The 115,343-nt window shown below is 72.6% G+C and carries 91 protein-coding genes and 18 pseudogenes (2 of these 109 cut by a window edge); 62 read left to right on the forward strand and 47 right to left on the reverse strand.

All coding sequences use genetic code 11. The features are described 5' to 3' along the window. The 3 genes and pseudogenes from UK82_RS15350 to UK82_RS38035 all read left to right on the forward strand — a co-directional run. On the forward strand, positions 1-845 hold part of the coding region annotated (locus tag UK82_RS15350) for an FtsX-like permease family protein (protein WP_236705975.1) (this coding region is incomplete at its 3' end). 1,534 nt of the annotated region lie to the left of the window's left edge; 845 of 2,379 annotated nt are visible. A gap of 1 nt (position 846) precedes the next feature. Next, a pseudogene (locus UK82_RS42755) lies at positions 847-1,010 on the forward strand (hypothetical protein); the annotation flags it as partial. A gap of 42 nt (positions 1,011-1,052) precedes the next feature. Next, positions 1,053-2,684: a HEAT repeat domain-containing protein gene (locus tag UK82_RS38035; protein ID WP_052681162.1), complete on the forward strand. Its 1,632-nt coding sequence runs from the start codon at positions 1,053-1,055 to the stop codon at positions 2,682-2,684. Positions 2,685-2,828: 144 nt separating this feature from the next. Here the strand turns inward: UK82_RS38035 and UK82_RS15360 are convergent, their stop codons facing one another. Then, positions 2,829-3,068 carry a hypothetical protein gene (locus UK82_RS15360; RefSeq protein ID WP_044885872.1) on the reverse strand — a complete coding sequence of 80 codons (240 nt, stop codon included), beginning with the start codon at positions 3,066-3,068 and terminating at the stop codon, positions 2,829-2,831. Between UK82_RS15360 and UK82_RS38040 the strand changes: the two genes are divergently transcribed. Beyond that, entirely contained in the window at positions 2,986-3,231 is a 246-nt protein-coding gene (locus UK82_RS38040; RefSeq protein WP_095212178.1) for a DUF1684 domain-containing protein, read from the forward strand. The genes UK82_RS15360 and UK82_RS38040 overlap by 83 nt on opposite strands. Positions 3,232-3,857: 626 nt before the next feature. Further along, on the forward strand, positions 3,858-4,025 hold the full coding sequence (locus UK82_RS33670) for a hypothetical protein (protein ID WP_157866950.1): 168 nt from the start codon (positions 3,858-3,860) through the stop codon (positions 4,023-4,025). Positions 4,026-4,087: 62 nt separating this feature from the next. Here the strand turns inward: UK82_RS33670 and UK82_RS15365 are convergent, their stop codons facing one another. After that, positions 4,088-5,056 (reverse strand): LLM class F420-dependent oxidoreductase, encoded by a 969-nt coding sequence (locus UK82_RS15365; protein ID WP_236705976.1) that lies wholly within the window; start codon positions 5,054-5,056, stop codon positions 4,088-4,090. Between the two features lie 41 nt (positions 5,057-5,097). On the opposite strand from UK82_RS15365, the gene UK82_RS15370 reads away from it, so the two are divergent. Beyond that, positions 5,098-5,934, forward strand: a complete 837-nt coding sequence (locus tag UK82_RS15370) for a helix-turn-helix domain-containing protein (protein WP_082121956.1) — start codon at positions 5,098-5,100, stop codon at positions 5,932-5,934. 169 nt (positions 5,935-6,103) lie between these two features. Here the strand turns inward: UK82_RS15370 and UK82_RS33675 are convergent, their stop codons facing one another. Continuing rightward, a complete protein-coding gene (locus tag UK82_RS33675) occupies positions 6,104-6,541 on the reverse strand; it encodes an SsgA family sporulation/cell division regulator (RefSeq protein ID WP_044885874.1) in 438 nt (145 codons plus the stop codon). Between the two features lie 342 nt (positions 6,542-6,883). Between UK82_RS33675 and UK82_RS38045 the strand changes: the two are divergent. Together UK82_RS38045 and UK82_RS15380 are read left to right on the forward strand one after the other, a co-directional pair. Further along, a pseudogene (locus UK82_RS38045) lies at positions 6,884-7,165 on the forward strand (hypothetical protein); the annotation flags it as partial. Position 7,166: 1 nt separating this feature from the next. Next, positions 7,167-7,918: pseudogene (locus UK82_RS15380) on the forward strand (alpha/beta hydrolase); the annotation flags it as partial. Positions 7,919-8,001: 83 nt separating this feature from the next. Here UK82_RS15380 and UK82_RS15385 read toward each other — a convergent pair. From UK82_RS15385 to UK82_RS15395, 4 genes and pseudogenes are all read right to left on the reverse strand, one after another. Next, on the reverse strand, positions 8,002-8,472 hold the full coding sequence (locus UK82_RS15385; RefSeq protein ID WP_044885876.1) for a hypothetical protein: 471 nt from the start codon (positions 8,470-8,472) through the stop codon (positions 8,002-8,004). Beyond that, on the reverse strand, positions 8,472-8,714 hold the full coding sequence (locus tag UK82_RS15390; protein WP_044885877.1) for a hypothetical protein: 243 nt from the start codon (positions 8,712-8,714) through the stop codon (positions 8,472-8,474). Before UK82_RS15390 ends, UK82_RS15385 begins: the two co-directional genes overlap by 1 nt. Positions 8,715-8,937: 223 nt before the next feature. Continuing rightward, a pseudogene (locus tag UK82_RS38050) lies at positions 8,938-9,165 on the reverse strand (TetR family transcriptional regulator); the annotation flags it as partial. Position 9,166: 1 nt separating this feature from the next. Then, positions 9,167-9,606: pseudogene (locus UK82_RS15395) on the reverse strand (TetR/AcrR family transcriptional regulator); the annotation flags it as partial. A gap of 152 nt (positions 9,607-9,758) precedes the next feature. Here UK82_RS15395 and UK82_RS15400 point away from each other — a divergent pair. The 3 genes from UK82_RS15400 (at position 9,759) to UK82_RS15410 (ending at position 12,758) form a co-directional block, all read left to right on the forward strand. Continuing rightward, complete coding sequence (locus UK82_RS15400; protein ID WP_055407829.1) at positions 9,759-11,015, forward strand: NAD(P)/FAD-dependent oxidoreductase; 1,257 nt, start codon at positions 9,759-9,761, stop codon at positions 11,013-11,015. Positions 11,016-11,148: 133 nt separating this feature from the next. Beyond that, entirely contained in the window at positions 11,149-11,436 is a 288-nt protein-coding gene (locus UK82_RS15405) for an EthD family reductase (protein ID WP_044885879.1), read from the forward strand. A 2-nt stretch (positions 11,437-11,438) separates the two neighbouring features. Next, positions 11,439-12,758 carry a DUF2252 domain-containing protein gene (locus UK82_RS15410; protein WP_055407831.1) on the forward strand — a complete coding sequence of 440 codons (1,320 nt, stop codon included), beginning with the start codon at positions 11,439-11,441 and terminating at the stop codon, positions 12,756-12,758. A 39-nt stretch (positions 12,759-12,797) separates the two neighbouring features. Here the strand turns inward: UK82_RS15410 and UK82_RS15415 are convergent, their stop codons facing one another. From UK82_RS15415 to UK82_RS15440, 6 genes are all read right to left on the reverse strand, one after another. Continuing rightward, entirely contained in the window at positions 12,798-13,454 is a 657-nt protein-coding gene (locus UK82_RS15415) for a class F sortase (RefSeq protein ID WP_055407833.1), read from the reverse strand. Further along, positions 13,451-14,323, reverse strand: coding sequence for a hypothetical protein (locus tag UK82_RS15420; RefSeq protein WP_161849122.1), 873 nt, complete (start codon positions 14,321-14,323; stop codon positions 13,451-13,453). Before UK82_RS15420 ends, UK82_RS15415 begins: the two co-directional genes overlap by 4 nt. A gap of 436 nt (positions 14,324-14,759) precedes the next feature. Continuing rightward, a complete protein-coding gene (locus UK82_RS15425; RefSeq protein ID WP_044885882.1) occupies positions 14,760-15,503 on the reverse strand; it encodes a DJ-1/PfpI family protein in 744 nt (247 codons plus the stop codon). Positions 15,504-15,868: 365 nt separating this feature from the next. Next, positions 15,869-16,462, reverse strand: a complete 594-nt coding sequence (locus tag UK82_RS15430; protein WP_044885883.1) for an SMI1/KNR4 family protein — start codon at positions 16,460-16,462, stop codon at positions 15,869-15,871. Between the two features lie 210 nt (positions 16,463-16,672). Beyond that, positions 16,673-17,092: a PPOX class F420-dependent oxidoreductase gene (locus UK82_RS15435; RefSeq protein ID WP_044885884.1), complete on the reverse strand. Its 420-nt coding sequence runs from the start codon at positions 17,090-17,092 to the stop codon at positions 16,673-16,675. Positions 17,093-17,183: 91 nt separating this feature from the next. Next, positions 17,184-18,026: a sulfurtransferase gene (locus tag UK82_RS15440; protein WP_044885885.1), complete on the reverse strand. Its 843-nt coding sequence runs from the start codon at positions 18,024-18,026 to the stop codon at positions 17,184-17,186. Positions 18,027-18,128: 102 nt separating this feature from the next. On the opposite strand from UK82_RS15440, the gene UK82_RS15445 reads away from it, so the two are divergent. Then, positions 18,129-18,998, forward strand: a complete 870-nt coding sequence (locus UK82_RS15445; protein WP_044885886.1) for a P1 family peptidase — start codon at positions 18,129-18,131, stop codon at positions 18,996-18,998. 388 nt (positions 18,999-19,386) lie between these two features. Here the strand turns inward: UK82_RS15445 and UK82_RS15450 are convergent, their stop codons facing one another. Beyond that, positions 19,387-19,836, reverse strand: coding sequence for a hypothetical protein (locus tag UK82_RS15450; protein WP_044885887.1), 450 nt, complete (start codon positions 19,834-19,836; stop codon positions 19,387-19,389). A 17-nt stretch (positions 19,837-19,853) separates the two neighbouring features. Then, entirely contained in the window at positions 19,854-20,075 is a 222-nt protein-coding gene (locus UK82_RS15455; RefSeq protein ID WP_041940919.1) for a hypothetical protein, read from the reverse strand. A 269-nt stretch (positions 20,076-20,344) separates the two neighbouring features. Between UK82_RS15455 and UK82_RS38055 the strand changes: the two genes are divergently transcribed. Further along, positions 20,345-20,873 (forward strand): GAF domain-containing protein (locus UK82_RS38055; protein WP_236705988.1); only part of this gene is annotated, 529 nt, incomplete at its 3' end. Between the two features lie 104 nt (positions 20,874-20,977). After that, a complete protein-coding gene (locus UK82_RS38060) occupies positions 20,978-21,514 on the forward strand; it encodes a PP2C family protein-serine/threonine phosphatase (RefSeq protein WP_236705989.1) in 537 nt (178 codons plus the stop codon). A 109-nt stretch (positions 21,515-21,623) separates the two neighbouring features. Here the strand turns inward: UK82_RS38060 and UK82_RS15465 are convergent, their stop codons facing one another. Both UK82_RS15465 and UK82_RS15470 read right to left on the reverse strand, forming a co-directional pair. Beyond that, a complete protein-coding gene (locus tag UK82_RS15465; protein WP_236705977.1) occupies positions 21,624-23,339 on the reverse strand; it encodes a sodium:proton antiporter in 1,716 nt (571 codons plus the stop codon). A 78-nt stretch (positions 23,340-23,417) separates the two neighbouring features. Then, positions 23,418-23,603 (reverse strand): AlpA family transcriptional regulator, encoded by a 186-nt coding sequence (locus tag UK82_RS15470; protein ID WP_044885890.1) that lies wholly within the window; start codon positions 23,601-23,603, stop codon positions 23,418-23,420. 279 nt (positions 23,604-23,882) lie between these two features. Here UK82_RS15470 and UK82_RS15480 point away from each other — a divergent pair, with 279 nt between their 5' ends. Continuing rightward, complete coding sequence (locus UK82_RS15480) at positions 23,883-24,089, forward strand: cold-shock protein (RefSeq protein WP_082121958.1); 207 nt, start codon at positions 23,883-23,885, stop codon at positions 24,087-24,089. A gap of 234 nt (positions 24,090-24,323) precedes the next feature. Here UK82_RS15480 and UK82_RS15485 read toward each other — a convergent pair whose 3' ends face one another. Next, a complete protein-coding gene (locus tag UK82_RS15485; RefSeq protein WP_052681165.1) occupies positions 24,324-25,256 on the reverse strand; it encodes an alpha/beta hydrolase-fold protein in 933 nt (310 codons plus the stop codon). An 820-nt stretch (positions 25,257-26,076) separates the two neighbouring features. On the opposite strand from UK82_RS15485, the gene UK82_RS15495 reads away from it, so the two are divergent. Genes UK82_RS15495 through UK82_RS15505 form a run of 3 tightly spaced genes read left to right on the forward strand, consistent with a single transcriptional unit; the run spans position 26,077 to position 31,018 of the window. After that, the gene (locus UK82_RS15495) at positions 26,077-28,269 is read left to right on the forward strand and encodes an NERD domain-containing protein (protein ID WP_044885893.1); all 2,193 of its coding nucleotides are present in this window, start codon (positions 26,077-26,079) and stop codon (positions 28,267-28,269) included. Between the two features lie 45 nt (positions 28,270-28,314). Continuing rightward, positions 28,315-30,120 (forward strand): SDR family NAD(P)-dependent oxidoreductase, encoded by a 1,806-nt coding sequence (locus UK82_RS15500; protein WP_044885894.1) that lies wholly within the window; start codon positions 28,315-28,317, stop codon positions 30,118-30,120. Between the two features lie 25 nt (positions 30,121-30,145). Beyond that, complete coding sequence (locus UK82_RS15505; protein WP_055407843.1) at positions 30,146-31,018, forward strand: amidohydrolase; 873 nt, start codon at positions 30,146-30,148, stop codon at positions 31,016-31,018. A gap of 127 nt (positions 31,019-31,145) precedes the next feature. Here UK82_RS15505 and UK82_RS15510 read toward each other — a convergent pair whose 3' ends face one another. The 3 genes and pseudogenes from UK82_RS15510 to UK82_RS15515 all read right to left on the reverse strand — a co-directional run bounded on the left by UK82_RS15510 (position 31,146) and on the right by UK82_RS15515 (position 33,574). Next, positions 31,146-31,460, reverse strand: coding sequence for a hypothetical protein (locus UK82_RS15510; RefSeq protein WP_044885896.1), 315 nt, complete (start codon positions 31,458-31,460; stop codon positions 31,146-31,148). Positions 31,461-31,810: 350 nt separating this feature from the next. Then, positions 31,811-32,191: pseudogene (locus UK82_RS42760) on the reverse strand (2OG-Fe(II) oxygenase family protein); the annotation flags it as partial. Between the two features lie 207 nt (positions 32,192-32,398). Beyond that, positions 32,399-33,574 (reverse strand): SRPBCC family protein, encoded by a 1,176-nt coding sequence (locus UK82_RS15515; protein WP_173667297.1) that lies wholly within the window; start codon positions 33,572-33,574, stop codon positions 32,399-32,401. Positions 33,575-33,922: 348 nt separating this feature from the next. Between UK82_RS15515 and UK82_RS15520 the strand changes: the two genes are divergently transcribed. From UK82_RS15520 to UK82_RS15555, 8 genes are all read left to right on the forward strand, one after another. Then, positions 33,923-34,552, forward strand: a complete 630-nt coding sequence (locus UK82_RS15520; protein WP_082121960.1) for a type 1 glutamine amidotransferase domain-containing protein — start codon at positions 33,923-33,925, stop codon at positions 34,550-34,552. Positions 34,553-34,729: 177 nt separating this feature from the next. Then, positions 34,730-35,290, forward strand: coding sequence for a biliverdin-producing heme oxygenase (locus UK82_RS15525; RefSeq protein WP_236705990.1), 561 nt, complete (start codon positions 34,730-34,732; stop codon positions 35,288-35,290). Next, positions 35,287-37,710, forward strand: coding sequence for a SpoIIE family protein phosphatase (locus tag UK82_RS15530; RefSeq protein ID WP_236705978.1), 2,424 nt, complete (start codon positions 35,287-35,289; stop codon positions 37,708-37,710). The genes UK82_RS15525 and UK82_RS15530 overlap by 4 nt, the downstream gene beginning before the upstream one ends. A gap of 103 nt (positions 37,711-37,813) precedes the next feature. Beyond that, positions 37,814-37,984 carry an antitoxin gene (locus tag UK82_RS31525; RefSeq protein WP_009742703.1) on the forward strand — a complete coding sequence of 57 codons (171 nt, stop codon included), beginning with the start codon at positions 37,814-37,816 and terminating at the stop codon, positions 37,982-37,984. Between the two features lie 83 nt (positions 37,985-38,067). Then, positions 38,068-38,742 carry a YqjF family protein gene (locus UK82_RS15540; protein ID WP_055407845.1) on the forward strand — a complete coding sequence of 225 codons (675 nt, stop codon included), beginning with the start codon at positions 38,068-38,070 and terminating at the stop codon, positions 38,740-38,742. 258 nt (positions 38,743-39,000) lie between these two features. Continuing rightward, entirely contained in the window at positions 39,001-40,152 is a 1,152-nt protein-coding gene (locus UK82_RS15545; protein WP_044885901.1) for a phosphotransferase family protein, read from the forward strand. Positions 40,153-40,225: 73 nt separating this feature from the next. Beyond that, a complete protein-coding gene (locus UK82_RS15550) occupies positions 40,226-40,699 on the forward strand; it encodes a MarR family winged helix-turn-helix transcriptional regulator (RefSeq protein WP_055407847.1) in 474 nt (157 codons plus the stop codon). A gap of 155 nt (positions 40,700-40,854) precedes the next feature. After that, positions 40,855-42,681, forward strand: coding sequence for an MFS transporter (locus UK82_RS15555; protein ID WP_396230569.1), 1,827 nt, complete (start codon positions 40,855-40,857; stop codon positions 42,679-42,681). Between the two features lie 3 nt (positions 42,682-42,684). Here the strand turns inward: UK82_RS15555 and UK82_RS15560 are convergent, their stop codons facing one another. The 5 genes and pseudogenes from UK82_RS15560 to UK82_RS38080 form a co-directional block, all read right to left on the reverse strand. Beyond that, positions 42,685-43,836 (reverse strand): hypothetical protein, encoded by a 1,152-nt coding sequence (locus tag UK82_RS15560; RefSeq protein ID WP_152989908.1) that lies wholly within the window; start codon positions 43,834-43,836, stop codon positions 42,685-42,687. Positions 43,837-43,969: 133 nt separating this feature from the next. Then, positions 43,970-44,249: hypothetical protein (locus UK82_RS38065; protein WP_255354300.1), on the reverse strand; the 280-nt coding region annotated here is incomplete at its 5' end. A 1-nt stretch (position 44,250) separates the two neighbouring features. Further along, positions 44,251-44,787 (reverse strand): annotated as a pseudogene (locus UK82_RS38070) (reductase); the annotation flags it as partial. Position 44,788: 1 nt separating this feature from the next. Beyond that, positions 44,789-45,655, reverse strand: a pseudogene (locus UK82_RS38075) (flavodoxin domain-containing protein); the annotation flags it as partial. Position 45,656: 1 nt separating this feature from the next. After that, positions 45,657-48,250 (reverse strand): annotated as a pseudogene (locus tag UK82_RS38080) (molybdopterin oxidoreductase family protein); the annotation flags it as partial. A 177-nt stretch (positions 48,251-48,427) separates the two neighbouring features. Here UK82_RS38080 and UK82_RS15570 point away from each other — a divergent pair. Together UK82_RS15570 and UK82_RS31530 are read left to right on the forward strand one after the other, a co-directional pair. Further along, entirely contained in the window at positions 48,428-49,123 is a 696-nt protein-coding gene (locus UK82_RS15570; protein WP_152989909.1) for a M24 family metallopeptidase, read from the forward strand. A 515-nt stretch (positions 49,124-49,638) separates the two neighbouring features. Beyond that, on the forward strand, positions 49,639-50,745 hold the full coding sequence (locus UK82_RS31530; protein WP_083507209.1) for a TIR domain-containing protein: 1,107 nt from the start codon (positions 49,639-49,641) through the stop codon (positions 50,743-50,745). Positions 50,746-50,812: 67 nt separating this feature from the next. On the opposite strand, the gene UK82_RS15575 is transcribed toward UK82_RS31530, so the two are convergent. Then, on the reverse strand, positions 50,813-51,730 hold the full coding sequence (locus UK82_RS15575) for a LysR family transcriptional regulator (RefSeq protein ID WP_044885906.1): 918 nt from the start codon (positions 51,728-51,730) through the stop codon (positions 50,813-50,815). 567 nt (positions 51,731-52,297) lie between these two features. On the opposite strand from UK82_RS15575, the gene sfnG reads away from it, so the two are divergent. From sfnG to UK82_RS15595, 5 genes and pseudogenes are all read left to right on the forward strand, one after another. Next, the coding region (gene sfnG, locus UK82_RS38085) for a dimethylsulfone monooxygenase SfnG (RefSeq protein WP_236705979.1) at positions 52,298-53,003 on the forward strand (706 nt) is incomplete at its 3' end. A 1-nt stretch (position 53,004) separates the two neighbouring features. Next, positions 53,005-53,431: pseudogene (locus UK82_RS38090) on the forward strand (LLM class flavin-dependent oxidoreductase); the annotation flags it as partial. Between the two features lie 165 nt (positions 53,432-53,596). Next, a complete protein-coding gene (locus tag UK82_RS15585; protein ID WP_052681160.1) occupies positions 53,597-54,880 on the forward strand; it encodes an acyl-CoA dehydrogenase family protein in 1,284 nt (427 codons plus the stop codon). Positions 54,881-54,945: 65 nt separating this feature from the next. Continuing rightward, positions 54,946-56,196 (forward strand): SfnB family sulfur acquisition oxidoreductase, encoded by a 1,251-nt coding sequence (locus UK82_RS15590; RefSeq protein WP_082121962.1) that lies wholly within the window; start codon positions 54,946-54,948, stop codon positions 56,194-56,196. A gap of 54 nt (positions 56,197-56,250) precedes the next feature. Continuing rightward, the gene (locus tag UK82_RS15595) at positions 56,251-57,444 is read left to right on the forward strand and encodes an LLM class flavin-dependent oxidoreductase (protein WP_044885908.1); all 1,194 of its coding nucleotides are present in this window, start codon (positions 56,251-56,253) and stop codon (positions 57,442-57,444) included. A gap of 48 nt (positions 57,445-57,492) precedes the next feature. Here UK82_RS15595 and UK82_RS15600 read toward each other — a convergent pair whose 3' ends face one another. Further along, a complete protein-coding gene (locus UK82_RS15600) occupies positions 57,493-58,185 on the reverse strand; it encodes a histidine phosphatase family protein (protein ID WP_055407860.1) in 693 nt (230 codons plus the stop codon). A gap of 257 nt (positions 58,186-58,442) precedes the next feature. Between UK82_RS15600 and UK82_RS15605 the strand changes: the two are divergent. Both UK82_RS15605 and UK82_RS15610 read left to right on the forward strand, forming a co-directional pair. Then, positions 58,443-59,456: pseudogene (locus tag UK82_RS15605) on the forward strand (RNA-guided endonuclease InsQ/TnpB family protein). A gap of 358 nt (positions 59,457-59,814) precedes the next feature. Beyond that, positions 59,815-60,539 (forward strand): DUF2993 domain-containing protein (locus UK82_RS15610; protein ID WP_255354301.1); only part of this gene is annotated, 725 nt, incomplete at its 3' end. Between the two features lie 45 nt (positions 60,540-60,584). Here the strand turns inward: UK82_RS15610 and UK82_RS15615 are convergent. Next, positions 60,585-62,738: a phosphatidylglycerol lysyltransferase domain-containing protein gene (locus UK82_RS15615; protein ID WP_055407862.1), complete on the reverse strand. Its 2,154-nt coding sequence runs from the start codon at positions 62,736-62,738 to the stop codon at positions 60,585-60,587. Positions 62,739-63,003: 265 nt separating this feature from the next. Beyond that, a complete protein-coding gene (locus UK82_RS15620; RefSeq protein WP_044885911.1) occupies positions 63,004-63,975 on the reverse strand; it encodes a zinc-binding dehydrogenase in 972 nt (323 codons plus the stop codon). A 122-nt stretch (positions 63,976-64,097) separates the two neighbouring features. Here UK82_RS15620 and UK82_RS15625 point away from each other — a divergent pair, with 122 nt between their 5' ends. Further along, positions 64,098-64,517, forward strand: a complete 420-nt coding sequence (locus UK82_RS15625) for a helix-turn-helix domain-containing protein (RefSeq protein ID WP_236705980.1) — start codon at positions 64,098-64,100, stop codon at positions 64,515-64,517. 16 nt (positions 64,518-64,533) lie between these two features. Here UK82_RS15625 and UK82_RS15630 read toward each other — a convergent pair whose 3' ends face one another. From UK82_RS15630 to UK82_RS15640, 3 genes are all read right to left on the reverse strand, one after another. Next, the gene (locus UK82_RS15630; protein ID WP_055407864.1) at positions 64,534-65,871 is read right to left on the reverse strand and encodes a CBS domain-containing protein; all 1,338 of its coding nucleotides are present in this window, start codon (positions 65,869-65,871) and stop codon (positions 64,534-64,536) included. Next, entirely contained in the window at positions 65,871-66,374 is a 504-nt protein-coding gene (locus tag UK82_RS15635) for an RNA polymerase sigma factor (protein WP_236705981.1), read from the reverse strand. Before UK82_RS15635 ends, UK82_RS15630 begins: the two co-directional genes overlap by 1 nt. An 826-nt stretch (positions 66,375-67,200) precedes the next feature. Beyond that, positions 67,201-68,136, reverse strand: a complete 936-nt coding sequence (locus UK82_RS15640; RefSeq protein WP_055407866.1) for a LysR family transcriptional regulator — start codon at positions 68,134-68,136, stop codon at positions 67,201-67,203. Positions 68,137-68,281: 145 nt separating this feature from the next. On the opposite strand from UK82_RS15640, the pseudogene UK82_RS15645 reads away from it, so the two are divergent. After that, positions 68,282-69,526, forward strand: a pseudogene (locus tag UK82_RS15645) (MFS transporter); the annotation flags it as partial. 27 nt (positions 69,527-69,553) lie between these two features. On the opposite strand, the pseudogene UK82_RS31535 reads toward UK82_RS15645, so the two are convergent. Next, positions 69,554-69,826 (reverse strand): annotated as a pseudogene (locus UK82_RS31535) (winged helix-turn-helix transcriptional regulator); the annotation flags it as partial. Between the two features lie 50 nt (positions 69,827-69,876). Here UK82_RS31535 and UK82_RS15650 point away from each other — a divergent pair. Both UK82_RS15650 and UK82_RS32825 read left to right on the forward strand, forming a co-directional pair. Continuing rightward, a complete protein-coding gene (locus tag UK82_RS15650; protein ID WP_055407869.1) occupies positions 69,877-70,605 on the forward strand; it encodes a nitroreductase family protein in 729 nt (242 codons plus the stop codon). Positions 70,606-71,427: 822 nt separating this feature from the next. Beyond that, complete coding sequence (locus UK82_RS32825) at positions 71,428-72,852, forward strand: hypothetical protein (RefSeq protein WP_152989910.1); 1,425 nt, start codon at positions 71,428-71,430, stop codon at positions 72,850-72,852. A 497-nt stretch (positions 72,853-73,349) separates the two neighbouring features. On the opposite strand, the gene UK82_RS15670 is transcribed toward UK82_RS32825, so the two are convergent. Continuing rightward, positions 73,350-74,801, reverse strand: a complete 1,452-nt coding sequence (locus UK82_RS15670) for an MFS transporter (protein ID WP_236705983.1) — start codon at positions 74,799-74,801, stop codon at positions 73,350-73,352. Here UK82_RS15670 and UK82_RS34070 point away from each other — a divergent pair. The 4 genes from UK82_RS34070 to UK82_RS15685 all read left to right on the forward strand — a co-directional run bounded on the left by UK82_RS34070 (position 74,788) and on the right by UK82_RS15685 (position 77,794). Next, positions 74,788-75,024: a hypothetical protein gene (locus tag UK82_RS34070; RefSeq protein ID WP_173667294.1), complete on the forward strand. Its 237-nt coding sequence runs from the start codon at positions 74,788-74,790 to the stop codon at positions 75,022-75,024. The two genes, UK82_RS15670 and UK82_RS34070, sit on opposite strands and share 14 nt — an antisense overlap. A gap of 10 nt (positions 75,025-75,034) precedes the next feature. Next, positions 75,035-75,676 (forward strand): TetR/AcrR family transcriptional regulator, encoded by a 642-nt coding sequence (locus UK82_RS15675; RefSeq protein ID WP_063897500.1) that lies wholly within the window; start codon positions 75,035-75,037, stop codon positions 75,674-75,676. Between the two features lie 136 nt (positions 75,677-75,812). Continuing rightward, the gene (locus UK82_RS15680; RefSeq protein WP_044888192.1) at positions 75,813-77,057 is read left to right on the forward strand and encodes an ATP-binding protein; all 1,245 of its coding nucleotides are present in this window, start codon (positions 75,813-75,815) and stop codon (positions 77,055-77,057) included. 2 nt (positions 77,058-77,059) lie between these two features. Further along, the gene (locus UK82_RS15685) at positions 77,060-77,794 is read left to right on the forward strand and encodes a DUF4184 family protein (protein WP_044888193.1); all 735 of its coding nucleotides are present in this window, start codon (positions 77,060-77,062) and stop codon (positions 77,792-77,794) included. Positions 77,795-77,848: 54 nt separating this feature from the next. Here UK82_RS15685 and UK82_RS15690 read toward each other — a convergent pair whose 3' ends face one another. The 4 genes and pseudogenes from UK82_RS15690 to UK82_RS15700 form a co-directional block, all read right to left on the reverse strand. Beyond that, complete coding sequence (locus UK82_RS15690; protein WP_044888194.1) at positions 77,849-78,595, reverse strand: SDR family NAD(P)-dependent oxidoreductase; 747 nt, start codon at positions 78,593-78,595, stop codon at positions 77,849-77,851. Between the two features lie 147 nt (positions 78,596-78,742). Then, on the reverse strand, positions 78,743-79,505 hold a 763-nt coding region (locus UK82_RS15695), incomplete at its 5' end, for a bile acid:sodium symporter (RefSeq protein ID WP_236705984.1). Between the two features lies 1 nt (position 79,506). Continuing rightward, positions 79,507-79,762, reverse strand: a pseudogene (locus UK82_RS38095) (hypothetical protein); the annotation flags it as partial. Between the two features lie 105 nt (positions 79,763-79,867). Continuing rightward, positions 79,868-82,450: a sensor histidine kinase KdpD gene (locus UK82_RS15700; RefSeq protein WP_055407881.1), complete on the reverse strand. Its 2,583-nt coding sequence runs from the start codon at positions 82,448-82,450 to the stop codon at positions 79,868-79,870. Between the two features lie 258 nt (positions 82,451-82,708). On the opposite strand from UK82_RS15700, the gene kdpF reads away from it, so the two are divergent. Genes kdpF through UK82_RS15720 form a run of 4 tightly spaced genes read left to right on the forward strand, consistent with a single transcriptional unit; the run spans position 82,709 to position 87,728 of the window. Then, positions 82,709-82,798 (forward strand): K(+)-transporting ATPase subunit F, encoded by a 90-nt coding sequence (gene kdpF / locus UK82_RS15705; protein ID WP_044888197.1) that lies wholly within the window; start codon positions 82,709-82,711, stop codon positions 82,796-82,798. Then, positions 82,798-84,507 (forward strand): potassium-transporting ATPase subunit KdpA, encoded by a 1,710-nt coding sequence (kdpA, locus tag UK82_RS15710; protein ID WP_055407883.1) that lies wholly within the window; start codon positions 82,798-82,800, stop codon positions 84,505-84,507. The genes kdpF and kdpA overlap by 1 nt, the downstream gene beginning before the upstream one ends. Continuing rightward, the gene (kdpB, locus tag UK82_RS15715) at positions 84,507-86,822 is read left to right on the forward strand and encodes a potassium-transporting ATPase subunit KdpB (protein WP_055407885.1); all 2,316 of its coding nucleotides are present in this window, start codon (positions 84,507-84,509) and stop codon (positions 86,820-86,822) included. Before kdpA ends, kdpB begins: the two co-directional genes overlap by 1 nt. Positions 86,823-86,825: 3 nt before the next feature. Continuing rightward, the gene (locus UK82_RS15720) at positions 86,826-87,728 is read left to right on the forward strand and encodes a potassium-transporting ATPase subunit C (RefSeq protein WP_055407887.1); all 903 of its coding nucleotides are present in this window, start codon (positions 86,826-86,828) and stop codon (positions 87,726-87,728) included. On the opposite strand, the gene UK82_RS33680 is transcribed toward UK82_RS15720, so the two are convergent. Continuing rightward, complete coding sequence (locus UK82_RS33680; RefSeq protein WP_161849125.1) at positions 87,709-87,885, reverse strand: hypothetical protein; 177 nt, start codon at positions 87,883-87,885, stop codon at positions 87,709-87,711. The two genes, UK82_RS15720 and UK82_RS33680, sit on opposite strands and share 20 nt — an antisense overlap. On the opposite strand from UK82_RS33680, the gene UK82_RS15725 reads away from it, so the two are divergent. After that, the gene (locus UK82_RS15725) at positions 87,875-88,657 is read left to right on the forward strand and encodes a response regulator (RefSeq protein WP_044888201.1); all 783 of its coding nucleotides are present in this window, start codon (positions 87,875-87,877) and stop codon (positions 88,655-88,657) included. The two genes, UK82_RS33680 and UK82_RS15725, sit on opposite strands and share 11 nt — an antisense overlap. 170 nt (positions 88,658-88,827) lie before the next feature. Beyond that, positions 88,828-90,658: serine/threonine-protein kinase (locus UK82_RS15730; RefSeq protein WP_255354302.1), on the forward strand; the 1,831-nt coding region annotated here is incomplete at its 3' end. 325 nt (positions 90,659-90,983) lie between these two features. Here the strand turns inward: UK82_RS15730 and UK82_RS15735 are convergent. Then, the gene (locus UK82_RS15735; protein ID WP_044888202.1) at positions 90,984-92,039 is read right to left on the reverse strand and encodes a magnesium transporter CorA family protein; all 1,056 of its coding nucleotides are present in this window, start codon (positions 92,037-92,039) and stop codon (positions 90,984-90,986) included. Between the two features lie 750 nt (positions 92,040-92,789). Here UK82_RS15735 and UK82_RS15740 point away from each other — a divergent pair. From UK82_RS15740 to UK82_RS15755, 4 genes are all read left to right on the forward strand, one after another. Beyond that, on the forward strand, positions 92,790-92,978 hold the full coding sequence (locus UK82_RS15740) for a hypothetical protein (protein WP_055407891.1): 189 nt from the start codon (positions 92,790-92,792) through the stop codon (positions 92,976-92,978). A gap of 128 nt (positions 92,979-93,106) precedes the next feature. Next, positions 93,107-95,098: an APC family permease gene (locus UK82_RS15745; RefSeq protein WP_044888204.1), complete on the forward strand. Its 1,992-nt coding sequence runs from the start codon at positions 93,107-93,109 to the stop codon at positions 95,096-95,098. 296 nt (positions 95,099-95,394) lie between these two features. After that, entirely contained in the window at positions 95,395-96,249 is an 855-nt protein-coding gene (locus UK82_RS15750; RefSeq protein WP_055407940.1) for an ABC transporter ATP-binding protein, read from the forward strand. A gap of 322 nt (positions 96,250-96,571) precedes the next feature. Further along, positions 96,572-97,495: an SDR family NAD(P)-dependent oxidoreductase gene (locus UK82_RS15755; RefSeq protein ID WP_082122305.1), complete on the forward strand. Its 924-nt coding sequence runs from the start codon at positions 96,572-96,574 to the stop codon at positions 97,493-97,495. A gap of 168 nt (positions 97,496-97,663) precedes the next feature. Here UK82_RS15755 and UK82_RS15760 read toward each other — a convergent pair whose 3' ends face one another. Continuing rightward, positions 97,664-98,122: a response regulator gene (locus tag UK82_RS15760; RefSeq protein ID WP_044888205.1), complete on the reverse strand. Its 459-nt coding sequence runs from the start codon at positions 98,120-98,122 to the stop codon at positions 97,664-97,666. 377 nt (positions 98,123-98,499) lie between these two features. On the opposite strand from UK82_RS15760, the gene UK82_RS15765 reads away from it, so the two are divergent. Then, a complete protein-coding gene (locus tag UK82_RS15765; protein ID WP_055407892.1) occupies positions 98,500-101,175 on the forward strand; it encodes a glycosyltransferase in 2,676 nt (891 codons plus the stop codon). Positions 101,176-101,261: 86 nt separating this feature from the next. Continuing rightward, positions 101,262-102,629: pseudogene (locus tag UK82_RS15770) on the forward strand (radical SAM protein); the annotation flags it as partial. A gap of 24 nt (positions 102,630-102,653) precedes the next feature. On the opposite strand, the gene UK82_RS15775 reads toward UK82_RS15770, so the two are convergent. Then, complete coding sequence (locus UK82_RS15775) at positions 102,654-104,408, reverse strand: sensor domain-containing diguanylate cyclase (RefSeq protein WP_052681456.1); 1,755 nt, start codon at positions 104,406-104,408, stop codon at positions 102,654-102,656. 240 nt (positions 104,409-104,648) lie between these two features. On the opposite strand from UK82_RS15775, the gene UK82_RS15780 reads away from it, so the two are divergent. Then, complete coding sequence (locus UK82_RS15780) at positions 104,649-105,557, forward strand: PIG-L deacetylase family protein (RefSeq protein ID WP_044887930.1); 909 nt, start codon at positions 104,649-104,651, stop codon at positions 105,555-105,557. 99 nt (positions 105,558-105,656) lie between these two features. Here UK82_RS15780 and UK82_RS15785 read toward each other — a convergent pair whose 3' ends face one another. Both UK82_RS15785 and UK82_RS15790 read right to left on the reverse strand, forming a co-directional pair. Further along, positions 105,657-107,000 (reverse strand): glycosyltransferase family 4 protein, encoded by a 1,344-nt coding sequence (locus UK82_RS15785; RefSeq protein ID WP_044887931.1) that lies wholly within the window; start codon positions 106,998-107,000, stop codon positions 105,657-105,659. A 535-nt stretch (positions 107,001-107,535) separates the two neighbouring features. Next, positions 107,536-108,750: an amidohydrolase family protein gene (locus UK82_RS15790; RefSeq protein ID WP_044887932.1), complete on the reverse strand. Its 1,215-nt coding sequence runs from the start codon at positions 108,748-108,750 to the stop codon at positions 107,536-107,538. A gap of 672 nt (positions 108,751-109,422) precedes the next feature. Here UK82_RS15790 and UK82_RS41515 point away from each other — a divergent pair. From UK82_RS41515 to UK82_RS15805, 4 genes and pseudogenes are all read left to right on the forward strand, one after another. After that, positions 109,423-109,579 (forward strand): annotated as a pseudogene (locus tag UK82_RS41515) (hypothetical protein); the annotation flags it as partial. Between the two features lies 1 nt (position 109,580). Then, positions 109,581-110,322: pseudogene (locus tag UK82_RS38105) on the forward strand (winged helix-turn-helix domain-containing protein); the annotation flags it as partial. Between the two features lie 120 nt (positions 110,323-110,442). After that, positions 110,443-111,069 (forward strand): VOC family protein, encoded by a 627-nt coding sequence (locus tag UK82_RS15800; RefSeq protein ID WP_044887934.1) that lies wholly within the window; start codon positions 110,443-110,445, stop codon positions 111,067-111,069. A 10-nt stretch (positions 111,070-111,079) separates the two neighbouring features. After that, positions 111,080-111,406, forward strand: a complete 327-nt coding sequence (locus UK82_RS15805) for an NIPSNAP family protein (protein WP_044887935.1) — start codon at positions 111,080-111,082, stop codon at positions 111,404-111,406. A 45-nt stretch (positions 111,407-111,451) separates the two neighbouring features. Here the strand turns inward: UK82_RS15805 and UK82_RS15810 are convergent. Beyond that, on the reverse strand, positions 111,452-112,549 hold a 1,098-nt coding region (locus tag UK82_RS15810), incomplete at its 5' end, for a PrpF domain-containing protein (RefSeq protein ID WP_236705985.1). 1 nt (position 112,550) lies between these two features. Next, a pseudogene (locus UK82_RS42030) lies at positions 112,551-112,744 on the reverse strand (hypothetical protein); the annotation flags it as partial. 57 nt (positions 112,745-112,801) lie between these two features. Between UK82_RS42030 and UK82_RS15815 the strand changes: the two are divergent. After that, positions 112,802-114,949 (forward strand): acetate--CoA ligase family protein, encoded by a 2,148-nt coding sequence (locus tag UK82_RS15815; RefSeq protein WP_044887937.1) that lies wholly within the window; start codon positions 112,802-112,804, stop codon positions 114,947-114,949. A gap of 94 nt (positions 114,950-115,043) precedes the next feature. Then, on the forward strand, positions 115,044-115,343 hold the beginning of the coding sequence (locus UK82_RS15820) for an alpha/beta hydrolase (RefSeq protein ID WP_044887938.1). Its footprint extends 846 nt past the window's final position; the window shows 300 of its 1,146 coding nt (coding positions 1-300); its start codon is at positions 115,044-115,046; its stop codon lies beyond the right edge, outside the window.

The following is a 115,343-nucleotide window of genomic DNA, read 5'->3' on the forward strand; positions in this document are numbered from 1 at the left end:
CACTGCTGTTTCTCCAGACCAGCCGCTCCCACGCCAGCGAGGTGCAGGGCCGCGACCGCGTCCTGGCCGACCAGGCGTTGACCACCCGGCAGGGACTGCCGGCCGGCTTCGTCGACACCGTCCGCGCCACCCCCGGCGTCACCGCGGCGGCCGGCCTCACCCCCACCACCGTCGTCACCGGCGGATCGGATGGCTACGCCGCCCAGGCCGTCACCTTCGGCGGCGCGCCTGGCACCCCCGGTGGCACCTCCGGCCTGCTCGACCTCGACGTCACCGCCGGCTCACTGGCCGACCTGCGCGGCGACACCGTCGCCCTGAGCGCCGATCAGGCCCACGGCAAACACGTGGGCCGTACGGTCCGGCTGTGGCTCGGCGACGGCACCCGACGCGACCTGCGACTGGTCGCCGTCTACCGGCGCAACATCGGGTTCGGCGACTACCTCCTGCCGTACGCGGTCGTCGCCACCCACACCACCAGCCCCCTGATCCAGACCGTCCTGGTCGACACCGCACCCGGAGCCCACCTCGACTGGCAGACACTGACCACCGCCTACCCCGGGTTGCACGTCCATGACCATGCCGCCCTCACCGACGCCGAACAGCGGCAGGAAGACCTCAACGCCTGGACCAACTACCTCCTGGTCGCCCTGCTCCTCGCGTTCGCCGCGATCGCCGTCGTCAACACCCTGGTCACGGCCACCCTCGAACGCGGCCGGGAGTTCGCCACTCTGCGACTGACCGGCGCCACCCGCCGCCAGGTGCTACGCATGGTGCGCTGGGAGGCCGTCCTCATCACCGCCATCGCCCTCGTCGTCGGCGCCGCCATCACCGCCGTCACGCTGGTGNCCTTCAGCCGGGGCATCAGCGGGACCGGCACACCGTATGTGCCACCGCAGTGGGCCGCCGCTCTGCTGGGCTCGGGCCTGCTCCTGGCCATGGCCGGCAGCCTGCTTCCCGCCCGTGCCGTCCTGCGCACCCCACCGGTCCAGACCGCGGGAACGGGACGGTGATGGCCGCCTGCCGGGCAAGCAGGCGCACCTGTGGCCCCGAGGATGGGTAGGCGGTTGCGGCGGTGGCTGCGCCGCCCCGCCGTCGCCGCCGCCTCCGACGGGTGGGGCGAGCGGGATCATCTGCCGGCACCCGCGACGACCGAGCGGGTCCTTGCCGCGGCCGGGGGAGCCGATCCGAACGTCGGTCCGGCGGAGTTCGCGACCGCGCTGCTGATCGTGGCCCGCGACGGCGACCCGGCCCTGCGGGCGGCGGTCGTGACCGCGCTCGGCACGGCCGGGGCACCGTGGTGGTTGGCGGTGGACCAGGCGTTGCGGCAGCGGTGGTGGTGGGCGCCGGCCTGGTCGCGGCGCCTCGCGGCGGACCTGGCCGACGGCGAGGTGGACGAGCTGCGGCTGGTCGTGGCCGGCTGCCACCATGACGGGCGGATCCGCGAGGCGGCGGTCGTCCGCCTGGCCGACTGCGAACACCCGGCGGCGGTCGCGGTGCTCGCGCTTCGTGCCTGCGACTGGGTGGCCGAGGTGCGGAGCCGGGCGCGGTCGGTTGTCGAGGGTTGGCCGTCGCCGCCGGGCGGGCCGGCGCTGAGCACGCTGGCGGAGCTGGCGTTCGCGCTGCGCGGACGGCGTGCGGGCGGCTGGTTGGCGCAGCGGGTCGACCAGGTGCTGCGGGACCTGCCGGCGCAGCGGCTGGACCCGCTGCTGTCGGCCCGGGACCGCGGAACGCGGCGGGCCGCCTACTGCGCCGCGATCGCCGCCGGCCAGTTGAGCCTCGACCGGCTGACGACGGCGGCGATCAGGGAGGGTGACCTGCCGATCCGAACGATGTGCGCCCGGGCCGCGGTCCGGGCCGCGGCCGGTCCGGCGCACCTGCACGCGATGCTGGCCAGCCGCACCGCGCTGGTCCGGGCCGAGGCGCTGCAGGCGCTGATCGTGACCGGTGACCTCGACGTGGCCGAGGCGGCGTTGGCCGATCGGCATCCGCTGGTGCGGGGCATCGCGCAGGCGGCTGTGCGCCGCACGGGCGGGGATCCGGCCGAGCACTACCGCCGGCTCGCCGCGCGGCAGGCACCGGAGCTCGGGGTGATCGCGGGGCTCGAGGTCACCGGGGAGCTCGGGGTCGTCGCGGGGCTCGGGGAGACCGGCGTGGCTGACGACGCCGACGTCGTCGCACGATGGCTGGCGCATCCGCGGGCCCGCGTCCGGGCGGAGGCGATCCGCGCGCTGCGGCGCCTCGGGGTCACTCGGCCAGCCGAGCTGGTGCCGATGCTGCGGGACGAGTCGCCCGCGGTCGCCCGCCAGGCGGTGGCGTCTCTGCGGGGTCAGATCGGCGCCGTCGCACCGGCCGTCCTGGAAGGGCTGCTCGACGCGGACAACCCGCCGTCCCTGCGGCTCGCCGGTTACCGGCTGCTGATCGCCGGGGATGCCTGGCAGCGGCTGGCCACCAACCTGAGACTGCTCGGCGACGCCGACGAACGGCTGCGTGCCAGCGCGCGGGCCGACGTGACCGCGTGGCTGGTCAGGGAGGCGGCCGCGACGTTCCACGAGCCGAGCCGCGAGCGCGCCGCCGAGCTCGCCGGCCTGATCGAAGCTGCCCGCCCGATCCTCGGCGATCATCGAGCCCAGGTGCTGCGGTTCCACGCCGGTCTGGACGTCCTATCTACTCGGGGTCGCAGATGATCGACGTTGAGTAGCCTCGGACCAGAACCCCTCGCCGCAATCCGCCCCGCCCCGGATCGGACTTACTCGTCCAGGAAGCGCCGGGGTACAGGAGGCGCCGGGGGAATGGGAAGAGCGGACCGCACGGCGTGCCTCCGAGCTCCGTCAGAGCACGGAGTCCGGTGGGAACTCGACCGGGTAGGGCTCGGTGAAGTCGGCCGAACGGCTCACGTCGTGCCAGGCGAGGTCCGCCGCCAGGAGGCGGCGGTCCAGGGCGATCGACCCCTCGGCGGCGTTCACGCCCAGCGGCAGGTGCTCCGGGATGTCGCGGCGCCGGGCCAGGGCGACGAGGATCTCCGCCGCCCGCGCCGGGTCGCCCGCGGGGCCGGACTCGCTCTGGCGCACCCGCCTCAACCGCGCGGGGAACCTGCAGTGCGCCTACACCCCGTACGCTCCCTGCCCGCTTGCCCCGCCGCAGAACCGCCTCCCGATCCCGATCGAAGCGGGCGAGCAGATCCCCTCCTTCCGGCCCGAGCCCGCCGAGATCGAGGAACGCTCCGCGTCCTGATGACCGGCAGATGCTCGTGTACGGGACGCCCGGGGGCCTAGCGCAGCCGCTCACCTGCGCCTTTTCCGGTGTTCGGTGACGGCCTGTGATGTCCGACGGTGCCGTCTCGCCGCCGGACGGTTCGCCGGAACCGCCCCGCGAGAGGTGTGCGTGGGAACGGAGCCACGTGGTTGTTCTGTACGGACAAATCGGACGCCGAACCGTACAGAAGAACCACGGTGGCGGCTCTCCCACGCATCTGCCCCGAACCGCGGGCCGTCGTCCGTGCAGCGCCCGGCTCTAGCCACATCGCGACGTCACGCAGCGTGAAAGCAGGACAGGAAGCGGACTCCCGAGGCGCTGCATGAGCGCCGCCATTCACCGCCCACCGAGCGCTACCGGGACGTCCCCTTGGTGGTCGCGCGCCGGCAGTACCTGGCCTTCGCCTACGGCTCGGGGGATGGGAGAAACACCGAGCACATGGCCCTGCCGGAGCGGGTACGCCCCGCGGCGGACCTCGCCGCCCGGCTACGTGCCCTCCCCGGCGTGGTCGGCGTGGTCGCGGACGTCTCGCTGCGGAGGCCGTCACCGTCCTCATCACCGCCATCGCCCTCGCCGTCGGCGCCGCCATCACCGCCGTCACGCTGGTGCCCTTCAGCCGGGGCATCAGCGGGACCAGCACGCCGTACGTGCCACCGCAGTGGGCCGCCGCTCTGCTGGGCTCGGGCCTGCTCCTGGCCATGGCCGGCAGCCTGCTCCCCGCCCGCGCCGTCCTGCGCACCCCACCGGTCCAGACCGCGGGAACGGGACGGTGACGGCCGCCTGCCGTGGAAGGAGGCGCACCGGTGGGCGCGAGGATGGGTAAGCGGCTGCGGCGTCAGATCCCGCGGCGCGGCGAGGCCGGCTGGTTCGCGTGGACGAGCGGGCCGGCGCCGAGCAGGTGCAGGGTCCGCGCGCGTTCCTCGGCCGTGCCGACCAGGCTCACCAGCACATCGGTGGCGCCGAGCGCGGCATAGGCGGCCAGCCGGTCGACGACCGCACTCTCGTCGCCTACGACGGCGATCGCGCCCGGCTCGGTGAAACCGTCGCGGTCGAGGGCCGTGCGGTAGGACGGCAGTGCCGCGTAGTCGGCGTACTCGGCGTTGAGCTCGGTGCGAATCCGGTCCGGTGCGGACGTCACCGCCACCGGCAGCCCGACGACGACGCGCGGCGCCGGCCGGCCGGCGTCCCGGGCGCCCGCGCCGATCAGCGGGACCACGTGGTCACCGATGGTGCGGGGTCCGGCCAGGAAGGTAATCGTGCCGTCGGTGCGTTCCCCGGCCAGCCGCAGCATCGTGGGGCCGAGAGCGCCGAGCAGCACCGGGACGCGGACCCTCGCGCCGGGCACGGCGCTGCCGGCGGGGTCGGATCCGATTCCCGTGGCGCCGGGAACACGGCGTCCGTCGAGGATCGGCAGCAGGGTGTCGAGGTGGGTGCGCAGCGCGGCGACCGGCCGGTGGAATGGCTGCCCGTAGATCTCCAACAGCCCGGGGTGGCTGACGCCGAGCCCCAGGGTGAACCGGCCGTGCGCCGCAGCCTGCGCCGTCAACGCCTGCCCGGCCAGCACCCGGGGATGGCGCGGCTGGACGACGACGACGGAGGTGCCCAGCTCGATGCCCGGCACCTCGCGGGCCACCGCGGTCAGTACACCGATGGCGTCGTAGCCGTAGCCCTGCGGCAGCCAGGCGGTGGACACCCCGGCGGCGGCCACCGTCCGGGCGATCGCCACAAGGTCGTCGATGAGGTTGCCGGAACCGGGAGTGCCGAGGCCGGCAGCAAGGTTGACGCCGATACGAATCACGTCCACCAGCGTGGTCGAAGGTTGGAACGCAGACCAGGAGCCTGCTGATGGTGCCAGTGGAAGTGACACCCTGGACGGCCACGACGGCCACGACGGCCACGACGGCCACGACGGCCACGACGGCCACAGCAGACACGGCGGCTGCTCGGCGACGTGAGCTCGGGGCCTGCCTGCGGGCGTACCGCAGGCTGGTCGAACCGGCCAGCGTCGGACTCCCCGCCGGTGGGCGTCGCCGCGTCCAGGGGCTGCGCCGCGAGGAACTCGCGTCCCTGGCCGGCGTCAGCCTGACCTGGTACACCGGGCTGGAGCAGGGCCGGGCGACGGCCTCGGCGCAGGTCCTCGACGCCGTCGGCCGGGTGCTGCGCCTCGACGAGGTGGGCCGGCGGCACCTTCGCCGGCTGGTGGCGCCCGAGCCGCCGGCGATCGCCCCGCCCGGCGAGCATCTGCGTGGGCTCGCCGGCCTGCTGGACGGCTGGCCGGCGAGCCCGGCGGCTCTGCTCGACCACCATCTCGACATCGTCGCCACCAACGCGGCCTGGGCGCGGGTCTGGGGCGATCCTGCCGGGTACGAGCCGGCACGCCGGCACGTGCTCTCGCTGCTCGCCGCCGCGTCGGCGCCCGCCGAGCTGCTGCTGCCGGTGGCACGGCAGTTCCGCATGGCCGCCGACCTGCATGCCGGTGACCCGCGGATCGCCGAGATCGGCGCGCTGCTGCGTGCGGACCATCCGGCCCTGGGCCTGGTGTGGGACTGCCGGGGAATCGGCGCGTTCGGCCATCCGATGTTCGACCTGGCCGGCGAACCGGCGGCGGCACATCTGCTGCATCCCACCGGCCATCCCGAGATCGCCGTCATCGTCGCCGCGCACCCGCGCCGGACGACCTGACCCGACACGCGTCTTCCTCCCACCTTGCTCAACGAACCTGCCTCAACCCGCGGAGTCCGCCGGGAACTCGACCGGGTAGGGCTCGGTGAAGTCGGCCGCGGGGCCGGACCCGCGCCGGCGCACCCGCGCCTTCATGGCGCCCACGGTGCTCGCGTACTCGGCGTGCGGGCTACGGACCGTCGTCGTGAAACCTGTCCAGTTCGGCGTTCCAGTCGACGTGGTCGCCTTCCGCGCCGGAGGGAACCGCCGCCAACGTGTCGTTGATGAACGCGGCGACCTGTTCGTGGCGGAGCTGGACCTCGGTGTGCCGGGACGCCGACTTCAGCGACAGGACCAGCAGGCGGGTCCCGTCGTGGAACGCCGGGCGCACCTCCACGGCGCCGACACCGGTCGGCCGCCGGGCGCCGTCGATCAGGAGCTGACGAGCGAAGGTCCAGGTGACTGTCTGCACGGTACTCGTCCGTAGCCGCAGGCTGACGGCGAACGGATCGGCCCGATCGAAGCGGAGCGCCGCGGGCAGCGGCGCGCGGGTGCCGTCCGGCTGGACGAGGAAGGCCGACAGCTTCGACTCGAAGGGATTCGCGTCCGGCGGACGGCGCTGTGACATGCCACCCTCCCGCTTCCACCTGTGTCGACCGCCGAACAACGCGGCGGTCCGCCGACCCGGCCCGACATCCCCGTCCATCGTCACACGCCGGCGCAACCTGCGTGCGCCCGCCTCTCGGGCGGGGCGACGAACGGTGTGACGGACGCGACTCGCCGCCCCCAGGCCTGCGCCGGAGGACCATCTCGACCGGGGGCGCACCGATTCTCGGCTGGCGTCGGCGTGGCTCGCAACGGCCATCCGCCCGATCTTGCTATTCGCCATACTTCGTACGCTGTTCATCGCATTAGTCCGAACTAGCCCTTTTGTGGGGCCTAATTACCATTTCGCACTAGCGTCGGGGCCATGAGAGCACGGAGTTGGAGACGGCGGATCACGCTGCCCGCGGTGGTCGCGGTGAGTGCGCTGATCGGCCTGGTCATAGTGGGTTCCCCGGCGCAGGCGGCGTCGTGTACGGCGCTCGGGGCCACCAGCGACGACGGATCGTCCGTCACCTGTGTCACCTATCCGACGTCGGACGATGCGCGCCTGATCGACCTCACCGTTCATTCGGCGGCCATGAACGCGAACGAGATCGTGCGAATCCTGCTGCCGACCGGCTATGACCCGCAGGCCGATCGGACCTGGNCGACGCTGTATCTGCTGCACGGCGCGGGCAGCGGGACGTCCGGCCACGTCGACTGGACCACCAATACCGACGTCGAAAGCCAGACCGCCGGACACGGCGTGATAGTCGTCATGCCCGACGGCGGGAACGTCGGTTACTACAGCGACTGGATCGCCGATCCGCAGAAGTGGGAGACCTTCCACCTGGTCGAGCTGCGGCAGTTGCTCGAACGCAACTACCATGCCGGTCCCGACCGGGCGATCGCCGGCCTGTCGATGGGTGGGTTCGGCGCGGTGTCCTACGCGGCCCGGCATCCCGACGACTTCAAGGCGGTGGCGTCCTACAGCGGCGCCCTGCACCCCTACGCCGACTACCCGACCATCAGGACGCAGGTGTGGTCGGCCGGCAAGGACGTCCGGACGCTGTGGGGCGACCCGACGACCACGTCCGGGGCGGCGACCTGGCAGCAGCACGACCCGTACTACCTGGCCGACAAGCTGACCGGCATCCCGATCTACGTCTCGTCCGGTGACGGCACCAGGGGTCCGAACGATCCCGACCCCGGCTCCACCAACACCGAGGCGATCGTCAACTCCGAGAGCCAGGCCTTCACTCAGAAGCTCAACGACGCCTACGTCGCCGCGCACCCCGGAGCCACCGGCGATCCGCTGCTCACCACCCACTTCTACAGCCCCGGCGTCCACATCTGGAGCTACTGGACCCAGGAACTGCACGCCTCACTTCCCCTGCTGTTCTCCGCGATCGGCGCGTAGCGGCGGCCGAGCGGTGGCTCCCGTCGGGGAGCCGCGCTCATGTGGCTCCGCCGCCGGTCGCGGGTTGCGGTGCAGGTCTGCCGTCAGCCCGGCCGGTGGCGGAGCCGGGCGCGCGCCGCGAACCCGGCCACGAACGCGGCGAACGCCACGAATCCCACCGCGGCGGCCCGCCCGGTCGCGTGCGGGTGTCCGGGCAGGGCGGCGGGGATGCTCGGCTCCACCCGGCGGCTGCCCACGGTCAGACCCCCGAGGCGGGAGTCGACGTCGGCCCCGATGGTGACGAGGGGACCGGCCGGTCCGTGGATCTCGACCGTCATGCCCTCGGCGGCGAGGACGTCGGCGACGTGGCGCAGGCCGGCGCGTCCGGCGGGAACCGTGGCCGGCAACACGCCAGCCGGGAGGGCGGCGAGGAGGTCCCCCGCGACCGACCACAGCTGCCCCGGCTGACCGGTGGTGATCCGGATACGGTCGCCGGACGCTTCGAAGCGTCCGCCGACCGGCCCGGAGCCGTCCTCGACGCTGAAGGCGACGTCACCGGAGAATCGGGCTGTCACTAGCGCGCGGCGCCGTTGGTGAAGGCGCCGGGCGAGTCGTTGTCCGAGGTGGCGATCCGCAGTGTGCCGTGCAGACGCCAGGTCGCGCGCGCGGCGTCGGGCCCGGTGTCCCGCGGAACCTCGACGAGCATGTCGACAAACTGGTAGTTGATCGCGGCGCCCTTGCCGGTCAGGAAGGACCACAGGTCCTTGCCCAGGTCCGTCCAGTCGACGACTGCGCGGTCCTTACTGGTCTGCGTCATGATTGTGCTCCCCTGGTTGTCGACCAGGCGCGGAATTCGCGAAGCTCGCGCCCACCTCGAAAGTACGACGGCCGACCCCGAACCGCACCTTGAAGNGGCTGGTCGAGGCGCTGTTCCCCCATCGTCGCGACGGAAACCGGTATTCAGCCGGAGAACAGTGAGGACAGGGGAACGACAAAGCGGGTCGACCACGCGAATTGGGTCGGTAGAACCGGCGATGGGATCACGCGGAGTCGGGCGGGGATGCGGCCACCGCCGTCCATCCATGCTCCAACAACGCGAAGATCCGCTCCAGGGCGGCGTTACCGGGGTTCCCGTCGGCCGCCGGTTCCGCCTCGGGGCCGATGCCGATGCGCGCGGCGGCGAGATGGGCGGCCGCCAGGGCGAAGTGGGCGAGGGCCAGGCATGCCGGGTCATCCGCGGGCAGTCCGCTGGACTCGGCGATCGCCGCNGCCAGCGCGGTCTCGTGGCGCAGCCACATCCGGCGGGAGTGCTCGCGCAGCTCGGGCGTGCCGTCGACCAGGGCGTGGAAGTCGCGCAGGCGCGGGTCGGCGCGGCGCTCGGCCGACCGGGCGCTGGTCAGGTGGTTGCGCAGGGCCTGGGGGATCGACTGGCCGGCCGGGCGGTCGCGGACGGCGGCGACGAGGGCGGCCTCGCGGTCGGCGTCCTCGTCGAACAGCAGCGCCACCTTGCCCTCGGGGAAGTGCTTGAACAGCGTCGTCACCGACACGTCCGCCGCCTCGGCGATCTCGCGGACCCCGACCGCGTCGAATCCACGCTCCAGGAACAGCGCCAGCGCCGCGTCGGCCAGCGCCTGACGGGTGGCCGCCTTCTTGCGCTCCCGGCGTCCCACCGACGGGGTCGTCTGCTCCACGCCGCCACAGTACCGCATGGTTGAGCTGCTCAAAAAATGTATCCGTTGCACTTTTGAAGTCGTTCTGATTTTCTGGGCGTGTCCGGAGACGGCGGACCGGCGGAGGCGGAGCCATAGCGCTGCCGTCCCCGCCCTCGCTCGCCGCCCATCGACATGACAGGAGCACGATCATGGAAGTGTCTGTCCACCCCACCAAGATCGCCGTCGTCGGCGCCGGCCCCGGCGGCCTGACCTGCGCCCGGGTCCTGCAGCGCCACGGCATCGACGTCACCGTCTACGACCTCGACGCCTCGGTCGACGCTCGTCCACAGGGCGGCAGCCTCGACATGCACGCCGACTCCGGCCAGGTCGCGCTCGCCGCAGCCGGCCTGCTCGACGCCTTCCATGCGCTGGCCCGGCCGGAGGGGCAGCAGATGCGCGTGCTCGGCCGCGACGCCGGAGTGCTGCTCGATCTTGTCCCCGATCGGGAGGACGACGGTGCCCCGGAGATCGATCGCGGGCAGCTCCGCGCTCTCCTGCTGGACTCACTGGCTCCCGGCACGGTCCGGTGGGGTCACTCGGTGACCCGTCTCGAGCCACTCGGCGGCGGCGCCCACCGGGTCCACTTCGCCCACGGCACGTGCGCCGAGCATGTCCTGGTCATCGGCGCGGACGGGGCCTGGTCCCGGGTCCGGGCGCTGCTCGGTGGCGCCGTCCCGGGCTACTCAGGCGTGACGTTCGTCGAGGCCCACTTCGACGACGCCGACCGGCGCCACCCGCGGGCCGCGGCCCTCACCGGCCAGGGACTGATGATGGCGCTGCACGACAACCGCGGGCTCATCACCCAGCGCAACAGCGGCGGCCACATCCGCGTCTACATCGCCCTGCGCACCGAGCTCGACTGGCACGAGGCGGCCGGCGTCGACCTCGCCGACACCGGGCGCGTCCGCGAGGTGCTGCTGGCGGAATTCACCGGCTGGAGCCCGTCCCTGCTCACGCTCATCACCGCCAACGACGGCCCGTACCTCAACCGGCCGATCCACGCCCTGCCCGTCCCGCACACCTGGCCGCACACCCGCGGACTGACCCTGCTCGGCGACGCGGCGCACCTCATGTCGCCGTTCTCCGGGATGGGCGCCAACCTCGCGATGCTCGACGGCGCCGACCTCGCCCGGGCCATCGCCGCCCGGGCCGGCGCCCCGAACCCGGACGGCCCAAGCGCCGGTGCCCCAAGCGCCGGTGCCTCGAGGGCCGGTGTACTCGGCATCGGTGCACTGGGCGCCGACCGCTTGGGCGCCGACCGCTTGGACGCGGCCGTTCGCGCCTACGAGAGCCTGATGCTGCCACGATCCGTGGAGGCGGCCGCCGGCGCCGCCGAGGCGATCGCCGCGGCCATCGCGCCCGATGCCCCGGCGGGGCTCCTCACCCACCTGGCGTCCCGGGAGTAACGGGCGCTGCCCGCCTGCCGGCCGGGTGGCGGGCGGGCCGGGGCGGGTGGCGTGCGCGGGTGGGGCGTTCTGGGAGAAGCTGGGACCAGCGCGTCCCGATCGGCGGATGCCGCGACTGTGAGGGGCGGTCACCATGATCCGGCTCAGCGTGCTGTACCCGAGGACCGAGGGTGCGACGTTCGACCACGACTACTATCGGGACTCCCACATCCCGATGGTCAGCGGGATGTGGGGCGTCTCGGAGGTCGAGATCGACCGCGGGCTGGACGGCCCGTATGTCGCCGTCGCGCACTTCCGGTTCGCCTCGATCGAGGCGATGAAGGCGGCGATGTCCCGCGGCGACGGCAGGGCGATCGGCGCCGACGTCGCGAACTACACCACGATCACCCCGGTGATGCAGACCAGCGAGGTGACGGGCTGAGCATGGCGACGCCCGGCACCGACCCCGAGCGCGCCCAGGTCCTCGCCGACGTCTTCGCCGCCGCCTTCGGCGAGCTGATGGCGGCGGAGCCCGGGGCGTTCCGGCGGAAGTTCCGCAAGATGGCGGCGACGCCGTTCGCCTTCTACCGGGGCTCGGCGGCGCTGTTCTACGCCGACGTCCACGCCCTCGACGACCCCTTCCTGGACGAGCGGACCAGCCGGATCTGGATCCACGGCGACCTGCACGCGGAGAACTTCGGCACGTACATGAGCAGCAACGGCGTGCTCGTGTTCAACGTCAACGACTTCGACGAGGCCTACGTCGGACCGTTCACCTGGGACCTGCGGCGCCTCGTCGCGAGCCTGGCCCTGCTCGGGCGCGCCAAGGCGCTCAGCGACGCGGTGATCACCCGGCTCGTCGAGGCGTGCGTGGGCGCCTACGCCGACCGGATCCGCGAGCTTGCCGAGGGCGGCGACGCGTCGTCGTCGGACCTGTTGACGCTCGCGACCACCTCGGGGGTGGTCCACGCGTTCCTCCAGCAGGCACGGCGCTCCACCAGGGTGGGACTGCTCGACGAGCTCACCGTGGTCGAGGGCCACGACCGTCGGTTCGCCCGGGACGACGGCATCAGCCCGGTGGACGAGGCCACCCGGGCGGGCGTCCTCGCCGCGTTCGAGCGCTACGTGGACACGGTGCCGCCGGACCGGCGCACCCGCCCGGTGTCGCTGACGGTCAAGGACGTCGTGCTCCGCCGCGGGGTGGGCATCGGCAGCGCCGGCCTGCCGTCGTACAGCCTGCTCGTCGAGGGGCAGACGCAGGCACTGGACAACGACGTCGTCCTGTACATGAAGCAGGGGCAGGTGCCGGCGGTCAGCCGGTTCGTGTCCGACGGACGGATCCGCGACTACTTCGAACACCAGGGGCACCGCACGGCGCTGTCGCAGCGCGCGTTGCAGGCGCACAGCGACTCCTGGCTCGGCCACACGGAGCTCGACGGCGTCGGCCAGCTCGTCGCCGAGGTGTCGCCGTACGCGCAGGATCTGGACTGGTCGGAGGTGAACGAACCCGAGCAGATGCTCGCCCTGGTCGCCGACCTCGGCCGTTCCACCGCCCGGATGCACGCCGTCGCGGACGACGAGAGCGAGCACGACCTGGTGAGCTTCTCCACCGAGGACGCGATCCACGGTGCGATCTCGCGCGACGCCAAGGTGTTCGTCGCCTCGCTGGTCGACTTCGCCCACGACTACGGCGCCCAGGTCCACCGTGACCACCAGCTCTTCGTCGACATGTTCCGCAACGGCCAGCTCATCGACGTGGGCTGAGCGGGACATGGCAGCCGTCTCCTCTGACGGGGCCGCCGCTTACGCGGGGGTGGCGCGCACGTACACATTGTCGGAATAGGAGTGGGCCCGGAGGTCGAACGGTCCACCACAGGTGATCATGACTAGCTGCCGTGGGCCCTGCGTTCCGGCGAAGGCCGCCGGATCGACGCCGCCGGCCTTGGCACGGGCGGAGACCCGCCTGACCCGCCACGCGGTCTGCTCCCCGCGTGCGTCACTGGTGTAGACGAGGTCTCCGGCGTGCAGGTGGGCCAGCCGTCCAAACGCGAAGGGCGGCATTCCCCGCCAGTTCACGTGCCCGACGAGGGTCACCTCCCCGGAGCCGGCGTCCAGCGCGGCCGAACCGGACCACAGCCCGACCTCGGACGGCGCCTGCGGCGGAGTGAGGACGCCCTGGTCCTCGGTCGCCCGGCCGATCCTGGCGGTGACGCCGAGCGCCGATATCCGGAGGCTGGATGCCGGCAGATCGGACTGGTGCCGCGGGATCTGGACCGTGCGCGCCCCGCCGGATCCGGGCGATGGCCCGGGCCGGTGCGGCCCGCCGGTCTCAGGCAGCGGGGCGGCCACCGGGGCAGGTCTGGCCGGCCATCCCAGGACGATCAGCGCGATCCCGGCCAGCATGATCCCGGCGAGGGTCAGGGCACCGAGGACGGGCAGCGAGGCGGCCGGGCGCCTCAACGCCGGCGTCTGGTCCGCCGGGCCCCGAGCGCCCCGAGCGCGGCGAGCGCGCAGCCGGCGGTGACCGTGCCGAGTACGACCAGCTCAAGACCGCTGCGCCTGGGCTCGTCGGGCTGCCCTCCCGCCACGGCCACCGGCGGATGAGCAGCCTGCTGGCTCCCCGGCGCCGGCGACACACCACCGTGGCGCTGCGAGGAACCGGGCTCGGTCCGGCCCGGGCCGCCGCCGGACCCGTTACCCGGGCCAGGGCCGGAGCCGTCACCAGGGCCGGAACCGCCTGCCACCGCGCCGCCGCCCACGATGGCGCCGCCCGCCGCGGGGCCACCGAAGCCGGGGCCACCGAAGTCGGGGCCATCGAAGCCGGGGTGAGGGGGAAGGATGCCGGGGAATCCGGGTAGCCACGGCGGGAGCGGGAAGACGACGATCGGCTTGCCGCTCGGGATCGGCACGCTGGCGAAGGCGGGCGGCGCGATCACCCGCCCACCCTGAGCGGCTGCGGACGCGTTCGCCACGTTGGTGATGACGCCCGCCGCGACCTCCGCGGACGTGATCGTATGATCGGGAACGGTGCAGGTCACAGCCTGCTTCGGGAGGAGCGACGGGGCGGGGCAGCGGACCGGGCCAGCCTTGGGATCGTGCACGGTCACCGCGGACACCACCGTGTGCCCGGTGTTCGCGACCGTGATCGTCCAGTGCACCCGGTCACCTGGACCGATCCTGCCGTCCCTGTCCGCGTCCACCACGGTGCCGCGCTTGGTGGCGGCCAGCGCGGGTGTTCCCAGGAGGATGAGGCCGACGGTGGTCTGCGCCGAGTCGCCGTCCGCCCTGGCAGGCAGCGCCGGCAGGACGACCGTCATCGCCAGCAGCACGGCCGTCGTCAGAGCCGTCGTCAGAGCCGCCGACAGCGGCCGGTCAGGGAGACCCTTCGGTGTCGCCGGGCCGGCCGGGGGGCGACGGATCGGCCGACGACCGATCATGACGTCGTGGCCGCTGTCGCGCCCGCCGAGTCCGTCAACGGTCCCGCCATCGCAAGTTCCCCCACCCAGCGTCATGAATTGCTACTCAGAGTAACATGGCGCGGTCGTGGCCCGTGGTCAAGTCGGTGGTGCCAGGGGTGCGCTCGAGGACAGGTCCGGCCCCGTGGCGGAGGAGCGGCCAGCCTGCGCAACCGTGTTGTACAGACGTCGGCGCTGTACAGACATCGGATGATTGTGCGGGGGCGCGGCCGCACCCTGGCCAGCGGCGGCCAGGACAGCGCCGTCCGGCTCTGGACCCTCGCCTGAGCGCACCGGGTCGGCCCGCCGGTCAACCGGCCGCGACGACGCTCCGTCCGCGGCCCCAGCCCCGGCTGTCGAGGTCGGTCAGGACGCGGATCATGTCGTCGTTGGTCTGCCGGGTGGTGGCCCGCACCAGCTCGGTCAGGGCGGGGCCGGCCTTCTCGGGAGAACCGCAGTCGAAGGGCGGCTGCGGGTCGTATTCCATGGCGAGCTGGGCCATTTTCGCGACGTCGTCGCCGAACATCCGCGCGAGCAGCGTGAGGCCGAAGTCAAGGCCGGCGGTGACGCCGCCGCCGGTGATCCGGTTACGGTCGATCACGACACGGTCGTTGACGTTCTCGGCGCCGACCAGGGCCAGCACGTCGCGGCCGGCCCAGTGGGTGGCAGCCCGGTAGCCCCGCAGCAGTCCGGCGGCGCCGAGGAGCAACGAGCCTCCGCAGACGGCGGTGACGTAGCGGGCCCGCGAGCCTCGGTCGGCGAGGAAGGCGAGGACGTCGGCGTCCGCCGCAGCGGCCTGGTCCCGTCCGCCGGGGACGAACAGGACGTCGACGTCCGGCGGGCAGTCGGCCAGGGTCGTCGTCGGGATCACCGCCACGCCGGTGTCGGACATGACCGGGTCGAGCGTCCGCCAGACCAGATGCACCTCCATGACGGGGGCGAGAGCGGTCTGCGGGCCGATCAGATCGAGCAGGGTGAGCCCGGGGTACAGCAGCATCGCAGCCCGTGGCGGGGTGGGCGTGGGCGTGGGCGTGTTGGCCGTGCGATCGGTCATCGATAACTCCTCCGGTTCGGCGGTAAACCGCGTAATACGGGGCAGGCCCGTCTCCCGACCCCGGAATGCGGGGTCGGTGCCGACGCTATCGATGGGGTGCGGCGCCGACCGCCGGCCGGCGTGACAATGTTCGACGGGAAATTGCCAGCCTGATCGATGGCCGGGCGGCGCGTCCACGCCGAGGATTCAGTGCGCCGCCGCCCAGGGGGCGACGCTGCCGACCCGGTTGATCGAGTAGCGCAGGATGAACCCGTCGCCCTTCGGGCCCGGGAAGTCGGCGTCCGGGTTCGCGTAGACCTTCGTCAGGCTGTTCAGCAGATCCAGGGCGCCGCCGGCGGTGACCGTGGCCGTCGCCTGCAGGACGGCTACTCGGCTGCCTCCTGCTCCATGAAGACCCGGTCGGCGTGGAAGATCTCCGCAAAGCTCGCGAAGCGTTCCAGGCTGCCGTACTTCGGCGTGAACTCCCAGGCCACCCATTCGCCGTCCGGGCCGGGATCGGCCGGATCGAGCAGCCAGAAGTCCTCGCCGCTCGCGATCACCAGCGATCGACGGAAGACCGACAGCAGGTCGTCGAGGTCCTGTCCGTCGTTATGCGGCTCTCCGTAGAGGTTGATGAAACCGGCGCCGTCTACGGTGTCGCGGAACCAGTCGACGTCGGTGCTCGCGTGCAGCTCGTCGATCCACCCGGCGAGGTTGGGCCATCCGTCGCTTGTCGCCAGAAAGCTGCGGAAGGTCGGCGGGAAACGGACCGCCAGGCGTTGCTCGGCCGCCGCCACCGTCTGCTCGGCCGCCGGCTCGTGACCTACCCAACGATGCTGGATCTGCTCGTCGGAGAGCTCGTCTGGATCGGCCGTGCGCAGATACGTCTCGCTGTACTCGCGCAGATAGTCGCGCCACTGCTCGGGGGTCGTCAGCGCGGGTGCGGCCAGGGGCGCGTCGCCGTCGGCGAGATTCGACACGAATCCGGCCTCCTTGTCGGGAACGTCAGTATTCTGCCATTCGACAAGCTATCACGGGCCGATGTTCGCCCCGGACGAGCGCAATGTTGTTTCCCGCGAAATCGACCTGCCGCAACGAAAGTTCGTTCGCGGCTCCCGGCTTTGGCCGATGAGTTCGGTGAGGGCACGGGTATGCCGTCCTTCATCCGCCGGCCTACCGGCGGCCGAGGTTCAGCGCGCCGCCGCCCAGGGGCCGATGCCGCCGACGCGGTCGATCGAGTAGCGCAGGACAAGGCCCTCGCCCTTCGAGCCTGGGAATTCGGCCTCCGGGCTTATGTAGACCTTCGCCAGGTCGTTCAGCAGGTCCCAGGCGCCGCCGGTCGTGACGGTGGCCGTCGCGCGTAGGACGGCGTACTCGGCCAGGTAGGCTCCCGGCACCCTCGGCGCGGAGAAGGAAAGCACCACGCGGGGATCGCGTTCCACGTTGCGCACCTTCACGTAGCGGCCCATATGGCCGCTGACGACGTCGTCGCCGTCCAGGCCGATCCAGATGACGCTTACCTGCGGGCTGCCGTCCGGATTGATCGTCGTCAGGTGCGCAAGCGGACCACTGGAGATCAGGTCGCGGAGTTCCGGTGTCAGCAGCGTCATCGCTCGATGCTCCCCTCCATCTCGATCAGCCTAGCAACTATCGGGAAATCCCCCGCGCGATGACGGGGTGCGGCGCGGCCGCCGTGCTCGCTCAGCCCTCCTCGGGGCCGGTGGCGACGGGACGGTCGGGCAGGTTCGACCACTGGGACCAGGAGCCCGGGTAGAGCGCCGCGGGGTGACCGGCGATGGCCAGCGCCGCGACCTCGTGGGCGGCGGTCACGCCCGAGCCGCAGTACACCCCGACGGGCCGCTCGCCGGTGACGCCGAGCGCCGCGAACCGGCGGGCGAGCTCGGCGGGGGAGTGGAACGTCCCGTCGGCGCTCAGGTTGTCCCCGGTCGGGGCGCTGTGGGCGCCGGGGATGTGCCCGGCGACCGGGTCGACCGGTTCGACCTCGCCGCGGTAGCGCTCGCCGGCCCGGGCGTCGAGCACGATCCCGTCGCGGGCCAGCGCCGCGACCCCGTCGGCGTCGAGCGTCGGCAGCGCGCCGGGGACGAGGGTGATGTCGCCGGGCGGCGGCTGGACCGGCTCCGTCTGGAGCGTCCCGCCCGCGGCCGTCCAGGCGGCGAGCCCGCCGTCGAGGATCAGCACCGGCTCGACCGAGGCCCAGCGCAGCAGCCACCAGGCCCGCGCCGCCGACATCGCCCCCGAGTCGTCGTAGACGACGACGGTGTCCCCGGCGGACAGCCCCCAGCCGCGGGCGGCGCCCTGCAGCGCGGCCACGTCCGGCAGCGGATGACGGCCCTGCGCGGGCACGGGCGGCGCGGCGAGCTCGGTCTCGAGGTCCACGAAGACCGCCCCGGGGATGTGCCCGGCCAGGTAGCCGTCCCGCCCGGGCGGACCACCGAGCTGCCAGCGGACGTCGAGCACCCGCGGGGGCCGCGCGGAGTCGAGGAGCCGGGCCAGGTCCGTCGCGGAGATCAGCACATCGCTCATGCCCCGGACGCTACCGTCGGGGGCCCGGCGCCGCGCCGTCCGCCACCTGGTCCGTATTCGGAGATTTGTCGCCCGGGACGGATTCGTGCAAGGCTCGGCGCGATGGCGATCGGGGTCGACGGGGTGCGGGTCGGGCACTGGACCGATCCGGTGGGCGTCACCGGATGCACGGTGGTGGAGCTGCCGGTGGGCACGGTGGCCTCGGCGGAGGTGCGCGGCGGGGCGCCGGCCTCGCGCGAGCTCGACGCCCTGGCGCCGCACATGGCGCTGGCCAGCATCGACGCCGTGCTGCTGACCGGCGGTTCGGCGTTCGGCCTGGCCGCCGCCGACGGGGTGATGCGCTACTACGCCGAGCGCGGTCGCGGTGTGCCCACGAGCGGCGGCCCGGTGCCGGTCGTGCCGGCACTGGCCCTGTTCGACCTCGCCGTTGGCGCACCCACCGCCCGCCCGACCGCCGACGCCGGCTACCTCGCCGCGCGGGCGACCGGCGGCGAGCAGGTGCTGCGCGGCCGGGTCGGCGCCGGCACAGGGGCGTACGCGAGCCAGTGGCGCGGGCCCGAGTACCGCGGCCCCGGCGGGCTCGGCCACGCGTACCGGTGCCGCGGCGAGGTCAGTGTCGCCGCGTTGTGCGTGGTCAACGCGTTCGGGGACATCGACCACGGCGGCGATCCCGTCCCCCTCGACGCCGCCGAGTCGCAGTGGCGACCCTTCGACCTCGCCGCCGGGCGGACCCACACCACGATCGGAGTGGTGGTCACCAACGCGCGGCTGGACAAGACGAGCTGCCTGCTGGTCGCGCAGGGCGCCCACGACGGGCTGGCGCGGGCCATCACCCCGCCGCACACCCGTCTCGACGGCGACGCCTTCGTCGCCGCGGCAACCGGCCGGGTCGAGGCCGACGTCGACCTCGTCCGCCTGCTCGCGCTGGCCGCCGTCACCGCCGCCATCCGCTCCGTCGACCGCTCACCCTGACCTGACCTGCCCCGACCCGACCTGTCGGGGCGTCGGCTCAGGACGTTGGCGGTCGTCTCGGGCGGGAACGCTGTGCGTCCTTGGCCGTTCCGCGGATACCGTCCGCTGTCGGCCCGGTGACGGGTCCCGAGGCGGACATTCCGATCAGCGGTACCGACCGGCCGAGGCTGCTCGATGAGTACGCCGCGGTAGCCATCACGGACGGTGTGTTCCGGCGGCTTCTGCTGGAGCTCGGTTGACGCTGCTCGACGAGCCGGCCTTCCGGGCGTTCGTCCGGGGCGGGGCACCGTCGATCGACGTGAAGACCGCTTTCCCGGCGATCACGACGTGGGTCAGTCGTGCGCTTCACGGTGGTACGGCCGTTCTGAGCGGTGGAGCGGTGGAGCGGTCAGCGGGTGGGGCGACGCCGCCGCTGGTTGTGCCGGGCGGGGGCGGCAGTGGGCCTGCGCCGGTTCGGGGCAGCCGGCTGGTCGGCGTCCTGCGCGGTCGCGTCCTGCATGGTTGCGTCCCGCATGGTCGCGTCCTGCGCGGTCGCGGCCGGCGTCGGGTCCGCCGGCGGAGCCTGGAAGACGACGCTGGCGACCTGGGTGGCCGAGATCGGATGCGCGCTGGCCTCCGCGGCGGGCTGGGCGAAGTCCGGGATCCGGAAGGGGCGGGTCGTGGGCGGCGGAAGCTCGCGCCTCGGCTGCGTGCGGGCCGTCCGCGGCGCGGAGAAAGGATGGATCGATGAGGTGGCGATGAGGGGTGTCTCGCTTTCGGGGACGGATCGTCGGACGACGATCGGTATGGCGACCGCGCCAGAGCCGTCGGCCGCGGCGCGAAGCCTGCGGACCGACACGACCCGTGGGCGGCTCGTCAGAGCCGGTACATCCGGCTGAACGGACTCGGGATGCGCTCCTGCCGGGAGCCGAAATCAACATCCACGGAGGTGTCTCCGGTGACCCCGATGACCCGGCCGAGCCCGTACACGTCATGCGTGACGCGGTCACCGACCGAGAACCGCTCCTGGGCGGGGACCGCCGGAACCTTGAAGGGGCTGTTGGGTAGGCGACGTCGGGGCACCGCTGACTCGGTCATCAGCTCCAGTATGCACGTCCGCGCGGGGATGGCCAGTCGCCGGCCGTGCCGGGGCCCGGGCGTCACCCATCGGTGGCCGGAAAGGGTGCGTACGCGCGGCTAGTCTGTGTGCTGTGGAACGCGGGCCGGTGAGGGGACGGGCCCATCCGATGCAGGATCCTGGTACACGGGTGGCCGACCCCGTCCGCCTGGCCGCCGTCCGCGGGTGCGGTCTGCTCGACACCGACCCGGAGGAGCCGTTCGACCGGCTGACCAGGCTGGCCGCGATGATGCTGGACGCTCCGCTGGCGATGCTGACCGTGATCGACGACCGTCACGTCTTCGTCAAGTCGCAGTCCGGCGTCAGGCCCGAGTCCGGCGTCAGGCCCGAGGCCGGCGTGGATCCGGCGGCCCGGACCGGCCGGCGTCACCCGCTCGCCGAGGCGTTGTGCCCACTGGTCATCGACGCCGCCGGGCCGATCGTCGTGCCCGACACGGCGGCGGACACCCGCACCCGGGGCAACCCGATGAACGTCACGCTCGGGGTGGCGGCGTGGGCGGGCCATCCGGTCTTCGGTCCGGACCGTCAGATCGTCGGGGTCTTCAGTGTCGCGGACGACCATCCGCGCCCGTGGACCGCCCGCGACCGCACCATCCTGGAGACGCTGTCCGAGGCGGCCTCCGGCGAGATCGCGTTGCGGGCGACGCTCGCGCGCGCCACCGAGCTGGCCCGCACCCTGCAGGCGAGCCTGCTGCCGCCCCGACTCCCCGAGGTGCCGGGCCTGGACCTGTCGGCCCGGTACCGGCCGGCCGGCGACGNCTCCCAGGTGCTCGGCGACTTCTTCGATGTCTTCGACACCGGGCCGGCCGGTCTGGGCGTCGTGCTCGGCGACGTCGCCGGCAAGGGCGTCGAGGCGGCCCGAGTGACCGCCCTGGCCCACTACACGATCCGGGCGGCAGCGAGCCACAGCACCAGTCCCGCCGCCATCCTGGGCCAGCTCAACACGGCGCTGCTGACGCAGCGCCCGGACAGCGAACGTTTTCTGACCGCCGCCTATCTGGACGTCCGCAACGCGCGCTCGGGCCGCCGGCTCACCCTCTGCTCGGCCGGCCACACCCCCGTCCTGCTGCGTCGCGCCGACGGTGACGTACAGCCGGTCGGCGTGCACGGCCTCGTGCTCGGGCTTTTCGACGACGCCGAGCTGGTGGACACCCCGATCCGGCTGAACCCGGGCGACATGCTCCTGCTGTACACCGACGGCGTCACCGAGGCGCGCCGCGGCCGCGAACAGTACGGCGACGAACGACTCCGCTCCCTGGTCGGCGCCCTGGGCCCGGTCACCGCCGAACGGCTGACGGCGGCGGTCGAGGCCGCGGTCCTCGATTTCGCCGAGGGCGCACCGCACGACGACATCGCCATCCTCGCGCTCGGACTGCCGAGCGAGCCCGGCTCCCGCTGACCGGACCGGCACCCCCGCGGGCCTCCCGACTCACCGGGAACGTGGCTGCCGGTGGACCCGGCTGCCGGTGGACACGGCTGCCTGTGGACACGGCCAGTGCGGGCACGGTCTAGGAAGGCGGCAGTTGCGGCGGGGGCAGCGCGCCCTCCTCGTGATCGAGCTCGTCCTCGAGCAGGCGCAGGGAGGCGTCGGACAGGTGGCCGGTGTCCCGCCAGAGCTGGAGCTCGTCGCGTTCCGCCTCGATCATCGTGCGGCGGACCCGGCTGAACGCCTCCGTGAGGCTCGCGGTGGGGGGCCGGCCGGCGTCGGCGCGCTTCAGCGCGCGCAGGCTGTCCTCGCTGCGCCGCTTGCGCTCCTCGGCGACCGTGCGCAGGCGCAGGATGAGATCGTCGGGAAGCTGGCCGCGATCATGCAGAGCGGCCAGGGTCCGCAGGCCGGCGTCGGCCGCCGCGACCCGGGCGCGGGCGCGCTGCCGCCGGCCCTCGTCGAGGTCGGGCCGCACCCCCAGCCGGTGCAGGACCGGTCCGAAGGTGAGCCCCTGGCCGACGAGCGTCACCAGCACCGCGACGTAGGCACAGAACACCAGCAGGTCCCGATGCGGGAACCCGGTCCCGTCGACGGACAGCGGCAGCGCGAAGACCGCGGCGAGGGAGATCACTCCGCGCATCCCGGACCAGGACAGCGCCACCAGTTCGCGGGTCGAGAGGTACGGATGGGGGGACAGGAAGCGCGAGCGGGTCGGCGGCGTCTCGGGGGTCGGCGGCGTCTCGGGGGTCGGCGGCGTCTCGGGAGTGGGCGGCGTCTCGGGGGTGGGCAGCATCGCGGGTAGCAGCAGCCACAGCGGCCGGACCAGCACGATCGCGCCGACCGTCACCGCCGTCGCGGCCGCGACGGTCGAGCGCGGATAGTCACCGATCGCCGGGATGACCGCCGCGAGCTGCTGGCCGATCAGCAGGAAGACGAAGCCCTCCAGCAGCAGGTCCACGAGCCGCCACACCGCGCGCGCATGCAGCCGCGCGGGCCCGGACAGCAGGCTGCGGGACTGGGAACCGAGGATCAGTCCCGCGGTCACCACCGCGAGGACCCCGGAGGCGTGCAGCGCCTCCGCCGGCACGTAGGCGGCGAAGGGTGTCGCCAGGGAGACGGTCGTCTCGGTCACGGGGTCCTCGATGCGCCGCCGGAGCTGGCCGATCAGCCAGGACACGGCGAGTCCGACGGCGAGCCCGCCGACGACCGCGAGCAGGAAACGTCCGGCGACCAGCGGGACGTCGAACCGTCCGTCGACCACCGCGGCCACCGCCACCGTGTACAGGGTCAGCGCCGTCGCGTCGTTGAAGAGGCTCTCGCCCTCGATGACGGTGCGCAGCCGGTCCGGCAGGCCCACCCGCCGTCCGATCGACAGGGCCGACACCGCGTCGGGCGGCGCCAGCGCTGCCCCGAGAGCGCAGGCGGCGGCGAACGACAGGCCCGGCACCACGGCGACGAGCGCCGCCCCGGTGACCACCGCGGTGACGACGACGAGCAGGACGGACAGCGAGACCACCGCGCGCAGGTTGGCGCGGATCTCCACCAGGCTTGAGCTCAGGGCGGCGGAGTAGAGCAGCGGTGGAATGATCAGTGCGAGGACGAGGTCCGGCTCGAGCCGCACGGTGGGCCCGGGCAGCAGCGCGTAGACCGCGCTCGCCACGACCAGCAGCACGGGCGCCGGCAGGCCGAACCGGCGGGCCGTCAGGGCGGCCGTCACCACGAGTGCGACTCCGAGCAGCCCGAAGGCTATCTCTCCCAGCACATGCCGCCCCTCCAGCACATGCCGCCCCTCCGGCACGTGCCGCCCCTCCAGCACGCGCTGTCCCCGGTCTTGCGCGACCCGCACCGACGGACACCGGCGGCGCGGCCGGGACCGTCAGAGATCAGGACGGCCCTCGGTCAGCCAGGCCTCGACGTCGCGCGCCCGCCACAGGACGAAATGGCCCACGGAGTGGATGGGGGAGGGGAAATCGTCGCGGGCGCACAGCCCACGGGCGCGATGCGCCGAAATCGACAGCCGATGAGCGATATCGGCGGTGGTCCACAGATCGTCTACCGCCATACCGTCATGCTATGCGACAACGGCACGCCCCGCCGCCGCCGCCGGGGTGCCCTGCCCCGCCCGCGCCGGGGACCACGGACGGGCGTGCACGGCACCGCGGACGGTCGGTTCCGCTCGGCGTACGCGCCGCATGCGGGTACGCTGGCCGACGTTGCTCTTCTTGGTGCCGCCGGTCACCTTCAGGATGGCACGAGCCATCGACCGGAGCGGATCCGGTCGGCGGAAGTACGGCGGTGTGTCGTGTGGATGCGCCGCGGCAGGAACAGTAGAGGAGCGACTGTGTCAGCAGGAACCGTGAAGTGGTTCAACGCCGAAAAGGGCTTCGGTTTCATCTCGGTGGACGGTGGGGGCGGCGACGTCTTCGTCCATTTCTCCTCGATTGTGAGCGAGGGCTTCAAGTCCCTCGACGAGGGGCAGCGCGTCAGCTTCGACATCGAGCAGGGCCAGAAGGGTCTGCAGGCCGCCAAGGTCCAGGCCATCGCCTAGCTGGCGGCTCTCACGGGCCGCCCGTCCCACGGCTCCCGGCCGCGCCGGGTGCGAACTGGACGGGCCGCTCGGGCGGGCCGCGTGCTCACCGGCGCACACGGCCCGCCGCCCGCCGCCCGTCTCGGCGTCGCACCGACGGCGCGCGGATGGCACACCGGCGCGCGCGGATGGCCGTCCGATACCGCCCACCGCCAGTTCGGCACGTTCCGCGGTGCTGTTCGGGCCAGCCCAGGTTCAGGCGGATCGGTGCAGGGCGGCGCCGACGAAGGCGAGCTGGGCCGGGGCGACCGCGCGCCAGTAGGTCGGGGTGTGCCCGCCCGGGCCGAGACTGTGTTCCTGTGGCCGCAGGTCCGCGACGGCCTGCCGGGAGACGGCGGCGAACGGGTCGTCGTCGCCGCAGTCGATCCGGTACGCCACCCCCGGCGCCGGCGCGGTCCCCAGGATCCGGTGCGCGGCGAAATCGGCGGCGGAGTCGAACGCGCCGGGGGCGCTGGCGCCGTAGCTGCGCCACATCGCCGGGCTGCTCGCCGCCGCCGCGACCACGAGGTCGGGATGGCGCCGGGCCAGCAGCAGCGCGCCGTATCCGCCCATCGACCAGCCCAGCGCCGCCATCCGGGCCGTGCGCAGGCCCGCCGTGGCCAGCCGGGGCCGGATCTCGTCGAGGATCATCGCCTCCGGATCGTCGCCGGCGGCCCGCCGATGCCAGTAGGTCGTGCCGCCGTCCACGGTCACCAGGGCGAACGGCGCCACGCCCGCTCCGATCGCGGCCGGCAGCAGGCCGTCGAGGCCCAACAGGCCGACGGCGCGGCGTGCGTCGTCGCCCCGCCCGTGCAGCACGAGGCACACGGGCAGGCCGCGCCCGCCGCCCGCCGGGGTGACGGTGACCATCGTGACCGGCCGGCCCCGGGCTGCGCTGGTGAACGTCGTGGCGGTCACCACGGCCGGGCCGGTGGCCGGCTCCGGTGACGCCGCGACCGGTGACGCCGCGCCGTGTGCCGTGCTCTCGGGGCCGGCACGCCGGGCGGCGGAGGGCGTCGTAGGCTCTGCCGCGCCGGGCCCGTCGGCGGTCGAGGAGCGGCCGACGCCGCCGGCGACGAGTCCGGCGGCGACGGCGCCGGCCGCCGCGACCGGTGCCGCGATCACGAGGGCTCGCCTGCTCGGTCGCATGGTGCCGATCATTCCATCCGGCCCGTGCGGGCCAGCCCGTGAGGCCGACGTGACCTACCCGCCGGACCGCGCGGCGTGCACGCTGTGCACGCCGAATTCAGTGCATTCTTCGTCCGCTATGGGCCTCGTCACTCGGCGTCCCAGAGCCGTGTCGGTGAGGGACCGTGGTCGGGTGACCGATGATGACGACGACTGGGCCCCGCCGCCCGTGCCCTTCGGTGGCGGCGATCCGGCGGTGGCCGCCNCTGAGGCGCTGGCCGAGGCCGAGGCCGCGCTGCGGACCGGCGCCTGGCGGCCGGACCCGGACGAGATCGACGCGGCCGTGACCATCCTGCACCGGATGGATCTCGGCCGCCGCAACCCCGACATCCCCCTGCGGCGCACCGCCCATCGCGCGCTGGATGAGACCTATCCGCAGCTCACCGTCTGGCGGGCCCGCCCGATGTACCTGTACGCGGCGGTGAAGACCGTCCAGTTGCTCGCCGCGGGCCCGCCGACCGGCGCCAACGCCGCGGCCGCCCACGCCGCCTGGGAGCGTCTCGGTGAGCTGTTGGGCGACGTGACCGCGAACGTCCAGGCCGGCCCCTGACCGGGTCGCCGGTAGACCGCGGCGCCCGCGGTGGAACCGCCGTCGCCGCACCCTCCTTCCCATGTGCGGCCGCCCCATGTGCGGCCGCCCCATGTGCGGTCGCCCCATGTGCGGTCGCCCCATGTGCGGCCGCGGAGTGTGGCAGCTACAGGACGCCATCGGCGGCAAACGCCGCTAAAGAGCCAACATAGGCATACCATTCCTGGTGACTCTCGGTGGGGAGGAGATGACATGTCGCCAGGTCGGTCGGGCGTGCCCCAGGCCGAGCCGTCGGCGTTCGGTCAGGCCGTCCTGATCGGGATGGAGATCGACGGCGTCCAACGGCAGATCCAGCACCTGACCGACCTGCTCCGCGAGCTACGCCGCAGCCGCCGGGCCTGGGAGGCGGGGGCGCGAGGAGAGCGCGACGTCGTCCGGGTGCTCGTCGGGATGGACGACGCCGGGTGGCGGGTGCTGCCGGACCGCCGGTGGCCCGGCACCCGCCGTGCCAACATCGACGTGCTGGTGGTCGGCCCGGGCGGCGTCTTCGTGGTGGACGTGAAGAACTGGCGTGAGGCCAGGGTCGACGGCGGCCGGCTGTGGCGGGGCGACGAGGACGCCGAGGACGAACTGCGCAAGCTGACCGATCAGACGGCGGCCGTCGAGCAGGTGCTGGCGGACGCCGGTCTGCCGCCGACCGAGGTGGTGCCGCTGCTGGTTCTCGTGGGGCGGCGGGGCACCGAGCAGCTCGACCGGGTGCAGGTCACCGGCGAACTCGATCTCACCCGCAACCTGGTGCGGCGTGGCCTGCGGCTGGAACCCGCCGTCGTGGAGCGGGTGCTGGCATGCCTGGACGAGGCGTGCCCGCCGATGCGCGAGGCTGCCGCGGACGCCGCTGCGACGGCGCCGCCGGCCAGGCAGGCAGCGGACGCGGACGGTGTGTTCAGCCGGGACGAGCTGTTCAGCCGGGACGAGCTGTGGCGGGAGCTCGTCGACGCCGCGGCCCGCGAGCCGATCGAGGCGTGGATGACCTGGCTGCATCCGATGCAGGCCCGGCTGGTCTGCCGCCGCTCGTCCGGACCGGCCCGCATCCGTGGCGCGGCGGGCACCGGCAAGACCGTCGTCGCGCTGCACCGGGCCAAGTACCTGGCCGCCCGCGGGGACCGGGTGCTGTTCACCTCGCTGGTCCGCACCCTCGGGCCGGTGAACCGGGCGTTGCTGGCCCGGATGGCCCCCGAGCATGTCGGCCGGATCGAGTTCACCACGGTCGACGCTCTCGCCGTTCGCCATCTCGAGCAGCGGGGCGAGCGTGCCCGCTACCAGCAGGGAATCGCCGACAACTGCTTCTGGCTGGCGTGGGGGCGCGTCGGCCTCCCGTCGGTCCTGGGCCGTTCCGGGGTGGAACCGGGGTACTGGCGGGACGAGATCGCGACCGTCATCAAGGGCCGGGGCCTGACCGGCTTCGAGCAGTACGCCGAGCTTGCCCGGATCGGACGCAGCATGCCGCTGCAGCCGACGCACCGGCGCGCCGTGTGGGAGCTGTACGAGCACTACGAGCGGCTGCGGACGGCCCGCGGGGTCCTCGATCGCGGCGACGTGCTCCTGCTGGCCCGCGACCTGGCGAGGGAGCGCGCCGGCGGCGAGTTCGACGCCGTCATCGTCGACGAGGTGCAGGACCTGACCTGCGTCGGCCTGCAGCTGCTGCACGCCCTCGTCGGCGACCGACAGGACGGCCTGCTGGTCGTCGGGGACGGGCAGCAGTCCGTCTACCCCGGCGGGTTCACGCTGGCGGAGGCCGGCGTGTCCGTCGTCGGGCGGTCCACCGTGCTCGCCCGCAACTACCGCAACCGCGAGGCGATTCTGCGCTACGCCCAGCAGGTGGTCGCCGGGGACAGCTTCGACGACCTCGACGTCGCCGGTGAACGCGGCCGGCGCGACGTCGAGATCGACCGTCCCGGTGGTGAGATCGACGAGGTCGCCGTCACCGGCCCGGCCGAACAGGCCGCGGCGCTGCGCGCGGATCTGGTCGACGCCCACGACGGCCGCGGGGTCCGCTACGGCGACATAGCCCTGCTCGCCCCGACCAACGACGCGGCCGCTCGCTGGGAGCGCATCCTGCTCGGAGCCGGCATCCCGGCGGTGCCGCTGTCCAGGTACGACGGGACGACGTCTCATGCGGTGAAGGTGGGCACCTACCACCGATCCAAGGGCCTGGATTTCGCCCGCGTGTACATCCCGGACCGCAACCGCTTCCCGCGCCCGCGACGCGCCACCGAGTCGGACGACGCCTACCGCGAGCGCGCTGTGCTGGAACGCCGCCAGCTCTACGTCGCCCTCACGCGGGCCCGCGACAGCCTCTGGGTCGGCCTGCGGGAGCCGGTCGGTGCTGGCGCGGGTGCGGGCAGGGCCAGCCGCCGCGTTGACGACAAATCGTCGCGCTCCTAGCGTGTGAGCGGCGTCACCTGACGGAATGGACGGGAGGTCGGCCGGGTGCGGGACCGCGTGGCGATCGTGACGGGTGGCGGGGGCGGCATCGGTTCGGCGGTGTCGGTGGAGCTCGCCCGGCGCGGCGCCACCGTCGTCGTGCTGGACAGCGGCGACGGCCTGCGCGGCGAGCCGCTGGGGGAGCGCAGCGCCGAGCGGACCGTCCGGCGCATCGAGGCGGAGGGCGGGCGTGCCGTCGCCGCGCCGATCTCCGTCACCGACGCCGACGCCGTGCGGGGGCTCGTCGAGGAGACGGTCGCCCGGTTCGGCTCGTTGGACATCGTTGTCAACACGGCCGGGATCCTGCGTTTTCCCCGCATCGCCGACGCCTCGGCGGAGGACTGGGCGGCGGTGCTCGGCGTCCACCTCGGCGGATATCTCAACCTGCTGGCCGCCGCGCTGCCGTGGATGACGGCCGGCGGGTACGGCCGGATCGTGGGCGTCACCTCCGGCGTCGGGCTGGCGCGGACCTCGGTCGACGGGCCGGCCTACGGCAGCGCCAAGCGGGCCGTCGCCGCCCTGACCTGGCAGCTCGGTCCGGTCCTGCCGGCGGGGGTGGCGGTGAACGCGCTGTCGCCCATCGCCGCCACCCGGATGGTGACCGAGGGCCTCGTCGCCGCCGGCGCCGATCCGCGCGGCCTCGACCTGTCCGCGATGCCGCAGCCGGAACACATGGCTCCCGCCGCCGCCCGCCTGGCGAGTGAGGAGTTCGGCTGGTGCCGCGGGCGGGTGCTGTTCTCCGCCGGTTCGGAGCTGTCCCTGATCGCGCCGCCGCGCCTGGTCGAGGCGGTGGCGACGGGCGGCGCGGGCGCGGCCGCCGCGCTGGGCGCGCTCGTGCGGCCGGTGCTGGCGCCGGCGCAGGCGCAGCAGCGCTCGACCGGCGGCTCGAACCCGCGCTCCGCCCCGCTCGTAGCCGCGCCTCCAGGTTCGGCCGCGCCGGCCGGTTCCGCGGAACCGGCCGGCTCCGTCGGTGTGGTCGGGCCGGCCGGTTCGGCGGGGCGGGCCTGCCTCGTCGTCGGGGACGATCGCGCGCTGACCGGGCAGCTCACCGGGGCGCTCGCGCCGTGGGGTTACAGCACCGTCGCGGCGCCGGTCGGCGACACCGGGACCGGCGACGCGGCGGCCGGCTTCGCCGCGGCCGAGCAGGGCATCCGCCGGGCCGCGGCGGGCACGGGGGCCGGGCTCGACGCCGTGGTCGTCATCCACGGCGCCGACGCGACCAGCGCCGGCGGGGAACCGGGCGGGGACTGGCACGCGATCCTGACCAGCCACGCGGGGACGGCGGCGACGATCCTCGGGCATGCCGCGTGGTCCCGCGCCGCCGCGCGGCACGTGGCGGCGACCGGACGGGCACTGCGCGTCGTGCATGTCGTGCCCGCGCTGACCCCCGGCGGCCGCAGCGCCGCCCAGGCCGTCACCCAGCTCGCCCGTTCCGTCAACGACACCCCGATCACCCCGGCCGGGCCCGGACTGTCCGGCCCGATCGGCCCCAACGGCCCGGACGGCTCCAACGGCCCGGACGGTGCCGGCGGCCCGGACGGTGCCGGCGGCTCGGGGGGCAGGCTGCTGGAGTTCGCGGTCAGCGCGGAGAGCCCGTACCCGGCCGACCGCGTCGGGCTCGTCGAGCTGGTGGCGAGCCTCGTCGCCGCGCCGGACACGGCGCCGTTGGCCGGCGCCGAACTCGTCGTCCGGCCCGGCTGGCTGGGCCTGCGCGCGCACCCGGCGCCGGCCGTCACCGCGTCGCTGGCCGGGGCCGAACCTGGCCCCTGGATCGACGACGTGCTACGCGACGCCCTCGCACCGTTCGGCTGATCGGCCCCGTCCCCGGGAGGCTGCTGTGGAACATCCGCAACGGGTCGTCGACGCCCACGTCCACCACTGGGATCCGGCGCGCACCGAGTGGTACCCGTTCCTCGCCGCCGACGCCTCGCTCGCCGCCGTCGGCATGCCCGACGCCGACCGGATGCGCCGGCCGTTCGATCAGTCGACGTACCTCGCCGAGGCGAGCCGCTGGAACGTCGAGGCGTACGTGCACGTGACCGCCGCGCCCGAGCACTTCGTGGCCGAGACCGCCGAGATCGCCCGCCTCGCCAAGGCCACCGGCCAGCCGCAGGCGATCATCGGCGGGGTCGACGGGCGGGACGGCGCCGCCGGGATCGTGGCGCAGCTCGACGCCCAGGCGGGCGCGCCGGGTCTCCGTGGCGTGCGCGCCAGCGCCGGTCTCGACCTCGACACCGACACCGGGCACGCCCTGCTCGGCGCGCTCCGGGACCGCGGCCTGGTCTACGACCTCGTCGTCCATCCGGACGGGATGCGGGCGGCCGCTGCGGCGCTCGCCGCGTTCCCGGACCTCACCGTCGTCGTCGAGCACACCGGCTGGCCGCTGGCGGAGGACCCGGAGCACGCCACGGTGTGGCGCGACGGCCTGGCCCGCCTGGCCGGGCTCGGCCCGCGGGTGCACCTCAAGCTGTCGGGGCTGGCGATGACGCTGCACCGCATCGACGTCGCGTCGTTCCGGCCGTGGGTGGCGCACAGCCTGGAGGTCTTCGGCCCGGCCCGCTGCTTCTTCGCGTCGAACTTCCCGGTCGATGGCATGTTCGGCAGCTTCGACGACCTGTACGGGACGTACGCGCGGCTCGTCGACGAGCTTGCCGCCCCGGCCCGCGACGGCCTGTTCGCCGCCAACGCCGCCCGGGTCTACCGCTGCTGAGCGGGACGGCGCCGGCCGCGGGCGGCCCCGCGGCGCGGCGCTCGTCCGCAGTCAGTTCGAGCAGGCGTAGTCAGGTCGAGCAGGCATAGTCAGGTCGAGCAGGCGCAGTCAGTTCGAGCAGGCGCGGTCAGTTCGAGGAGGCGGTGGGACGGTCGGCGAGCAGGTAGGTCGTGGCGGTGGCGGTGGCGGCGACGGTGAGGACGGAGGGCCAGGCTCCGAGCTTCTTCGCGAGCGGGTGAGCCGCCCCGAACGCTGCCGTGTACGTGCCGAGCAGCACGCCCGTCACCACGGGACCGCGGGTGCGCAGCCAGGTGCGTCCGCAGACCGCGCCGGCGACGGCGAGGACGACGCCGGCGAGTTCCCGGCGCCCGCTGAGACGGGCGGCCGAATAGCCTCCGACGAGACCGGTCGCGACGACGGGTGCAGTGGGTACCGATGCCATACACGGCACGCTACGCCGCCGCCGGGCACCCGCCGGGGGCCCAAGGTCGTGCCCGCCGGGGACCGGCGGCCCTGCCGCACCAGTGCCTCGGCGGAAACCGCTGGCCGCGGGCGTCCCCGGCGGACTGTCGCCGACGGAGTTCCCGGCGCGCCCGGCGATTCGCGTTGACGTTCATCACGCCAGGGCGAGCGCCGACCCGTCCCCCGCGCGGGGGCGGCGGTCAGGTGGCGAGGCGGTCGGTGCTGGTCGAGGTCGCCGCGGACGGGGTCAGCGTGCGCGGGCCGAGCAGCTTGCCCATGAGGTGGTCGGCGACCGTCTCCGCCGGGTAGCGCGCCGGGTGGCGGCACGACCCGGTGCAGCGTCGAGCGCCATCGGTCGTTCGTCCAGCGAGCGAGCAGATCGCCGATGTTGACGATGAACGCCCCCGGCACCGGCCGCACCCCGTGCCACGCCCCGTCCGGGCCGAGGATCTCCAGGCCGGGCATGTCGTCGGCGAGCAGGATCGTGCAGGCGCCGTAGTCCGTGTGGGCGCCCATCCGGAGCTGGCCCGGCGCCGGATCCGGCAAGCCGGGCTGGCGCAGGTAGCGGTTGGCCCGCATGACGTTCGGGGCCCGGCCGGTGCGGCCAGCGAAGTAGTCCTCGGGCAGCCCCAGGGCCTGCGCGAACGCCGACATCAGCATCCCGGCGAGCCGGGCGAGGGCTGTCTCCGCGTCCTGGGTCGGCATCGGCATCCCTTGACTCACCCGGCGACTTCGGCGTCCAGCACGTTAGATCCCGCCCATTACATCCACATGTCGCAGATCGTCGTTGGGCTTGCGGGCGAGTGGCCTGGCGCGGTTCGGTGGAACCTCATGGCACACGGGCGTGGCGCCCCGGTCCGTGCGCGGTGAGCGACGGACCGGGGCGGCGCGGGCGGGGGCGGGGCGCCCGCGCGGGGGTCAGCGGCCGAGCGGCTCGGCGATCGGCTGGCCGAGAGCGGTGCCGAGGGCGGCATCGAGGGCGGCGTGCCGGTGGTGCAGGCCGGGCTCGTTGCGGCCGAACACCAGCTCGGGGCGCACGCCGGTCGCCATGGTCCGCTGGATGTCGCTGGCCAGGACGTAGTCCTCGTCGCGGACGGTGCTGTGGGCGTACTCGAAGATCTCGTCCGCCGCCTTGCGGGTCGCCTCGTCGGTGAGATCCATCGGGGTGGCGTTCTGGTGGTAGGTCACCGAGTGGCCCGGACCGGTGCCGGGGTAGACCCGGAACACCTCGCCGTTGGCCACGGTGCACGACAGGACGATGTTCGGGAACAACGCGTAGATCACCACGAAGTTGTGTAGCGGCTCCCAGCTCTCCTCCGGCTGGTCGGCGATATCCCCGATGTGACGCATCGGGAACACCAGCCGATGGTGCGGGCCGTAGGAGTCGAACAGCGCGCAGTTGCTCCGGGTGAACAGGGCGAACGTGTCCTTGTGCACGGTCGCGAAATGATAGTTCTCCGCGAACGTGTCCAGCGCGAGCTTCCAGTTGATCGGAAAATCGAGGGTCTTCTCGCCGATCGGCGCCCAGTTGCCGATGTTCCAGGACTCGAGCTCCGGGCCGAGATCACCGAGGTGGGCGCCGATGTCGAGCGGCCCGGCGTCCGGCCGCAGGCCCACCCACAGGAAGCCGGAATGCTCGGCGGCGGGCAGCTCGGTGAGGCGGACGCCGCCCGCCATCGTGGTGGGGAAGCCCTCCCGGCCGGGGCCGCCGACGAAGCAGCCGCGGTTGTCGTACGTCCACGCGTGATACGGGCAGACGAACCGCTCGGCCTCGCCGCAGCCCTGCGCGACCGGCGCCTGACGATGGGCGCACACATTCTGAAAGGCTCGCACAATGCCGTCCGACCCGCGGGTCAACAGCACGGGAACGTCCATGACGGTCTTCGTGCAGAAGCTTCCCGGGTTCGGCAGCTCGGACCGGTAGCCGACGAGCTGCGGCGAGTTCAGGACGAGTTCCCGCTCAGCCTCGAAGCGTTCCCGTTCCGTGTACACGGCCGCCGGTTGACGCCGCTCCTCGGGCGTCATGTCCGTTGTCTTGTCGGTGACGATTTTGAGCGCCCGTCGAGTCAGGTCGATGAGCTCGTTGCGGTCTATCGGATGCCTCCCTGATGCGGCGGACATGTCTTGGAGAACCCGCCATACCGGCGGCCCAAGATCATATGTCCCGGTCGGAGGAAATCGTATGTGGCCGTCTTCAATGGCCGATGCTCCGGGATGAGTCGTCATTCCGACAGGAGCGGATGTGTCGCTTTCTGTAATAAATTAAGGTCGGTCGCCGGAGCTGTCGGGCCATGCGTCAACGTGATGTTTCTCAGAGTCACCGCCGGATCGTTGTGTGGCGGACCTGCGTAACCGGGCCGAGGCCGGGCAGGGCTGCCGAGAGCAGACCGCGGACGAGAGCAGACGAGAGCAGACAAGAGCGGACGAGAGAGGAGCACGCTGATGACGAAGGATCTCGCGGGCACCCGCATCGCGTTCCTGGTGGCCCCCGACGGCGTTGAGCAGGTGGAGCTCACCGAGCCCTGGGAGGCCGTCCGGGATGCCGGCGGCGAGCCGGTCCTCGTGTCGACCGCCCCCGGAAAGATCCAGGCGTTCCACCACCTCGACCGGGGCGACCGCTTCGACGTCGACGAGACGGTCGACCAGTCCGACCCCGCCGCCTTCGACGCCCTGATCCTGCCCGGCGGCGTCGCGAACCCGGACTTCCTGCGCTCGCAGCGCGACGCCGTCCGATTCACCCGGGCCTTCTTCGACGCCGGCCGGCCGGTCGCGGTGATCTGCCACGGCCCGTGGACGCTCATCGACGCCGAGGTCGTGCGCGGCCGGCGGATCACGAGCTGGCCGAGTGTGCGCACCGACCTCGTCAACGCCGGCGCCCACTGGGTCGACGAGGAGGTCGTCCTCGACACCGCGGGAGTGAACACGCTGATCAGCAGCCGGCGCCCGGATGATCTGAAGGCCTTCTGTGCGGCGATCGTGGACCACGTCCGCCCCGCCGGCCAGCAGCATTCCGGCCCGACCGGCACCGGCGATACCGAAGCCGCCCGCACCACCGCCGACGAGCTGCGCTGACGCCGTGGTGCGGGGTCCTCGCATCGTTGCCAAGCCCCACGGCGGTCACCTCGGCGCCGGTATGCTGTCGGTAGGCGAAGGTGACGCCATATCGCAGTAATCCGAGTGCGACGAGTACTGAGGGGCAGCATCGCTATGCACGACGGTGGCGGTTCCGTTCCGGCGTTTCCCGATGTGATGGCGGTGCTGCGGCGGAGCACGGCCGCGGCACATACCCGGCTCGAAAGCGCACTCGAGCTGCTGTCGCCTGACCTTTCGGTCAGTCGTTATCGTGACGTCCTGATGCGGATGCACGGTTACTATGACGCGTTGGAGCCGCGGCTCGACGAAATGCTGACCGGCGCCGGCTCGCCGCTGCCCGACTGGCCGTCGCGGCGAAAGGTGCCGCTGCTGCGGCATGATCTGCGGCTGCTCGGCGTCGATGACGCGGCCCTCGCCGCGCGGCCGCGCCCCCGGGTACCGACGGTCGACGACATCGCGGCGGCGATGGGTGTGCTGTACGTATTCGAGGGGGCCACGCTGGGCGGCCGGTTCATCGTCCGCCACGTCGTGACGACGGCGGTGCCGCCGGCGGCGACGGCGTTCTTCGGCTCCTACGGCGACGAGGTCGGCCGGCGTTGGAGCCAGGTCCGCCAGGCGATCCGCGCCGCGACGGCTGGCGAGGCGGCGCGGGTGGAGGCCTGCGCCGGCGCCGCGGCGGCCCTGTTCGGCGCCCTCGAGGCGGAATTCGCCCGGTGAGTGGCGCCGGCGAGTTCACGGGGATGCCGTCGTCGGGGATGCCGTCGTCGGGGATGCCGCCCTCGGAGATGCCGCGGCCGGAGCCCGTGGACCTGACGAACTGCGACCGCGAGCCCATCCACATCCCGGGCAGCGTGCAGCCCCATGGCGTGCTGCTCGCGGTCCGCGCGGACGAGGACCTCACCGTGGTGCAGGTCTCCGCCAACACCGCGGAGACCCTGGGCCACGAGGCCGCGGCCGCGGTCGGCCGGCCGCTGCGGGAGCTCGTCGGCGCCTCGGCGGCGAAGGCCGTGCGTGACGTCGTGCGGACCGCGTTCGACCTGCGCGAGGCAAGCCCGCTCGACCTCGCCGTCGGCGACGGTCACGACCTGCGCCGTTACGACGCCCTGCTGCACCGCGTGGGCGAACAGGTCGTCATCGAGCTGCAACCCGCCCGCAGCGCCCGGCCGCTGTCCTATTCCGGGACCTACGCACGGACCCGACAGTCCGTGCTGCGCCTGAACGGCTCCCGTTCGCTCGCCGACCTCTTCGACGTGGTGGTCGAGGAGGTTCGGCGGCTGACCGGATTCGATCGGGTGATGGTCTACCGGTTCGACGCCGAGTGGAACGGTGAGGTCGTCGCCGAGGCGAAACTCGACCGCCTGAACAGCTTTCGCGGACTGCACTATCCGGCCACGGACATTCCCGCGCAGGCCCGTGCCCTCTATGAGCGGTCGTGGCTGCGGCTGATCCCGGACGTGGATTATCGGCCGGTCCCGCTCGTCCCGGCGGTGAACGCGGTCACCGGCGGCCCGCTCGACCTCAGCGACGCCTGGCTGCGCAGCGTCTCGCCGATCCACATCGAATACCTGAAGAACATGGGCGTCACCGCGTCCATGTCCATCTCGCTGCTGCGCGACGGTCGGTTGTGGGGCCTCATCGCCTGCCATCACTACTCCGGCCCGCATGAACCCGGCTACGAGATCTGCGCCGCCGCCGAGTTCCTCGGCCACCTGTTCTCGCTGCGGCTGGTGTCCCGGGAGAACGAGCAGACCCTGGAGGCGACGCTGGCGACCCGCGAAGCGCTCGACCGGCTCCTCGCCGAGGCGCAGGGGGACGGTGCGTCGCTGGTCGAGGTCCTGACCGCGGGCGGGCCGAACCTCGCCGACCTGATCTCCTGCGGCGGGGTCGCGGTCGCGATCGACGGCGAGTACCGCACGTTCGGCGCCGTCCCGCCCCGCGCGGCGCTGCGGGCGGCCTTCGACGCCCTCGCCACCGAGGGCGCCATCCTCGCCTGCGACGCGCTGCCCCGCGACGCCCCGCACCTCGCCGAGCACCGCGACGTGGCCTGCGGCATCCTCGCCTTCCGACTGTCCGGCGACGAGGGGGTCGCCTGGTTCCGCCCGGAGACCGTCCGCACCGTCGACTGGGGCGGCGATCCGCGCAACAAGGAGCTGACCGCCCAGGAGGGCGCCGGGGTGCGGCTCAGCCCGCGCCGGTCGTTCGACCGCTGGCGCGAGGTCGTCCGCGGCCGCGCCCGCCCCTGGTCGGCCCACGACCTCGCGATCGCCGCCGAACTGCGCCAGCATCTGCTGCGACTGGTGTACCCGCCGGCCCGCCGCGGCGCCGACCTCGCCCGGCTGATGCAGGAGAGCCTGCTGCCCGAGCGCCTCCCGTCGATTCCCGGCTTCGAGATCGAGGCGTGGTACGACCCGGCGGCCGCCGGGCGGGTCGGCGGCGACTGGTACGACGCGGTCCCGATGCCCGACGGCCGGGTGGCCCTCATCGTCGGCGACGTCGCCGGCCACGGCGTCGCCGCCGCCGGCACGATGGCGCAGTTGCGCAACGCCCTGCGTGCCTACGTCGTCGACCTCGACCCCACCGACCCGCGGCCCGCCCGCAGCGTCCTGCACCGCCTCGACCGGCTCGCCGCCGCCCTGCTGCCGGAGGCCATCGCCACGGTCGCCGTCGCCGTCACCGACCCGGTGACCGGGCTCGCGCAGATCGCCTCGTCCGGTCACCCGCCGCCGGTGCTGCTGCCGACCGTGGGGGAGCCGGTCGTCGTCGAGGTCGAGATCGCCCCGCCGGTGGGCGCCGCGATCCCCGGCCTGGCGGGCACGATGCCTCCGGGGACAGGCGGCGAGGCCGCTGCTGGCGGGGCTGGCGGGTGGACGGCGCAGGTGCGCCTCGCGCCCGGGGACGCGCTGGCCCTGTTCAGCGACGGACTCACCGAGCGGCGCACCGAGGCCCCCGACGTCGGCATCGAGCGGCTGCGCGCCCAGGCCGTCTCCGCGGCGGCCGCCCACCCGGACCTGCGCGGCCTGGGCGACTCGCTGTTCCGGACCTGCCGCGACCCGGACAACGACGACGACGCCACCCTGCTCCTGCTGCGGCGGCGTGGCCGTTCCGGCGCCACCGCTCCTCACCACCTGGAAGGATGAGCGGCGGCAGGATCGTGCCGGCGACCCGGCCGCCGCGGAGGTGACGACGCCGTGCGTCCCGCCCGCGGCCCTGGGCCCGGCATCCGACGAAGGGGAGCATTCGATGGTCGACTTCAAGGGCGCGCTCGGCAAGCTCGGCGACCTGGCGGAGGAGCACGACGACAAGATCGACGCCGCCGTCGCCAAGCTCGGCGACGTGGTCGACGACCGCACCGACCACAAGCACTCCGACCACATCGACCGCGCCGTCCGCGAGATCCAGGACCGCACCTGACCTCCCCCCGCCGCCCCCACCTGGGGGATGGCGGAGTCCCTGCTGCGGGCGGGTCCTGCCCGTTCCGTGTCGAGCGACCCACGATGACGCAGCGGTGGGCGGAGCTGACGTTCGTGCACTGGGCGTTCGACCCGGCGGTGGTGTCGCGACTGGTGCCCGCGCACCTGCGGGTCGAGGTCCTCGACGGCGCCGCCTGGGTGGGACTGGTGCCGTTCCGGATGCGGGTGGCGAGCGCAGGCGGCCGGGGGTTCGGGCCGGTGACGACGTTCTGCGAGACGAACGTACGGACCTACGTGGTCGACGCTGAGGGCCGGCACGGGGTGTGGTTCCTCTCGCTGGACGCCGCGCGGCTCGGCGCCGTCGTCGTCGCCCGCACGCGGTTCCGGCTGCCGTACTTCTGGTCGTCGATGGCGCTGACCCGGGTCGGTGACGAGATCACCTACCGGTGCCGGCGGCGGGCCCCGCGTCCGGCGGCGGCGGAGAGCCGGGTGCGGGTGCGCATCGGTGCGCCGTTCGCCGCCGCCGACCTCGGCCCGCGCGAGCACTCCCTGACCGCCCGTTGGCGGCTGTTCAGCGCCGCCGGCGGGCGGCGCCGCCACGCCCCGGTCTGGCACGAGCCGTGGCCGCTGCACCGCGCCGACCTGCTCGACGTCGACGATCACCTGCTCACCGCGGCCGGGCTGCCGCATCCGACCGGCGACCCGCTCGTGCACTACTCGCCGGGCGTCGACGTCCGGATCGGAGCGCAGCGACCGTAATGGTGGTTTCGCGCCCGCCGATGCCGGTGCGGTGGTTCCTGCGCAGCGGCGGGCGGGTTGCGGCGCCCCGCGGCCAGGCGGTGAGGCGCGGTTGCGCGGAACCGCCTGTGGTGCTTGCGCGGCGCGGGGGTCGGCGGGAGGCTGGCTCGGGAGAATGTTCCGTTCGGTGTGATTTTTTCGTCCGCGGGCAGTCCTCGGGTCTCGCCCGAGGTGAGGGTCGACCGCCATGCCGTCCGGTCTGGCGCGAGGGGGTGCGCGGTGGCCGTCCCGTTCCAGACCGATCCGGATCGGCTGCGGGCTCGGCTCGCCGCCTGGCTCGCCGAGCATCCCGCCGATGCCACCGGCCCGGCGGGTGGTGGCCCGGCGGGTGGTGGGACGGCGGGGGTGCGGTGGGAGGTCGGTGAGCCGACCGTGCCGTCGGGGCAGGGGTTCTCCGGGGAGCTGGTGTTGCTGCCGGCGACCCGGATCGGGCCGGACGGGCAGCGGGTCTCCTTGCCGCTGGTCGTGCGGATGGCGCCGCGGCGGTTCCGGCTCTACCCGTGGGACCGGTTCGCCGAGCAGTGCCGCGTCACCGAGATCCTGGCCCGCGACACCGACGTCCCGGTGCCGCCGGTGTACGGTCACGAGCTCGACCCGGAGGTGCTCGGCGCGCCGTTCGTCGTGCTCGGTCGGGTCGACGGCGACGTGCCCGCCGACCTCCCGCCCTACCACATGCAGGGCTTCATGATCGAGATGGCGCCGGCCGCGCGGGCCAGGGTCTGGGACGCGGGCCTGGTCGCGATGGCCGGGATCCACCGGCTCGACCCGCAGCGGCTCGGGCTCGACTTCGCAGGGCAGCCCGAGTACGGCCCGGTCGGAGCGGTCCAGCAGCTCGCCGCCTACGAGCGTCACCTGGAGTTCTTCGCCGTCGACGAGGCCGCCCGGGGCGTGGTGGACGACGCGCTGGCCTGGCTGCACGACCATCCGCCGGCCGAGCGCCATCCCGTCCGGCTGGTGTGGGGGGACGCCCGGATCGGGAACCTGATCTTCCAGGGGGAGCGGGTCGCGGCCGTGCTCGACTGGGAGATGGTGTCGCTTGGCCAGCCCGAGACCGACCTCGGCTGGTTCCTGCACCTCGACCGCCACCTCGGCGAGGGCGTCGGGTTGGCGCGTCTGCCCGGCCTGCCGGACCGCGCGGCGACGGTGGCCCGCTACGCCGAGCTCCTCGGCCGGCCGATGGAGGACATGGATTACTACCTCCTGCTCGCCTCGCTGCGTCACACCCTGCTCGCGGCCCGGGTCACCCGGCTGATCCGCCAGTACGAGCTGTTGCCGCCCGACCTGGTGCCGCCGATCGACCAGTTCGCCGCCCGGCTGCTCGCCCGCGTACTCGACGAGGCCCGCGCCGGCGTGGGCTCGGGGGCTGCCTGACGCCCGGCGTGGCAGTCCAGACACTCGCAGTTCAGATTTTGTCAGTCCAGGTTTATCAACCTAGCCTGATGAAATGCCCTCGGACCCCGACGACCAGCCCGACGACCTTCCAGAGGTCCTTCCTGACATCCGTCAGATCGCCGTCGCCCTGCGGCTGAGCCTCGGGATGCTCGTGCGCCGGCTGCGCCAGGCCCAGCCCGCGGGGGAGCTGACGATGCCCGAGTCGGCGGCGCTGGCCCGCCTGGACCGGGGCGGCCCGGCCACGGCGGCGGCGCTGGCCCGGCTCGAGCAGATCAGCCCGCAGGCCATGGGCGCCACCCTCGCCGCACTGGAGGCTCGCGGCCTGGTCGAACGCCGTCGCGATCCGGCTGACGGCCGGCAGGTGATCCTCTCACCGACCGGGTCGGGGCTCGCGGCGCTGCGCAGCCGCCGCGACGCGCGCACCGAACTGCTCACCGGGGCGCTGTCGGCCGGGTTCACCCGGGCCGAACTGGACCAGCTCGCCGCGGCCGCGCCGCTGCTCGAACGCCTCGCGGAACGCGTCTGATGCCGGCCTCCGGGCCGCGGACATCCGGCGCGGGGAGGTTCGGCGCGGGGAGGTTCGGCGCGGGGAGGTTCGGCGCGGGGAGGTTCGTCGCGGCGGCGGGTGTGGACGACAACTACCGGTGGGTGGTGCTGGCGAACACGACCGCGGCGGTGTTCATGTCCGCGCTCGACGGGTCGATCGTTCTCATCGCGTTGCCGCCGATCTTCCGCGGCATCCACCTGGACCCGCTGGCCCCGGGTAACGTCGGCTACCTGCTCTGGATGATCATGGGCTACCGGCTTGTGCAGGCGGTGCTCGTCGTCGCCCTGGGCCGGCTCGGTGACCTGTTCGGCCGGGTCCGGATCTACAACGCCGGGTTCGCGGTGTTCACGCTCGCCTCGATCCTGCTGTCGTTCGACCCGTTCGACGCCGGCCGCGGGGCGCTGTGGCTGATCGGCTGGCGGGTGCTGCAGGCGGTCGGCGGGTCGATGCTGACCGCGAACTCCGCCGCGATCCTCACCGACGCCTTCCCCGCCGAGCAGCGGGGCTTCGCGCTCGGCATCAACCAGGTCGCCTCGCTCGCCGGCCAGTTCGTCGGCCTCGTCGCCGGCGGCGTGCTCGCCGTGCTGGACTGGCGGGCGGTCTTCTGGGTGAACGTGCCCGTCGGGGTGTTCGGGACGGTGTGGGCGTACCGGCGGCTGCGCGAGACCGCCACGCCGCGCGGCGGCCCCCGGCGCATCGACTGGTGGGGCAACATCACCTTCGCGGTCGGCCTGGCCGCCGTGCTGATCGCCGTCACCGAGGGCCTGCAGCCCTACCGCGGGCACGCCATGGGCTGGACCAATCCCGCGGTCGTCGGCCTGCTCGTCGGGGGAGTGGCGCTGCTCGCCGCCTTCGTCGCCGTCGAGCGGCGGCACCCCGATCCGATGTTCACGCTCGGGCTGTTCCGGATCAGGGCGTTCGCCGCCGGCAACGTCGCCGGGCTCGCCGTGTCCGTCGCCCGCGGCGGCCTGCAGTTCATGCTCATCATCTGGTTGCAGGGGATCTGGCTGCCGCTGCACGGCTACGACTACGAGGACACGCCCCTGTGGGCCGGGATCTACCTGTTGCCGTTGACCGTCGGCATCCTCGTCGCCGGGCCGGTCTGCGGCTTCCTGTCCGACCGGTTCGGCGCCCGTGGCCTCGCCTCCGCCGGGATGGCCGTGTTCGCCGGCAGCTTCGTCGGCCTGATGCTGCTGCCCGTCGACTTCCCGTACTGGGCGTTCGCCCTGTTCATCGGGCTGAACGGGATCGGCGGCGGGATGTTCGCCGCCCCCAACTCCTCGGCGATCATGGGCAGCGTGCCGGCGGAGCAGCGCGGCGCCGCCTCGGGGATGCGCGCGACGTTCCAGAACTCCGGCACCGCGCTGTCCATCGGCGTGTTCTTCTCGCTGATGATCGCGGGTCTCGCGGCCACCCTGCCGGACGCGCTGGACGGCGGCCTGCGCGCGCAGGGCGTGCCGGCGGGGGTCGCCCACGATGTCGCCGCGCTGCCGCCGGTGTCGTCGCTGTTCGCCACCGTCCTCGGCGTGAACCCGGTCGAGCACCTGCTGTCGGCCGGCGGCGGACTGGCCGCCGTGCCGTCCGCGAACCGGGCGACGCTGACCGGCCGCGAGTTCTTCCCCGAGCTGCTCGCCGGGCCCTTCCACCACGGGCTCGTCATCGTGTTCGCGGTCGCCGCCGTGCTCGGCGTGCTCGCCGGCCTCGCCTCGGTGCTGCGCGGGGCGTCGGTGCCGAGCGGCGCCACCCCCGCCCGCCCGGCCGGTCCGCCCGCGCCCGGGGCGCCGCCGGTCGGGGTAAAGATCGGGCGGCAGTCCGAGAGGATCATCGAGGAGGCGCCCGATGCGCATAGCGGTGACGACGCCGACGGGCAACGTCGGCCGGCACGCGGTAGTGATGCTGGTCCGGGCGCCGAGTCCAGGCCGTGCAGCGAGGGCGTGGGCAGGCCGGGCCGCGATTCCTGACGATCACTGCCAGAGGACGGCGCGGGTACGGCCGCCGGGGAGCTGCGCGGCGCCGACGACCTGACCGCGGTCGTTGATCGCCGCGGCGTGGCTCTCCCCGCCGCCGAGATCGCCGAGACCGGTCATCCGGCCGTCGCACCAGCGGAAGCCGTAGCGGTGGCCGTCGGCGGTGGTGCTGTCACCGATCACGTCCCCACGGTCGTTGATCGCGATGGGCACGCTGGTCGTGCCGCCGAGGGTCCCGAGGTCTCGCGGCCGCCCGAGGTCCCAGCGCACACCGTGGCCGGGCTGGCCGCCGGCGTCGGACGTCTGCCCGACGACCTGCCCGGCGTCGTTGACGGCCGTCGCCTCACTGGTGCGGTCGGGCAGGGCGGCGCCGAGGTCGATCAGGCGCCGGCCGAGCCACACGACCGCGTGACGGGAGCCGGTGGCGGTGTCCGCCCAGCCGACGATGTCCCCGCGGTTGTTGATGTCCGTCGCCCAGGCCGCGCCCCCACCGGGCAGCGTGGGCAGCGCGTCGAGCCGGCCGCCGGCCCAGCGGGCCACGCGGGCGTGGTTGCCGTCCGCGTCGCTGACCCGCACGGCGATCTGGCCGCCGTCGCTGATCGCCACGCCGTCGCTCGACGTTGCGGGCGGGGCGCCGAGGTCGATGGTCTGGCCGCGCCACCAGCGCACCGCGCGCCTGTTCCCGTCGGGCCCCGGCAGGGCGCCGACGACCTCACCGCGTTCGTTCTGGCCGCCGACCGGAAAGCCGGTGTCGACGGTGCCGCGCCCGGCGCCGAGCACGAACCCGGTGTTGAGCCTGTCCCGGTGCGGCACGAACCCGGCGATCTGATCATCATTGTTGATCTCGGACGGGCCGGGGGCGTCGTCCGGCAGCGCCGCCGACCGCCCCGCCGCCCAGCGGAAGCCGTGCAGGTCGTACGAGCCGCCGGAGGCGGTCCCGACGATCACCCCGCGGTCGTTGATCGCCGCCGCGGAGTGGTAGGGCAGGTCGGGCGCGAACCCGAGATCGACCGGCGCGACCGGTTGGTCGGATCCGCCGGCCACCGGCCGCGGCCCCGCCCGCTCGCCGGTCGCGGCCTGCGCCGCCGGCCCCGCCATCGGGATCGTCGCCAGCACCGCCGCAGCGGCGGAGGCCATGAGGGTACGCACCGAGCGCATCGTCGTCCTCTCCACGGGTCCCGGCCCCACCCCACGGCCGCATCGTCAGATGCGGGACAGTGTCCAGGGCGCTACGCGTCCGACCGTGGTTGACACTCCGTGATGACCTGTTGGCGGCGGCTGGTCAGTAGATGTCGCGCAGGTAGCGGCGGTCGGCGGTGAGCTGGCGGACGTAGGCGGCGGCGTCGTCGGCGTCGAGTCCGCCGTGCAGGGCGACGATCTCGCGCAGCGTGCGGTCGACGTCCGCGGCCATCCGGCTGGCGTCGCCGCAGACGTAGAGGTGGGCGCCGTCCTGCAACCACGACCACAGCCGGGCGCTGTGCTCGCGCATCCGGTCCTGGACGTAGACCTTCGACCGCTGGTCGCGGGAGAAGGCGACGTCCAGGCGGTGCAGCGTGCCGTCCNCCTGCAGCGCGGCGAGCTCCTCGGCGTAGTAGAAGTCGGTGGCCCGGCGCTGCTCGCCGAAGAACAGCCACGTCCGGCCGCGGGCACCGCGGGCGCGGCGGTCCTGCAGGAACGCGAGGAACGGGGCCACACCCGTCCCCGGTCCGATCATCACCAGCGGCGTGTCCGGGTCGGCCGGCGGACGGAAGTGGGCCGAGCGCTGCACGAACACCGGCACCGGCGCCTCACCGGGTCCGTCGGCGAGGAACGTCGAGCACACGCCCCCGCGGGCCCGGCCGCCCCGACCGTCGAACCGGACCACCGACACGGTCAGATGCACCTCGCCGGGATGGGCCAGCGGGCTCGACGAGATCGAGTACAGCCGGGGCTGCAGCCGCCGCAGCACCCCCGCCCACTCGGCCGCCCCGGCCCGCACGGGCAGCTCGGCGAGCACGTCCGCCGCCTGGCGTCCCCACGTCCATTGCGCGAGCGCGTCGGAGTTGTCCGGGCGCAGCAGGGTGTGCAGGTCGCGGTCACCGCTGCGCTCGGCGACGAACCNCAGCAACGCCGGAGTGATCCCCGTGATGTCCAGGTGGCTGCGCAGCGCCGTGGCGAACGGCATCTCGCCCACCCCGCTGACGGGCACGGGCTGGCCCGGGTCGGCACCGGTGCGCTCCAGCCACTCCGCGACGAGGTCGGCGCCGTTCACCGGCCAGACGCCGAGGGCGTCACCGACCTCGTAGGTCAGCGCGGTGCCGGCGGTGCGGAAGGCGAACCGCCGCACCTCCTTCGCTGAACCGGGCCGGCTGAGCAGCTCGTTGCCGATCAGCGGCGCGGCGGTCGGCGCGGTGCGGGAGGGCCGGCTTGCGACGGTGGCCGGCGCCGTGCCCGCCGGGTTCTCCGGGCCGGCGGGCCTCGCAGGGCCGGCCGGCTTCCTGGGGGCGCCGTGGTCCGCGGGGGCCAGCGCGGCGAGCACGGCGTGAAGCCAGCTCGCGGCGTCCTGCTCATAGTCCGGTTCGCAGTCTGTCCGGGGCACCAGTCGCACCGCGCCGAGCTCGCCGAGCCGCTCGTCGACGCGTCGGCCGTGGCCGCAGAAGTCGGCGTAGCTGGAGTCGCCGAAGGCGAGAACGGCGTAGCGCAGGTGCGGCAGGCGGGGCGCATCCGGCGCCGACAGCGACTCCAGGAAGTCGCCGCCGTTGTCCGGCGCCTCGCCGTCGCCGAAGGTGCTCGTGATGACGAGCAGGTCGCCGCCGTCGCGCAGCTCTTCGGGCGAGAACTCACCCATGGACCGCACCCGCGCCGTCCAACCGGCGGTGGTGAGCCGCTCGGCGGCGGTCGTGACGGCGAAGTCCTCGGCGGTGCCCGTCTGGGACGCCCACAGCACGGTGACCTCCCGCGTCCCCGGTCCCGTCCCGTCCTCCGCGTCNTCCACGGGGGCGAGCGGGGGCACGGAGGCGAGCGGGGGCACGGGGGTCCGGGAGAACGCCCCGGCGAGCGCGCCGTTGACCCACACCGCCTGCGCGGGGGAGAGGGGAGAACCGGGCGGCAGGACCGGAACCCCGCCCGGTGCCCCCGGGACCGCACCGCCCAGGGCGGCGACGAAACCCGCGAGGTAGCGCCGCTCGTCGTCGCCGAGGGCCGGCGCGGCGATTGCCCGCAGGCCGAACAGCTCCCCGAGCGTCTCCGCCGCGGTCGGCGTCTCCGCCGCGGTCGGCGTCTCCGCTGCGGTCGGCGTCTCCGCTGCGGTCGGCGCGGTTCGCGCGTCCGCGGGAGGGGCGCTCGCCGCGGGGAGATCGGCCGGCGCGGTGGGCGACGCGGCGGCGACCCGGATGAGGGAGACCGCGCAGACCTTCAGCTCCGGCTGGAACGAGATCGGGTCGACGGCGTCGGAGGTGACCGCGTTGACGCTGAGGTACTCGCCGAACAGGTCGTTCCAGTGGATCGGGGCGAAGCAGCTCCCGGGAAGCACCCGGTCGGTCACGACCGCCGGCAGCACCGCCCGTCCGCGCCGGGAGGCGACCTCGACCGCGTCGCCGTCGCCGATCCCGAGGGCCTCGGCGTCGCGCGGATGGATCTCGACGAACGGGCCCGGGTTGAGCCGGTTGAGCTTCGCGACCTTGCCGGTCTTGGTCAGGGTGTGCCACTGGTGTTGGACGCGGCCGGTGTTCAGCACGAACGGGAAGTCGTCGTCGGGCAGTTCGGCGGCGGGCAGGTGCGGACGCGGATGGAACACCGCCCGCCCCGACGGGGTCGCGAACGCCAGGCGCGGCCGTGTCCCGTCGGGCCGTTCGACGAGGCGCTGGCTGACCCCGTCGTTGCGGTACCGGACGGGGTTGCGCGCCGGGCCGTCCGCCGCCGCGGCCGGCCACTGCACCGGCGTCTCGCGCAGCCGGTCGTAGCTGACGCCGCGCAGGTCGTAGCCGGTCAGCGGGTTGTGGAAGGCCCGGATCTCCGCGAAGACCTCCTTGGCGTCGCGGTAGGCGAAGGCGTCGGCGTAGCCCATCTCGGCGGCGACCCGGGCGATGAGCCGCCAGTCCGCCATGGCCTGGCCGGGCGGGTCGGCGGCCTGCTGCACCAGGGTCAGGTTCCGCTCCGAATTGATCATGATGCCGGTGCTCTCGGCCCACATCGCGGCGGGCAGCAGCACGTCGGCGTAGGCGTTCGTCTCCGTCTCGGCGAACGCGTCCTGGGCGACGACGAACTCGGCCGCCTCCAGCCCCTCGATCACCGTGCGCCGGTTGGCGACCGAGGCCACCGGGTTCGTGCAGATGATCCAGCAGGCCCTGATCTCGCCGGCGGCCATCCGGGCGAACATGTCGACAGTGCCCCGCCCGGCGTCGGTGCGCAGCGTGCCCGCCGGCAGGCCCCACTGCTGCTCGACGAAGGCGCGGTCGTCCGCGGCCACCACCGAGCGCTGCCCCGGCAGGCCCGGACCCATGTAGCCCATCTCCCGCCCGCCCATCGCGTTCGGCTGGCCGGTCAGCGAGAACGGGCCCGCGCCCGGCCGGCAGATCGCCCCGGTCGCCAGGTGCAGGTTGCACAGCGCGTTGGTGTTCCAGGTGCCGTGGGTCGACTGGTTCAGGCCCATCGTCCACAGGCTCATCCACGCCCCGGCCGCGCCGATCCACTGCGCCGCCCGGCGGATGTCCGCCGCCGGGATGCCGGTGATCTCCGCGACCCGGTCCGGCGGGTAGTCCGCGAGGAACGCCGGCATCGCCGCCCAGCCCTCGGTGTGCTCGGCGATGAACGCCTCGTCGATGTGACCGCCGGTGACCAGCAGGTGGAGCAGGCCGTTGAGCAGCGCGAGGTCCGTGCCCGGGTTGATCTGGAGAAACAGGTCGGCCTTGGCGGCCGTCGCGGAGCGCCGGGGGTCGACGACGATGAGCCGGGCACCGGCCTTGACCCGGTCGAGCAGCCGCAGGAACAGGATCGGGTGACAGTCGGCCATGTTCGCGCCGATGACGAAGAACACCTCGGCGTGGTCGAAGTCCTCGTACGAGCCGGGCGGGCCGTCCGCGCCGAGCGACAGCTTGTAGCCGCTGCCAGCGCTGGCCATGCACAGCCGCGAGTTCGACTCGATCTGGTTGGTGCCGACGAACCCCTTCGCCAGCTTGTTCGCCAGGTACTGCGCCTCCAGCGACATCTGCCCCGAGACGTAGAACGCGACCGCGTCGGGGCCGTGGGTGTCGACGATCCGGCGCAGCTCCCGGGCGACCCGGCTGATGGCGGCGTCCACGTCGACCGCCGCCGGCTCGCCCTGCCGGTCGCCGCGCACGAGCGCGCTGGTCAGCCGGCCCGGCGCGGCCAGCATCTCCGCGCTGGTGGCGCCCTTGGTACACAGCCGGCCGCGGTTGGCCGGATGGTCGCGGTCGCCCGCGACCTTGACGACGCGGCGCCGGCCGTCGTCGCCCGTCTCGACGTCGAGCACCATCCCGCAGCCGACCCCGCAGTAGGAGCAGACCGACCGCACCTGACCTGCCATGTCCTGGCGGGTCGGGGCCGGATGGGCGGGTGCGGTCATGGGTGGTCCCCTCCCTGACCAGGGACAGCCGGGCGATGTCCGCACCGACTGTAGGAACGACCCGTTTCGCGGGCATCGCGCGCGCCGGCGGCGGCGGTAACGTCGCGCGCACCTCGGCTGCCAGCTCCATGTGAGACTTGGGGCGCCGGTGCCACGGCGTCCGTACGATGGGCCATCGTGGATCTCGAAGCTGACCGGGTGGCCCACCTGCTCGCCGCGCAGGCCCGCGCGGCGGAGCTGTTCGACGAGGTTGCCGTGCGGGGCCTGATCACCCCCGGCCGCGGGGAACGTGAGGTCAGTGACCAGATCTGCGACCTCGCCCACGAGATGTTCGGCGTCGAGCGGCACTGGCACAAACGGATCGTCCGGGCCGGCCCGAACACCCTGTACCCCTACGCCGACAACCCGCCCGACCGGCCGATCGGCGCCGACGACATCGTCTTCTGCGACTTCGGGCCGGTCTTCGACGGCTGGGAGGCCGACTTCGGCCGCACCTTCGTCCTCGGCGACGACCCGGTCAAGCACCGGCTGCTCGCCGACCTACCGCGGATCTTCGATGCCGGCCGCCGGTACTTCGAGGCCCGCCCGGACATCACCGGCGCCGAGCTGTACGCCGCCGTCAGCCAGCTCGCCGCCGACGCCGGCTGGGCCTACGGCGGCCCGCTCGCCGGCCACCTCATCGGCGAGTTCCCGCACGCCCGCATCCCCGGCAACAAGATCGACTACTACGTCACCCCCGGTAGCGACCAGCCGATGCGGCGGGTCGACGTCGACGGCCGGCCCTGCCACTGGATCCTGGAGATCCACCTCGTCGACCGTGCCGCCGGTTTCGGCGGCTTCCACGAGGAACTCCTCGACGTCGGCCACCGCTGACGCCGCTCCGTAGCCCGAGTGGCTGCAAGTCGATTACGAGCCGCACACCGAGCGTCCCGCCTGATCCGAACCTCGGCGATCATGGTGTCCGTGGAACCGCACCAACTTGTCGGGCTCTCGCTCCCACTCTTGCAATCTTAGTATTTCGCGAGACAGTACCTCGCTCCAACTCTGATCTTGCTGTCGGAGCCGACGCTCCGCGCTCCGCGCCGATCTTACCTGTTTGTCGTTGGGGCCGCGGGGGAGAGCGGTGCTGTTCGGCCCGCGGTCGGGGATCCCCCGCAAGCGGCCGGTGGTGCCGATGGATCGGATCCGGCTCCCCCTATCTGTCGGCGCGGCGGACATCTCCTTCGGATCGGCGCGGCGCATGCCGAAGGTACTCATGCATCGAGAGCCTGCCTTCTACTAGCCCCGCGTGCCGGTCTCGGTGGCCACCGTGCCGCACGCGCCGCACGCCACGCCGATATCCGACGTGATGCACCACTGTCGGCAAATCCGGTAGAAGATGTTGCGTTATGTCGGGGGTTGATGACGGCACGGTTGGGTGGGACTTCTTTATCTCCTACACCGCTGCTGATCGGCGGTGGGCAGAGTGGATGGCCTGGCAGTTGGAGGCCGCAGACTACCGAGTGCTGATTCAGGCGTGGGACTTCGTACCTGGATCCGACTGGCGAGTCAAGATGGAACAGGGTGTCACTCGCGCGACGCGGACGATCGCGGTCCTCTCGGAGTCTTATCTTGCGTCGGTCTATGGAGGCGAGGAGTGGAGGGCTGCGCGCGCCGCCGATCCGGAAGGACTTATCCGGAAGTTGCTGCCCGTCAGGATCGACGACTGTGATCGTCCGGGTACGCTGGCGACGGTTGTGTCGATCGACTTGTTCGATCTTCCTGCCGACGTGGCCCGGCTACGTTTTCTTGCGGCTGTAAACGCTTCGTTGAAAGGTCGGGTGAAACCGGATACCGAGCCTGCCTTCCCGCGGCGTGATGTGTCGAACGCGCCACCATCTTTTCCTGACCCACTTTCGGTTGCGCAAGAGTCTATGCCAAGGCTGATCTTTAGACCTCTTGCCGGCCATGTCGGAGGAGTGTGGTCGGTGGCGTTTGCGCCGGACGGGAGAACATTAGCCACCGCCAGTAGAGATGAGATGGTGAGACTGTGGGATGTGGCTGACCCGAGTCAAGCGCGTGCCCTTGGTGATCCTCTCTTTGGCCATACTGATTGGGTGTCGTCGGTGGCGTTTGCGCCGGACGGCCGGACTCTGGCGTCTGCCAGCCAAGATGAGACGGTGCGGCTGTGGGATGTGGCTGATCCGACTCGGCCACGTTCTTTGGGAAAGCCCCTCTTTGGCCACTCCGGTGGTGTGTGGTCGGTGGCATTTGCGCCGGATGGGCGGACTCTGGCTTCCGCCAGCGACGATAGGTGTGTTGCGCTTTGGGATGTTGCCGACCTGAGTCGCCCGCGCAGGCTCGGTGCTCTTCTCACCGGTCACACCGACGGAGTGTTGTCGGTGGCGTTTTCGCCAGACGGACGGACTCTTGCCACCGCCAGTGACGATAGTACGGTGCGGCTGTGGGCGATCAAGGGTGAGAAGGATCAAGACGGCCAGCCTGACCATAGCTGATACAGGCAGGGGTCCTGCTCGATCAGGCGTCGGACGGCTGGGGGCTCGGAGGAAGGCCGCTTTATGGTCAGCCGGCCTGGCGGTCGGCTCGGTACTGGGCGGCCTGGGTGAGCAGGATGGTCTGCAGACGGCGTACCGCGGCGGGCAGGTGGCGGGTCCGGCGGCGTTGGACGACGAGGATGACCGTGGCGTCGTCGGTCTCGAGCGGGCGATAGGTGATCAGGCCGGCGCGTTCCAACGGGTCGCCCGCGATGCTGTAGTCGGGCAGGACGGTCACGCCCAGGCCCTGGGCGACCATGAGCTTGCCCATCTCCGCGCCGTCGGTCGAATAGGACAGCGCCGGGTTGGCGTCGCGGAACAGCCGGTGCACATAGCGGTGCATCAGGTAGCCCGAGCGCATCGCGATGAACGGCTCGGACAGCAACTGCGCCGGTCGGATGCTGGTGTGGCGCGCCAGCGGGCTGTCGGTTCGGCAGCACAGCACGGCGCGGCCGCGGAACAGCTCGGCGGTCTCCAGGTCGGGGGCGACGTCGTCGCCGTCCATCAGGTTGACCAGGCCGAGATCGAGCCCGCCGTCGAGCAGCAGCCGGTGGATGTCGGCCTGCTGGGTGTTGACGACCTCGACCTGGGTGTTCGGCTGGGCGGCGCGGAACTCGATCAGGGCGGGGGCGAGCAACGGCACCGTGGCGGCGTTCACCGTCCCGATCCGGATCATGCGGCTGGAGCGATGCTGGTCGTCGGCGGCGGCGCGCAGCCGGTCAACCGACTCCAACACGTCGGTGATGTAGGGCAGCAGCTCGCCGCCGGTCGCGCTGATCGTCGCGCCGGTGCGGCGGCGGTCGAGCAGGGTCAGGCCGAGCTCGCGTTCCAGGTTGCGGATGGTTTCACTCAGCGCCGGCTGGGACAGGTGCAACGCCTCGCTCGCGGCCCGCATCGACCCGAGGCGGACGACCGCGGCGAGGCACTCGAGCTGTTCGATCCGCACCGCAGCAGCCTTCCTGCCCGGACGGTGCAAGGGCCGCCCTATCGCACCCTCGCCGAGCCCTGATTGACCGGTCCGGACGGCGCGGTCAGACTGGTCACCATGTCGATGGGCATTATAGGGATCGCCGGGCAGCACCGGCCGTCCGTCGATGCGGGCGCTGGTCGTGCCACCCTGGCCCGGCGTGCCTGTCGCCGGGCCGAGCCCTGTTGCCGGTCCGGACGATGTGGGGCCCGCCCCGCCGCCTGACCGACGGCACCGGCACCGGCCGCGGTCGGGTCAGTAACACCGCGCCGGCCTCGCCGGCTCGCCCTTCTCCGGGGCCGCTGCATTCTGCGTAGTGCCAGCATTCCCGTGCTCCGCATTCCCGTACCACCGGCATTGCGCCGTACCGCTGGTATTGCGCCGTACCGCTGGTATTTCGCGGTGCCGCCAGTGTTGCGCCGTGGCGAGATCACCGTGTTGGGGTAACGCCGTCCTGGGACTCTGCGTTTCAGCAGCACTGGGACTCGCCGTCATTCGTATTCGTCCTGCCGTCTGTTCGTTCTGTCGCCATGGAGGTACTACCCGATGTCAGATGACGTCGACGTCGGTCACGAGCCGATCAAGTTCGCCTACTGGGTGCCGAACGTCAGCGGCGGCCTGGTGGTCAGCAGGATCGAGCAGCGCACCGACTGGAGTTACGACTACAACCGGCGCCTCGCCGTGCTCGCCGAGAACAACGGGTTCGACTACGCGCTCAGCCAGGTCCGCTACATCGCGTCCTACGGCGCCGCCTACCAGCACGAGTCGACCGGCTTCAGCCTGGCGTTGCTGCTGGCGACCGAGCGGCTGAAGGTGATCGCCGCGATTCACCCGGGGCTGTGGCATCCGGGTGTGCTGGCCAAGTTCATCGCCACCGCCGACCAGCTCTCCGGCGGCCGGGCCGCCGTCAACGTCGTCAGCGGCTGGTTCAAGGACGAGTTCACCAAGCTCGGCGAGCCCTGGCTGGAGCATGACGAGCGGTACCGGCGCAGCGAGGAGTTCATCCGCTACCTGCGCGAGATCTGGACCGACGACCACGCCGAGTTCCGTGGTGACTTCTACCGCCTGCACGACTTCGACCTCAAGCCCAAGCCGGTGGCGGCCCTCGACCGGCCGCATCCGGAGATCTTCCAGGGCGGCAACTCCACCGCCGCGCGGGCGATGGCGGGCCGGGTGTCGGACTGGTACTTCAGCAACGGCCGCGACCTCGACGGCGTCAGCGAGCAGATCGCCGAGGTCGGCGCCGAGGCGGNCCGCCACGGCCGGCGCGTCCGGTTCGGCCTCAACGGATTCCTCATCGCCCGCGACACCGAGACCGAGGCCCGCGAGGTGCTCCGCGAGATCATCGCCAAGGCGGACCGGGAGGCCGTCGAGGGCTTCGGTTCCGCGGTGAAGCAGGCAGGCCGGTCCACCTCGGACGGCAAGGGCATGTGGCAGGACTCGGAGTTCGCCGACCTGGTCCAGTACAACGACGGCTTCCGCACCGGCCTCGTCGGCACGCCCGAGCAGATCGCCGAGCGCATCGTCGCCTACCGCCGCCGCGGCGTCGACCTGCTGCTGCTCGGTTTCCTGCACTACCTGGAGGACGTCGAGTACTTCGGCCGCCGCATCCTGCCGCTCGTGCGGGAGCTGGAGGCCGACGCCGCCGAACGCGGCGAGCTGGTCCGGGGAGCCTCCTGACGATGCCCGCCGACCGCCCGCACGCGGCCCACCGGCGGTTGGTCCGGCGGCGCCACGTCGACTACCGCCGCACGGGCAGCGCCCAGTGTCCGTGACCAGCCTCCGCCTCCGGGGTGCACGCGCACCACCACGTACGTGTCCATCTCCCTCATCGAGGAGCCCTGCATGTCTCTTGACGCCGACCGGCGACCGTCCCCAACCGCAGCCACGACCGCGACCGCCGCCACCGCGACCGCCACCACGACGACCGCCGCCACGACCGCCGACGACAACGCGGCGCGTTTCACCGCGGCGCTGGCCCGTGCCGATCTCGTCGCCGCCGAACTGCGCGCGACCGCCGCGGAGCGTGACCGCGCCAACCGCACCCCGCGCGCCGAGGTCGAACTGCTGCGCCGCCACGACCTGCTCGCCGTCCAGGAGCCCGTCGCCTACGGCGGCGACGGCCTTGACTACGCCCAGGCCTCCCAGCTCACTCGCCGCATCGCCCGCGGCGACACGTCCATCGCCCACCTGCTCGGCTACCACTACGCCCAGACCCGCATCGCTCCGCTGTTCGGCACGCCGGAGCAGGCCGACGCCCAGTCGCGGCGCAACGGCGCCGAGAAGCTGTTCTGGGGCGGCGTGCAGAACCCGCGCGGCGGCTCCGACCTGGTGCTGACCCGCGACGGCGACGCCTTCCGGCTGACCGGCCGGCGTTCGTTCGCCTCGGGGGCGAGCCTCGGCGACCAGTTGTCCGTCACCGCCGCGCTCGACGGCGAGCTCGTGTTCGTCTCGCTGCCCGCCGGGCGTGAGGGCTTCCAGGCCCTGCAGGACTGGGACAACATCGGCCAGCGGCTCACCGACTCCGGCGGCGTCGTGTTCGACAACGCCCGCATCGAACGCGCCGAGCTGCTCGGCGACGACCCGCTCACCGGCCGCACCCTGTCGCCCTACCAGACGCTGGTCACGCCGCACTGGCAGCTCGCGTTCGTCAACTTCTACATCGGCACCGCCGAGGGCGCGCTGGAGGAGGCACTCGACTGGACCCGCCTGCACGCCGCGCCGTGGGAGACCGCCGGCGTCGAGCGGGCCACCGACGACGCCTACATCCTGCAGACCGTCGGGGAGCTGCGCAGTGAGATCCGTGCCGCCGCCCTGCTGGCCGACCGGGCGGGTGCGGCGTTGCAGGACGCCCTGAACGTCGGCCCGGAGCTGACCGCGGACGAACGGGCCGAGGCGGCGATCGCCGTCTACGAGGCGAAGTACCTGACGACGAAGGTGTCGCTGGCGGCGGCGAGCCGGCTGTTCGAGATCCAGGGCTCGCGGGCGACGACCAGCGCCTACGGCTTCGACCGGCACTGGCGCAACCTGCGCACCCACACCGTCCACGACCCGGTGGCCTACAAGGCGCGCGAGGTCGGCGACTGGACGCTCAACCGCCGCGCCCCGGAGTTCTCGCTCTACCGCTGACCGGTCCGACCGTCCAGGGCTGCCCCTCGACCTCAGGGCTGCCCCTCGACCTCAGGAGTGCCGACGTGTCCGATCGTCCGTCCGCCGCCGCGACCGCGCCGGCCGTCGACCGTCCAGCCGCGGTGCTGCGTTCGGACGCCGAGGCGGTCGAGGTCGCGGGCTCGCTCGCGGCACGGTTCGCGGCGGGCGCCGCCACGCGGGACGCCGAGCGGCGGCTGCCCGCCGTCGAGGTCGAGGAGCTGTCCAGCTCGGGGCTGCTCGGCATCACCGTGCCGGCCCGTTTCGGCGGCGCGGACGTGGCGGTGGCGACGCTGGCCGAGGTGTTCCGGCTGCTCGCCACCGCCGACGCGAGCCTCGCCCAGATCCCGCACAGCCACTTCGTCTTCCTCGACGCCCTGCGCCGCCAGGGTGACACCCACCAGCAGGCCTTCTACTTCGCCCAGGCGCTTGCCGGACGGCGCTTCGCCAACGCGCAGACCGAGCGCGGCGGGCGGACCATCGCCGACGACGCCACCACGCTGCGCCGCGGCCCCGCCGGCGGCTACCTGCTCACCGGGGAGAAGTTCTACTGCACCGGCGCACTGTTCGCCCACTGGCTGGTTGTGCGCGCGGTCCTCGCCGACACCCCGGCGCGCCCCGACGGCTCGCCGGTCAAGGTGCTGGCCTACCTTCCCCGGGACGCCGCTGGCGTGCAGGTCGTCGACGACTGGGACGGCCTGGGCCAGCGCACCACGGCCAGCGGCACCGTCCGTCTCGACGAGGTGGCGGTCGAGGCCCGCCAGGTCGTCCCGTTCTCGTCGCTGTTCGACGGGCCGACGACGTACGGTGCCCGCGCGCAGGTCCTGCACGCCGCGCTGGACACCGGCATCGCCCGCGGCGCGCTCGACGCCGCCGTCGCGCAGGTCGCCACGGCCCGGCCGTGGTTCGAAAGCGGCGCGGCGCGGGCCGCCGACGATCCGCTGCTCGTCCAGCAGGCCGGTGAGCTGGAGATCGAGGTGCGAGCGGCGGAGGCGCTGCTGCGCGAGGCGGCGGCGGCCATCGACGCCGCCGAGCTCGACCCGACCGACGAGGCCACCGCGCGGGCGTCCGTCGCCACCGCCGTGGCCAAGGTCGCCGGCGCCCGGGCCGCGGTGCGCGCCGCGTCGGAGCTGTTCGAGCTCGGCGGCACCCGTGCGGCCGCCGGCGCGCTGAACCTCGCCCGCCACTGGCGCGACGGTCGTACCCACACCCTGCACGACCCGAGCCGCTGGAAGGTCCAGCACATCGGCCGCTGGCTGCTGTCCGGCACCCCGCCGCCCCGCCACGGCCAGCTCTGAACGCCCCGCCCGGCGTGCCCCCGCCGGACTCGCGATCCCTGGAGGTGTCCGCACATGACGCTGCGGCTGCACTGGTTCCTGCCCACCTACGGCGACTCGCGCTTCATCGTCGGCGGGGGTCACGGACTGCCCGCGGGGGTCGCGGCCGGCGACCGGCGGTCCACCATCGGCTACCTGTCGTCGATCGCGCGCGCCGCCGAGGAGTTCGGGTTCGCCGGCGCGCTCACCCCGACCGGGGCGTGGTGTCAGGACGCCTGGCTGACGACGGCGATGCTGGCCCGCGAGTCCGAGCGGCTGGCGTTCCTCATCGCGTTCCGGCCGGGCCTGCTGAGTCCGACGCTCGCCGCCCAGATGGCCGCCACGTTCAGCGCGCACGCCCCCGGCCGGTTGCTGCTCAACGTCGTGACCGGCGGGGAGGCCCACGAGCAGCGCGCCTACGGCGATCCTCTCGACAAGGAGGCCCGCTACGCCCGCTGCGACGAGTTCCTCGCCGTCGTGCGCCGGCTGTGGGCGGGGGAGACCGTCACCCACCGCGGCACCCACCTCGACGTCGAGGCCGCCCGACTGCCCACCCTGCCCGACCCCGTCCCGCCGCTGTACTTCGGCGGTTCCTCGTCCGCAGCCGGCCCCGTCGCCGCGACCCACGCGGACGTGTACCTGACCTGGGGCGAGCCGCTGGCCGCCGTCACCGAGAAGATCGCCTGGATCCGACGGCTCGCCGCGGAGCGCGGCCGCACCCTCCGCTTCGGCATCCGGCTGCACGTCATCACCCGCGACAGTGCCGAGGACGCCTGGCGGGAGGCCCGCCGCCTGCTCGACGCCCTCGGCGAGGACGTCGTCACCGCCGCGCAGGCCAGCCTGGCCCGCAGCGAATCCATCGGCCAGTCGCGGATGCTGGCCCTACACGCCCGCCACCGCGCCGACGGAAGCTGGCGCGACCCGCGTGCCCTGGAGATCGCCCCGAACCTGTGGGCCGGAGTCGGGCTGGTGCGCGGCGGCGCGGGCACCGCGCTGGTCGGCAGCCACGCTGAGGTGGCCGAACGGATCGCCGAGTACGCCGCGCTGGGCATCGACGAGTTCGTCTTCTCCGGCTATCCCCATCTGGAGGAGCTGTACTGGTTCGGCGAGGGCGTCCTGCCGCAGCTCGCCCGCGCCGGCCTGTTCGCTCCCGCTGCGGCACCGGCTCCCGCGTCCATTGCCTCCGCCGACACCGGTAACCGCCCCTTCCTCCCCGCCGCCGCCCACTGATCGCCACCGGTCCTCACGCCCGGCCGGCGCGGGCCGCTCCGGGCACGGTCAGAGGGGACGGCAGGCCTGGGTGAGAGTCCAGCCGGCGGCGGGTTCGGCGGGGACGCGACGGTGCAGCAGGGTGGCGGTCAGCGGGGCGACGTCGATGCGCCAGAACACCTCCGGCGGGCAGCGCAGCACGAGGAGCAGCGCCGCGCGGACCACCGCCGGATGGGTCACCGCGATGACATTGCCCGTGATGACATTTCCCGCAGTGACATTGCCCGCAGTGACATTCCCCGGTTCGCCGCCCAACCGCGCGAGCCAGCCACCGACCCGGTCGAGCAGGTCCAGCCGCGACTCGCCGCCCGGCGGCGTCATCGCCGGGTCCTCATGCCACCGCCGCAGGCTGTCCAGGGGCACCTCGTCCAGCCCGCGGCCCCGCCAGTCACCCACGTCCAGGTCCCGCAGCGCGGCTTCGATGCCCGCTGCGGGCACGGTCCCGCTCCCGTCGACGTCCGCGGGCGGGTCGGCGCCGGGAAGGGCTAGCGCCTGAGCGGTCTGCCGGGCGCGGGCGGAACCGTCGGTGAGCACCCGCGCCCGGCCGGGCAGCACGCCGCCCGCCACGGCCTGGGCCGCGAGCGCGGCGCGGCGCCGGCCATCGGGGTCGAGGTCCTCGTCGACCGGGAATCGGGCGGCCCGCAGCGCCGACGTCGGTGCCGCGCTCACCAGCGCCAGCCGCAAGGTTGCGCCACCTGTCACCGAGAATTCCGGAGGATGCCCCGGCCTTCAGGCCGGGGAGGAATCCGGCTCCCCGCACCCGCACCCGCAGAGCGGGGTAGGGATAGGCGATGCACCATCAGGTGAACTGCTGTGCGAACGCGGCCTGTGACAGGTGGATGATTTTCCTGTTCGGGGAATAGTCGTCTTCTTTGATGGTTTCGGTGATGTGGGGGTGCGGGTCGCCCGGGAATCTCAGGACCTTCTTCTCCGCGGTCCCGGTGGGTTGGGATCGGTTGATGTCGAGGTTCCGGCTGTATCCCGACGTGGCACAGGAAGAGGCTCTTCTGGTGCATTGTGGGCATGCGCGGTTCGTGTGGAACCTGTGTGTGGAGCAGCAGCCGTGGTGGAACCCGCGGTGTGGCCCCGCTCCCGGTTACGCCGAGTGGAACCGGGAGTTGACCGCGGCGCGGGGCGCGTGTGACTGGCTGGCTGCTGGGAGTGTGATCGTGTAGCAGCAGGCGTTGCGGGATTTTGCCGCCGCGAGGGCGAACTTTTTCGGTGGTTCGCATCGGCGGCCGACGTGGCGTCGGCGCGGGCGGGGTGAGGGGTTCCGGATCGTCGCGGTCAGGTCGGGTGATGTGCGGCAGGTCAACCGCCGCTGGTCGCAGGTGCGGATCCCCAAGGTGGGCTGGGTCAGGTTTCGCCGTAGCCGCACCGTTCCGGATGCCAGGTCCTACCGGATCACGCGGGATCGTGCGGGTCGCTGGCATGTCGCGTTCGCCGCGGTGCCCGACCCGATTGGCGCCCCGGGGACCGGTGGGGTCGTCGGGGTCGACCGGGGTGTGGCGGTGTCGGCGGCGTTGAGCACCGGGGAGTTGCTGCGCTGCCCCGGGCTGCGCCCCGGTGAGGCGGCCCGACTGGTCCGGTTGCAGCGTCGCCTCGCCCGAGCCAGACGGGGATCGAAGCGGCGGGCCCGGTTGGTCGGGCAGATCGCCCGGGTGCAAGCCCGGGAGGTCGACCGGCGTAAGGACTGGGTCGAGAAGATCAATCCTGCGTGGACGTCGCAGACCTGCAACACCTGCGGGACCCGGGATCGGGCGGCGCGGGAGAGTCAAGCCGTCTGCCGCTGCCGCTGCCGCTGCCGGGGCTGCGGGCAGCAGGCGCACGCGGACGTGAACGCGGCACGCAACAGCGTCCTGGGGCATCAGTGGGCAACCACGTGGGTGACTGCGCGGGGAGGCGACGCCAACAGGCGGCCTGCGAACCGCGAACCCCAACACTGCACACCTCCTCTCCTGGCGGACGGGTAGATGTTGGAATCCCCCGCGTTCACGCCGAGGAGGATGTCAATCGGCCGCCGCGCGCACCGGTGACGGTAGCCTGAGGAACACCGCCAGGTCACGGGAGGTCGAGGTCGACGCCGACCAGGGAAACGATGCGGTGGACAGGCCGTGGAGCGAAAAATGGTCACGGACCGGTGGTTACACCGTCGCGTATCCCGACGCGGGCACAGCCGTCGCGACGGCAGCCGACGACGAGTCGCCGGACCTGCCGGCGCAACCGTCGGACTCGTTGGACTCGCCGGAGCGAGTCACCGCGACCCGTCGGACCCGCACCACCCGGCGCTGGCGCCCCGGTCGCCGTGCCGGGATCGTGTTCATCGTCCTGGTGGCGCTCGTCGCGCAGTTCCTCGTCGCCGACCGAGTCGCCGTCGCGTTCGCGAAACGGGAGATGGCCAGCCAGATCCGCAGCGGCGCCCTGGCCGACCTGCCGTGTGACACCCCCCCGCCGACGGTTTCCGACGTCAGCATCGGCGGCTTCCCGTTCCTCACCCAGGTGCTGACCGGATCATTCTCCGACGTCGGCATGACCATGACCGGCCTGCCCACGACCGGCCCCCGCATCGAGCGGATCAGCGCACACGTCCGCGGCGTCCACGTCCCGATCTTCAGGCTCGCCACCGGCGGCGACGGCACCATCCGCATCGACGACATGAGGGCGGCGGTCCACATGACGTACGCCGACCTGAACGCCTTCCTCCGCACCCAGCCCGGCCGGGTGCACATCACCCCGGTCGACGGTGGGCGCCGCCTGGAGATCACCGCGACCGCGAACATCCCGCTGCTCGGTGACCAGCAGGTCGGCGGCGTGACCACCTTCGCCGTCCACGACAACAAGGTCACGCTGGTGCCGTCGGAGATCTCGCTGAGCGGACTGTTCAACCTGACGCTCCCGCTCGGCAACCTCGGCAGCTACGTGCCGCAGATCCCGATTCCCGTCGGTGACCTGCCCTTCAACCTGACCGTCACCAACGCCTCGACCGACGCCACGGGTCTGTCGCTCGCCGCGACCGCGACGAACATCGAAGTCTCGACGGCCGACCAGAAGCCCTGNCGCCCCACCGGCAGCTGACCCCTGGGCGAGTCGGACCACCGCGGTCAGGTGTTGAAGGGGGAACGGTCGGGGGCCTCGGCGTGGCGCGGTCGGGGGGAACGCGGTCGGGTGGCCCGGTGTGGGGAGCGGCGGGCGCCGTCACGGGAATGGCCGCCATCGTGGGCCTGATCGGTCTCCTGGCTGTGTCGGCCCTCGCGGGAATGGCCACCGTCGGTCGGGTGAGTTCCCTCCCGGCGGCGGCCGGTGGACCGCGCCGGCAACTCCGCCCGCGCGGATCCCGCGGACACCGCGGGCTCGGATCCTGGCCGTTCGGACGAGTCCTGCGGCGCCTGCTGGGCCGTCTCCGCTCCCGCGCCCGGGGCGGTGCCGGGCGCGGCGGCACGCGCGTCGCCGGGGTCCTCGCGCCCGTCGATGGCGCGCCCGTCGGTGGTGCTGCTGACGTCGGTGCTGCTGACGTCGGTGCTGCTGGTGTCGGTGCTGCTGACGTCGGCTGTCGGGGAGGGCAGGTGCGGGCGGCGTCCGGGGAACGAGGGCCGGGGGAGCAGGGCCTCGGCGCGCAGGGCGGCGAACAGGACGCGGGGAAGGTCGCGGGTGGTCGGGTAGCAGCCGTAGCGGGGCTGCCAGTCAGGGTCGAACTTGGCGTTGAAGCGGTAGATCGACTCGATCCGGAACCTGCGGGACGCCGCGAGCAGCAACCCGCGCCACAGCCGCAGTGCGGGGGTCGCGCCCAGCCGTTCCCCGTGGGCCAGGGCGGCGCGGAAGGGGGCGAAGGTCAGCGACACCCGGGTGACGCCCAGCCGGTCGGCCTCGCGCAGCAGGGCCACGACCATGAACTCGGTCAGCCCGTTCGCGGCGGTCCGGTCGCGGCGCACGGCGTCCAGGGACAGGCCGCCCGGCCCCCAGGGCAGGAAGGTCAGCAGGCCGCGCAGCCGGCCGCCCTGGAACGCCCGGACGATCACGCAGTCGGCGTCCTCGGGCGCGCCGACGCGACCCAGCGCCATGGAGAAGCCGCGTTCGGTGCCGCAGGAACGCCAGGCCGCCGCCCGGTCCGCCAGCGCCGCCCGCTCGGCCGGATTCAGCTCCGTGGCCCGGTCGATCCGGGCGGTGTAGCCGGCGCGCTCGACCCGCGCCACCGCCTGCCGCACGCCACGCATCGCCCGCCCGTCCAGGCTGAACGCCGCGGTCCGCACGACCGCCTCGTCGCCGAGCTCCAGCACCCGCAGGCCCGCCCGCTGGTAGGCGCGCCCGCCGTCCGGCCCGCAGCCGAGCACCGCCGGAACCCAGGCGTGGGCGGCGGCGAGGTCGAGGAACGGACGGATCACCCCGGGCCACGCCTCCGGATCGCCGATCGGGTCGCCGGCGGCCAGCGCGACCCCGCCGACGACCCGGTAGCTGATCGCTGCCTTCCCCGACGGCGACCACAGCACGCTGCGGTCGCGGCGCAGCGCCACGTAGCCCAGCGAGTCCCGTCCGCCGTGGCGGGCCAGCAGCGCCCGCAGCGCGGTCTCGTCGGCCACGGTCAGCGCGGCGACCGGGGCGGCCGGGCGTAACGCGAGGTAGCCGGGGACGGCGACGGTGAGCGCGCCGAGGGCGAGCAGGACCGCCGCGACAAGGTCGCCGTCGCCCGGACCGAACCGAACCGGTCCGGTCACCCCGACGAGGCCCGCCAGCACGTGCTCCAGCCGCGCCGCGAGGCCGCCGCCGCCGTGGCGGAACCGGATGACGGAGAGCCCGACGATCAGGTCCGCGGTTCCCAGCGCGGCGAGAGCGCCGAGGGCCCGCCACCTGGTCCGTGGGTCACCGGCGGCCGGGAAGTGGCGCCGGGCGGCGACCAGGACGGCGAACGGGACGAGGTCGATGGCCGCGGGAACCACCGCGAGGCCGCGGGCGAGGTCCAGCAGCACGGCCGCGCCGGACAGCGCCACCGCCGCGCGCCAGGCCCGGCGCTTGCGCCGGCGCAGACCGTGGGCCAGACCGATGAGCAGCAGGCCTACGCCCACGCTGGTGCCGGTGGCGGCCTGCGTCACCACCCCGGGGATCAGCCGGCCGAGCCAGGTCCACCGGGTCGGCCGGTGGCTGATCGCGCCGATGACGTCGACGAGCCCGACGAGGGCGGTCAGCGTCGCGATCAGGGCAGGTCCGGGCAGGCGCCTGCCGGTCGGGGCGGTCGCCGCCGTCCCATTCTTGCGACGCGTCACGAGGTAGGCGCTCCAAGCTACGAACCGGGGTCATGGGCGGCCCGGGCGAGGTCCGGGACCGCCGGCACGGTACCTCCCCGGCGTACCTGGCGGTCCGGCGGTTCGCCAACTTTTGGGCGCGGCTACGGATCGTCGTCCCGCCGGCGGGCCGCGGCTGTGCACATGCGCGGAAAAGCCGGGTTGCCTGGCGAACGCGCTGCCGCATGACGACCGTCGCCAACGTCCGCCCGACAGATTCCCGTCGGGCATATCGAGGAGCGGGCTATCAGGGGACGAGAATGCTCTTTCCGACGGTGGTGCGATCCTCGGCGTTCCGGTGCGCGGCAGCCGCCTGCGACAGCGGCAGAACGCTGCCGATGATCGGCCGCAGCGCGTCGCCGCCACCCAGGGTGAACGCCTGTTTCCGCAGTTGGGTGAGCCGGTGCGCAGGCAGCGCAGGCGAGGCGAAGCCGATGACCGACACCCCCCGGTGGTGCACGGCGAGCGGGTCGAGGCGCGGTGGCTGCCCGCTGGTCGTCCCATAGATCACCATCCGGCCGTGCCCCGGCGTCAACAGGTCGAACGCCGCCCGCGAGGCCACTCCGCCGAGGCATTCGAACACCACCGAGACGCCACTGTCCGCGGCCTCGCCGACGCGCCGGTGCCAGTCCGGCGTGTCGTGGTCGATCGCGACGTCCGCGCCGAGCTCCCGGGCCAGCGCGAGTTTCCGTGCGCCCCGGGCGGTGGCGATCACCAGTGCGCCCGCGCGGGCGGCCAACTGCACCAGCAGGCTGCCCACACCGCTCGTCGCGGCCTCGACCAGCACCGTGTCCGCCGGGCCGAGGCCCGCCGCCGCCACCACACCCACCGCGGTCGAGCCCTGCCCGAACAGCGCGAGGGCCGTCGGGTCGTCGAATGCCTCGGGTCGCCGCAGCACCGAGGCCGCGGGCACCACGGCGAGCTCCGCGTAGCCACCGTGGGACGTCGCGCCGACGACGTGGCGACCGACAGCCTCCGGGTCGACGCCATGGCCGACGCCGACAACGGTGCCCGCGACCTCGAACCCCGGTGCGAAGGGCAGCGGCAGATCGGGCAGTGCGTCGCGCATCAGCCCGGCCCGGATCTGGACGTCAGCGAATCCGATCCCCGCGGCGGTGACCCGGACGAGCATCTCGCCGGGACCCGGCCGCGGATCGGCGATCTCCTCGACCCGCAGGACCTCGGGTGGACCATACTCGTGAAAGCGGACGGCCTGCATTGTTCATCTCCTCGCGTCCGGCTGTGTGCCGCCGACACCGCCTGATCGGGGCGGCGCGGACGCGAAGGTAACCCGTGAAACACTGGTTACTGCAAAGATAGTCGAACACCGCGAGGATACCGATGGAACCACTGAGCATGGAACCACTGAGCCCGGACATGTTCCACCCGGCCTGCCCCAGCGGCGCCATGCCGATCCGCATCGGCGACAAATGGGCGGCCATGGTCATCGTCTGCCTGGAGCAGGGCCCCCGCCGATTCTCCGAGCTCCGCGTGCCGATGCACGTCGCCACCCCCAAGGTGCTCACCCAGACCCTGCGGGCGCTCGAACGCGACGGCATGATCACTCGTACCATCCACGCGGAGGTACCCCCGCGGGTCGAGTACGAGCTGACGTCGCTGGGCCGTAGCCTTCTCGACCTCATCGCGGCCGGCCGCCGCTGGGCCGACGAACACCTGCCCAGCCTGCTTGCTGCCCGCAACAGCTACGCCGAACGCACGGGCGTCGTCGGTGGGGGCGGCTCGGTGTCGACCGGACCATGAGGCGCTGACGCCCGCCTCACGTGGCGGTTGCGCGGCGACCGATCCCCGTCGGGAGTGAACGCGACGGAAAAAGAATCGGCGTGACGGTGCCCGGCTGGTCGAGGGTGTGGTTGGCGGGCCCGTCGTCCTGGTCGGGGCTGGTGAGCAGGAGTTCGGCGGTGACGTATCCGAGCCGGCGGCCATCCCGGCCGCGGACGACGACGATTCCCCCAGGATCGCGGGCGAGGGTGCGCCTGACGGCGTCGAGCGGGGCGTCCGGAGGCACGAAGTCCGCCGGATGAATCAGGCCGGTGATTCGCTCGATCGACGGGGAGCCCTGCGTGGCGGCGAGCCGCTGCGCGAGGTCGGACAGGCGGATGACGCCGACGAGTTCGGAACCCGCCTCCACCGCGGCCACGTGGGCCTCGGCGGCGAAAATCCGTTCTAGCGCCGCATGCACGGTCGTTCCGGCGGTGATCACCGGAACGGGGACGTCGTTGCGCATGACGTCGGCGACCGTTCTCGCGGCGGGCCGACTGACGCGGTCGATCCGTCGGATCTGCTGATCGATCGGCTGGAGATCGCGGGCCGGCGGAACCAGCACAAAACGGGAGTCGAACGTACATGCCGCCCCAACGGCTGCCATCTCCTCCGCCCAAACGACGTGCATGGAAGGTCTGTCCGCGTGGGGTCGGAAGGAGCGTGCCCTGGATGCCCGTACCCGGAGTAGAGAAAATCCTTGGAGATCGACCGGAAGAAACGTCGCGGCAGAGTAACGGAACCACAGGCCGAGATCGTCGCGGACATCGGGACAGTGCTCCACCCCGCCGGGGTTGACCAGCCGTCCGGCCAGCGCCGCCTCGATCCAGGACGTCCACCGGGATGCCGGCAGAAGTTCCGGCGCGCCTTCCCTTTCTGGCCGCGGATGGCCGGCAGAGAGGAGTAGATCGTCCGGGCCGCCTGCGGCCGAGGTCTGCTCGGTCCGGTCCGGTGCGGTGAACTGCCCGCCTGTACCGTCTGTACCGCCTGTACCGCCGGGCCGGGGGGTGTCGGAGCCGGCCTCGGCGGTGACAGCGTCGGCAGCGCGGTCCGCCAGGAGGCGGGCGAGGTGGTCCTCGGCCTCGCCGACGCCGGCGTCGGCGGCAAGGCGAAGCAGTGGCTCGGCTGCATGGTCGTCGCCGGCCGCGAGATGTTCGAGTGCCTGGGCGTAGAGGGCGTCCTCGACGTCGAGGAGATCGGCGAGGCGCTGGATGCGGCGGCGTTCCCGCGGGTCCTCGTCGGCACCCTGCATGATCTCGGCGAAAGTCCGCCCGGAATCCCCGCCGGTCGGCTCTGCGGGGTCGGCAAGGGTCCTCAGCAGAGATTCGACGTCCATCAGATGGTGCCCTCCTCCCGAGTTTCCCCGGAGCTCTCCACGAACTTCTTCATGTTCTTCTTGGCGTCACTGCACTGCGACTTCACGGTGCCGACGGAGATCTGGAGCACCTCCGCCGTCTCGGCCTCGCTGAATCCCACCACGACCCGCAGCCAGAGCACCTGCCGTTGTCGCAGTGGAAGGCGGTGCACGAGCGCGAGCGCGGCCTGCCGGCCGTCCGGATCGACCGCCCCTTCCACCGGGTCTGGGAGTGCCTGAAGATAGTCGGCCGGATCACCGGGAAGTGATCGGTCGCGCCGCTCCTTCAGGAGCTTCCACGCCAGGCGGCTGGCGATGCGGTACCAGTAGGTCCGGACCATCTCCGGGCGGTCGAGACTCGCATACCTGCGGGCCACGATCAGGATGCTGTCCTGGATGACATCGTCGACGTCGGGTTCGGGGCAGCCGACGGAGAGCAGATACCCGCGAAGCCGGGCGGCGTTGTCGTCGAAGAGTTTCTCCACCTCACTCGGCCACACACTCGGAAAGGACAGGGCCCGAGATCGCTCGGGCAGGCCGCTCACCGCGGCGCTCCGGCTGCCTGCGGCGAAGCGTCGCCGCCGGGTTCGTGCGTCGTCGTCATCCTGCTGGGGCCTCCGTTCCCGCTGCTTCGCGGTTGTGCCACTGCCTGCACAGAGCACCGCGGAGCGGAGAAGGTTGGGCCGCGTCGAAAGAAATATTCGGAGACGTCGTAGTCAGATCATCCAACCACGCCTGGCCCGGGTCACCGGCGCGGCGCCCGAGCCAGGCATACGCACTGGTCAGATGGGCAAACCAGGAAGATTCGCGACCCACTCCCAGAAGCACCCGGCCGGATAGGCCGCGAAGGCGCCCGCGATTCCCGCGACGACGGCGCTGCCGACGAACCGGACGACCCGGCGCGTCAGCCGGAGCCCGCGACGTTCTGGCCGTTCTGGCCGAGCCGCCCGTTCTGGCTGAGCGGGCCGAGCGGGCCGGTGCGGCGGAACCTGCCTGACCGGAACGGCGGCCGTGGACGGGACTCGATGCTCCTGCGGACGCGGGGTGGTGACCGGGTGGGCAGCTGCCATGGGCGAGACCTCTCCAGGCGGGAACGGATGCCGGGCCTCGCCATGCCGGCATGCGGCGGTCCGGACGCGAGAACCCGGGAGCCGAACGGGCGCCATGTTCCTGCGGCGGGGTCAAAGGCGCCACCGGCTCCATTCCTACAGAGGACCCGCCGGCCCCGAAAGGTTGGGCCCGCGCTACGGCGCCAGCGCGTTCACGCTTCAGGAGAGTCCGCGCTGGGACCCGGATGCGATGTCACCTCTGTCAAGTTGCCCACGCCGGCATCCAGATCCTGGTTTGGCACCGCCTGGGTCGGATCGAGCGGAGGTGATGGTGGAGTGTGGCGAGCGCCGGGTGAGGGTTGTCGCGATGCCAGATCAGGGAATGCGGGTAGATCGGTGTCGGGTCGTGCAGCGGGATGCGGCGCAGATCGTAGCGGGTGGGCCAGAGCAGCCGGGTCTTTTCGCCGACGAGGCTGGCCAGGGTCGCGGAGTCGGCGAGGACGTCCAGAAGGTGCTCGGTGCCGAAATTGGGACCGACCGGATCGATGGTGAGTCCGAACTCCGCGGCGAGGTCGTCGTAATACGTGGCCCATTCTGTCCCGGGGAGGATGCCGGGTATCCAGATTCGGTGTCCGACCAGGTCGGCAGGCGTGACGGCGCGAGCTGCGGCCAGCGAGTGGGTCGGCCCGGTGAGCAGTTCGTGGGGTTCGTCGACGACCCGGATCGCCTTGATGACGTCGGGCATCTGCCGGGCGGGGAGGGGGACAGCCCGAAACGACGCGTCGATCGTTCCGGCTCGGACGGCCGCGATGGCGGCGTCGACGCCGGAGTCGTCGAGGACCACGACGTCCAGGTGGAGATCGGGGTGGGCGCCGTGGAAATCGCGGAGCAGGGCTGCCGGGGCGATCCGCCGGTTGATCACGTCTATGCGCAGCGCGCGTCGGCCGGGCCGCACGGAATCCGTCGCCCGCCGTTCGACCTGGAGCAGCTCGCGGGCGTGCGGGAGAAACGCCTGGCCGTCGATCGTGAGCTGAGCTCCACGCGCGGTGCGGGTGAACAGCCGCACGCCGAGGTCTCTTTCCAGCTTGGCGATGCGCTTGGAGACCGCCTGTTGAGTGATCGTTAGCTCGGCGGCGGTGCGCTGGAACTGACCGGTGTCCGCGACGGAGACGAACGCTCGCACAGCCTCGAGATCCACGTCGCCCGACGTTAGTCGCACAACCCGGGGTTGTGGCTCGCCGCCGCGGCGGTTGTTTGCATCGCCCTTCGCCTGCTCGCTTAGATCCTGCTGGTCAACGAGATGTTGTTCGGATGCGGCGGGAAGGGGGCTGGGGCGGGTGGTAGTGGCGGGGCGGTCTGCGAGATGGCGCTTCGGGTGGCTCTGGGCCGCGTACGCGGTCAGCACCCTCGGCACGTGGCTGGCGTTCGACGCGTTCCCCCTGATCGCGATCCTCGTGCTGCACGCCGGGCCGACCGAGGTGGCGGTGCTCGCGGCGGCGGGGCCGGCGGCGGGGGCGCTGGTGGCGGTGCCGCTCGGCCCCTGGGTCGAGTTCCGCCGCAAGCGGCCGGTGATGGTGGCGATGGACCTGACCCGGTTCGTCGCGGTGCTGAGCGTCCCCGTCGCGTTCGCGCTCGGCTGGCTCACCTTCGCCCAGCTCGTCGTGGTGTCGATCATGGTTGCCGCCGCCGACATCGCCTTCACGGCTGCCGCCGGCGCCTACGTGAAAGCACTCCTACAGGGTGAGGACCTGCTCGTCGCGAACGCCCGGCTCGAGTCGACGACCTGGACCGCCACCGTCGTCGGGCCGCCGCTCGGTGGGGCCGCGATCGGACTGTTCGGACCGGTGACGACCGTGCTGGCCGACGCGATCAGCTACCTGCTCTCGGCGGCGGGACTCCGCGCGATCGGGGCCATTGGCGCGATCGGCGCGATCGGCGCGATCGGTGGGAGCGAGCCGCGCTCCGCGCCGGCCGGCACACCGAGGGCCCGGCTTCGCGACCTCACCGAGGGGTGGCGGCACATCCTGAGCCACCCGGCGCTGCGACCCCTGTTCGTCAACACCGTCCTGGTCAATGGGTTGATCATGGCGACGTCTCCGCTCGTCGCCGTTCTCATGCTCGGCCGCCTCGGCTTCGAGCCGTGGCAGTACGGCCTGGCGTTCGGGGTGCCCTGCGTGGGCGGGCTCGTCGGCTCTCGCCTGGCCCGGCCCCTCGTCGTGCGGCACGGACGGCATCGGGTCCTGCTCGTCGCCGGCACACTGCGGGCGTGCTGGTCGCTCGGGTTGGCCTTTATCCGCCCCGGCACGGCCGGGATCGTGCTCGTCATCGCCGTCCAACTCGGCCTGGTCACCTGCATGGGTGTGTTCAATCCCGTGTTCGCCACCTACCGGCTCGAGCAGACCGATGCCGGGCGCGTCGCCCGGACGCTGTCGGCCTGGTCGGTCACCAGCAAGGCCGGCATCGCGACCCTGACGGCGCTGTGGGGCCTGCTGGCCGGCCTCACCAGCCCGCGGATCGCGATCGCGGCCGCCGGCCTGCTCCTCCTGGCGACCCCCCTGATGCTGCCGCGGCGAAGCCTCACCCCGCAGCCGAAGCCTGGACTGGTCGCTGCGTTGCTACCCGATGCCGGCCCCGGCGGAGGGCAGCGGTCGCGCGGCGGCGCGGGCGCGTTCGATGTCGTTGATGTGGGTCTCGGTCCAGCGGCGCAGGGCGGTGATGGGCTCGGCGAGGCTGCGGCCGAGGGGAGTCAGCGTGTAGTCGACGCGCGGCGGGCTGGTGGGGTGGACGGTGCGGGTGACGAAGCCGTCCGTCTCCAGGGCGCGCAGCGTCTGGGTGAGCATCTTCTGGGAGACGCCCTCGATGCGGCGGGCGAGCTCGGTGTAGCGCACCAATAAGTGCCTTCTTCCGAAAAGAGAGTCACTCCCCGACAGTGAGTGCCATGACGCAGCTCCTGCCGCCCGGACCCGCCGCCGGTCTCGTTCCGCCCACCGGGCCGACCCTGTCGGTCGCGGACGCCATCCGGACCCGCCGCACGGTTCGCCACTACCGGCCCGACCCGATCCCGGCCGCCACGCTCGACGTCCTGCTTGCCCTGGCCATGGAGGCGCCCACGTCCTGGAACCTGCAGGACCGCTCGATCGTCGTCGTCAGCGACGAGGCGGGCCGGGAGAGTCTCGTGCGCGCCACCGGCGGGCAGCCGCAGCCGGCCGAGGCCCCGATCATCCTCGTCTTCGTCGCGGAGCCGCAGGCCTGGCGCGCCGACCGGGCCGACATCTACGACCAGGCCCGCCGGGCCGGCGCCTGGTCGGACGACTTCATCGCCATGTTCGCGGCCGCCTCCGACGCCTTCCAGCACGACCTCGAACGGCGCGGCCTGCTACGCGAGTACGCGATCAAGGATGCGATGATCGCCGCGACCTACGTGCTGCTCGCCGCCACCGAGCTGGGGCTGGCCAGCTCGCCGATGAACGGCTGGGACGAGGCCGCAGTGAAGGAGACGATCGGCATCGCCGACCGCGACGACCTCGCCATCGCCCTGCTGGTCGCCGTCGGCTATCCCGCCGAGGAACGCCGCCACCCCGGCCGACGTCCCGTCGACCACAACGTCTTCCACCAGCGCTACGGGCGCGCTGACGAATCTGAGGCTCGGTTCCCGTCGAGAACCTGAGAGCCGACGGTTAGGGATGGAGAACTGTCTTGCCGACGGTGGTGCGACGTTCGGCGGCTCGGTGGGCTTCGGCGGCCTGCACGACCGGGGGCGGGCGGGGAGCCGATCCACGAGTGGCTCGAGGTGCGCCCGTTCCTGGCCGCGCCGCCCGGCCCAGGGACGAGGGAAAGACCCGTCGTTCTTGTCGGGACTGGTGAGCAGAAATTCGGCGGTGATGTATCCGAGACGTTTGCCATCCCGCCAAACATCCGTTCCAGCGCCTTGTGAATGGCCGCTCCGGCGGAGATCACCGGCACGGAGATGTCGTTTTGCATGACGTCATCGACCGTTCTGGCCACTTGCTGGCCGTACTCTCCTGGCTCGGCCAGTTCGACGGCCGCGCCGTCATCCCGTTCCGGCTTGACCTCGCCGTCGTCGTCGCCTTCAGTCTCGGCATCTACGAACTGGCCGTCCGCAGTGCCCTACCCTCCGACTGGCTCCGCCGCCTCATCGACGCGGAGACCCCCGACCCTGTTGCCCCCCGCGCGAGCTCGTGCCGCGGACCGAGTCGGTGCCGTCAGCCGTCCGTGAGGTTCACGGAACTCTCCTCGGCCAGGCGAATCCATTGCGATAGGCGGGAGCACCAGGCGTGGAGCCGGGCGTGGATGTCGGCGGGTGTGCGCCGGGTCTGGGTGGCGGCGCGGGGCACCGCTCGACGCCCGGCCGCCTTACGCAGGGATCTGAGGTCTCCGTCCACGCCCGCTGATCCAGGCCGGATGCAAAAGTACTGATATGCGTGGCGCCGGCCCTGGGAGGGTGACCATACTGACACGGTGAGCGCCGATGGCCCGTGATCTTCCTGCGGGCGGGCCCGACCTGCCCGAGTCCGCGGGCCCTCTGGTCGAACGTGCCCCCGCGGCCGCGGCCGCGGTCGAGGCGAAGCTTCGGCTGCTGGATCGGCATGACGCGGATAGCGGCCAATCCATCGGGAGCGGCGACGCCGAGCGCACCGGCCGCACCGTCGGTGACGAGCATGGCGCGGATCGTGAACTGAGTGCCGACATCCGAGAACGAACGCCTATGGAAGCGAAGCTGGATGCGCTCGAACGGCGGCCGCTCGGGCGTGACCACACCACGTCGATCCCCGAACGGAACGCAGCCGACGCCTCTGCCGTGGCGCCGACACCCATGGACCGCAAACTCGCGCTTCTCGACCAGGCGGCGGAACGGAGAGCCCTTAACCCGGGTGGGGATCAGGCGGCGGGGCGACGGACGTCGGACGCTGACGAGAAGCCGGTACTGCCCGGCCAACCTGCCTCGCCCTCTGACGGTGGCGGTGGGTATACGCCCCTCGAAGAAAAACTGGCCAGACTCGAACGGCGAATATCGGAGCATCCGGCCGATGCAGCGGGAACCGGTGACATCCCGGATCGGCGGCACGCGTCCAGCCAATATCTCCTCGCTCAGGAGGCTGCTTATCCCGCTGGTTCCGAAAGTCGGCTCTCCGCATCGGAGCAGGAACCATCCGACGCGCCAAACCCGATACCCCGGGCTGAGGAATCGGATCATGCAGAGGTAGGGAAGGTCGGCGGGCAATGGTATGCCGAGCCGGCGGAGAAGGAGGTTGAGAGCGGATCGGAAACGGCCACGGTCAACCGGGTTCTATCTGGAGATCTCTCGATCCATGATGACGAAGAGCATGCTTCAGAAGCGGTGGTTGAACAGCACGAAGTAGCTACTGGGGCACGGCATCCGCCGCCAGAGTCGGGTGGTGGATGGACACCGCCAGACGCGCTTCGGCCATTGGAGCGGCTGGAGCCGCGACTTGCCGCGGTCTACCTGGAGAGCATGCGGACGGACGGCGGCCGAGCGTTTTATGGGGAGAAGGACCACAGGATGCGGGATGCGGCCTCCGCCGTGCGTCCCCTGGCTGGCGTGTATACTGCCGATCTGCATGGAACCCCTGGTTCCTTTATTGTCGACGGAACTACATTGGATGGCCGGGACCTGGGCAGGCTGATCCGGGCGGACGGTGAATGGAGGGGCCGCCCGATTCGGTTGGTGTCCTGTGAGACGGGTCGAGGTGAGGCGCCGGTCGCCCAAGATCTCGCGGATCATCTTGGTGTCCCCGTGGTCGCGCCGACGGAACTCGTGGCCAACAAGGAGGATGGCTCCCTCATTCTCATCAAGGAAAGAAGGAATTCCTTTGGTCGCATCAAGCAGTCCGTCGCGCAGGACGGCCAGTGGATCAGATTCCTTCCGCGGTAGAGGGTGAGCGTGGATGCCGGAGATCGTTGGCGATGTGAAGATCGCAAAACTTTTCGACGGAATGGACGGCGAGGTGCCCCGGGTGTGGGACCGCGGGCCGTTTCCGCCCGGTGAAGAAAGGTCGCGCTTCATCGAGTACCTCCAGCAGGGGGTCACCATCCTGCGGGTCGCGGGCCTAGCGGAGGATCTGCTTGACCCGTCGCGTGGACGGAAGGTGCCACTCGTCTATGTGACAGACGGTGACTGGGTGTGGAGTCTGGAGATNGTCTACTATCTCCAGGAGCACGATCTGCCGCCCGAGGCGGAGTTTGTCGACTATGTGCGGTCCCGCGACTTTCACTATGTCGAGCCATCCAAGGACCGTGTCGCTGCCGCCTCGCGCGCACTCGAGGAGGACTGATCGTAGGCTTACCAAGCGATTGTCCGGGTATGTGCAGTGAAATTCACGCACTCCTATAAGCGGGCCGCGGCGTTGAGGGGTGGGCCTTCGTTGCATCTCACCCGTTTCGTCGGGTGATTCCGGCGGCCGTGCTTGTGTCGGTCTCGGTGGCCAAGCTCGGCCGGGGGCCGCGCAGCAGGAGGGCCACGGCGAGCGCGGCGGCCCCGGTGGCGACCGCGCCGCCGAGGAAGGCGACCTGCATGCCGTCGACGAACGCCGTCCGCGCGTGGCCGAGGACCGGCTCGCCGAGGTGGGCGGCCACGCCCAGCGAGGAACGGGCCTTCTCGGCGAGGGCCGGCGGGAGCGCGCCGTGCTGGGCCAGGTGGTGGCGGTAGGTGGAGCCGAGCAGGCTGCCGAGCACCGCGATGCCGAGCGCCCCGCCGAGCTCGCGGGACAGGTCGTTGACGGCGGAGCCGACGCCCTGCAGCGCCGGGGGCAGGCTGTCGGTGACGGCGGTGGTCGCGGGCGTCATCGCCAGGCCCATCCCGACGCCGAGGGGGAACAGTCCGGCCAGCAGCAGCCAGTACGAGCTGCCCTGGTCGAGCCGGGACAGCACGACCATCCCGGCGGTGATCAGGAGCAGCCCGGCCACGCAGCAGGCGCGGGCGCCCACGGCGGCGACGACCCTCGGGGCGAGGCGGGCGGCGGGCATCATCCCGGCCGCCATCGGTAGCACACTGACCGCCGCCACGAGCGCGCTGTCGCCACGGACGAGCTGCAGGTACTGCATCGTGATGAAGATCAGGCCGAAGAAGCCGAAGAACTGCAGCAGGATCGACAGCGTGCCCGCGGCGAACGCCGGCCGGGTGAACAGCCGCGGGTCCAGCAGCGGGGTGCGGGTGTGCAGCTCCCAGGCGACGAAGCCGGCCAGCAGCACGATGCCGGTGCCGAGCCCGAGCAGGGTGGTGCGGCCGAGCCAGCCGTGCTCCGGCGCCTCGATGATCGAGTAGACGAGCGCGCCGAGGCCGGCGATCGAGATCACGGCGCCGACGATGTCGAGGGGCGGCCCGTCCGGGGCGGCCGAGTCGGGCACGAACAGCCAGGTCCCCACCGCGGCGAGGGCGGCGAGCACGACGCCGAGCAGAAACACCGAGCGCCACGACCACGCCTGCAGCAGCAGGCCGGAGGCGAGCAGGCCGACGACGGCGCTGGCCCCGGCGACGGCCGCCCACACCCCGACCGCCGCCGCCCGCCGTTCCCGCGGGAACGTGCCGGTGATCGTCGACAGGGTCGCCGGCATCACCAGCGCCGCGCCGACGCCGAGGACGCAGCGCAGCCCGATCAGCGTCGTCGCGCTGCTCGTGAACGGCGCCGCCGCCGACCCGGCACCGAAGATCAGCAGCCCGGTCAGCAGGGCGCGCCGCCGTCCGAACCGGTCGCCCACCGCACCCGCCGGCAGCAGCAGCGCGGCGAAGACGAGGCTGTAGGCGTCGATGATCCACGACAGTCGGGTCTGCGAAGCGTGGGTATCGGCGGCGATCGACGGCAGGGCGACGTTGAGCGACGACATCGCCGAGATCACCGTCGCCAGCGCCCCGCACGTGACCACCAGCACCCGGGTGTGGCGGACGACGGGCCCTGACGTGGACGTCGGGTGCAACTCCGTCGGCGTCGGCGTGGCCGTCGTCGGCGTGGCCGTCGTCGGCGTGGTTGTCGTCGGTGAAGCCGATGTGGTCATCTCGGTCCTCCAGGTCGGTGCGCTGGATCGACCTTGGCGGGGCCGGCTACGGTAGTTCAACCGTGATGAATTCTTCGCCGCGGCGCGGGCGGCGGCCCGGCAGCCCTGATGTGCGGGCCACGATCCTCGCCGTCGCCCGGGATCGGTTCCGCCGCGAGGGCTACGAGGCGGTCACGATGCGTTCCCTGGCGGCGGACGCCGGCGTCGACGCGGCCCTGATCAGCTACTACTTCGGCTCCAAACGCGGCCTGTTCGCGGCTGTCCTGGAGCTCACCCTGAACCCCGCGGACGTCCTGGCCAGCCTGCTCGAAGGCGAGCTGGAATCCCTGCCCCAGCGGGCAATCCGCGCCCTGGTGGCCGGCTGGGACCGGCCCGAGACCGGCCTGCCGCTGCTCACCGCGGTCCGCGCGGCGGCGGCCGACCCCGCGCTCGCGACGCTGCTCCGCGGCGGCCTGCAGCGGGAGATGGTCGACCGCCTGGCCGACCGCCTCGGCGGCGCCGACGCCCGCCACCGCGCGGGCGCGTTCGTCGGTCAGCTCGGCGGGCTGGTGTTCACCCGCTACCTCCTGGCCGTCGAACCGCTCGCCTCCATGACCGCCGATGAAATAGTCCGCACTCTCGGCCCGGCCCTGCGCACCACCCTGTTCGGCCCCGTCCGACGGGCGGCGACCGGCGATGACCACGCCCGTGGGCCGGCGTCGGCGTAGGACGCGGAGCCGGTCGCTGGCCCGCGTAATGATCACAGTCGGGTATGCACCCCAGTGCGGATCACGCCTGTTGGAACGTGGTATCCCGAGGTGTTGGAAATTGGTACTGGAGGGTGCTGGAGATTGGTAGTCTCCGATGATGGAGCGGTCCTACCTGCCACGGCTTGTCGACGGGCTGATCCGCGATCTTGTGACGGAGCTGCCCGCGTTGCTGGTGGTCGGACCGCGGGCGACGGGCAAGACAACGACGGCGGCCCGGCACGCGCGCACCATCATCCGGCTCGACCGGCCAGGTGAGGCGGTTGCGTTCGCCGCGGATCCCGACGCGGCCCTGCGCGGGCTGCCGGAGCCGGTGCTCCTCGACGAGTGGCAGATGGTTCCGTCGGTGCTCGGTGCGATCAAGCGTGCGGTGGATGCCGACCCCCGGCCTGGCCGGTTCCTGGTCACGGGGTCGGTGCGAGCCGATCTCGAAGCCGACAACTGGCCTGGCACCGGCCGTCTCGTTCGGATGGCTATGACCAGCCTCGCCGTCCGCGAGATCGAGGGTCGGGCCGAAGGGCCGACCTTCCTCGACCGCCTGGCCACCGACAGCGCCGACACGTTGACGCTACCGTCGGACGTCCCCGATCTGCGTGGCTATGTCGAGCTGGCGCTGCGCAGCGGCTTTCCCGAGCCCGCCCTGCACCTGTCGGAGCGGGCGCGGGCCTACTGGCTGGAAAGTTACCTGGATCAGTTGCTGACCCGGGATGTCGAGATGCTGCGGGAGAACCGGGATCCCCAACGTCTGCGGCGGTACTTCGAGGCACTGGCGCTCAACTCCGCCGGCCTGGTCAACGCCAGGACGCTGCACGAGGCCGCGGGCATCAACGCGAAGACCGCCGAAGCCTACGCGCATCTGCTCGCGAACCTGCTGGTGGTCGAGTCACTTCCCGCCTGGACGACGAACCGGCTCAAGCGACTCGTCCGGGGCTCCAAGAAGTACATCGTGGATACAGGGCTGATCGGCGCCGCACTGCGGCTCGACGTCAACGCCGTGCTCCGGGACGGGGACCTGCTCGGCCGGATCCTCGACACCTTTGTGGCGACCCAACTGCGGGCCGAGCTACCCGTCGGCTCTGGGCGTCCCCGCCTGTACCACCTCCGCCAGGACAACGGGCGTCACGAGGTCGACCTCATCGCCGAACTGGGCGCCGAACGCGTGATCGGTATCGAGGTGAAGGCAGACGCGGCACCCGGCGCAGCCGCCGCGCGGCACCTGACCTGGCTACGGGACGAGCTCGGTGACCGTTTCGTCGCCGGAGTGGTGGTCCACACCGGGCCCAGGATCTATCGGCTGGAACCGGGGATCTTCGCCGTGCCGATCTGCGCGTTGTGGGGTTGAGGGTGCCGTTCACGTTGAGCCATCCGGCGGCGGTGCTGCCGCTGCGACGCCTCGGCCTGCCGATGAGCGCGATGGTGGCCGGGTCGATGGTTCCCGACGTGCCGGTGTTCTTCGGGTGGCCGGAGCTGTACCGGCTCACGCACAGCCTGCTCGGTGTCGTGACCGTCGTTCCGGTGCTGTCGCTGGCCGCGTTGGGACTGTGGTTTCACCTGATTCGCGACGCCCTGGCCGATCTGGCCCCGGATCCGGTCCGGTTGCGGCTGGCTGCGCGGGCGCGGCTCACGGGACGCCAGTGGCTGCTGGCACCGGTGGCCGCGAGCGTGGGAGCCGTGACGCACGTCGTCTGGGACGACTTCACCCACAAACAGCGGTGGGGCGTCCGCCAGGTGGCCTGGTTGAGCGCCGAGCACGGCGCCCTGCCCGGCTACAAGTGGCTCCAGTACGGCATGAGCGTGGCCGGGCTGGTCGTCGTGGCGGTGGCGATCGTCGCCCACCTGCGGGCACTGCCACGCCGAGCGCAGCGGCCACGTCGGCACCCGTCGGGGTCGGTGGTTCTTCCGGTGGTGGGGGCCCTCGCCGCGGGGGCCGGAGCCGGCGGCGGCCTGGCGAACGCGTCAGACGGGCTGCATGCCGTCACCTTTCACGGCGCCGTCACCGGCGTGTTGGCCCTGGTGGCCGGGTTACTTCTGGTCGCCGCCGGATGGCAGGTGGCAAGGCGGAGGCCGACGCCCGGGTAATCCGTGTAACGGTGACGGCCCGCGCCGGTCGCGCGCGGCTGCTCACCGGAACGGTCAGTCCCACATGAGTCCGCCGTCGATGAGCAGGGAGTGGCCGGTGATGAAGCCGGCCTCGTCGGAGAGCAGGTAGGCGACGGACCCGGCGACCTCCTCCGGGGTGCCGATGCGCCCCATCGGGACGAGGGAGGCCCACTCCGCCTGCTGCTCGGGGCCGTAGCCGGCCAGCCCCTCGGTGAGGATCGTGCCGGGGCACACCGCGTTGACGCGGATGTTGCGCCGGGCGTACTGCAGCGCCGCGTTCTTCGTCAGGCCGACCACGCCGTGCTTGGCGGCGGTGTACCCGGCCATCGACGGCGCGTTCTTCACCCCCGCGTTCGATGCCATGTTCACGATCCGGCCGTGCCCCGCATCGACCATGTGACCGAGCTCGGCGCGCATGCAGAGGAACACGCCCCGCAGGTCCACCCCGAGGACCCGGTCCCAGTCCTCGACCGACAGCAGATGCAGGTCCGTCGGCGCGTGCGCGACGCCCGCGTTGTTCACGGCCATGTCCAGGCCGCCGAGCACCGACACGGCGGTGTCGAACAGCTCGGTGACGCTGGCGGGGTCGGCGACGTTCGCCGCCACGAAGGTCGCCTTGCCGCCATGGTCGGCGATGCGCTGGACGGTCTCCTGACCGCCCTTCTCGTCGATGTCGGAGACCACGACCTGAGCACCGTCGGCCGCCAGCCGCAGCGAGACGGCGCGGCCCAGCCCCGAACCCGCCCCCGTGACGACGACTCCCGCTCCATCGAATGACATGACAACTCCCTCGTGACAGTCCCCCGTGAACGTTGTTGTCCTGCGGGTTCATCCTGCTCGGAAAGGGCGTACCTACCCGTTCGTGCCATCGTCTGTCTGCTCACATCACCGGCCCGGACGATCACATCACCGGCCCGGCCGCGCACCTCACCGGTCGGGTAGCAGGCGGGGGACCGCGCGGACGTAGACGATCATGCCGAGGACCTCGACGAGGGTCTGGGTGACGACGACGGCGGCGGCGATCGCGAACCGGTCGGGCAGCGACAGGGCCAGCGGCAGCACGACGAGCGAGTTGCGGGTGGCCCCGCTGAACACCACCGCCCGGGCGGCGGGGACATCCAGGCGGAACAGCCGGGCGACGCCGAGCCCGGTGACCGCCATGACGACGAGGAAGGCCACATACGCGGGCACGACGGCGGCCACCTCGGCGAGGTCGTCGTCGATCTTCGGAGTCTGCGACGCGACGACCGTGACCAGGACGATGACCATGAGCGGCACCATCGCCGTCCCGGCCGTCCCGGCGAACGCCGCGCCCACGGGCCGGCGCGCGGCCCACGCCTGCACCGTCCAGGCCAGCGCGAGCGGGACGACGATCAGGCCGCCGAACGCCGCGAGGAACGGTCCGATCTCGACGACGTCGGCGAGCCCTGGGCCGAGGAAGGCCAGCAGGAACACCGGCAGCAGCAGCATCTGCGCGGCCAGCAGCACCGGCGTGGCGGCCAGCAGCGCGCCGGCGCGGGCACCCGCGAGCCCGCTGAACACGATCACGTAATCGACGCACGGGCACAGCAGGACGAGCAGCACCCCGAGCCGCACGGCCTGGGCGTCGGGCAGCAACGGCAGCATCGTGGCGACGACGCCCGGGACGACGACGAAGTTCACGGTGAGCACCGCGGCGAGGAACCGTCCCNCCCGCAGCGACCGCACCAGCTCGGCCGCCGGCACCTGCAGGAACGTCACGAACAGCAGCGCGCCGAGCGCCGGGTTGATCGCCTGCTCCAGGAACCTCGGCCCGGCTCCGGGCCCGGCGAGCCCCACGACCGCCCCGCCGGCGATGGCCCCCAGATAGATCGGCACCTGCCACCGCTCCAGCGCCCCGGTGATCCGCTCTCGCACCCGTCCCCTTCCGCTGCCGTCCTCCTCCAGGTCGTCGGCCCAGCCCCCCATGCGGAGGCAGTGTGCATGGGAGCGGCGCCGTCTGTCTCTTCCGCAGGGATAATTCGGACACCGAGCCCTGTGGAAGAACCAGGTGGCCGCTCTCCCACGCAGTTCCTAGGCGAGGTCGTCGACGGGCGCCGGCGAACGGGCGGCGGGGCCGAGGTCCGCGTCGTCGAGGGCGGTCAGGGACGGGGGCGGCTCGGCGGCAGGCAGGCTGACCACCATCGTCAGGCCGCCGCCGGGGGTGTCCTCGGGGGTGAGGGTGCCGTTCATCGCCTCGGTCAGCCCCCGGGACAGGGCGAGCCCGAGGCCGACGCCGGTGGTGTTGTCCCGGTCGCCGAGCCGTTGGAACGGCTGGAAGACCTGGTCGCGGTGGGCGGCGGGGATGCCGGGGCCGTGATCGACCACGCGCAGCTCCACCCGGTCGGCGAGGCTGCTCGCGGTGATGACCGGGGGGCGTCCGGGCGGGGCGTGCCGCAGCGCGTTGCCGACGAGGTTCACCAGCACCCGTTCGAGCAGCGCCGGGTCGGCGTCGATCGTCGGCAGGTCGTCGGGGATGTGGATGGCGATGTGCCGGGCGGGCGGGCCGAGCTCGTCGAGGGCGTGCGGGACGACGTCGTCCAGCCCGATCGGACGGGGGAACACGCTCAGCGCGCCGGCCTGCAGCCGGGACATGTCGAGCAGGTTCTCCACCAGGCGGGTGAGCCGGTCGAGGGACTCGTCGGCGGTGGCGAGCAGCTCGTCGCGCTCGTCCCGGCTGAGCACGGCCTCGGCGGAGCGCAGGCCGGTCACGGCGGCCTTGGCGGCGGCGAGCGGGGTGCGCAGGTCGTGACTGACGGCGGCGAGCAGCGCGGCGCGGACCCGGTCGGCCTGGGCGATGGGCACGGCCTGCGCGGCGGCCTCGGCCAGGCGGCGCTGTTCGAGGGCGACGGCGGCCTGCGCGGCGAAGGCGGCGAGGATGCGGCGGTCGGCGGCCGGCAGCGGCCGCCCGGTCAGCGTGAGGGCGAGGCTGTCGCCGATGGGGACGTCCACCGCACCGTCCTCGGGCCGGGTGCAGGGGTCCGGGCCGACGCTGAGGACAGCCCGCCAGCCGTCGCCGTCGCGTTCGAGCAGGGTCGCCGAGGTCATGGCGAAGGTCTCCCGAGCCCGGTCGAGCAGGGCGGGCAGCGCGTCCTCGCCGCGCAGCACGCTGCCCGCGAGCACCGACAGCGTCGCCGCCTCCGCGGAGGCGCGCACCGCCTGGCCGTAGCGGCGGGCGGAGATGTCGACGACCCGGCTGACCATCGCCGCGACCAGGACGAATCCGGCCAGGGCGAGGGCGTTGTTGCCGTCCTCGATGGCCCAGTGGTGCAGCGGCGGGGTGAAGTAGTAGTTCAGCAGCAGACAGCTGGCCAGGGCGCACAGCAGCGCCGGCCAGAATCCGCCGATCAGCGCCACCGTCACCACGATGATCAGGTAGCCGAGCATCTCGGTGGCCAGGTTGAGGGTTCCGCGGGCCTGGACCAGCCCCGCGGTCAGGGCGGGGACGAGCGCCAGGGTCAGCGCGGTCGCGATCAGCCGGCGGCGCGGGGTGAGCCCGCTGCGCACGCGCGGCAGCCGCCAGCCGGTGCCGGCCTCGGCGTGGGTGACCATGTGCACGTCGATCGGCCCGGACAGGTTCGTGGTGGTGACGCCGATGCCGGGGCTGAGGATCCGGGCGAGCCGGCCGCGGCGGCTGGCGCCCAGGACGAGCTGGGTGGCGTTCTCCGCGCGGGCGAAGTCGAGCAGCGCCGTCGGCACGTCGTCGCCGATCACCTGGTGGAAGCTGCCGCCGAGGCTGTCGAGGAGGGACCGCTGCCCGGTCAGGGCCGCGGGGTCGGCGCCGGTGAGTCCGTCGGAGCGGGCGACGTGCACGGCGAGCAGCTCCGCGCCCTTGGTCCGGGAGGCGATCCGGGCCGCGCGGCGGATCAGGGTCTCGCCCTCCGGGCCGCCGGTGAGCGCGACGACGACCCGCTCGCGGGTCTCCCACGTCCCACCGATGTGGTGCTCGGCCCGGTACCGGTCGAGCTGGTCGTCGACCTTGCCGGCCAGCCACAGCAGGGCGAGTTCGCGCAGGGCGGTGAGGTTGCCGGGGCGGAAGTAGTTGGCCAGCGCCGCGTCGACCTTGTCCGGGGCGTAGATGTTGCCGTGGGCCATCCGCCGCCGCAGCGCCTCCGGGGCCATGTCGACGAGTTCGACCTGGTCAGCCTGGCGGACCACCGCGTCGGGCACGGTCTCCCGCTGCGACACCCCGGTGATCGTCTCGACGACGTCGTTGAGTGACTCCAGGTGCTGGACGTTGACGGTGGAGATGACGTCGACGCCGGCGGCGAGCAGCTCCTGGACGTCCTGCCAGCGCTTGGCGTTGCGGCTGCCGGGGACGTTGGTGTGGGCGAGCTCGTCGACGACCGCCACCGCGGGGCGCCGGGCCAGCACCGCGTCGAGGTCCATCTCGGTGAAGGTGGCGCCGCGATGGTCGGCGAACCGGCGGGGGATCACCTCCAGCCCGTCGAGCATCTCGGCGGTGTGCTGGCGCGCGTGCGTCTCGACCAGGCCGACGACGACGTCGGTGCCCCGGTCGCGGCGGCGGCGGGCCTCGTCGAGCGCGGCGTAGGTCTTGCCCACCCCGGGCGCCGCCCCCAGGTAGATGCGCAGTGTTCCGCGTGGCACGCCACCCATCGTGCTCCTGTCCGGCCTGGGCGGGAACCATCGGAAGGTCCGGACAGGCCGCTTTTTCAAGATCGGTGTTAGCGGGCCGTGAGAAACCCGCCGGACGGCGTGAGAACCGCGTGAGTGATCGCCATTTTCGGTTTTCGTCGCGCTTTACTGGGCCCCTGCCGGGATGAAGGAGGGGCGCATGCAAGACGTGGTGTACGTCCTGCTGACGCTGGGATGTTTCGCACTGCTGGCGCTGGTGCTGCGAGGGGTCGAAAGGCTGTGAACGCGGAGAACATCGCCGGATTGGTGCTGTCGATCGGGTTGGGGATATTCATCGTCGCGGCGCTGCTGTTCCCGGAGCGGTTCTGATGTCGACGTCCGTCGCCGGCGTCCTCGCCGTGGCGCTGCTGGTCGCCGCGCTTTTCGTCACCTACCGCCCGTTCGGCGACCACATGTACCGGGTCTTCACCGGCAGCCGCCACCTGCGGGTCGAGCGGGCGATCTACCGGCTGACCGGGGTGAACCCCGACGCGGGCCAGCGCTGGGGCGTCTACGCCCGCAGCGTGTTGGCCTTCTCGCTGGTCAGCGTGCTGCTGCTGTACCTGCTCCAGCGCATCCAGGAACATCTGCCGCTCAACCTCGGGTTCGGCGCGGTGGGGCCGGCGCTGGCCTGGAACACCGCGGTGAGCTTCATGACGAACACCAACTGGCAGGCGTACTCGGGCGAGTCGACCATGGGCCACACCGTGCAGATGACGGGCCTGGCGGTGCAGAACTTCGTCTCGGCGGCCGTGGGCATCTCGGTCGCGGTGGCGGTGGTCCGCGGCCTCGCGCGGCGCCGGTCGCCGGTCGCGACCAGCGCAGGCAGCCGGGATGACCTGGTCGGCACGGGCGACGAGATCGGCAACTTCTGGGTGGACCTCACCCGGACGGTGATCCGGATCCTGCTGCCGGTCTGTGTGCTCGCGGCGATCGTCCTCATCGCCGGCGGGGCGATCCAGAACCTGCACGGCAACCGGGTGGTGTCCACCCTGGCCGGCGGCCATCAGGCGATCACCGGCGGGCCGGTCGCCAGCCAGGAGGCCATCAAGGAGTTCGGCACCAACGGCGGCGGCTTCTACAACGTCAACTCGGCGCACCCGTTCGAGAACCCGACGTCGTGGACGAACCTGTTCGAGATCTACCTGCTGCTCGCGATCGGCTTCTCGCTGCCGCGCACCTTCGGCCGGATGGTCGGCGACCGTCGCCAGGGCCTGGCGATCGTCGCGGTCATGGCCGCGCTCGCCCTCGGCAGCTTCGCGGTGAACGCCGCCTTCCAGACCGCGCACCACGGGACGGTGCCGGTCGCGGTCGGCGCGGCGACGGAGGGCACGGAAACCCGGTTCGGCGTGCCGGACTCGGCATTGTTCGCCAGCGGCACGACGCTCACCTCCACCGGTTCCGTCAATTCTTTCCACGATTCCTACACGAGCCTGGGCGGCGCCACCCTGCTGGTCAACATGATGCTCGGCGAGGTCGCGCCCGGCGGCACCGGGTCCGGCCTGTACGGAATGCTCGTACTGGCCGTCGTCACCGTATTCGTCGCCGGGTTGATGATCGGGCGAACACCCGAGTACCTCGGGAAGAAGATAGGTTCCCGGGAGATCAAGTTCGCGTCGCTGTACTTCCTGGCCACCCCGGCGATCGCCCTGCTCGGCACCGGGATCGCGATGGGCCTGCCCGGCGAGCGCGCCGGCATGCTCAACTCCGGGGCGCACGGCCTGAGTGAGGTGCTCTACGCCTTCACCTCGGCGGCGAACAACAACGGCTCGGCGTTCGGCGGCATCACGGTGAACACCACCTGGTACAACACCGCGCTGGGCCTGGCGATGCTGTTCGGCCGGCTGCTGCCGATGCTGCTGGTGCTCGGGATGGCCGGCTCCTTCGCCCGCCAGCAGCCGGTCCCGGCGACCGCCGGGACGCTGCCGACGCACCGGCCCCAGTTCGCCGGGATGCTCGGCGCCATCGCCGTGATCATCGTTGCGCTGACGTTCTTCCCCGCCCTCGCCCTCGGCCCGCTCGCGGAAGGGATCCACTGATGAGCACCACCACCGTCATCGCCGCGCCCGGCGCCGCGCCGCGTCCGGGCCGGGGCGGGCCGCGGCGGGTCGGCGGCGGCCTACTCGATCCCCGCCAGCTCGGCCGCTCGCTGCCCGCGGCGCTGCGCAAGCTCGACCCTCGAACCCTGTGGCGCAACCCGGTCATGCTCATCGTCGAGGTCGGCGCGGCGTTCACGACCGTGCTCGCGATCGCCGACCCGTCCGTGTTCGGCTGGCTGATCACCGTGTGGCTGTGGCTCACGGTCGTCTTCGCGAACCTCGCCGAGGCCGTCGCCGAGGGCCGCGGCAAGGCCCAGGCCGCCGCGCTGCGTCGCACCCGCACCGACACGATCGCCCGCCGCCTGACCGGCTGGTCGCCTGGCCAGCCCGCCCCCACCGCCGACGCGGTCGCCGCGCCCGACGCGGTCGCCGCGCCCGACGCGGTCGCGGCGGCCGGCGGTGCGGGGGAGCGCGTCTCGGTGGAGGAGGTGCCGGCGCCCGGGCTCGTCCGGGGGGACATCGTCCTCGTGGTCGCCGGGGAGATCATCCCAGGCGACGGCGACGTCGTCGAGGGCATCGCCAGCGTCGACGAGTCGGCGATCACGGGGGAGTCCGCGCCGGTGATCCGCGAGTCCGGCGGCGACCGGTCGTCGGTCACCGGCGGGACGAAGGTCCTCTCCGACCGGATCGTCGTGCGGATCACCCAGCAGCCCGGCGAGAGCTTCATCGACCGGATGATCGGCCTGGTCGAGGGCGCCGACCGACGCCGCACCCCGAACGAGATCGCGCTGAACATCCTGCTCGCCGCGCTCACCGTCATCTTCCTGCTCGCCGTCGCCACCCTCCAGCCGCTGGCGATCTACACCAAGGCGCAGCAGCCCGCTATCCCCGACTCGGCGGCGCTGACCAGTCACGGGATCACCGGCATCGTGCTGGCGTCCCTGCTGGTCTGCCTCATCCCGACGACGATCGGGGCGCTGCTGTCCGCGATCGGCATCGCCGGGATGGACCGGCTGGTCCAGCGCAACGTGCTCGCGATGAGCGGCCGGGCGGTCGAGGCGGCCGGCGACGTCAACACGCTGCTGCTCGACAAGACCGGCACGATCACCTTCGGCAACCGGCAGGCCCGCGGGTTCCTCCCGGTCGCCGGGGTCGGCGAGGCCGTCCTGGCCGACGCCGCCCAGCTTTCCTCGCTCGCCGACGAGACGCCGGAGGGCCGCTCGGTCGTCGTGTTCGCCAAGGAGCATCACGGCCTGCGCGAACGCTCACCCGGCGAGCTGCGCGCGGCGACGTTCGTCCCCTTCACCGCGCAGACCCGGATGTCCGGCGTCGACCTCGCCGACCCGGACGCCGGGGCCGCGCCCGAGACCGGCGTCGAGGTGCGCCGTCAGATCCGCAAGGGGGCGGCCAGCGCGGTGATCACGTGGGTGCGCCAGGCCGGCGGGACGGTGCCCGCCGAGCTCGGCGAGATCGTCGACGGAATCTCCGCCGCCGGCGGGACGCCACTGGTCGTCGGGGAGATCACCGGCACCGCCGCAGCCGCCGACACTGCCGCGGGCGCGGCGGCGCACGCGCGGGTGCTCGGCGTCATCCAGCTCGCCGACGTCGTCAAGTCCGGCATGCGGGAGCGGTTCGACGAGATGCGCCGGATGGGCATCCGCACCGTGATGATCACCGGCGACAATCCGCTCACCGCGAAGGCGATCGCCGAGGAGGCCGGCGTCGACGACTTCCTCGCCGAGGCCACCCCGGAGGACAAGCTCGCGCTGATCCGCGCCGAGCAGGCCGGCGGCAAGCTCGTCGCGATGACCGGCGACGGCACGAACGACGCCCCGGCGCTCGCCCAGGCCGACGTCGGCGTCGCGATGAACACCGGCACCTCCGCCGCGAAGGAGGCCGGCAACATGGTCGACCTCGACAGCGACCCGACGAAACTGATCGAGATCGTCGAGATCGGCAAGCAGCTCCTGATCACTCGTGGGGCGCTGACGACGTTCTCCATCGCCAACGACGTCGCCAAGTACTTCGCGATCATCCCGGCGATGTTCGCCGGCGTCTACGGCGGGCTCGACAGCCTGAACATCATGCGGCTGGCCACCCCCGAGTCGGCGATCCTGTCCGCCGTCATCTTCAACGCGCTCATCATCGTCGTCCTGATCCCGCTGGCCCTGCGCGGCGTGCGCTACACGCCGAGCAGCGCCTCCGCCCTGCTCTCGCGCAACCTGTCCCGCTACGGCCTCGGCGGGATCATCGCGCCGTTCGTCGGCATCAAGATCATCGACCTGCTCGTCCAGTTCATCCCGGGGGTGGGTTGACCCATGTTCGCGCGACTGCCCGGCTGGGCCCGCCAGCACCTGGCCGCCCTGCGGATCCTGCTCGTGTTCACCGTCGTCGTCGGTCTCGCCTACCCGCTGGCGATCCTCGCCGTCGCCCAGCTCCCCGGCCTGCACCACCGCGCCGACGGCTCGTTCGTCAGCGGCGCCGACGGCCGGCGGGTCGGCTCGTCGCTGATCGGCCAGTCGTTCACCGACGCCGACGGCAACGCCGTGCCGCGCTACTTCCAGAGCCGGCCGTCGGCCGCCGGGGACGGCTACGACCCGACGTCCACCTCGGCGTCGAACCTCGGTCCGGAGGACGTCGTCGACAGCGTCGACGACCCGGCCACGCGTGGCACCGACGAGTCCCGGCAGAGCCTGCTCACCCAGGTCTGCGCGCGCAGCCAGGCGGTCGGGGCGCTCGACGGCGTCGACGGCCGCCGGCCGTACTGCACCCCCTCCGGAGTCGGCGCCGTGCTCGCCGTCTACCACGCGGGGCCCGGCTACGACGGCCGGGTGACGCGGGTCGTCAGCGCCAACGAGCCGTGCCCGACCCGCCCGTTCCTCGCCACCTATGCCGGCGTGCCGGTGCGCTGCCGGTCGCTGACCGATGACATCGTCGCCGGCCAGCGCGTCCTGATCCGCGGTGACGCCCCCGCGCACCCCGCCGTCCCCGCGGACGCGGTCACCGCCAGCGCCAGCGGCCTCGACCCGCAGATCAGCACCGCCTACGCTGACCTTCAGGTCAGCCGGGTGGCCCGGGTCCGCGGCCTGCCCGCGGGCCAGGTCGCCGCGCTCGTGCGGGACCATACGACCGGCCGGAGCCTCGGCTTCCTCGGCGAACCGGCGGTCAACGTGCTCGGCCTCAACCGGGCGCTGGACGCGCTCACCCCGGCGCGGCGGTGAGCCCGGCCGGGTCGGGTGCGTCGGCCGGATCGGGTGCGTCGGCCCGGTCGGGTGGGGCGGCCGGGTCGGGTGGGGCGGCCGGGTCGGGTGGGGCCGCCGGGTCGGGTGGGGCCGCCGGGCCGGGTGGCGAGGGGAGCGGGGAGCCGGTGGGACGCATCCTGATCGTCGAGGACGAGCCGCAGTTGCTGCGTGCGATGCGGATCAACCTGCATAGCCGCGGCCACGAGGTCCGCACCGCCGTCGACGGCGGCCACGCGTTGCGCGAGGCCGCCAGCCACCCGCCCGACCTGGTCGTGCTCGACCTCGGCCTGCCCGACCTCGACGGCATCGACGTCATCCGCGGCCTGCGCGGCTGGACCAGCGTGCCGATCATCGTCCTGTCCGGCCGCACCTCCGGCCACGACAAGATCGCCGCCCTGGACGCGGGCGCCGACGACTACGTCACCAAGCCGTTCTCCGTGGAGGAGCTCCTCGCCCGCATCCGCGCTGTCACCCGCCGCGCCGGCGGCGTCGAGACCGGCCCGGTCATCATCATCGGCCGCCACCGCATCGACTTCGCCGCCAAGGCCGTCACCACCCTCCCCGACCCCGCGGCACCCCCAGCCGACGGCGGTACTCCCGGCGCCGCCGAGACCGCAGGCACCGGCGCGGCGGCCGCCGAGGCCGGGGCCGCCGAGGCGGGGCAGGTGCCCGAGGCGGTGCGGCTGACGCCGACCGAGTGGCGGCTGCTGGCGACCCTGGTCCGCGAGCCCGGCAAGCTGATCAGCTCGCGGTCCCTCCTTGACCAGGTCTGGGGCCCCGGTCACGCCGACGACACCTCGTCCCTGCGGCTCTACGTCAACCGCCTACGCCGCAAACTCGAACCCGACCCGTCCCGCCCCCGCCACCTCACCACCGAACCCGGCATGGGCTACCGCTACCAGCCGTAAGGCCGTCACAAGACGCTCGAACAAGCCGTTCTTGCAGGTCAGCGGGTCCGACCGATTTTTCTCGGCAAATGGTTTGCCCCGAAAGAACCGGCGACCGGCCGATTGGCTATGTTGTTGCCCCGTCAGCGCGACAATGCAGGCGCACGAAGCGGTGGGGACACGGCATGGCGATGAGGCTGGGTAGTTCATACACCCTGGAATCCCTGATCGGGCGGGGTGGGATGGGGGAGGTGTGGCGTGGGCAGGACCAGTCCGGCCGAGTCCTTGCCGTCAAGCTCCTGCTGCCGGAACTCACCACCGACGAAAAAATAGTCGCCCGGTTCATGCGGGAACGATCGGTACTCACCCGCATTCAGTCGCCGTTCGTGGTCCAGGTCTGGGATCTGGTCGCCGAGCACGGCCGGCTGGCCATTGTGATGGATTTCATCGAGGGTTCCGACCTGCGCCAGTACCTGCGTTCCCGGGGAACCCTGTCCCCGGCGGAGGCGGTCGCCCTGACCGCCGACATTCTGACCGGTCTCGGCGTCGCCCACGACCTCGGCATCGTCCACCGCGACCTCAAACCCGCGAACGTCCTGCTCGACGGCGACGGCCCGATGCTGCACCCCAAGGTGACCGATTTCGGCATCGCCAGCGTGATGGACGGCTCCACCGAGCTGACCACCAGTCAGGGCATCCTCGGCACGCCGACCTACATGGCCCCGGAGATGGTCGCCGGCGGTGAGGTCGGTCCGCCCGCGGACGTCTACGCCGCCGGCATCATGCTCTACGAGCTGGTCAGCGGGGTTACACCGTTCGCCGGACTGATGCCGCTGGCCGTCATGCGCGCCCACGTCGACCTTCTGCCCGGTCGTCCCCCCGACCTCGACGACGCGCTGTGGACCGTCCTGTCGGCCATGCTCGCGAAGAACCCCGGGGACCGCCCCGGGGTGGCCGACCTGCGCGCGCTGCTGCCCAGCCTCGCGGGCCGCCCCGCCCAGCCGCCGCTCGGCTCGCCGCCTCCCGCCACGGCCGCACCGCGGCCAGGCTCGGCCGACGCCGCTCATCCGTCGGCCGCCGCCCCGCCACCGGCACCGGCACCGGACCCGGTGACGTCGGACCCGGCAGTGTCGGACCCGGCAGTGTCGGACCCGGCGACGTCCGACCCGGCAGTGTTGGCACCGGCAGCGTCGGGTCCGGCTGCGGGGGCGCCCGGGCCGGTGTCGGGCCGCCCTGACAGTCCGATAGTCACCTCCCGCAACGGCAGAACGCAGGGCCGCCGCTGGCGGCGGGTGTCGGTCATCGTTGCCGTGGTGGCGGTGGTCCTCACTGCCGGGGCGACGGCGTTGGAGCGCGCGGTGAACAACGGGTCGGACCCGGACCCCCAGCAGAACCTGGCGGCCAGCCACCCGGGACCCGCCCGACCGTCGACCACATCCGCATCCACGGCGACTGCCGCCGCATCCACCGCCACCGCCACCGCCGCCGCATCCCCGGCCACCGCTGACGCAGCCTCGGCCAGCACCGAACCCGGCAGCGCGGCGCCGGCCGCGCCCACCACCGGGACCGGATCGCACCCGGCGTCGGACCCTGTGGCCAGGCCCGGCGCCGGCAGCGCCTCGACCGGGCTCGCGGTTCCCGCCGCCGCACCGGCCGTTACCGGGTCGCAGCCGCTGGCCGTGAGTTCAGGCAAGGCCGCGCCCGCACCGGCACTGGCGGCTCCTCCGGCCCAGCCGACGACCAAGTCCTGGGCCGACACCGCGACCGGCGCCTGCCTCGACAGCGACGGCTCCAGGATTTACACGCTCGACTGCAACGGTGGCGAATGGCAGCAGTGGACTCGGGACGGGCTCCGGTTCCGCAACCTTCATACCGGTACCTGTATGGTCAGCACCGCCGGCGGGTACACAGCGGACGGCACCGCAATGCCGGACGCCCTCTACGCGACCACCTGCGACGGGTCGGCCGGCCAGCAGTGGGTGGTCGCGTCGAGCACCCGCTTCGGACAGGCCTTCCGCAACGNGGGAACGGGTAAATGCCTGGACAGCAATCACGAAAGCCCGAACGGAACCGGATACCAGGCATACACCCTGCCCTGCAGCGGCAATAATTATCAGAACTGGACCTAGGAAAGGGACCGCTGCCGTCGGGCAGCCGGCGGGCCAGCACCGCGCGGCCTGCTGCGTGGCCGTCACGCCGACGGGGTCAGCATCGTGGTGACCTGGCTGCTGGTCAGATTCACGCCGAAGTACTGGCGGTAGAAGGACGTGACCTCGGCGCGGTTCCGCGGTTCCGCCGAACACCCTGATCGTCGACTGTGGGGGTTCGCGCTGAGCGCGCGGCAGGGCTACCACCAGCCGCGGCGGCGCGCCCAGCGCAGCACGGTCGCGGACATGGCGGCCATGACGGCCAGGACGATGAGGAGTTCGGGGTATCGGGAGCGGTCGTTGACGATGAGGTTCATGCCGAGCACCGAGGACAGGGCGGTGATCGGGAGGGTGACGGCGGCGATGACGGCAAAGCGTTCGGCGGCAATGGTCATTTTCGTCTCGGTCAGGGTGCGGTAGAACTCGATCACTCCCTGCAGGTAGTCGCGCTGCGCGTCGGCGAGGGCGCGGATGCGGTCGAACTGGTCGGCAAGGTCGTCGACGAGCGGGCGCGCGGCCAGCAGGGCCCGGATCGCGACGCTGTCAGGCGCCACCGGGGTCGGGTGCCCGCCGGGCGGGCCGGGCGGGCCGGGCGGTGCGGTGCGGGCGAGGACGGACAGCCGGTCGAGGGCCTCCCGACCCAGGGCGCCCATGGTGCGCACGGCCAGCAGTCCGTGGCGGGCGCGGAACAGCTCGTCGAGGAGCTGCTCGGGATCGCCGAGATGACCGCCGGTGACGCGCTGTTCGAGGCGCCACACCTCGCCGGTCGTCGCCTCGATGAACGCCTCCTGGCGCCGCGCCAGCGCCGAGCCGATCGCGTAGACGAGGTCGAACGGGGAGGTCGGGCGCAGCCGGCCCGTGTCGAGCCGGGCCGCGATCTCGCCGGTCTCCCGCAGCATCGCCGCCAGGTCGACGGCCGGGTTCGCCGGCCCGTGCACGGTGACGAGGTAGCGGGGCCCGATGAACTGATCAAGCTCGACGTAGTGCACATGGCCACCCGCGCCGCGTTCGGGCGCGTGCAGCACGACGAACACGTGATCGGCGTAGGCCCGGACCTTGGGCACCCGGTTGCGTTCCACGCAGTCGCGCACGGCGAGAGGATGGAACCCGAAGATGTCGGACAGCACCTGGGTCCCGGCGTCGTCGCAGCTCGGCATGTCCACCCAGACCAGCCCCTCGCCGGCGGCGATGAGCCCGCGCAGCGCCTCGGCGGGGTGCCGTTCGACCCCCGCGTCGGTCAGCAGGCGGATCTCCACGCCGATCAGCCCCCCTCGAACGCTCGCCGCACCCGGTGGCGCCGCAGTTGCCTGCCGTCGGCACGGGACGGCCGGCCGCGCTGCGCCGCGTTCCATCCGCCCGATCGGACCATTCGGTGGAAATTCCGGTTCCCGCGCGGATCCGCGATGAATGAATGTCACGTCCGCGCGGTGTGCCGCGGGAAATGATAGCCATCGGGGCCTCCAGTCGCGATCCAGACCCTGAGCCGGGCGGCGGTGATGTTAGTGGCGCGTGATAACGCCCGGCATTCCCGTTAGTGTTCTGCGAGTGTTCGCCGTGATTCCGGCCGGTCGCGATTCACTGTAGGTGGACCGGTCCGGAACGCACGTGAGGTGATCATCGTGTCCGGGGATGGACGAGCGCCGCGAGCTCGCGGCCGAGGTCGCAAGGGGGGGCGTCGCGGTCGCCGGGGTCGGCTGGTGGCGGCGGATCCGCGGCGCGCTGCCCCGCGCGGCGCCCGGTGGCGGCGACCCCCGTTGTCCGGCGGACCTGGCGGCGTTCGTCGCGTTCGTCGGCCCGCTGGCGATCTGCGGACTGCTGGCCCGCCTCGGCGCGACGCCGCCGGTGGCCGTCGAGGTGGCGCTGCTCGCGCTGCTGACCGCGACGATCGGCTGGTTCGCCCGCCCCGCTGCGGGGCGCTATGCGTCGTCTGTGGGGCGCTGTGCCTCAACGGCTTCCGGCTCCATGAGCTTGGTACCCTCGCGCCGCATCCGGCCACCGACCTGGCGGTGCTGGGCGCGCTGGCGGCCACGTGGCTCGCCGCCTGGTCCGCCCGGGCGCTGTCGTTGCGGATCGTGTCGTTGCGCGCGGGCGTGGGCTGGCCGCCGACGGGACCTCCGGTGCGCGAGACAGTCGTCCCCGACATTCCGAGCCAACGGGTCTCGCCCGGCACCGGCACCGGCTCAGACTCCCGCTGAACGCGGCGTTAGCGTGGCGTGAGAAAACGCGGGGTCGGCGTTAGCATCCCGTGAGAGATTGTCGCGCCGCGCCTGCACCGCGGTTGACTCCCATCGGATGCCGGTGTGGGCGGAGGTGGGGCGCGGCGATGGCCGGTGATGTGGCGCGGCGGCTGCTGGTGGGGCGGCCGATGCGCAGTGAGCGGCTGGCCGAGACCGAGCTGCCCAAGTGGCTGGCCCTGCCGGTGTTCTGCAGCGACCCGCTGTCATCGGTGGCGTACGCGACCGAGTCGATCCTCGTCGCGCTCGCCGCCGGCGGGCTGACGCTCTACCACGTCAGCCCGTACATCGCGGCCGGGGTGGCGCTGACCCTGCTGGTGGTCGTCACGTCCTACCGGCAGACGGTGCACGCCTACCCGAACGGCGGCGGCGCCTACGTCGTCGCCTCGGAGAACCTCGGGCGGACCGCGGGGCTCGCGGCGGCCAGCGCCCTGCTCGTCGACTACGTGCTCACCGTGGCCGTGTCCGTCGCCGCCGGCGTCGGCAACATCGTCTCCGCGGCGCCGGGTCTCGCGGGTGACGCGCTGCCGATCGCGCTCGGGTTCGTCTCCCTGCTGATGTTGATGAACCTGCGCGGGGTGCAGGAATCCGGGCGGATCTTCGCGATCCCGACGTACGGGTTCGTCCTCGGCATCTACGTGATGTTTGCCTGGGCCGCCTACAAGGGCCTCGCCGGCCAGCCGATGCGCGCCGAGACCGCCGGTTACCGGCTCCGGGCGACCAGCTCGACGTCCGGTGTCCTCGCGGTGCTGCTCATCCTGCGCGCCTTCGCGAACGGGTGCACGGCGCTGACCGGCGTCGAGGCGATCAGCAACGGCGTGCCGGCGTTCCGGCGGCCCAAGAGCCGCAACGCCGCGGCGACCCTGTCCGCGATGGCGGCGCTGGCGGTCACGATGTTCGTCGGCATCACGATCCTCGCGCTGGTCAGCGACGTCCACATGGCGGACAGCCCGGCAGACTATGTCGGGCTGCGCCCCGGGACCGAGGTGCCGACCGCGATCTCCCAGATCGGCGCGGCGGTGTTCGGCAAGACGTTCTTCTTCTACTGGAACACCGTCTTCACCGCCGGCATCCTCATCCTGGCCGCGAACACGGCGTTCAACGGCTTCCCGGCGCTCGCCTCGATCCTCGCCCGCGACCGGTTCCTGCCCCGCCAGCTCTACAACCGCGGCGACCGGCTCGTGTTCAGCAACGGCATCGTGCTGCTCGCCGTCGCCGCCGGGCTGCTGCTGGCGGCCTTCGACGCCGACACCCAGTCACTGATCCACCTGTACATCATCGGCGTGTTCGTCTCGTTCACCCTCAGCCAGGCCGGCATGGTGCGGCACTGGCAGCGCGCGCTGGCCGCCCCAGAGCGGGCCTCGGCCGGGGGTGCCGCTGGCGGGGGAGAGGGCTCGGATGCCGCGGCCCGGCGGCGCACCCGCCGATCCCAGGCCATCAACGCCGTCGGGGCGACCGTCACCGCGCTCGTCCTCGTGATCGTCCTGGCGAGCAAGTTCCTCGAGGGCGCCTGGATCGTCGTGGTGGCGATGCCGCTGCTGTTCGCGCTGATGACGGGCATCCGCCGGCACTATGACCGGGTCACCGAGACGCTGCATGTGCCCGATCAGGTGCGGCTGGTCCGGCCGAGCCGCAACCATGTGATCGTCCTGGTCTCCCGCCTGCACATGCCGACCGTGCGGGCACTGTCCTACGCCCGGGCGCTGGCCCCGAGCGAGCTGGAGGCGGTGACCGTCGCCGTCTCCCGCGAGGAGGCGCAGGCCCTGCTCGAGGACTGGGAGAGCCACGGCGTCGACGTGCCGCTACGGATCCTTGACTCGCCCTTCCGGGAGATCACCCGGCCGGTGCTCGGGCACGTGCGCTCGCTGCGCCGCGCGGGCCCGCGCGACGTCGTCACCGTCGTCATCCCGGAGTACGTGGTCACCCACTGGTGGCAGCACCTCCTACACAACCAGAGCGCCCTGCGGATCAAGGCCCGGCTGCTGTTCCAGCCCGGTGTGGTCGTGATCAGCGTGCCGTGGCGGATCGACCGCCCGCCCCCGGACGCGGCCTCCCCGGTGGTCCTGGACCGATCGGGCTAGCGGCCCGTGACGGTGCGGGGGATCAGGTCGCAGTGGAGGTTAAGTGAGGGTAGCCTAACCAAATATTCGAGGGCCTCGGCTGGTCGGCCGGGATGTCCGCGGGGCGCGGGTCCACCGGTGCCCCGCGCGGACACCTCCGGCGGCAGCCTGGCAACGGGGGAGGACGGGTGACGCTCGCACCCTGGCGGCGGCTGAGCCCGGCGGCCCGCTCCGCCCAGCCCGGGCTGGCCCCGGAGACCGCACCGCCGGCTCCGGAAAGCGTCGGCGATCTGCCGGCTCCGGGCGGTACCGGCGATCTGCCGTCGGCCTGCGACGGTGCCGACCGCCCGCCCGCCCGGCTGCTCGGCGAGGGGCTGACCCTCGCCTACGATCGGCGCATCGTCGCGCAGGGCCTCGCGGTGCGCATCCCCGACGGCGCGTTCACCGTGGTCGTGGGTCCCAACGCCTGCGGCAAGTCCACCCTCCTGCGCGCCCTGGCCCGGGTGATGCGGCCGGCCGCCGGCACGGTTCGTCTCGACGGCGCGCAGATCGCGTCGCTGCCGTCGAAGGAGATCGCCCGGCGCCTCGGCCTGCTGCCGCAGACCGCGATCGCGCCGGACGGCATCACCGTCGTCGACCTCGTCAGCCGCGGCCGGTATCCGCACCAGACGGTCTGGCGTCAGTGGTCCACCCGCGACGAACAGGTCGTGCGCGAAGCCATGGCGGTCACCGGCGTCACCGATCTCGCGAGCCGGTTCGTCGACGAGCTGTCCGGCGGGCAACGCCAGCGGGTGTGGCTCGCGATGACGCTGGCGCAGGAGACGCCGATCCTCCTGCTCGACGAACCGACCACCTACCTCGACATCACCCACCAGTTCGACGTGCTGGACCTGTGCGCTGACCTGCACGAGAATCACGGCCGTACGCTGGTCGCCGTCCTGCACGACCTCAACCAGGCCTGCCGCTACGCCACGCACCTCGTTGTGATGGCCGCCGGCCGCATCGTCGCCGAGGGCCCGCCCGCCGAGATCGTCACCGCGGAGCTGATCGAGACGACCTTCGGACTCGCCTGCCGGGTGATCCCCGACCCCGAGACGGGCACCCCGATGATCATTCCTGCCGCCCGGCGCCGGGCGTCCTCGCCGGCGGCCGGGGTCGCCCCGGCGGGCTGACCTCACTGACCGGATGCGCGGCGGGCCGAGGGCGCCGTTGAGTGGTGATCCGCGGAGCCGCCCGCCCCGGAGGGCATCCCAAGCCTCCAAATCGGTTAGATCATATGATTTGAACGGTGTTGCGGGTCACAGTCGACGGGTCGTCGGCGACGGCGGTCCGGCATCGGGGTCGAGGCCGCGCCTCGACGGTCGGCCGCCCGCCGAGGCGCGCGGACCGGCACGCGGTGTTGGCCCCGGCGTGGGCTGGGCCCCTTCCCTGCGAGCCAGGCAGAGTCATCCCCGAGAGTCAGTCGGGGCCATCCCCGAGAGCCAGGAGGAGCAGATGACAGCAGCACCGGAAGCCGCCACAGGCTTATCCGCCACCTCCGCCGGACCGTCGGCCACCGAGCCCGTCGTACCCCCGGCCCCCGTGTCGCCGGCCCCCGTGCCGAGGACGGAGCCGACGGCCGAGGGGCGCTTTGCCGGGACCGTCGTCCTGGTCACCGGCGCCGGCCGCGGGCTGGGGCGCACGATCGCCGAGGCGTTCGCCGTCGAGGGCGCCACGGTCGTCGTCGCCGCCCGGACCGCGCGGTACGGCGAGCGCACCGTGCGGGAGTTCCGTGAGCGGGGGCTGTCGGCCTCCCTGGTGCTCGGCGACCTGGCCGAGCGGGCCGACGTCGCGAAGATGTTCGACGAGGCGGTCACCCGACACGGGGCGCTGGATGTGGTCGTCCACAGCGCCGCCGACAACGCTCAGGGGCTGCTCGCCGAGATCGACGACGACGCGCTCGACTACCTGCTGCGCAGCAACGTTCACGCGCTGCACTGGATCACCCGGGCGGCGGTGCCGCACCTGAGGCGGTCGAAGCTTCCCGGGCGGATGATCTTCATCTCCTCGGGTGCGGCGAACCGCGTCTTCTCGCCCGGCCTGAACGCCTACGGCTCCACGAAGGCGTACCTGGAGTCGTTCGCCCGCGGCCTGGCCGGCGAGCTCGGTCCGCTCGGCGTGCGGGTCAACGTCGTCGGTCCCGGCCTGACCGTGACCGAACGGATGCTCGGCCACCTCACCCACGCCCAGGCCGACTCGCTGGCCAGCACCTACCCGCTCGGCCGCGCGGGCCTGCCCGAGGAGATCGCCGCGGCGGTGCTGTTCCTCGCCTCCCGGGAGGCCTCCTACATCACCGGTGCCTCCCTGCTCGTCGACGGCGGGGCGAGCATGGTCCCCTTCCCGGCTCGCGGTGCCATGAACGACTCCACCAGCCACTGACCCGGCCAGCGCACTGACCCGGCCGGCGCACTGACCCGGCCAGCGATTTCAAGGCCGACCCCGGCCGCATCGTGCGGCCGGGGGACGTCCGAATGGCCGGTCAGGGTTTTGTCACTCGTGGGTCAGGTAGCGAGCCGATATTCCCGGTCGGGGGCGGAGTCCGGCTGGTTACGAATTTCTTGCCTTCTGGTCAGTCGGCGGAAGGCGGACCTCGGTCAGGAAGAACTCGTCGATTCTGCGCACCACCTCGGCGAACTGATCGAGATTGGCGGGTTTGGTGACGAAGGCGTTGGCCTGCAGGTCGTAGCAGGCGGCGACATCCGCTGCCGCGGCCGACGCGGTGAGCACGACGACGGGGATCGACCGTAGATCGACATCGGCCTTGAGCTCGGCGAGTACCTCCCGGCCGTCCCGGCGCGGGAGGTTCAGGTCGAGCAGGATCAGGTCGGGTCGCCGCGCCATTCGGCCCGCTCCGAGGGTGCGTAGATACGTCATCGCGGCCACCCCGTCCGCGGCCACCCGCAACTGCGCCGGCACTCCCTGGTCCAGTAACGCCACCTGGATCATCAGGGCATCGCCGGGATCATCCTCCACCAGGAGAACTTCGGTCGGAGCCGAATCCGGCACTGAACCTCCTCACGCCCGGATCTGCCTTCATTCGCTCTCGTAATACCATTTCGCGGGAAGTGGCCGCCGGCTCCGGGGAGCCCCCTCGCCACCCGCGGGCCCGCCGTGGCCGGGCCCGCCATCGGCCAGCGCACCGCGTCCCGAGGCCCCACCGACCGGCGGGGCCGCCGCGTGGCGGGCCGCTCACCGGCACCGGTCGTGAGAACGCCGCCGGAGATGCGCGTCGGCGGTGGGAAAGCGGCCGGCTCCGGGTATAACCGGATCACCGGCGACCAGCGGATCAGAAGGGCAGCCGATTTCCGGGTGGCGCCGCGTCGCGGTCGGCTGCGACTGCTTCTCGCGCGCCGCGGACCACGGCAGACGGCCGAAAGGCGGGTGTGGCAGTGGAATGTGGCGAACCGGTCCTCTGGGGAATCTCCTTCGACGCGACCCCCATCTCGGGCGTGGTGGTCGAGTTCGTGAAGACTGCCCGGATTCTCCACCAGCGCGGCTACCGCGTCCACCTCGACCTCGGGTACGACGTGAAGGCCGACAAGAACGCGTTCTTCCAGCCCTATCGGGACGAGGCCGCGCTATTGCCGGACTGGGTTCGACTGGCCCGGATCGACGGGCTCGACGCCACGCCGGGATATGACGCGGATTTCGTGACCGCCGTGCTGCGGGAGGTGGTCCAGGCCGGCGATGAGCGGCTCGTGCCGCAAATCGACACGGTCGCCGAACAGATCAGTCGCCGTGTCGTCGACACCTGGCGGCGGCACAAAGTCTCGTTCGTGCTGGTGGAGAACGGCACACTGCCGGAGAACATCACTTACACCCGGGCGCTGTACCTGGCCATCGAACGGTACGGGCGCGAGGAGGGGTTCGGCCGATTCGTGCTCTGGCGCGACCACGACCTGATGTGGCAGAGCGAGCCGGGCGCGGGCAAGTACGGAACCTTTCCCTACCCGCACGCGGTCGCCCCCGTCGACTCACCGCACATCCAGTATCTGGTCCAGCACGCCGAGGCCCGCCGCCGGATGCTGCACTGGCAGCCCGACCTGCGTCACCTCGCGGTCCTGCCGAACACGTTCAGCGCGCCGCCGGCCGCCGTCGACGAACACAACGCCGGTTTCCGTCGGGACCACGGCATTCCGGCGCAGGCGATCCTCATCGCCCGTCCCACCCGCCTCATCCCGCAGAAGCGCATCGACCGCGACATCCATCTCCTCGCGGCACTGCTCGCCCATCCACGGCTGCCCGACGACATTCACCTGTTCGTCACCGGCGACCGGGTGGAATCCCCGACCGAGTACGCGCGTCTCGCCGCGTTCGCCCGGCGGCTCGGGGTGGCCGACCGGGTGGTGTTCGGCGGCTGGCTCGCCCCGCACGCCGGCGAGGTGGGTCGACCGGCGGGGCGCGGTTATTCGGTGCGGGATCTGCTCGCCCACGCCGACCTGGTCTCGTTCCTGACCTCCGGCGACTACGAGAGTTACGGCAATCCGATCGGGGAGGCCATCGCCGCCGGCGTCCCGTACATCACCACCGGCTATGACCTGTACGACGCGGTGTACGGCAGCGCGGGATTCCAGGCGCCGGTGATGGATCTCGCGGCCGGCGACCTGCCGACGCCGGACTTCGTCGACGCCGTCGCGGACCTGCTCGTCGACGCCGAGACGCGCCGGCGGACCGTCGCCGTCAACCGCCGGCTCGGTGCCCGACGCCTCGCCCGCAGCCGTCGCCAGGTCCGCGACCTGCTCGACGGGATGGTCGGGCCGGCGGCGGCACCACGGCCCACGCCGATGGACGCCGGCATCCGGATGAGCGTCGTGCTGCCGGTCTACAACGAGGCCGCGAACCTGCCGGCGGTGCTGGCGTCGCTGCACGGCCAGTGCGGCGACGACGGGACGCCGCTGCGGGACAGGGCGCCGTACGAGGTGGTGGTCGTCGACAACAACTCCACCGACGCCACCGTCGACGTCGCCCGCGGGTTCGCCGCCACGCATCCCGACCTCCCCGTCCAGGTGATCCATGAGGGCGAGCAGGGGGTCGCCTGCGCCCGCCGGGCGGGCATGCAGTTCGCGGTCGCGCGCAGCCGGGCCCGGGCCGAGGCCGAACCGGCCCGGCGGTTCTACCTGGTCTCCGCGGACGCGGACTGCCGGGTCGACCCCACCTGGCTGTGGGAGCTGTTCGTCGCCATGGAGGCGGGAAAGGCGGCGATCGGGGTCTGTGACTACTACTACCGTGCCGAGCATTTCGCCGGCCGGCCGCGGCTGTGGGCCGCGATCGACCGGACCCTGCGCTGCCGCGCGGTGACCTTCCGCCTGTTCGGCGGCTTTCCCGACGGAAAGGGCTTCGCGGTCGAGCGCGGCGCGTACGAGAAGGTCGGCGGAATCGAGATCTTCTATCAGGTTCAGGACGGCCGGTTCGTCCCGCACCTGTCCGACGACTGGGATTTCGGCATCGCGGTGCGGGGATCCGGCGAGGAGATCGTGTACGCCCCGAGATCGCGGGTCGAGATCAATCCCCGGCGGGTCGACCACGCCCTGGACGAGGTCATCGCCGGCCGGGCGTACGGCCACGGCGGCACGATCGTGATGCGCGACATCCGGGACCCCGACCTTACCGTCGACGGAGCCCGGGACCTCACCGCGGCGCAGGCACGGCAGGCGTGGGAGTTCTCCGTCAAGGACTTCACGCCGAAGAACACGATCCTGCCCGTCCTGCTCACCCCGTCCCTGCTCGACGACGCCGCCGTGGCGGATTTCTTCACGCCGTCGTTGGCCCGGCGGCTGGGCCGCCGCAGCGCCGAGATCATCGCCGAGATGCGCGTCGTCGACCTCACTCCGATCCACGCCTACAAGACGCCGAGCTACCGGTTGTACTTCGAGTTCGCCGACGAGATCTTCGCCCGGCTGCGCGCGACGGCGGGGTCGGACATCGGCCGTCCACCGCCGCTGCCGACCTGCCTGCGTGAGGTGCCCACCGGCCGTTTCCGGGAGTTCGTCCGCTATTACTGCGAGGACCGGGAATCGGGCGCGGCCCACGACTACTTCGGCAACGGCGGGGTGTTCTGATGACGATCGTCGGCGAGAACGCGGAACTGGCCTCCCTGCGGGAGATCGACCCGTCGTACCCGACTCCGACGGTGCTGTCCGTACTNGGCGCGCCGCAGAACCGGGAACTGCTGGACTACGTCGCCCGGGATCCGTTCGGTGCGCACGTCTTTCCCGGCGATCTGGCCGACCATCCGCCGGAGCTTTTTCTCGCCGACCTCGCCGACCAGCTCGTCGACACCGCGCCCATCCACCTGTGGTCCTACATTCCGACCTGTTCCTACCGCTGCCGGTTCTGCCAGTACCCGACGGTCCTGATCGCCGGTGAACCCGCGGTGGCCGCGGCCCGGGCGGCCCGGTGGGTGGATCTGAACATCGCCGAGGCTCGGCTCTGGCTCGACCGGGTGCCCACCCTGGCGGCTGCGCCGGTCGGCGAGTTCAACGTCTTCGGTGGCACACCGTCCCTGCTGCCCGCATCCGCCATCCGCAGGCTTCTCGGGTTCTACCGGGAGAACTTCGGCTTCACCCCCGACACCGCGATCCGGTTCGAGGGCGATCCGAGCAGCCTCACGGCCGAGCAACTGGAGACACTCGCCGAGCTCGGCGTCACCAAGCTGTCCTGCGGCGTGCAGTCCTTCGACGACCGGGTGCTGGCGCAGTCCGGCCGGCCGCACACCGGCGCGCGGTGCGTGGAGTTCATCCGGGACGCCCAGCGGCTGGGGTTCGCCTGGATCAGCGTCGACCTGATGTACGGTCTGCTGGACCAGACCGTCGACAGCGTCCGCCGGGACCTGGACGTCGTCGTGGACACCGGACCGACCGCGGTGGTCTGCACGAAACTTCACCTGCGGCCCTATGCCGAGACGAGGACCGGGGTCGCCGGGGAGCGGCCGGCGGCCTGGCAGATTCCCGCCTACCGCGACCGGCTCGTTGCCGCCGGCCATCGTTGGCCGACGCTCGGCGAGCAGTACCAGATGCGTGAGGTGCTCACCGACGGGCTGGCCGGCGCCGGCTATGCGGAGCATCCGACCATGTACTTCGCCCGCGCCGGGTTCGGTCCCGAAACCTGGAAGTCGATCATGGTGGATCAGGACCGGCAGGAGGCCGAGGTGGCGATCGGCCTCGGCGGCAGCTCGAGCTGCCGTGCCTCGGAGGCGATCACCGAGGTGGCCTGGGGGCGCTACACCGCGGCCATCGAGTCCGGCCGGCTGCCGCTGGCGTCCGCGACGTCGTTCTCGCCGGCCGCCCGTGAGTCACGGGCGGTCCGGATGGCCCTGTCCACCCTGCAACCGCTGCGTGATCGCCTGCACCGCGCCCGGTTTCCCGGCAGCTCCCTGCTCGCCGAGCCGTGGCGGGGCCGGTTCCGCGCCCTGGCGGACCGCGGGCTGGTCGGCGTCGACGAGTCCGCCGGGACGGTGACGCTGACCCGGGACGGCCGGACGCTGGTCGAGGCGATCATCAACACCGCCCTGTGACGGGTGGGTCGGGGCGCCCGGCGGTCAGCAGTGCACGGTGTGCAGGAGGGCCGAGACCGCGGCGAGTCTCAGCATGATCAGTTCGTTCGCGTCGAGGATGTGCCGCAGCCCGTCGGGTTGGGCGAGCTGGTCCGTCAGCCGGATGCGCATGGACCGGTCGTAGGCGATCCGCCGGCCGGGCCCGGCCCGCTTCGCGGCGTACATCGCGAGGTCGGCGGCGTTCAGCAGCTCCTCTCCGTCGCCCAGCTCTTCGCCGTCGCCCAGCTTGGGGCCGGACAGGGCGAGGCCGACGCTGCCGGTCAGCACGATCGGGCGCTCCCGCAGCTGGGTCGGTACCGCCAGCGCCGCGAGCACCCGGTCGGCGATCGCCGCCAGATCCGCGATGCTGGCCACGTCCTCGCACAGGACGGCGAACTCGTCGCCGGCGAGCCGGCCCACCACGTCACCGGGTCGCACCGCCTGTCCCAGCCGGACGGCGGTGGCCCGCAGCACCTCGTCGCCGGCCTGGTGTCCGAGGGTGTCGTTGACCGCCTTGAAGCCGTCGAGGTCGATGAAGAGCACCCCGACCCGGCGGTCGTCGTGGCGGGCGCGGCGCAGCGCCCGGTCGAGGTGGTCGAGCAGCGCGGTGCGGTTCGGCAGCCCGGTGAGGCCGTCGTGCAGGGATCGATGGCGGATCTCGTTCTCCATCCGAAAGCGGATGGCCGCCGATCCGAGCACCGCGGCGACGGAGTGGAGGAACCCGGCGTCCTGCTCGGTGAACGCCTCCGCGCCCGGCGGCCGCCGCACCTCGATCGTCGCGAGGACCTGGTCGGCCCGCCCGACCGGGACCGTCAGACCGTCCGCTGTGGCCTCATCCGCGGTGTTGGGCGGGACGCGTCGATCCACGCGGGCGAGCAGGCCACCCCGCTGTCCGTACTCGTCCACGTCGTGGGCCTGCACGAGGTCGGCGCCGAGATGGTCGGCCAGTGCTGTCACCGCGCGTTCCCACAACGCGGCCGGAGACTCGGCCTCCAGCGCCCGCTGGCCGAGGTCGGCGATCACCGCCTGTTCGGCGGACCGGACCCGCAGGTTCGCCACGGCCTGCTGTCGTTCGGTGATGTCGGTGACCACCGCGGCGACGGAACCCACCTCGCCGCTGTCCGGGATGGGCACGAGATGCACGTCGAGGCAGCGGCCGAACACCTCCACGATCTCGTTGACCCGCTCCCCGGCCAGCGCCCTGCGCATGATCGAGATGGCCTGGGGAAGATCGGCGAATATCGTGAAGATCGAGGACTGGCGCGCCTCCCACAGCCCCGCCGCAGCCTGCGGATTCACCGTCCCCTCGCTCACCAGGACCCGGCCGTCGCGGTCCGCCAGGAAGATCGACACCGGGGTGTTCTCCACCACGAGCCGGAGCCGGTTGTGCGCCGCGATCTCCTCGGACACGTCCTGGAGATGGGCGAGGAAGTACTGTTCCCCGTCGGGATCGGTCAGCAGCGCGATGGTGGACAGGGCGTGGACGACGGAGCCGTCCGGGCGCAGCAGACGCAGCATCATCCGGCTCCGGGACCGACCCGTTGCGAGCCGCAGGCGCGCCTGCGCGGTCCAGCGTTCCCTGTCCTCCGGGACGGCGATGTCCTCCCAGGTCAGGCCGATGACCTCGGACTCGGTACGGCCGAGGACGGCGCAGGCGGCCGCGTTGACGCGCCGGATGCGATGGTCCAACGCACCCGTCTCGGTGACCGCAATGTCCAGTACCTCGAAAAGGTCCGGACGCTCCCCCTGCGTCACGACCACTCACCCACTCCGCCCGACCCGTCCCGAGGGCCTTCTACCCGATCGCGCCCAAGGTAATCAGTCAGACACAATGCGCATCACCGGTGAAGATATCGGCGATAAGCCGTAGGTCACCGGGGTTTGACCAGTTCCTCGTCGCCGGTCGCGACCGGGGAGGTCGGAGGCGCTCGCTACAGTGATTCTCGGCCGTGATCGGATCCTCGGCCGTGATCGGACCAGTCGCACGGGGAGATCGACAGGATGGATGTGGCGAAGGCGGTCCGCCGGGTGATCCCGGGGGATCCGGAGACGGCGCGCGACCGGGTGATGGTGCCGGCACGCTCGCTGTGGCGCAGGGCCTGGGCCCGGCGCGGCATCGACATCACCTCGTCCATGGCGACGAGATCCTGTCTCGTGGTCGCCCCGCACCCCGACGACGAGACGTTGGGGTGCGCGGTGGCGATCCTGCGCAAGCGGGCCGCCGGCACCCCGGTCACGGTGGTGATCGTCAGTGATGGCTCCCGCGGGGAGCCGGCGACGCTGCCGCCGGCGGAGCTGGTCGAGCTGCGCAAGGCGGAGACACGCCGGGCCTGCGCCCTGCTGGACGTCGACGAGTCCGACGTGCTGTTCCTCGGATTCCCCGACGCGGAGCTCACCGAGGAGGTGGAGGCCGTCGCCGCGCGGCTCGGCGAGCTCATCGGCGCCCTCGCGCCCGAGCAGATCCTGGCACCGACCTCCTGCGAGGGGCATCCGGACCACGACGCGACCAACGAGGCGGTCCGCCGGGCGGTGGCGGCGACCGGGTACCGCGGCCAGGTGCTCGAATACACCGTCTGGCTCTGGACGCACTGGCCCTGGACCCTGGGGTACGGGTCGGCGGGCTGGTCGGCGCAGCGGCTGCTCGTCCAGCCGGTCCATCGGTTGCGGGAACGCCGCCCGTTGCTGGTGGACGCACGCGGCCTGCGGGCGCGCCAGCGCCTGGCCCTCGCGGAGCACGCCACCCAGGTGGGGGAGGGGGACGCGGAGCCCGACGCCGCCGCGCCGGTGACCGGCTCGCTGCTCGCGACCCTGCAGAGCCCGTACGAGGTCTACGTCGACGCGGGGGCGCTGAACCACCTCGACTTCGACCGTCCGTGGCGGTCCGACCCCGGCGCCGTCCGACCCCGGTAGCGTCCGGCGCCGGTAGCGGCGCCGGCCCGGCGACGGGCCCCGGGCCGACCTGCACCGCCCACCGGGGCGGCCGGTCGGCCGGTCGGCCGGGGCGCCGCCTCAGCCGCGGGGGGCGGGCCAGTGCCGGCGCCGTTCCCCGGGCAGGTCGGGGTAGAGGGCGCCGGTGGCCGGGGGGCTCGACCGGCGGCGTTGCTGCGGCAGGTTCTGCGCCCCGAAGTGCGCGATGGCGCGCCGGTACGCCTCGACCTTGCGCCGGGCGATGGCCGCGGGTTCGATCTCGACCACGCCGAGACGCCCCCGGGCCCCGAACGCGCTCGCCCGCGCGGGGTCGAGCAGGAACGGCGCCAGCGCGTCGGCCAGCGGCGCCGGATCGCCCGCCGGAACCGAGCACCCCGCCTCCCACCGCTCGACGAAGGGCGCGACCCCGGCCTGGTTCGTGGTCACCACCGGCCGCCCGGCCGCCATCGCCTCGGCGGCGACGATCGAGAAGCTCTCGAAGCGGCTCGGCACCGCGACGACCCGGGCCCGCCGGTAGACCTCCTGGAGCTGGGCACCGGACAGGTGGCCGGTGAACTCCACGTCCAGCCCGAGTTGGAACGCCCGGCGGGCCAGCCACTCGCCCGAGGAAATCCCGTCGATCTCACCCGCCGAGCGCCCCGCGAGGACCAGCCGGTGCGACACCCCCGCCGCGCGCAGCCGCGCCGAGGCGTCGAGCAGGACGTCCACCCCCTTGAAGGCCTCGAGCCGGCCCACGCAGGCGATGGTCGGCGTGGTATCGGCGACGTCGGGAACGCTCTGCCATGGCTCCGCGTCGAAGGGGTTGGGAATCACCTCGACCTCGCGGTCATCCAGCCAGCCCTGCTCCCGCAGCGTGTCGACGAGGAGCTGGGACGGGGAGGTGACCACGTCGGCCCGGGCGGCCGAGATCCGGTCCAACCGGTCGGCGAGCAGACCCTTCGTCCCGATCGGCTGGCCCGAGAGCCGGACCGTGAGCATGGTCGGGCAGTGCAGGTGGATGGCCAGCGGCACCGAGTGGCGCGCCGCCTGGATCAGGGCCCGGGTCTCGCCGTCCTGCGTCTCGATCACGTCCGGTCGCAGCCCGAGCTGACGTGTCCAGAGGCTGTAGGACAGCGGGAGGCTGGCGCGCAGCGTCAGCGAGTCACGCGGGTACAGCGGCCCTCGAAGCTGGGCTCCGACCCTTCCCAGCGCGCGGCTGACCGGCACCCGCAGTAACGGGCGTCGGTGGACGTGCACCCCGTCCTCCACGGAGTCGGCGATCTGGTAACCCTGCGCGCACAGCACATGCACCTCGTGGCCGAGCCGCGCGAGTGCCGCGGCCAGTGCCGCCGTGTAGGTACCCGCACCGTCCCAGACGACCGGCGGGTACTGCTCGCAGAAGAAGAGAATGCACAGTCGCTGTAAAGAGAGCAATGACTCCGCCACGTGGTGTCCCCGATTCCGCCGTGCCGTAACGAGAGAGTGCGAAGAATATCGCCAATACGTTACTTGGTGGACGGGTCGCGCGTCCGTGTGGTCCGCTGGTTCCGACGAGTTTGAGGGAAACTTAAGGTGACGAGTTGGGGCTGGTACCCCGGTCGTGCCGGTCGCGGCGGTTGCGGGGGGTGGTCCCCGGACGCGCCCGCGCTTGCCGACGAGCGAAAGTTAACATTCGCGTAAGGGTGGAGTGTGGCCAGGCGGTCCGGCGGCCAGCCGGGTCGGATCGTAGGTCTTAGTTACGGTTCAAAGTGGGACCTATCGTCCCTTTCGGCTCCTTGGTGTGGAGAGGGCCGGCGGCGGCGGAGTTCGACGGCCGGGCCGGCGGCGGAGTTCGGCGGTCTCGTCCGTGACAGGCACCGTTGATCCCGTGCCGTTGATCCCGTGCCGTGAGCCGACCGCGGTGCGCGGATCCGGCGGACCCCGGCAATCAAACAACCGCGGGCGGGTGCGCTCTTCCCGCCGGCGGGCTGGAAGTGAACCGTCAGGAGCGGTCGAGGTCCAGGTCGAGCATGCGGATGGCGTTGCCTCGCATGATCTTGTAGATCTCGTCGTCGGGGACGCCCGCCATGAGCCGCTCGGCCACCTCCCGGGTGTTCGGCCAGGTGGAGTCGGTGTGCGGGTAGTCGGTCTCGAAGGTGATGTTGTCGATGCCGACGTCGTGCCGGGATCGGACGCCGAAGCGGTCGTCGAAGAAGCAGCCGAAGATGCGATTGTGGTAGTAGTGCGAGGGCGGCTCGGGCAGGCCCCCGTCGCCGAGCCAGGAACGGGCGTCACGCCACTTGGCGTCGATCCGCTCCAGCAGGAACGGAATCCAGCCGATCTGCGACTCGGAATAGGCGAGCTTCAGGTTCGGGTAGCGCACCATGAGGCCCGACCAGAGATAGTCCGACATCGAGGCCATGGCATTGTTGAACGCGACGGAGGCGTTCACCGCGTGCGGCGCGTCCGGCGACGTCGACGGCATGCGCGAGGACGACCCGATGTGCATGCACACGACGGTGCCGGTCTCGTCGCAGGCGGCGAAGAACGGGTTCCAGTAGCCGGAGTGGATGCTGGGCAGGCCGAGGAACGGCGGGATCTCGCTGAACGCCACGGCCCGGACGCCGCGGGCGGCGTTGCGCCGGACCTCGGCCGCCGCGAGGTCGGCGTCCCACAGCGGGACCAGGCACAGCGGGATGAGCCGCCCGCCGGAGTCGCCGCACCACTCCTCGACCATCCAGTTGTTGTAGGCCTCGACGCAGGTCAGGCCGAGCTCGCGGTCGTCGGTCGCCTCGTGGAAGGTCTGACCGCAGAACCGGGGGAACGTCGGGAAGCACAGCGACGCCTCGACCCAGTTCACGTCCATGTCCGCCAGCCGGGCCTTCGGGTCGTAGCAGCCCGGCCTCATCTCGTCGTAGGTGATCGAGGTCAGGGACATCTCCTCGCGGGCGAAGCCGACCGCGGCCGTGGTGCGCTTCTGGACGAAGACCAGATCCTCGAAGACCCAGCAGTCCGCCGGACGCCCGCTCGGGTCGAAATCGTGCGCATATCTGGGGCCGGGGCCGACCACCCGGATTCCGGCGACCCCACGACGCTCGACCCGGGGGCCGCGTTCGCGAAACTTCGCGGGCAGCCAGCTCTGCCACAGGTGGGCCGGCTCGACGACGTGGTCATCGGTGCTGACGATCCTCGGGAGTTCGATCCTCGGGAGTTCCATGCGCGCCTCGCAGCTCTCCGAACCGGCGGATGAGCCCGACCGTAACGTCGGCAAGATGTCGCTTACCTGTCGAGCCGCGACTCGTATCCGGATAAAGCTGACTTTGTCTGCACGAAAAGCCCGGATCGTTCCGGGCCCGTCTTCTGCTCGCGGAACGCTGACATTTGACCGAGGAGTCGGGATATCGTCCAGCATCCGCAGAGTGACACGCGACACACAGCCCATCGCAATTCGTGTACTTCGCGACCGTCGTCGCGAGAGGAGCTGGACATGCGGGCAGACACGCAGGCGCAGCGGGCCCAGGATGCCGGTGCCGAACTTCGCCGGGAGGTGCGCCTGGACGGCCCCGTCGTCGTGGTGGCCGACGGCGCCCGGCCCGACGCCGAGGCGCTGGCCCTGCTGGCGGGCCGCGAGCGGTGGCGACTGGTCGAGGCCGGGGGAGTGGACGCCGCCCGCCGCGCCACCTCGCTCCGCAAGGCGTCGCTGATCGCCGTCGTCACCGACGACCCACGGTTCGCCGTCGAAGTGACCCGCGCAATGTGCCGCTCCTGCGACGCCCCGGTCATCGTCGTGGGCGACCTCGACCCGATGATCCGGGTGCGCGTGCTCACCGACGGGGCGGACCTGGCCCTGCCGACCGGGCTGGACCAGTCCGCCGTGGGGGCGCAGATCATGGCCCTGCTCCGCCGGGTCAGCGACACCTGGGAGCCGACCGTGCGCTACCTGAGCGCCGCCGAGCTGCAGGTCGACCTGTGGGCCCGGACCTGCCTGCTGGGCGGGGCGGAGCTCACCCTGTCGCCCACCGAGTTCCGCCTGCTCGCGTACCTGANGCGCCACCCGCACCGGGCCCTGCCGCGGTTCCGGATCGTCCGCACGCTGTGGGGCAGTGCCGGCGGGCCGGGCGACACCAACGCCCTGCGCATCCAGGTCTCCCGGCTCCGCAACAAGATCACCATTGCGGGGCGGCCGACACCGCTGATCCGCGCGGTGCGCGGCGTCGGGTACGAGTTCACCGAGAACGTCCTGGAGATGGGCGACGACGTCAGCGGCGCCGCCGCCCGGCTGACGTCGCTGACGATGCCACGCACGGTCCTCGACATCGCCCGCCGGCTGCCCCGCGCCTCGCAGACCGCGGCGGCGGAGTTCCTCACCACCACGCTGGTGACCAGTTCCGCCTGCGACGCCGCGGCGATCTTCCGCCGCGGCGGCGGGCTCATGCACCTGGTCGCCGAGCGGGGCAACACCGCGCGGTGGCGGGAGCTGATGGCCGGCGGCGTGCCCTTACGGTCCAGCTTCGCCCAGGTCCACGCGTTCGAGACCAGCCAGCCGACCCAGATCGCCGACATCGTCGGCGGCGCGCACGGCTACCGCGAGACGACCCGCGCGCTGGCGGCCGACGGCTTCCACAGCTGCCTGTTCGTCCCGATCTTCAACGGCCCCACCGCCTGGGGCGGGCTGGGCCTGGCCAGCCGGTCCCGCCGCCCGCTCGACCCGGCCGTCACGACCTTCGGCGTGGCGATCGCCGCCATGTTCTCGCTGGTCATCCGGCCGGCGTCCGAACTGGCGGGATGACCGCACTGGCGGGATGACCGCACTGGCGGGATGACCGCGGGCCGGCGGTTCACCGGGCCGGCGATCGAACGTCAACCGACATCTTCCCGGCGGTAACGTCCCGCCCGAGGAGGACGATCGATGACATTCACGAACTCCCAGAGCAGGGTCGTTCCCGCACCGGTCCGCGCCGCCGACGCGCACGCGCCCACCCGCCTGAGCCACCTGGCCCTGGTGACGCGAGACGCCGCCGCCACCACCGCCTTCTACAGCACCGTGATGCGGATGGAACTTGTGGCCGCGGTGATGCACGAGCGGGTGCCGTCGACCGGGGACACCATGCCCTACCTGCACATCTTCTTCCGGATGCAGGACGGGTCGACGGTGGCCTTCTTCGAGGTTCCCGACCTGCCCGCCGCGGCGCCGGCCCCTCATCCGGCCCACGACGTCTTCCGGCACATCGCGCTGGAGGTGCCCACCACCGACATGGTCGACGAATGGCGGGAATGGGTGCGCGGCCACGGCGTCGACGTTCTCGGTCCGGTCGACCACACCATCATTTACAGCATCTACTTCTACGATCCCGACGGCAACCGGCTCGAGATCACGACGCCGTTGGTCGCCGACTGGAACGACCGGCCGACCCGGGCCCGCCGGACACTCGAGGCGTGGACGGCGACGAAGGAGCGGGCCCGCCGCGACGGCACCGAGGTGTCGGCCGCGCTGCACGACCTCGTCGTCACCTCCGAGTCGACCACCCTTGGCTGAGAGCCGCCGGATGCTGTACGAACTGCGCCGCTACGAGCTGTTCGGCCACAACCGCGACGCCCTCCACGACCGGTTCGCCGACCACACCGTGCCGCTGTTCGACCGGCACGGGTTTCGTCAGGTCGGCTACTTCGAGACCGTGATCGGTGACGGCCCCGACCTCACCTACCTGCTCGCCTGGGACGGCCTCGACGAACGCCAGCGAGCGTGGGCCGAGTTCCACCGGGATCCCGAGTGGGCCGAGGTGCGCCGGCGCAGCACCGCCGAACACGGGCTGCTCGTGGCGAGGACCCACAGCAGCATCCTGCGCCCGCTGCCGTTCTCGAACCTGCGCTGACGCCGTCCGGTGCGACCGACGACGGCATCGGTGTACCGAGGCGGCTCAGCCCGGCAGGTAGGCGGTTCCCGCCAGCAGCCGCCGGGCGGTGCGCAGCACGCCCACCGACACGATCTTCCCGGGCGAGGTGCGGACGGTCACGGTCAACGCGCCCCTGGGATGGGTGATGCGGACCGAACCCGGGTCGCCGCTGCGGGCGGCGGCGAACGGCAGGGTGCCGGCGGTGCGGGCGGCGGCGGCCGTGCACAGCGCGGTGGTGATCGGGCAGGCGTGGTGGGCGCGTCCCAGGGACATCGCCCGGACCACGAGATCGGCCGCACCGTGCCGGTCCCCGGCACTCGCCCCGTGGCCGGGGACGGCTTCCGCGGGCGCGGTGGGTCCCGCCTGCGGCGACGGGGAGACGATGGTGAGCCGGGGCAGGACCGGGGAGCCGACCGCGGCCGCGGCCTCGTCGGCCGCGAGCCCGATGCGGACGGCGCCGGCGGCGCGGATGGACTCCAGCCGCGCAAGTAAGCCCGGCGTGGCGTTGAGCGCGACCGGCGCCTCGTCGCCGCGCAGCCCGAGGTCCGCCGCCCGGACGAACACGATCGGCGCCGCCAGGTCGACGAGCGACACCTCGATCGGGTTGCCGACGCTCGGCGTGAGCACGTCGCGCGGTCGGCCGGTCGGCAACAGCGCCCCGGTGACCGGGCCGGACGGGTCGAGGTACTCGGTCAGCACCGCCAGCCCCGTGGTGGGCATCCCCGCGAGCCGTGCCTCCTCCCGCCAGTCACCCTCCCGCCAGTCACCCTTCTGCCAGTCGCGGCGGGTCGGCGGGGCCGGCACGAGGGCGTCGATGCGCTGCCCCACGTTGCGGTTGAACATCCGCACCAGGCCGGGTCGGGCGTCGCCGGCGAGCAGGCCCTCCTCCAGGGCGTACACCGCGGCGGCCGCGGTGAGGTTCCCGCAGTTGCCGGCGTAGTCGACGATCGGACGGTCGATGCCGACCTGGACGAACAGGTAGTCGATGTCGCAGCCCGGGTGCTCGCTCGGCCGGACCAGCACCACCTTGCTGGTGCTCGAATGCGTCCCGCCGAGCCCGTCGAGCTGCATCGGGTCGGGCGAGCCCAGCAGGGCCAGGATCGCTCGGTCCCGCTCGGGCCCNGCGCCGGGCAGCGCGTCGTCGGAGACGAACACGCCCTTGCTCGTACCGCCGCGCATGAGCACCAGCGGGATCGCGGTGGCCGTGCTGGGGGTCATTCCTCCTCCGTTCGCCGCGACAGCCGATGTTAGGCCGCCGCCGGCCCGGCGGCGGCGGACTCGGGGGCGCTGGCATCGAACCGAAAGGGTTCCGCGCATACCGTGCTGCCGCGGGCAGGGCCTGCGCGCAGGAGGACCGGGCGAAAGGGGGAGGACGTGGCGGGATCGGAGACCGGGGCGGGTTCGCTGGGCAGGTTGTTGAACCCGGCGTCCGTGGCCGTCGTCGGCGTGAGCGAGCGGCGCCCCATGTCCAATGTCGCCGTGGGCCACCTGCTCGCCGCGCCCGTCGAGCTGCACCTGGTCAGCCCCCGACCTGGCAGCGCCTACGGGCGGGCCACGGTCGCCAGCCTGCGGGCGGTCGGCGGGCCGGTCGACGCCGTGCTCAGCCTGGTCGGCGCGGCGGGGTCGGTGGGCGTCGTCGAGGAGGCGGCGCGGCTCGGGTGCGGCGGGGTGGTCGTCGTGGCCAGCGGGTTCGGTGAGGCCGGCGACGAGGGCCGCGAGCGCCAGGACCGCCTGGCGCGGGCCGCGGCCGGCGCCGCCCTGCCGGTGTGCGGGCCGAACTGCACCGGCCTGGTGAACGTCACCAGCGGAGTGTCGCTGTTCACCGGGACGGCGGTGGCGGTGCCGGCCGGCGGGGTCTCCCTGGTGTCCTCCAGCGGGTACCTGATGCGCGCGGTGATGGCGGCGGCCCGCGAGCGCAACCTCGGCCTGCGCCTGGCGATCTCGGCCGGCAACGAGGCGGTGACGGTGCTGGCCGACTACCTCGACTTCCTCGTCGCCGATCCGCTTACCCGCGTCATCACCGTCGTCATCGAGAAGCTGCGCGACCCGGCGTCGTTCTTCGCCGCGGTCGACCGCGCCCGGGCGGCCGGCAAGCCCGTCGTCGTGCTCAAACTCGGCCGCAGCGAGCGGGCGCGCGCCATCGTGCGCTCGCACACCGGGGCGCTGACCGGCGAGAGCTGGGTCTACGACCTCGCCTTCCGCGCCGCCGGGGTCGTCGACGCCCGCGACGTCGACGACCTGATGGACCGGGCGGCGATCCTGGCCCAGCTCCCCGCGCACCGGCTGCGTCCGGTCGAGCGGATCGCCGTGATCGCCTCCTCGGGCGGCGTCGCCGCGCTGGCCTCGGACGTGCTGGCCGGCGGGGACGTCGAGACGCCGGAGCTGACCGAGATCGCCGACGAGGTGCGGGCGATCATCCCCGGCGCCGAGGTGGTGAACCCGCTCGATCTGACCGGCTTCGTCATGGCCCGGCGCGAGTCGCTCGACGCCGTGCTGCGGACCTATCTCGACGCCGAGGCGCTCGATGCCGTCGTCGTCACCTGGTGGCTCGACGAGGAGGACCGCGAGCGGGCGGAGGTGCTGCTGGGACCGGCCCGCGAGGCGGCGAGGCGCGCGGGCAAGCCGGTCGTGCTGACCACCGTGCAGCAGTCGCGGCTGGGGTCGTGGACCTCGACGGCCGGTGGGCCGGGCCTGGCCTTCGCCCGCGGGCTCGGCGGCGCGGTGCGCGGCCTCGCCGCGATCACCCGGCACCTGTCGCCGCAGCCCCGCGCGCGCCGTGCGGCCCCGCCGCGCCCGATTCCGCCGCCGCGGCCGGGCGACGTGGTGCGAGGCGACGCCGGGCCGATGCTGTCGTTCGCGGCGACGATGACGCTGTTGGCCGAGCGCGGCCTGACCGTCGCGCCGTGGGTGGTCCTCGACGATCCCGCCGACTGGCCGCCCCGGGCCGGTGCGCTCGGCGACGGCGCCCAGGTGGTCGTCAAGCTGGCCGACGTCGCGCACCGCACCGAGCTGGGCGCCGTCCGCCTCGGGGTCGCGCCCGGGGAGGTGGCCGCGGTCGCCGCCGAGCTGCAGGAGATCGCCGCGGCCCACGGGGTGCGGCGCACCGTCGCCGTGCAGGGCCAGCTCGCCGGCGCCGGCGAGGCCTTCGTCGGCTTCCAGGCCCGCACCGACCTCGGCCCGGTCGTCGTGGCCGGCCTCGGCGGCATCCTCGTCGAGCTGACCCGCGCGGTCGTCGGCCGGCTGCTGCCGGTGGACGGCCCGGGCGTCGAGTCGATGCTGGACGAGCTCGGCGGGGCGACCGTGTTCCGGGGGCTGCGCGCGGCGGGCGGCTGGGACCGGGCGGCGCTGGCGAGGGTGGTACTGGCCGTCGCCGAGCTGGGGGTGGCCGGCGCGGACTGGATCGGCTCGATCGACGTCAACCCCCTGATCTACTCGCCGTCGGGCTGCGCGGTCGTCGACGCGCTCGTGCTCGTCGAGGAAACCGCTGCCGTCGCTGGAGCTGCTGTCGCCGCTGGAAGCTGACGTCATCGCTGGAAGCTGACGTCATCGCTGGAAGCTGACGTCGCCGCCGGGAACCGAAGTCGCCGCCGGGAACCGAAGTCGCAGGGAGGTCATCGTGCCATTACCGAACGGGGTCGAGCGGGAACTGGTGGAGATACCGATTCCGCCGTCCGGACGGGTGGACGTGTTCTCGGGAGTCGCCCGCCTGTCCGGGGCTATCTGGGCTTCCGAGGTGCGCCCGGCGGGCCCCAGGCCCCGCACGGCCGTGCTGATCGTGCATCCGACGGCCAACTTTCTGGGTCACTACGCGCTGGGGACGCTCGCCGAGCTCGGCGTCGCCGCGGTCGGGCTCGCCACCCGGTACGTGGGCAACGACGCGAACCTCAACGTCGAGAACTGCCTGCTCGACATCGGC

The sequence above is a fragment of the Frankia sp. ACN1ag genome (genome assembly GCF_001414035.1).
Classification (GTDB): Bacteria; Actinomycetota; Actinomycetes; order Frankiales; family Frankiaceae; genus Frankia; species Frankia torreyi.

Coding starts and splice junctions, on each gene's coding strand:
- UK82_RS33680 (WP_161849125.1), bottom strand. CDS start 87,885: ATGCGTCCCACCGGCTCCCCGCTCCCCTCGCCACCCGGCCCGGCGGCC.
- UK82_RS15650 (WP_055407869.1), top strand. CDS start 69,877: ATGACGCAGCTCCTGCCGCCCGGACCCGCCGCCGGTCTCGTTCCGCCC.
- UK82_RS15405 (WP_044885879.1), top strand. CDS start 11,149: ATGATCCGGCTCAGCGTGCTGTACCCGAGGACCGAGGGTGCGACGTTC.
- UK82_RS15630 (WP_055407864.1), bottom strand. CDS start 65,871: ATGGACGTCGAATCTCTGCTGAGGACCCTTGCCGACCCCGCAGAGCCG.
- UK82_RS15720 (WP_055407887.1), top strand. CDS start 86,826: ATGTTCGCGCGACTGCCCGGCTGGGCCCGCCAGCACCTGGCCGCCCTG.
- UK82_RS15680 (WP_044888192.1), top strand. CDS start 75,813: ATGATGGAGCGGTCCTACCTGCCACGGCTTGTCGACGGGCTGATCCGC.
- UK82_RS32825 (WP_152989910.1), top strand. CDS start 71,428: ATGGCCCGTGATCTTCCTGCGGGCGGGCCCGACCTGCCCGAGTCCGCG.
- UK82_RS15525 (WP_236705990.1), top strand. CDS start 34,730: ATGGCGGTGCTGCGGCGGAGCACGGCCGCGGCACATACCCGGCTCGAA.
- UK82_RS15455 (WP_041940919.1), bottom strand. CDS start 20,075: ATGACCGAGTCAGCGGTGCCCCGACGTCGCCTACCCAACAGCCCCTTC.
- UK82_RS15390 (WP_044885877.1), bottom strand. CDS start 8,714: ATGACGCAGACCAGTAAGGACCGCGCAGTCGTCGACTGGACGGACCTG.
- UK82_RS15445 (WP_044885886.1), top strand. CDS start 18,129: ATGGCGATCGGGGTCGACGGGGTGCGGGTCGGGCACTGGACCGATCCG.
- UK82_RS33675 (WP_044885874.1), bottom strand. CDS start 6,541: ATGTCACAGCGCCGTCCGCCGGACGCGAATCCCTTCGAGTCGAAGCTG.
- UK82_RS15435 (WP_044885884.1), bottom strand. CDS start 17,092: ATGACGCTGCTGACACCGGAACTCCGCGACCTGATCTCCAGTGGTCCG.
- UK82_RS15495 (WP_044885893.1), top strand. CDS start 26,077: ATGTCGCCAGGTCGGTCGGGCGTGCCCCAGGCCGAGCCGTCGGCGTTC.
- UK82_RS15410 (WP_055407831.1), top strand. CDS start 11,439: ATGGCGACGCCCGGCACCGACCCCGAGCGCGCCCAGGTCCTCGCCGAC.
- UK82_RS15550 (WP_055407847.1), top strand. CDS start 40,226: ATGCCCTCGGACCCCGACGACCAGCCCGACGACCTTCCAGAGGTCCTT.
- UK82_RS15585 (WP_052681160.1), top strand. CDS start 53,597: ATGTCTCTTGACGCCGACCGGCGACCGTCCCCAACCGCAGCCACGACC.
- UK82_RS15425 (WP_044885882.1), bottom strand. CDS start 15,503: ATGACCGATCGCACGGCCAACACGCCCACGCCCACGCCCACCCCGCCA.
- UK82_RS15555 (WP_396230569.1), top strand. CDS start 40,855: ATGTCCGCGCTCGACGGGTCGATCGTTCTCATCGCGTTGCCGCCGATC.
- UK82_RS15370 (WP_082121956.1), top strand. CDS start 5,098: ATGGTGCCAGTGGAAGTGACACCCTGGACGGCCACGACGGCCACGACG.
- UK82_RS15780 (WP_044887930.1), top strand. CDS start 104,649: ATGGATGTGGCGAAGGCGGTCCGCCGGGTGATCCCGGGGGATCCGGAG.
- kdpA (WP_055407883.1), top strand. CDS start 82,798: ATGTCGACGTCCGTCGCCGGCGTCCTCGCCGTGGCGCTGCTGGTCGCC.
- UK82_RS15670 (WP_236705983.1), bottom strand. CDS start 74,801: ATGTCGTCGCTCAACGTCGCCCTGCCGTCGATCGCCGCCGATACCCAC.
- UK82_RS15755 (WP_082122305.1), top strand. CDS start 96,572: ATGACAGCAGCACCGGAAGCCGCCACAGGCTTATCCGCCACCTCCGCC.
- UK82_RS38040 (WP_095212178.1), top strand. CDS start 2,986: ATGTCGCGGCGCCGGGCCAGGGCGACGAGGATCTCCGCCGCCCGCGCC.
- UK82_RS15700 (WP_055407881.1), bottom strand. CDS start 82,450: ATGGGTGGCGTGCCACGCGGAACACTGCGCATCTACCTGGGGGCGGCG.
- UK82_RS31530 (WP_083507209.1), top strand. CDS start 49,639: ATGTCGGGGGTTGATGACGGCACGGTTGGGTGGGACTTCTTTATCTCC.
- UK82_RS15805 (WP_044887935.1), top strand. CDS start 111,080: ATGCTGTACGAACTGCGCCGCTACGAGCTGTTCGGCCACAACCGCGAC.
- UK82_RS15620 (WP_044885911.1), bottom strand. CDS start 63,975: ATGCAGGCCGTCCGCTTTCACGAGTATGGTCCACCCGAGGTCCTGCGG.
- kdpB (WP_055407885.1), top strand. CDS start 84,507: ATGAGCACCACCACCGTCATCGCCGCGCCCGGCGCCGCGCCGCGTCCG.
- UK82_RS15440 (WP_044885885.1), bottom strand. CDS start 18,026: ATGAGCGATGTGCTGATCTCCGCGACGGACCTGGCCCGGCTCCTCGAC.
- UK82_RS15470 (WP_044885890.1), bottom strand. CDS start 23,603: ATGGCGGTAGACGATCTGTGGACCACCGCCGATATCGCTCATCGGCTG.
- UK82_RS15745 (WP_044888204.1), top strand. CDS start 93,107: ATGGCCGGTGATGTGGCGCGGCGGCTGCTGGTGGGGCGGCCGATGCGC.
- UK82_RS38035 (WP_052681162.1), top strand. CDS start 1,053: ATGGGTAGGCGGTTGCGGCGGTGGCTGCGCCGCCCCGCCGTCGCCGCC.
- UK82_RS15690 (WP_044888194.1), bottom strand. CDS start 78,595: ATGTCATTCGATGGAGCGGGAGTCGTCGTCACGGGGGCGGGTTCGGGG.
- UK82_RS15625 (WP_236705980.1), top strand. CDS start 64,098: ATGGAACCACTGAGCATGGAACCACTGAGCCCGGACATGTTCCACCCG.
- UK82_RS15800 (WP_044887934.1), top strand. CDS start 110,443: ATGACATTCACGAACTCCCAGAGCAGGGTCGTTCCCGCACCGGTCCGC.
- UK82_RS31525 (WP_009742703.1), top strand. CDS start 37,814: ATGGTCGACTTCAAGGGCGCGCTCGGCAAGCTCGGCGACCTGGCGGAG.
- UK82_RS15595 (WP_044885908.1), top strand. CDS start 56,251: ATGACGCTGCGGCTGCACTGGTTCCTGCCCACCTACGGCGACTCGCGC.
- UK82_RS15485 (WP_052681165.1), bottom strand. CDS start 25,256: ATGCGACCGAGCAGGCGAGCCCTCGTGATCGCGGCACCGGTCGCGGCG.
- UK82_RS15790 (WP_044887932.1), bottom strand. CDS start 108,750: ATGGAACTCCCGAGGATCGAACTCCCGAGGATCGTCAGCACCGATGAC.
- UK82_RS15400 (WP_055407829.1), top strand. CDS start 9,759: ATGGAAGTGTCTGTCCACCCCACCAAGATCGCCGTCGTCGGCGCCGGC.
- UK82_RS15540 (WP_055407845.1), top strand. CDS start 38,068: ATGACGCAGCGGTGGGCGGAGCTGACGTTCGTGCACTGGGCGTTCGAC.
- UK82_RS15675 (WP_063897500.1), top strand. CDS start 75,035: ATGAATTCTTCGCCGCGGCGCGGGCGGCGGCCCGGCAGCCCTGATGTG.
- UK82_RS15520 (WP_082121960.1), top strand. CDS start 33,923: ATGACGAAGGATCTCGCGGGCACCCGCATCGCGTTCCTGGTGGCCCCC.
- UK82_RS15510 (WP_044885896.1), bottom strand. CDS start 31,460: ATGGCATCGGTACCCACTGCACCCGTCGTCGCGACCGGTCTCGTCGGA.